Source organism: Curtobacterium sp. VKM Ac-1393, assembly GCF_015350995.1.
GTDB lineage: Bacteria > Actinomycetota > Actinomycetes > Actinomycetales > Microbacteriaceae > Curtobacterium.
This window is the reverse complement of sequence record NZ_JADKRW010000003.1, coordinates 278842-392588: the sequence shown is the minus strand read 5'-3', so window position 1 is coordinate 392588 and position 113747 is coordinate 278842. Positions and strand designations below refer to the sequence as shown.

Annotated in this window: 103 protein-coding genes (2 of these 103 only partly in view); 40 read left to right on the top strand and 63 right to left on the bottom strand. The window is 71.5% G+C overall.

Features of this window, described 5'->3' with window-relative positions; all coding sequences use genetic code 11:
* The 6 genes in view from ITJ59_RS09000 to ITJ59_RS08975 are tightly spaced (at most 55 nt apart) and all read right to left on the bottom strand, a layout consistent with a single transcriptional unit that may run on beyond the window.
* Positions 1–1088: the 5' portion of an amidase gene (locus tag ITJ59_RS09000; RefSeq protein WP_194650752.1), read on the bottom strand. 610 nt of this gene lie to the left of the window's left edge; the window shows 1088 of its 1698 coding nt (coding positions 1–1088); the start codon lies at positions 1086–1088; its stop codon lies off the left edge, out of view.
* On the bottom strand, positions 1085–2020 hold the full coding sequence (locus tag ITJ59_RS08995) for a carbon-nitrogen hydrolase family protein (protein WP_194650751.1): 936 nt from the start codon (positions 2018–2020) through the stop codon (positions 1085–1087). The genes ITJ59_RS09000 and ITJ59_RS08995 overlap by 4 nt, the downstream gene beginning before the upstream one ends.
* On the bottom strand, positions 2017–3117 hold the full coding sequence (gene rutA / locus ITJ59_RS08990; RefSeq protein WP_194650750.1) for a pyrimidine utilization protein A: 1101 nt from the start codon (positions 3115–3117) through the stop codon (positions 2017–2019). Before rutA ends, ITJ59_RS08995 begins: the two co-directional genes overlap by 4 nt.
* Positions 3118–3172: 55 nt before the next feature.
* Positions 3173–4210, bottom strand: coding sequence for an ABC transporter permease (locus ITJ59_RS08985; RefSeq protein ID WP_194650749.1), 1038 nt, complete (start codon positions 4208–4210; stop codon positions 3173–3175).
* Positions 4210–5808, bottom strand: a complete 1599-nt coding sequence (locus ITJ59_RS08980) for a sugar ABC transporter ATP-binding protein (protein WP_323749458.1) — start codon at positions 5806–5808, stop codon at positions 4210–4212. Before ITJ59_RS08980 ends, ITJ59_RS08985 begins: the two co-directional genes overlap by 1 nt.
* Complete coding sequence (locus ITJ59_RS08975) at positions 5805–6986, bottom strand: sugar ABC transporter substrate-binding protein (protein ID WP_194650748.1); 1182 nt, start codon at positions 6984–6986, stop codon at positions 5805–5807. Before ITJ59_RS08975 ends, ITJ59_RS08980 begins: the two co-directional genes overlap by 4 nt.
* Before the next feature lie 645 nt (positions 6987–7631).
* On the opposite strand from ITJ59_RS08975, the gene ITJ59_RS08970 reads away from it, so the two are divergent.
* Positions 7632–8147, top strand: a complete 516-nt coding sequence (locus tag ITJ59_RS08970) for an NADPH-dependent FMN reductase (RefSeq protein ID WP_194650747.1) — start codon at positions 7632–7634, stop codon at positions 8145–8147.
* The gene (locus ITJ59_RS08965) at positions 8144–8647 is read left to right on the top strand and encodes a flavin reductase family protein (RefSeq protein ID WP_194650746.1); all 504 of its coding nucleotides are present in this window, start codon (positions 8144–8146) and stop codon (positions 8645–8647) included. The genes ITJ59_RS08970 and ITJ59_RS08965 overlap by 4 nt, the downstream gene beginning before the upstream one ends.
* 120 nt (positions 8648–8767) lie before the next feature.
* Here the strand turns inward: ITJ59_RS08965 and ITJ59_RS08960 are convergent, their stop codons facing one another.
* From ITJ59_RS08960 to ITJ59_RS08935, 6 genes are all read right to left on the bottom strand, one after another.
* A complete protein-coding gene (locus tag ITJ59_RS08960; protein ID WP_194650745.1) occupies positions 8768–9844 on the bottom strand; it encodes an ABC transporter permease in 1077 nt (358 codons plus the stop codon).
* Entirely contained in the window at positions 9841–10722 is an 882-nt protein-coding gene (locus ITJ59_RS08955) for an ABC transporter ATP-binding protein (RefSeq protein WP_194650744.1), read from the bottom strand. Before ITJ59_RS08955 ends, ITJ59_RS08960 begins: the two co-directional genes overlap by 4 nt.
* A gap of 244 nt (positions 10723–10966) precedes the next feature.
* A complete protein-coding gene (locus ITJ59_RS08950) occupies positions 10967–11707 on the bottom strand; it encodes a response regulator (RefSeq protein ID WP_228511261.1) in 741 nt (246 codons plus the stop codon).
* Complete coding sequence (locus tag ITJ59_RS08945; protein WP_194650743.1) at positions 11689–12963, bottom strand: sensor histidine kinase; 1275 nt, start codon at positions 12961–12963, stop codon at positions 11689–11691. The genes ITJ59_RS08950 and ITJ59_RS08945 overlap by 19 nt, the downstream gene beginning before the upstream one ends.
* A gap of 59 nt (positions 12964–13022) precedes the next feature.
* Positions 13023–13331, bottom strand: a complete 309-nt coding sequence (locus tag ITJ59_RS08940) for a transcriptional regulator (protein WP_194650742.1) — start codon at positions 13329–13331, stop codon at positions 13023–13025.
* Positions 13328–13738: a hypothetical protein gene (locus tag ITJ59_RS08935; RefSeq protein ID WP_194650741.1), complete on the bottom strand. Its 411-nt coding sequence runs from the start codon at positions 13736–13738 to the stop codon at positions 13328–13330. Before ITJ59_RS08935 ends, ITJ59_RS08940 begins: the two co-directional genes overlap by 4 nt.
* 131 nt (positions 13739–13869) lie before the next feature.
* On the opposite strand from ITJ59_RS08935, the gene ITJ59_RS08930 reads away from it, so the two are divergent.
* Complete coding sequence (locus ITJ59_RS08930) at positions 13870–14208, top strand: YciI family protein (protein ID WP_194650740.1); 339 nt, start codon at positions 13870–13872, stop codon at positions 14206–14208.
* Here the strand turns inward: ITJ59_RS08930 and ITJ59_RS08925 are convergent.
* Positions 14114–15346, bottom strand: a complete 1233-nt coding sequence (locus ITJ59_RS08925; RefSeq protein WP_194650739.1) for an MFS transporter — start codon at positions 15344–15346, stop codon at positions 14114–14116. The two genes, ITJ59_RS08930 and ITJ59_RS08925, sit on opposite strands and share 95 nt — an antisense overlap.
* A 41-nt stretch (positions 15347–15387) precedes the next feature.
* Between ITJ59_RS08925 and ITJ59_RS08920 the strand changes: the two genes are divergently transcribed.
* The gene (locus tag ITJ59_RS08920) at positions 15388–15948 is read left to right on the top strand and encodes a TetR/AcrR family transcriptional regulator (RefSeq protein WP_194650738.1); all 561 of its coding nucleotides are present in this window, start codon (positions 15388–15390) and stop codon (positions 15946–15948) included.
* A 165-nt stretch (positions 15949–16113) separates the two neighbouring features.
* Positions 16114–17007 carry an alpha/beta hydrolase gene (locus ITJ59_RS08915; protein WP_194650737.1) on the top strand — a complete coding sequence of 298 codons (894 nt, stop codon included), beginning with the start codon at positions 16114–16116 and terminating at the stop codon, positions 17005–17007.
* A 118-nt stretch (positions 17008–17125) separates the two neighbouring features.
* Here the strand turns inward: ITJ59_RS08915 and ITJ59_RS08910 are convergent, their stop codons facing one another.
* The 3 genes from ITJ59_RS08910 to ITJ59_RS08900 are packed head-to-tail and all read right to left on the bottom strand — an operon-like array spanning position 17126 to position 18683.
* On the bottom strand, positions 17126–17608 hold the full coding sequence (locus tag ITJ59_RS08910; RefSeq protein WP_194650736.1) for an ATP-dependent zinc protease: 483 nt from the start codon (positions 17606–17608) through the stop codon (positions 17126–17128).
* A 32-nt stretch (positions 17609–17640) separates the two neighbouring features.
* Complete coding sequence (locus ITJ59_RS08905; protein WP_194650735.1) at positions 17641–18276, bottom strand: RES family NAD+ phosphorylase; 636 nt, start codon at positions 18274–18276, stop codon at positions 17641–17643.
* Positions 18273–18683 carry an antitoxin Xre/MbcA/ParS toxin-binding domain-containing protein gene (locus tag ITJ59_RS08900; protein ID WP_228511260.1) on the bottom strand — a complete coding sequence of 137 codons (411 nt, stop codon included), beginning with the start codon at positions 18681–18683 and terminating at the stop codon, positions 18273–18275. The genes ITJ59_RS08905 and ITJ59_RS08900 overlap by 4 nt, the downstream gene beginning before the upstream one ends.
* A 411-nt stretch (positions 18684–19094) precedes the next feature.
* Between ITJ59_RS08900 and ITJ59_RS08895 the strand changes: the two genes are divergently transcribed.
* A complete protein-coding gene (locus ITJ59_RS08895) occupies positions 19095–20288 on the top strand; it encodes a RimK family alpha-L-glutamate ligase (RefSeq protein ID WP_194650733.1) in 1194 nt (397 codons plus the stop codon).
* Positions 20289–20358: 70 nt separating this feature from the next.
* Here ITJ59_RS08895 and ITJ59_RS08890 read toward each other — a convergent pair whose 3' ends face one another.
* A complete protein-coding gene (locus tag ITJ59_RS08890) occupies positions 20359–24972 on the bottom strand; it encodes an Ig-like domain-containing protein (RefSeq protein WP_194650732.1) in 4614 nt (1537 codons plus the stop codon).
* Positions 24973–25103: 131 nt separating this feature from the next.
* Between ITJ59_RS08890 and ITJ59_RS08885 the strand changes: the two genes are divergently transcribed.
* From ITJ59_RS08885 to ITJ59_RS08875, 3 genes are read left to right on the top strand one after another with little or no spacing between them, the layout of a single operon-like run.
* The gene (locus ITJ59_RS08885) at positions 25104–26207 is read left to right on the top strand and encodes a 3-oxoacyl-ACP synthase III (protein WP_194650885.1); all 1104 of its coding nucleotides are present in this window, start codon (positions 25104–25106) and stop codon (positions 26205–26207) included.
* On the top strand, positions 26204–28918 hold the full coding sequence (locus ITJ59_RS08880; protein ID WP_323749457.1) for an alpha/beta fold hydrolase: 2715 nt from the start codon (positions 26204–26206) through the stop codon (positions 28916–28918). The genes ITJ59_RS08885 and ITJ59_RS08880 overlap by 4 nt, the downstream gene beginning before the upstream one ends.
* Entirely contained in the window at positions 28915–29901 is a 987-nt protein-coding gene (locus ITJ59_RS08875) for an NAD-dependent epimerase/dehydratase family protein (protein ID WP_194650731.1), read from the top strand. Before ITJ59_RS08880 ends, ITJ59_RS08875 begins: the two co-directional genes overlap by 4 nt.
* On the opposite strand, the gene ITJ59_RS08870 is transcribed toward ITJ59_RS08875, so the two are convergent.
* The 11 genes from ITJ59_RS08870 to ITJ59_RS08820 form a co-directional block, all read right to left on the bottom strand.
* Positions 29877–30527: a gamma-glutamylcyclotransferase family protein gene (locus tag ITJ59_RS08870; protein ID WP_323749456.1), complete on the bottom strand. Its 651-nt coding sequence runs from the start codon at positions 30525–30527 to the stop codon at positions 29877–29879. The genes ITJ59_RS08875 and ITJ59_RS08870 overlap by 25 nt on opposite strands.
* A gap of 73 nt (positions 30528–30600) precedes the next feature.
* On the bottom strand, positions 30601–30792 hold the full coding sequence (locus ITJ59_RS08865) for a hypothetical protein (RefSeq protein ID WP_194646958.1): 192 nt from the start codon (positions 30790–30792) through the stop codon (positions 30601–30603).
* A 38-nt stretch (positions 30793–30830) separates the two neighbouring features.
* Positions 30831–31247 carry an MFS transporter permease gene (locus ITJ59_RS08860; protein ID WP_194650730.1) on the bottom strand — a complete coding sequence of 139 codons (417 nt, stop codon included), beginning with the start codon at positions 31245–31247 and terminating at the stop codon, positions 30831–30833.
* Complete coding sequence (locus ITJ59_RS08855) at positions 31244–32338, bottom strand: Asp23/Gls24 family envelope stress response protein (protein WP_194650729.1); 1095 nt, start codon at positions 32336–32338, stop codon at positions 31244–31246. The genes ITJ59_RS08860 and ITJ59_RS08855 overlap by 4 nt, the downstream gene beginning before the upstream one ends.
* 77 nt (positions 32339–32415) lie before the next feature.
* Complete coding sequence (locus ITJ59_RS08850) at positions 32416–32589, bottom strand: CsbD family protein (protein ID WP_138801834.1); 174 nt, start codon at positions 32587–32589, stop codon at positions 32416–32418.
* 97 nt (positions 32590–32686) lie between these two features.
* Entirely contained in the window at positions 32687–33250 is a 564-nt protein-coding gene (locus ITJ59_RS08845; protein WP_194650728.1) for a hypothetical protein, read from the bottom strand.
* The gene (locus ITJ59_RS08840; protein ID WP_194650727.1) at positions 33247–33822 is read right to left on the bottom strand and encodes a DUF6286 domain-containing protein; all 576 of its coding nucleotides are present in this window, start codon (positions 33820–33822) and stop codon (positions 33247–33249) included. The genes ITJ59_RS08845 and ITJ59_RS08840 overlap by 4 nt, the downstream gene beginning before the upstream one ends.
* 9 nt (positions 33823–33831) lie before the next feature.
* Positions 33832–34146 (bottom strand): hypothetical protein, encoded by a 315-nt coding sequence (locus ITJ59_RS08835; RefSeq protein ID WP_194650726.1) that lies wholly within the window; start codon positions 34144–34146, stop codon positions 33832–33834.
* The gene (locus tag ITJ59_RS08830) at positions 34143–34334 is read right to left on the bottom strand and encodes a DUF2273 domain-containing protein (protein WP_123291766.1); all 192 of its coding nucleotides are present in this window, start codon (positions 34332–34334) and stop codon (positions 34143–34145) included. The genes ITJ59_RS08835 and ITJ59_RS08830 overlap by 4 nt, the downstream gene beginning before the upstream one ends.
* Complete coding sequence (locus tag ITJ59_RS08825) at positions 34331–34795, bottom strand: Asp23/Gls24 family envelope stress response protein (RefSeq protein WP_194650725.1); 465 nt, start codon at positions 34793–34795, stop codon at positions 34331–34333. Before ITJ59_RS08825 ends, ITJ59_RS08830 begins: the two co-directional genes overlap by 4 nt.
* Positions 34796–34956: 161 nt before the next feature.
* On the bottom strand, positions 34957–36162 hold the full coding sequence (locus tag ITJ59_RS08820; RefSeq protein WP_194650724.1) for an AraC family transcriptional regulator: 1206 nt from the start codon (positions 36160–36162) through the stop codon (positions 34957–34959).
* Positions 36163–36276: 114 nt separating this feature from the next.
* Between ITJ59_RS08820 and ITJ59_RS08815 the strand changes: the two genes are divergently transcribed.
* The 6 genes from ITJ59_RS08815 to ITJ59_RS08790 all read left to right on the top strand — a co-directional run bounded on the left by ITJ59_RS08815 (position 36277) and on the right by ITJ59_RS08790 (position 43245).
* Entirely contained in the window at positions 36277–36567 is a 291-nt protein-coding gene (locus ITJ59_RS08815; protein ID WP_111084793.1) for a metal-sensitive transcriptional regulator, read from the top strand.
* 35 nt (positions 36568–36602) lie between these two features.
* On the top strand, positions 36603–36821 hold the full coding sequence (locus ITJ59_RS08810; protein ID WP_416354858.1) for a heavy-metal-associated domain-containing protein: 219 nt from the start codon (positions 36603–36605) through the stop codon (positions 36819–36821).
* Positions 36818–39055 carry a heavy metal translocating P-type ATPase gene (locus tag ITJ59_RS08805; RefSeq protein WP_194650723.1) on the top strand — a complete coding sequence of 746 codons (2238 nt, stop codon included), beginning with the start codon at positions 36818–36820 and terminating at the stop codon, positions 39053–39055. Before ITJ59_RS08810 ends, ITJ59_RS08805 begins: the two co-directional genes overlap by 4 nt.
* A 167-nt stretch (positions 39056–39222) precedes the next feature.
* Positions 39223–40944: a glucose-6-phosphate isomerase gene (gene pgi / locus ITJ59_RS08800; protein ID WP_194650722.1), complete on the top strand. Its 1722-nt coding sequence runs from the start codon at positions 39223–39225 to the stop codon at positions 40942–40944.
* 148 nt (positions 40945–41092) lie between these two features.
* The gene (locus ITJ59_RS08795) at positions 41093–41629 is read left to right on the top strand and encodes a hypothetical protein (protein WP_194650721.1); all 537 of its coding nucleotides are present in this window, start codon (positions 41093–41095) and stop codon (positions 41627–41629) included.
* A 158-nt stretch (positions 41630–41787) separates the two neighbouring features.
* Positions 41788–43245: a sugar porter family MFS transporter gene (locus ITJ59_RS08790; RefSeq protein ID WP_194650720.1), complete on the top strand. Its 1458-nt coding sequence runs from the start codon at positions 41788–41790 to the stop codon at positions 43243–43245.
* Positions 43246–43335: 90 nt separating this feature from the next.
* Here ITJ59_RS08790 and ITJ59_RS08785 read toward each other — a convergent pair whose 3' ends face one another.
* Genes ITJ59_RS08785 through ITJ59_RS08775 form a run of 3 tightly spaced genes read right to left on the bottom strand, consistent with a single transcriptional unit; the run spans position 43336 to position 45239 of the window.
* Positions 43336–44310, bottom strand: a complete 975-nt coding sequence (locus ITJ59_RS08785; protein WP_194650881.1) for a zinc-binding dehydrogenase — start codon at positions 44308–44310, stop codon at positions 43336–43338.
* Between the two features lie 26 nt (positions 44311–44336).
* Positions 44337–44759 (bottom strand): organic hydroperoxide resistance protein, encoded by a 423-nt coding sequence (locus ITJ59_RS08780; RefSeq protein WP_194650719.1) that lies wholly within the window; start codon positions 44757–44759, stop codon positions 44337–44339.
* Positions 44760–44783: 24 nt separating this feature from the next.
* Positions 44784–45239, bottom strand: coding sequence for a MarR family winged helix-turn-helix transcriptional regulator (locus ITJ59_RS08775; RefSeq protein WP_194650718.1), 456 nt, complete (start codon positions 45237–45239; stop codon positions 44784–44786).
* Between the two features lie 81 nt (positions 45240–45320).
* Between ITJ59_RS08775 and mvk the strand changes: the two genes are divergently transcribed.
* The 9 genes from mvk (at position 45321) to ITJ59_RS08730 (ending at position 53746) form a co-directional block, all read left to right on the top strand.
* The gene (mvk, locus tag ITJ59_RS08770; protein WP_194650717.1) at positions 45321–46295 is read left to right on the top strand and encodes a mevalonate kinase; all 975 of its coding nucleotides are present in this window, start codon (positions 45321–45323) and stop codon (positions 46293–46295) included.
* A complete protein-coding gene (gene mvaD / locus ITJ59_RS08765) occupies positions 46295–47323 on the top strand; it encodes a diphosphomevalonate decarboxylase (RefSeq protein ID WP_228511259.1) in 1029 nt (342 codons plus the stop codon). Before mvk ends, mvaD begins: the two co-directional genes overlap by 1 nt.
* A complete protein-coding gene (locus ITJ59_RS08760) occupies positions 47320–48402 on the top strand; it encodes a phosphomevalonate kinase (protein ID WP_194650715.1) in 1083 nt (360 codons plus the stop codon). The genes mvaD and ITJ59_RS08760 overlap by 4 nt, the downstream gene beginning before the upstream one ends.
* The gene (locus tag ITJ59_RS08755; protein WP_194650714.1) at positions 48395–49459 is read left to right on the top strand and encodes a hydroxymethylglutaryl-CoA reductase; all 1065 of its coding nucleotides are present in this window, start codon (positions 48395–48397) and stop codon (positions 49457–49459) included. Before ITJ59_RS08760 ends, ITJ59_RS08755 begins: the two co-directional genes overlap by 8 nt.
* On the top strand, positions 49456–50631 hold the full coding sequence (locus tag ITJ59_RS08750; RefSeq protein WP_194650713.1) for a hydroxymethylglutaryl-CoA synthase: 1176 nt from the start codon (positions 49456–49458) through the stop codon (positions 50629–50631). Before ITJ59_RS08755 ends, ITJ59_RS08750 begins: the two co-directional genes overlap by 4 nt.
* A 146-nt stretch (positions 50632–50777) precedes the next feature.
* A complete protein-coding gene (locus tag ITJ59_RS08745) occupies positions 50778–51245 on the top strand; it encodes a hypothetical protein (protein WP_194650712.1) in 468 nt (155 codons plus the stop codon).
* A complete protein-coding gene (locus tag ITJ59_RS08740; protein ID WP_194650711.1) occupies positions 51245–52150 on the top strand; it encodes a hypothetical protein in 906 nt (301 codons plus the stop codon). Before ITJ59_RS08745 ends, ITJ59_RS08740 begins: the two co-directional genes overlap by 1 nt.
* Before the next feature lie 4 nt (positions 52151–52154).
* On the top strand, positions 52155–53321 hold the full coding sequence (locus ITJ59_RS08735) for an alpha/beta hydrolase family protein (protein ID WP_194650710.1): 1167 nt from the start codon (positions 52155–52157) through the stop codon (positions 53319–53321).
* 29 nt (positions 53322–53350) lie between these two features.
* Complete coding sequence (locus ITJ59_RS08730; RefSeq protein WP_194650709.1) at positions 53351–53746, top strand: ATP-dependent DNA ligase; 396 nt, start codon at positions 53351–53353, stop codon at positions 53744–53746.
* Between the two features lie 381 nt (positions 53747–54127).
* On the opposite strand, the gene ITJ59_RS08725 is transcribed toward ITJ59_RS08730, so the two are convergent.
* From ITJ59_RS08725 to ITJ59_RS08715, 3 genes are all read right to left on the bottom strand, one after another.
* Positions 54128–55912 carry a sulfite reductase subunit alpha gene (locus tag ITJ59_RS08725; RefSeq protein ID WP_194650708.1) on the bottom strand — a complete coding sequence of 595 codons (1785 nt, stop codon included), beginning with the start codon at positions 55910–55912 and terminating at the stop codon, positions 54128–54130.
* The gene (locus ITJ59_RS08720; protein ID WP_194650707.1) at positions 55909–61476 is read right to left on the bottom strand and encodes a glutamate synthase-related protein; all 5568 of its coding nucleotides are present in this window, start codon (positions 61474–61476) and stop codon (positions 55909–55911) included. Before ITJ59_RS08720 ends, ITJ59_RS08725 begins: the two co-directional genes overlap by 4 nt.
* A 205-nt stretch (positions 61477–61681) precedes the next feature.
* Complete coding sequence (locus ITJ59_RS08715; protein WP_194650706.1) at positions 61682–62977, bottom strand: bifunctional glycosyltransferase family 2/GtrA family protein; 1296 nt, start codon at positions 62975–62977, stop codon at positions 61682–61684.
* Positions 62978–63090: 113 nt separating this feature from the next.
* Between ITJ59_RS08715 and ITJ59_RS08710 the strand changes: the two genes are divergently transcribed.
* Complete coding sequence (locus tag ITJ59_RS08710; protein WP_194650705.1) at positions 63091–63918, top strand: helix-turn-helix transcriptional regulator; 828 nt, start codon at positions 63091–63093, stop codon at positions 63916–63918.
* A gap of 39 nt (positions 63919–63957) precedes the next feature.
* Here the strand turns inward: ITJ59_RS08710 and ITJ59_RS08705 are convergent, their stop codons facing one another.
* The 6 genes from ITJ59_RS08705 to ITJ59_RS08680 all read right to left on the bottom strand — a co-directional run bounded on the left by ITJ59_RS08705 (position 63958) and on the right by ITJ59_RS08680 (position 71150).
* A complete protein-coding gene (locus ITJ59_RS08705; protein WP_194650704.1) occupies positions 63958–64446 on the bottom strand; it encodes a hypothetical protein in 489 nt (162 codons plus the stop codon).
* A 221-nt stretch (positions 64447–64667) separates the two neighbouring features.
* Complete coding sequence (locus tag ITJ59_RS19600; protein WP_194650703.1) at positions 64668–66215, bottom strand: sensor histidine kinase; 1548 nt, start codon at positions 66213–66215, stop codon at positions 64668–64670.
* Positions 66216–66289: 74 nt separating this feature from the next.
* Positions 66290–67012 carry a response regulator transcription factor gene (locus ITJ59_RS08695; RefSeq protein WP_323749455.1) on the bottom strand — a complete coding sequence of 241 codons (723 nt, stop codon included), beginning with the start codon at positions 67010–67012 and terminating at the stop codon, positions 66290–66292.
* A gap of 35 nt (positions 67013–67047) precedes the next feature.
* Complete coding sequence (locus ITJ59_RS19395) at positions 67048–69222, bottom strand: ArnT family glycosyltransferase (protein ID WP_267238361.1); 2175 nt, start codon at positions 69220–69222, stop codon at positions 67048–67050.
* Between the two features lie 199 nt (positions 69223–69421).
* Positions 69422–70234 carry a fructosamine kinase family protein gene (locus ITJ59_RS08685; protein WP_194650701.1) on the bottom strand — a complete coding sequence of 271 codons (813 nt, stop codon included), beginning with the start codon at positions 70232–70234 and terminating at the stop codon, positions 69422–69424.
* Positions 70235–70301: 67 nt separating this feature from the next.
* Positions 70302–71150, bottom strand: a complete 849-nt coding sequence (locus ITJ59_RS08680; RefSeq protein WP_194650700.1) for a LysR family transcriptional regulator — start codon at positions 71148–71150, stop codon at positions 70302–70304.
* A gap of 71 nt (positions 71151–71221) precedes the next feature.
* Between ITJ59_RS08680 and ITJ59_RS08675 the strand changes: the two genes are divergently transcribed.
* Positions 71222–72145: a DMT family transporter gene (locus tag ITJ59_RS08675; RefSeq protein ID WP_194650699.1), complete on the top strand. Its 924-nt coding sequence runs from the start codon at positions 71222–71224 to the stop codon at positions 72143–72145.
* Positions 72142–73011 carry a UbiA family prenyltransferase gene (locus ITJ59_RS08670; protein WP_194650698.1) on the top strand — a complete coding sequence of 290 codons (870 nt, stop codon included), beginning with the start codon at positions 72142–72144 and terminating at the stop codon, positions 73009–73011. The genes ITJ59_RS08675 and ITJ59_RS08670 overlap by 4 nt, the downstream gene beginning before the upstream one ends.
* A gap of 49 nt (positions 73012–73060) precedes the next feature.
* Here ITJ59_RS08670 and ITJ59_RS08665 read toward each other — a convergent pair whose 3' ends face one another.
* The 3 genes from ITJ59_RS08665 to ITJ59_RS08655 all read right to left on the bottom strand — a co-directional run bounded on the left by ITJ59_RS08665 (position 73061) and on the right by ITJ59_RS08655 (position 76125).
* Positions 73061–74245 carry an FAD-dependent oxidoreductase gene (locus ITJ59_RS08665; RefSeq protein ID WP_194650697.1) on the bottom strand — a complete coding sequence of 395 codons (1185 nt, stop codon included), beginning with the start codon at positions 74243–74245 and terminating at the stop codon, positions 73061–73063.
* 9 nt (positions 74246–74254) lie between these two features.
* The gene (locus tag ITJ59_RS08660; protein WP_194650696.1) at positions 74255–75463 is read right to left on the bottom strand and encodes an acyltransferase family protein; all 1209 of its coding nucleotides are present in this window, start codon (positions 75461–75463) and stop codon (positions 74255–74257) included.
* Positions 75464–75552: 89 nt separating this feature from the next.
* On the bottom strand, positions 75553–76125 hold the full coding sequence (locus ITJ59_RS08655) for a TetR/AcrR family transcriptional regulator (RefSeq protein WP_194650695.1): 573 nt from the start codon (positions 76123–76125) through the stop codon (positions 75553–75555).
* 109 nt (positions 76126–76234) lie between these two features.
* On the opposite strand from ITJ59_RS08655, the gene ITJ59_RS08650 reads away from it, so the two are divergent.
* Positions 76235–77140 (top strand): SDR family oxidoreductase, encoded by a 906-nt coding sequence (locus tag ITJ59_RS08650; RefSeq protein WP_194650694.1) that lies wholly within the window; start codon positions 76235–76237, stop codon positions 77138–77140.
* A 318-nt stretch (positions 77141–77458) separates the two neighbouring features.
* Here ITJ59_RS08650 and ITJ59_RS08645 read toward each other — a convergent pair whose 3' ends face one another.
* The 10 genes from ITJ59_RS08645 to ITJ59_RS08600 all read right to left on the bottom strand — a co-directional run bounded on the left by ITJ59_RS08645 (position 77459) and on the right by ITJ59_RS08600 (position 88129).
* The gene (locus ITJ59_RS08645; RefSeq protein ID WP_194650693.1) at positions 77459–78109 is read right to left on the bottom strand and encodes an HAD family hydrolase; all 651 of its coding nucleotides are present in this window, start codon (positions 78107–78109) and stop codon (positions 77459–77461) included.
* On the bottom strand, positions 78106–79200 hold the full coding sequence (locus tag ITJ59_RS08640; protein WP_194650692.1) for an ABC transporter ATP-binding protein: 1095 nt from the start codon (positions 79198–79200) through the stop codon (positions 78106–78108). The genes ITJ59_RS08645 and ITJ59_RS08640 overlap by 4 nt, the downstream gene beginning before the upstream one ends.
* On the bottom strand, positions 79197–80501 hold the full coding sequence (locus ITJ59_RS08635) for an extracellular solute-binding protein (RefSeq protein WP_194650691.1): 1305 nt from the start codon (positions 80499–80501) through the stop codon (positions 79197–79199). Before ITJ59_RS08635 ends, ITJ59_RS08640 begins: the two co-directional genes overlap by 4 nt.
* 66 nt (positions 80502–80567) lie before the next feature.
* On the bottom strand, positions 80568–81389 hold the full coding sequence (locus tag ITJ59_RS08630) for a carbohydrate ABC transporter permease (RefSeq protein WP_194650690.1): 822 nt from the start codon (positions 81387–81389) through the stop codon (positions 80568–80570).
* Complete coding sequence (locus ITJ59_RS08625; protein ID WP_323749454.1) at positions 81386–82324, bottom strand: sugar ABC transporter permease; 939 nt, start codon at positions 82322–82324, stop codon at positions 81386–81388. Before ITJ59_RS08625 ends, ITJ59_RS08630 begins: the two co-directional genes overlap by 4 nt.
* Positions 82321–84540, bottom strand: a complete 2220-nt coding sequence (locus tag ITJ59_RS08620) for a PQQ-binding-like beta-propeller repeat protein (RefSeq protein WP_194650689.1) — start codon at positions 84538–84540, stop codon at positions 82321–82323. The genes ITJ59_RS08625 and ITJ59_RS08620 overlap by 4 nt, the downstream gene beginning before the upstream one ends.
* A gap of 117 nt (positions 84541–84657) precedes the next feature.
* Positions 84658–85545 carry a MurR/RpiR family transcriptional regulator gene (locus tag ITJ59_RS08615; RefSeq protein WP_194650878.1) on the bottom strand — a complete coding sequence of 296 codons (888 nt, stop codon included), beginning with the start codon at positions 85543–85545 and terminating at the stop codon, positions 84658–84660.
* 101 nt (positions 85546–85646) lie between these two features.
* Positions 85647–86945, bottom strand: a complete 1299-nt coding sequence (locus ITJ59_RS08610; RefSeq protein WP_111084726.1) for an NAD(P)/FAD-dependent oxidoreductase — start codon at positions 86943–86945, stop codon at positions 85647–85649.
* A gap of 103 nt (positions 86946–87048) precedes the next feature.
* Positions 87049–87597, bottom strand: a complete 549-nt coding sequence (locus ITJ59_RS08605; RefSeq protein ID WP_194650688.1) for a dihydrofolate reductase family protein — start codon at positions 87595–87597, stop codon at positions 87049–87051.
* A 19-nt stretch (positions 87598–87616) separates the two neighbouring features.
* Complete coding sequence (locus ITJ59_RS08600) at positions 87617–88129, bottom strand: hypothetical protein (protein ID WP_194650687.1); 513 nt, start codon at positions 88127–88129, stop codon at positions 87617–87619.
* Positions 88130–88212: 83 nt separating this feature from the next.
* Here ITJ59_RS08600 and ITJ59_RS08595 point away from each other — a divergent pair, with 83 nt between their 5' ends.
* Both ITJ59_RS08595 and ITJ59_RS08590 read left to right on the top strand, forming a co-directional pair.
* Entirely contained in the window at positions 88213–88986 is a 774-nt protein-coding gene (locus ITJ59_RS08595) for an alpha/beta fold hydrolase (protein ID WP_194650686.1), read from the top strand.
* Positions 88983–89714, top strand: coding sequence for an esterase/lipase family protein (locus tag ITJ59_RS08590; protein ID WP_228511257.1), 732 nt, complete (start codon positions 88983–88985; stop codon positions 89712–89714). Before ITJ59_RS08595 ends, ITJ59_RS08590 begins: the two co-directional genes overlap by 4 nt.
* 137 nt (positions 89715–89851) lie before the next feature.
* Here ITJ59_RS08590 and ITJ59_RS08585 read toward each other — a convergent pair whose 3' ends face one another.
* Complete coding sequence (locus tag ITJ59_RS08585; RefSeq protein ID WP_194650685.1) at positions 89852–90859, bottom strand: LacI family DNA-binding transcriptional regulator; 1008 nt, start codon at positions 90857–90859, stop codon at positions 89852–89854.
* A gap of 164 nt (positions 90860–91023) precedes the next feature.
* On the opposite strand from ITJ59_RS08585, the gene ITJ59_RS08580 reads away from it, so the two are divergent.
* The 3 genes from ITJ59_RS08580 to ITJ59_RS08570 are packed head-to-tail and all read left to right on the top strand — an operon-like array spanning position 91024 to position 94575.
* On the top strand, positions 91024–92013 hold the full coding sequence (locus ITJ59_RS08580) for an ABC transporter permease (protein WP_323749453.1): 990 nt from the start codon (positions 91024–91026) through the stop codon (positions 92011–92013).
* Complete coding sequence (locus tag ITJ59_RS08575; protein WP_194650684.1) at positions 92010–92936, top strand: carbohydrate ABC transporter permease; 927 nt, start codon at positions 92010–92012, stop codon at positions 92934–92936. Before ITJ59_RS08580 ends, ITJ59_RS08575 begins: the two co-directional genes overlap by 4 nt.
* Positions 92937–92940: 4 nt before the next feature.
* The gene (locus ITJ59_RS08570; protein ID WP_194650683.1) at positions 92941–94575 is read left to right on the top strand and encodes an extracellular solute-binding protein; all 1635 of its coding nucleotides are present in this window, start codon (positions 92941–92943) and stop codon (positions 94573–94575) included.
* A gap of 158 nt (positions 94576–94733) precedes the next feature.
* On the opposite strand, the gene ITJ59_RS08565 is transcribed toward ITJ59_RS08570, so the two are convergent.
* Positions 94734–95387 carry a CatA-like O-acetyltransferase gene (locus tag ITJ59_RS08565; protein ID WP_194650682.1) on the bottom strand — a complete coding sequence of 218 codons (654 nt, stop codon included), beginning with the start codon at positions 95385–95387 and terminating at the stop codon, positions 94734–94736.
* A 42-nt stretch (positions 95388–95429) separates the two neighbouring features.
* Between ITJ59_RS08565 and ITJ59_RS08560 the strand changes: the two genes are divergently transcribed.
* Positions 95430–95969 (top strand): YbaK/EbsC family protein, encoded by a 540-nt coding sequence (locus ITJ59_RS08560; RefSeq protein WP_194650681.1) that lies wholly within the window; start codon positions 95430–95432, stop codon positions 95967–95969.
* On the opposite strand, the gene ITJ59_RS08555 is transcribed toward ITJ59_RS08560, so the two are convergent.
* From ITJ59_RS08555 to ITJ59_RS08525, 7 genes are all read right to left on the bottom strand, one after another.
* The gene (locus ITJ59_RS08555) at positions 95970–96338 is read right to left on the bottom strand and encodes a VOC family protein (RefSeq protein ID WP_194650680.1); all 369 of its coding nucleotides are present in this window, start codon (positions 96336–96338) and stop codon (positions 95970–95972) included.
* A 19-nt stretch (positions 96339–96357) separates the two neighbouring features.
* The gene (gene hrpA / locus ITJ59_RS08550) at positions 96358–100215 is read right to left on the bottom strand and encodes an ATP-dependent RNA helicase HrpA (protein ID WP_194650679.1); all 3858 of its coding nucleotides are present in this window, start codon (positions 100213–100215) and stop codon (positions 96358–96360) included.
* A 17-nt stretch (positions 100216–100232) separates the two neighbouring features.
* The gene (locus tag ITJ59_RS08545) at positions 100233–102077 is read right to left on the bottom strand and encodes a thioredoxin domain-containing protein (protein ID WP_194650678.1); all 1845 of its coding nucleotides are present in this window, start codon (positions 102075–102077) and stop codon (positions 100233–100235) included.
* A gap of 91 nt (positions 102078–102168) precedes the next feature.
* Complete coding sequence (locus tag ITJ59_RS08540) at positions 102169–102699, bottom strand: ATPase (RefSeq protein WP_194650677.1); 531 nt, start codon at positions 102697–102699, stop codon at positions 102169–102171.
* Positions 102700–102710: 11 nt separating this feature from the next.
* A complete protein-coding gene (locus ITJ59_RS08535; RefSeq protein ID WP_194650676.1) occupies positions 102711–103778 on the bottom strand; it encodes an NAD-dependent epimerase/dehydratase family protein in 1068 nt (355 codons plus the stop codon).
* A 40-nt stretch (positions 103779–103818) separates the two neighbouring features.
* The gene (locus ITJ59_RS08530; protein WP_194650675.1) at positions 103819–104691 is read right to left on the bottom strand and encodes a sulfurtransferase; all 873 of its coding nucleotides are present in this window, start codon (positions 104689–104691) and stop codon (positions 103819–103821) included.
* 160 nt (positions 104692–104851) lie between these two features.
* Positions 104852–106393, bottom strand: coding sequence for an MFS transporter (locus ITJ59_RS08525; protein ID WP_194650674.1), 1542 nt, complete (start codon positions 106391–106393; stop codon positions 104852–104854).
* A 168-nt stretch (positions 106394–106561) separates the two neighbouring features.
* Between ITJ59_RS08525 and ITJ59_RS08520 the strand changes: the two genes are divergently transcribed.
* Positions 106562–107230 carry a TetR/AcrR family transcriptional regulator gene (locus ITJ59_RS08520; protein ID WP_194650673.1) on the top strand — a complete coding sequence of 223 codons (669 nt, stop codon included), beginning with the start codon at positions 106562–106564 and terminating at the stop codon, positions 107228–107230.
* 155 nt (positions 107231–107385) lie between these two features.
* On the opposite strand, the gene ITJ59_RS08515 is transcribed toward ITJ59_RS08520, so the two are convergent.
* Positions 107386–109017 carry a dolichyl-phosphate-mannose--protein mannosyltransferase gene (locus ITJ59_RS08515; RefSeq protein ID WP_194650672.1) on the bottom strand — a complete coding sequence of 544 codons (1632 nt, stop codon included), beginning with the start codon at positions 109015–109017 and terminating at the stop codon, positions 107386–107388.
* 98 nt (positions 109018–109115) lie between these two features.
* On the opposite strand from ITJ59_RS08515, the gene rsmI reads away from it, so the two are divergent.
* The 5 genes from rsmI to ITJ59_RS08490 all read left to right on the top strand — a co-directional run.
* Positions 109116–109937: a 16S rRNA (cytidine(1402)-2'-O)-methyltransferase gene (gene rsmI, locus ITJ59_RS08510; protein WP_194650671.1), complete on the top strand. Its 822-nt coding sequence runs from the start codon at positions 109116–109118 to the stop codon at positions 109935–109937.
* A 121-nt stretch (positions 109938–110058) separates the two neighbouring features.
* Positions 110059–111636, top strand: coding sequence for a methionine--tRNA ligase (gene metG, locus ITJ59_RS08505; protein ID WP_194650670.1), 1578 nt, complete (start codon positions 110059–110061; stop codon positions 111634–111636).
* A complete protein-coding gene (locus ITJ59_RS08500; RefSeq protein WP_194650669.1) occupies positions 111633–112541 on the top strand; it encodes a TatD family hydrolase in 909 nt (302 codons plus the stop codon). Before metG ends, ITJ59_RS08500 begins: the two co-directional genes overlap by 4 nt.
* Positions 112541–113392 carry a 16S rRNA (adenine(1518)-N(6)/adenine(1519)-N(6))-dimethyltransferase RsmA gene (gene rsmA / locus ITJ59_RS08495; RefSeq protein ID WP_194650668.1) on the top strand — a complete coding sequence of 284 codons (852 nt, stop codon included), beginning with the start codon at positions 112541–112543 and terminating at the stop codon, positions 113390–113392. Before ITJ59_RS08500 ends, rsmA begins: the two co-directional genes overlap by 1 nt.
* Before the next feature lie 89 nt (positions 113393–113481).
* Positions 113482–113747 carry the 5' portion of a hypothetical protein gene (locus ITJ59_RS08490; protein ID WP_194650667.1) on the top strand. 10 nt of this gene lie beyond the right edge of the window, so only the first 266 of its 276 coding nucleotides appear in the window; it begins with the start codon at positions 113482–113484; its stop codon lies off the right edge, out of view.

Here is a 113747-nt window from a genome sequence, read left to right as displayed (position 1 = left end):
GCGGCGTCGACGCGTTCGGTGAACCACCCGAGCGGCACGCCGATCCGGAGCCCCTCGACCCGTTCCGGCGCCGCCTCGATGAGCGGGACGGCGGTGAACGTCGTCGGATCGTCGCCGTCGGACCCGGCGATGACGGCCAGGACGAGGGCGAGGTCCTCGGCGGAGCGGGCCATCGGTCCGACGTGGTCGAGCGTCCACGACAGGCTCGCGACGCCGGTGCGCGGCACGAGACCGTAGGTCGGCTTGATGCCCGTGGTACCGCAGAGCGCCGACGGCACGCGGATCGAACCGCCGGTGTCCGATCCGAGCGCCAGCGGCACGATCCGGGCGGCGAGAGCCGAACCCGAGCCGGTCGACGACCCGCCGGTCCAGCGCTCGGGGTCCCACGGGTTGCGGACCGCTCCGTACCGGGCGTTGTGCGGCCCGCCGCACGCGAACTCCGTCGTGGCCGCCGTGAACACCGGGATCGCACCGGCGGCGCGGAGACGGGCCACGACGGTCGCGTCGGCCGGGGCCACACGGTCACCGGTCTGGAGCGAGCCGCTCGTGACGACGGTGCCGGCGACGTCGATGATGTCCTTCACGGCGAACGGGATGCCCTCGAGCGGGCGGGCCTCGTCGGCTGCCCAGCGGCGGGTCGACTCGGCGGCGGCGGCGCTGGTTCCGTCCACCAGGCGCAGGACCGCGTCGGACCAGACGTCGTCGCTCGTCCAGTGCGGAGCGAGGACGGCGAGCACGGCGGACGGGGTGGTGGTGCCGGACCGGTAGGCGTCGAGGAGCTCGTTGACCGAGGCCGCAGCGGGGTCGGCGGCGGTGGTCGCGCGGGCGGCCGCGACGGCCGGGCCCCCGTCGTGGCGCGCCGGTGGTGCGACCGGTCCCGCGGCCGGCCCTGCGGCCGGTCCGGTGGCCGGCGTCGGAGCTGCGTCGATCGCGGCGTCGAGCAGCCGGCGGAACAGCTGGGCGCTGTGCGCCGGTTCCGCGGGCAACGACGACGGCGCAGCCGGCAGCGGGTTCGCCCGACTGGCGGCGAGCGCCCGGTCGAGCTGCGGTGCGATGGTGCCACGGACCACGGCGGCGACGTCCGTCACGCGGGGACCGCCGCCGGTGCGTGGGCGGCGGCGAGGTACTGGAACACCCCGGGCTGTCGGTCGCGGCCGAGCGGGAAGTCACGGCGTGCTGCCGCGACCTCGCCGACGTCCAGGGTCGCCCGGATGATCGGCCCCGCCTGGTGTGCCGGAGCCGAGACGACCAGGTCGCCCCGCGGGGAGACGACCGACGACCGGCCGAAGTAGCTGACGGTCTTGCCGTCGACGGTCTCCTCGCCGCCGCGGTTCGGGGCGACGATCCACGTCTGGGTCTCGAGGGCGCGGACCTGCAGCTCCTGCGTGAACAGGGTCTCGCGGAAGCCCATCGACGACACGAGCACGAGCATCACCTCGGCACCGGCGGCCCGCGACGCGAGCCAGTACTCCGGGAAGCTCCGGTCGTAGCAGATGAGCATGCCGAAGCGGGTACCGAGGGCGTCGAACACGACCGGACCGGAACCGGCGGCGAAGTAGTGCTTCTCGTCGACGTCGGAGATCGCGTTCGTGGGGATCGAGGTCTTGCGGTACGACGCCACCCGGTCGCCGTGCACGTCGGTGCCGTGCACGAGCGTGCCGTCGGCGTCGATGAGCACGGCGCTGTTGTACTGCGCGTCGCCGGCGTCCTCGTACAGGCCGAGGGCGACGGCGGTGCCCAGCCGCTCCGCCGCGGCCGCGAACCGGGCGGTCGCGGGACCGGGGACGGGCTGCGCCCAGGCCTTGCGGCTGTCGTTCACGACGCCGCAGAAGTACGGCGTGGTGCAGAGCTCCGGGAACACGACCAGGTCGGCGCCGTCGGCTGCCCGCTCGAACAGGGCGATGAGCTCGTCGAGCGCGGCATCGCCGTCGGCCGGGGTCTGCCCGGCCTGGACGACGGCGACCTGGATGACCGGCGCGGTGCCCCCGCCGGTGCCGCCGCTCGTGCTGCCGGCCGTCATGCGGTGACCGCGCTCGGTGCGGTGGACACGACGCCCTCGCGGGTGCGCATGAGCGGCTGGATGCGGGTACCGAAGTCGTCCATGCCCTGCAGGAAGTCGTCGAACACGAGCATGATGCCCTTCGTGCCCTCGACGACCGCGGCCTCGTCGAGCATCGCCGCGACCTGCTCGTAGGATCCGACGAGCGTGCCCATGTTCATGTTCACGGCGCCCTCGGGCAGCGAGATCCGCTTGGCGGTGTTGCCCTCCTCGCCCTCGGTGTCGGTGAGCGCCTGGCCCGTCATCCACGAGATCGCCTCGACGTCGACGCCGTCGTTGTAGAGCGCCCACTTGGCCTGGGCGGCCTCCTCGGTCTCGTCGGCGATGACCATGAAGAGCACGTACGAGCCGACGTCGCGTCCGGTCTTCGCCCGGGCCTCGATGAGCGCCTTGTTCTGGTCGGCGTAGGCGGTCGGGGTGTTCACGCCGACGCCCATCGAGAAGTTGTAGTCGGAGTACTGGGCGGCGAACGCCATGCCCTGCGACGACTGACCGGCCGAGACGATCGGGATGTGCCCCATCGGCTTCGGCAGCATCTTGCAGTCGTTCATCGTGAAGTACTCGCCCTTGAAGTCGGACTCGCCGTGCTCCCACAGCTCCTTCATGACCTGCATGTACTCGGTCTGGTAAGCGTAGCGACGCTTGAAGTGCACGTCGTCGCCGGGCCACAGCCCCATCTGGTCGTACTCGGCCTTCTGCCACCCGGCGACGAGGTTGAGGCCGAACCGGCCGTGCGAGATCGAGTCGACGGTCGCGGCCATGCGTGCCGCGATCGCGGGCGGGATGGTCAGGACGGCGGTGGTCGCGAACAGGCGGATCCGCTCGGTGCGGGCGGCGAGACCGGCCATCAGGGTGAACGACTCGAGGTTCTCGTCCCAGAACCCGCTCGGGCCGCCGTAGCCGTGCAGCTTGATCATCGACAGGGCGAAGTCGAAGCCGTACGCCTCGGCCTTCTGCACGATCTCGAGGTTCAGGTCGAACGACGGCTTGTACTGGGGCGAGGTGGTGGAGATGAGCCAGCCGTTGCTGCCGATCGGGATGAAGACTCCGATGTCCATGGGGGACTCGCTTTCTGTGGTGGGTGTCGAGCAGGGAGGGAAGAAGACGAGGGGGTCAGGAACGCTTCGCGGCGGCCTTTGCGGCGGTCGCGACCGAGTGCCGCCGGATGGTCTGCGACACGGCGACGGCGACGATGAGCGCGCCGCCGTAGAACAGCTGCTGCACGAAGTTGTCGGCGCCGAGCATCTGCAGGCCGACGACCCCGGAGAACAGGAAGTACACGGCGATGAAGGTGCCGATCGCGTTGAAGCGGCCGGGGACGATGGCGGTCGCGCCGAGGTAGCAGGCGGCGAACGCGGGGAGCAGGAACGACTGCCCGCTCGACGGGTCGGCGCCGCCGAGGGTGCCGGCGTAGACGACCCCGGCGACCGCGGCGGTGAGGCCGGCGCCGACGAACGCGCCGACCCGCAGCCGTCGGACGTTCAGCCCGGAGAGCTCGGCGACGGTGCGACCTGTGCCGACGAACAGCAGCCGGCGGCCGACCGGGGTCGCGCTCAGCACGACCAGCACGACGACCGTGGCGATCAGGCCGTACACGAACGCGAGCGGCAGGCCGGCGAGCCCGCGCCACCCGACGGTGGCCTGCACCAGAGCGGGATCGATGCCCGTCACCGACGACGAGGCACTCATCCACTGGATGATCCCGATCATGAACGTCGAGGTGCCCAGCGTGACGATGAACGAGTCGATGCGGAACCCGACGGTGAGCAGGCCGTTGACCAGCCCCACCACGACCCCGATCACGAGACCGGCCGCGATCGCCGGCACGAGCGGGACGTCCATCTTCGCGTTGAGCACGGCGATGGTCATGGCGGAGAGGGACATCGTCGAGGCGCCGGACAGGTCGAACTCACCGGCGGTCAACGGGAAGAGGAACCCGAGCGCCAGGATGAGCAGCACCGACTGGGACCCGAGGATGTTCTGCAGGTTGCCGAGGGTCGGGTACGTGTCGGGCAGGGCGATGCTGAACGCGATCACGATGACGAGCCAGGCGCCGAGCAGGGCGTAGCGCTCGGTGTGCCCCCACGTGAAGCGTGGACGGGCGGGGCGGACGATCGAGGTCTCGAGGACGGGGTCGGCGGTGGTGGACATCAGGCGTTCTCCTTGACGAGGGAGGGAACAGCAGCAGGGGACGGAGCGGCGGGATCGGCCGCCTCGACGAGACTCGCGACGACCGCGGCCGCGATGACGTCGCGGTCGATGCGGTCGTCGGTCAGCACGTCGTGCACACGGCCGTGGGCGAGGACGACGACCCGGTCGCACATCTGCGCGAGCTGGTCGTAGTCGGTGGAGGCGCAGACGATCGAGACGCCCCGCGCCGCACTCCGACGCAGCATCGAGAAGATCGCGGCACGGGCTCCGACGTCGATGCCCTGTGTCGGCTCCTGCAGCAGCACGAGCCGCGGGTCGTCCTGCATCCACTTCGCCAGGACGGCCTTCTGCTGGTTGCCGCCGGACAGGGTGCCGAACAGGGCGGCGGGGTCGGCGGGACGGACGTCGTAGTCGCGGACGAGGCCGGCGACGTGCGACCGTTCCCGCGCGGGGGACAGCCCGAGCAGCCCGCGGAGCTTGCCGAGCACGGGGAGCGTGACGTTCTGCTCGACGGACAGGGTGAGCGCCCCGCCCTCGCGCTTGCGGTCGGCGGGGACGTACACGACCCCGCGGGCGATCGACGAACCGGGCGACACCCGGGCCAGGTCCACGGACGTCGTCGCTGCCGCGCCGTCCCGCACGGTGAGCGACCCCGTCGCGGGCCGTGCGCCGTACAGGCCGGGCAGGACGTCCTCGACACCCGAACCCGCCAGCCCGGTGATGCCGACGACCTCGCCGTCGGCGACGTCGAACGACAGCCCCTCGACCACACCGACCCGCAGGTCGCGCACCGTCACGACGGCGTCACCGGTGGTCGCCGGACGCGCGGTCCGGGCCGCGGCACCGTCGAGTCCGCGTCCGACGATGAGCGCGACGAGTTCGTCGGCCGTCGTCGTGGCGGTGTCGCGGTGCGCCTGCACCCGGCCGGCCCGCAGGACGGTGACCCGGTCGGCGTGCTCGAGGACCTCGGACATGTCGTGCGACACCAGCAGCGCCGAGGTGCGGCCGTCCGCAACCAGGTCCTTCACGACCCGGAACAGCAGGTCGGCGTCCTCCTTCGGCAGGAAGACCGTCGGCTCGTCGAGCACGATGAGCGCTCGGTCGTCGCCCAGCTCGGCGACGGCCCGGAGGATCGCGACGAGCGCCTTCTGGGTGTCGGTGAGCTCGTCGACCCGCGCTCGGGGGTCGATGTCCACCCCGTACCGCGCGAACAGCTCGGCGGCGGCACGGTGCTCGGCGCCCCAGCGGACGAAGGGTCCGCGGCCGGCGACCACCGTGGCGAGCCGCAGGTTCTCGGTCACGCCGAGCGACGGCACCAGTGCGAGGTCCTGGTGGACGAAGCTGATCCCGACACGGCGGAAGTACCCGGGCGGCACCGGCAGGGGCAGCCGGGCGCCGCGGACCTCGATCGTCGCTCCCGGCTCCGGCGCGTACGTGCCGGACAGGATCTTGATGAGGGTCGACTTGCCGGAGCCGTTCTCGCCGAGCAGCGCGTGCACCTGGCCCGGCAGGACCTCGAGGTCGACGTCGTCGAGCGCGGTCAGCCCGCCGAAGCGCTTGGTGAGCCCGCTGATCCGCAGGACCGGCGCGGTGGTCACTCGGCCGCGCCCCAGATGGCCTCGTACCCGGTCTTGTACGCGTCGCCGTAGCCCTTGCTCGGCACCGGCGGCGTGCCGGTCTCGTCGACGTTGTCCTTCGTGAAGACCTTGAGCGGCGTCTGCTCGTCACCGTCCTCGATGATCGGGGAGTCGGTCAGGACGCGGCCGGCCTGGTCGAGCGTGGCGTAGGCGAGCCACTCCATGTTCTCGCCGATGTCCATCGTCATCACGGTGCCGTCCTGCAGGATCTTGAGGACCGCCGGGGTGCCGTTGTACGAGGACGTGAACACCTGCCCGGTCTTGCCAGCGGCCGTCACGCCGGCCTCGACGAACAAGGCCATCGAGTCGTAGACGGGCAGTACGTAGTCGAGGTTCGGGTCGGACTGGATCGCGGACTGCACGGTCGACGAGATCTTCGTCGCCCAGTCGGACACCGGCACGTTCGTGACCTTCACCGTGCAGCCGGAGCACTGCGCCTCGAACTCGGCCTGCATCGCCTTGACGATCCCGTCGGACGGCGGCACCTCGGACGACGTGATGATCAGGACGTCGCCCTTGCCCTTGGTCTCCTTGATGGCCCAGTCGGCGTTGAGCTTCGCGGCCTCGTGGAACGGCGCGGTGACCTGGGCGGCGACGAGCGGCTGGAGCTGCGAGGGGAGCGATTCACCGGTCTGGTACGTGTGGCTGATCAGCACCGGGATGCCGGCAGCCTTCGCCCGCTTGAGCGCCGGGACGATGAGCTCGCCGTTGACGCCCTGCGCCAGGACGATGATGTCGGCCTTGCGGCTGATCGCCTGGTCGATACCGGCGGACTGCTCGGTCGGGGTGCCCTGGTTCGTGTACTCGATCCAGTTCGCGCCGTACTGCTTCGCGAGCTTCTCGCCGGCCTGGTCGACCGACACGATGAACGGCACGGCGGACGAGTTCGGGATGTTGAAGATCGTCTTGCCGGCGATCTTCGACATGTCGAACGGGGCGCCCTCGAAGGTGAACTCGGGGTCGACGCTGGCGGCTTCGATCTGGCTCGTGGCGTGCTCGACCCCGGCGGTGTCCTCACCGGAGCTGGTCGACGCGGTCGAGGTGGCGGAACAGGCGGACAGGAACAGCACGCCGGAGAGTGCGGCGGCGAGGAGCGCGGGGCGGGGGAGACGCGTTCGGGACGGTGCGGGGGACGACATCGGTCGGGGACCTCCTGGACGGGTGGAGCAGGGAAGGTGCAGGGATGCGGGAAGCAGCAGCGGGTACGACGAACACCCCGCGGCGCGGGGTGGCGTGTGCAGGGAGCCGGGGATCGTCACCGGCGGCGGGGCGTCCGGGTGACGCCGGCCGCTGCAGTGGGGCTGATGCGAATGTAACGTCCGTGGGCCACCGGCAGGCCGTCGCCCGGTAACGGTCCTGTTAGGCGTTTGTTTCGCTGGTGTTAGGCCACCCGTCGCAGCGCGTCGGGTCCGGCGTCCACCGCATGGTTCCGCGGCGGACGACTGCGCCACCGACGCCCGCGCACGCGCGGATCCGGGCGGGGACGGGGCGGCGACGGCCAGGCGAAACACGCCGGACGCATCCGAGGCGACTTCCGGTAACGGCGCTCTCACAATTCGGCACGACGACCGCGCGCCGCACCCGGCGGAATGGCCGGCGGACCCGTCGGCACGGCCCTGCTGACCGGGGGATTCCCGCGCGGCCGGACCAGCGGGTGCTGGCGTAACCCACCCGATACGGATCCGGCACGACGGCGAAACGAGAGACCGATGGACTGCACGAGCACACCCCCTGCACGAGCACACCCGCTGCACGACCAATCCCGTCACGACAGGAGCACCCCGATGATCACCACCGTCGTCGCCGGCAACCCCAAGCCGGCCTCGCGGACGCTCGACGCCGCGACGGTCGTGCTCGAACGCCTCACCGGCCGCGCCCCCGACCACGTCGTCGACGTCGTCGACCTCGGCGCCGGCCTGCTCGGCTGGGGTGACGCCGCCGTGTCCGACACCGTCCGGACCGTCGCCGACTCCGACCTCGTGGTCGTCGCGTCGCCGACGTTCAAGGCGACCTACACGGGCGTCCTCAAGCTGTTCCTCGACCAGTTCGGCACCGGTGACGGGCTCGCCGGCGTGGTCGTGGTGCCGCTGATGCTCGGGGCGGGCCCCGCCCACGCCCTGGCGCCGGAGGTCTTCCTCAAGCCGGTGCTCGTCGAGCTCGGCGCGACGATCCCCGCCCCCGCCCTGTACCTGAACGACAAGCAGTACTCCGACCCCGCATCGACCGACGTCTGGCTCGCCCGTTGGCGGGACGTCGTGCTCGGTGCGACCGTGAGCCCCCTGGAAGGAACCCCCTCATGATCAGTCCCTACTCCGCCGAGGCCCCGGACCGCTCCGCGCTCAAGCAGGCGTTCTCGGGCTTCCCCTGCGGCGTCGCCGCACTGTCCGCCGTCGTGGACGGCGACCCCACCGTGCTCGTCGCGTCGTCGTTCACCGTCGGGGTCTCGCAGGACCCGCCACTGGTGATGTTCGCCGTGCAGCACACGTCGACCACGTGGCCGGTGCTCCGCGACGCCGGCACGATCGGTGTCTCGATCCTCGGCGAGGGGCACGCGCAGGTCACGCGGCAGCTCGCCTCACGCGACAAGTCGGTTCGGTTCGTCGGGGTCGACACGACGGTCTCCGACACGGGAGCGGTCTTCCTGCAAGGTGCACCGATCTGGCTGGAGTGCTCGGTCGAGCACACCTACCCGGCCGGCGACCACGACATCGTCGTGCTCCGCGTGCTCGGACTCATGTCCGACTTCGCGCACAGCCCGTTGGTCTGGCACCGCTCCGCCTTCGCGACGCTCAGCGCCTGACCGACGCCGCGTGCCGGACCGGCACCGCGTGCCGGACCGGCACCGGGCAGTGGACGGGAGGCCCCGATCACGTGAGCCGACCTGCTCACGTGATCCGGGCCTCCCGTCCACACCGCGGCGTCAGCCGCGCAGCGCCTCCGTCAGCTTCACGCGACTGCCCGTCCGGAGCAGCGCGTTCTCGTAGACGCGGGCCCCGACGAGCACGACCACGACCACCGTGGCGGCCACGATCAGGAGCGACAGGATCGGCTCCCACCAATCGGCCGTCCCCAGGAAGATCCGCATCGGCATGCCGATCGGGGCGCTGAACGGCACGTACGACATGATGCCGAGCACCGTCGGGTTGTCGTACGCGACGATGATCAGGATGTACGGGATCATCACCAGCATCATCACCGGTGTGGTGACGCTGCCGACGTCCTCCTGGCGCGACACCAGCACGGCGGCCGCGGCGAACAACGACGCGATGAGCACGAAACCGACGGCGAAGAACCCGACGAACCACAGGATGCTCGGGCCGAGCAACGAGAACATGTTGTCCTGCCCGGTGACGGCCAGCGTGACGACCGCGGCGATGGCCACGGCGACGATCTGTGCGAACGCCATCACGCTGTTGCCGAGGACCTTGCCGGCGAGCAACGCCCTGGCCGAGATCGCCGACATCAGGATCTCGACGACCCTGGTCGACTTCTCCTCGACGACGCTCTGCGCGATCGACTGGCCGAACGTCACCGCCGAGGCCATGTACACGACGCCGAACGCGATGGCGATCAGGTAGACCAGGCCGCCGGGCAGGGCGTCCGGGTCGAGTAGTTCGATCCGCGGGGTGACGCTCAGCGCCGAGACGACGTCGGTCGGGGCCTCGTCGAGGCCGACGACCTTGTACCCGAGCGGGTCGTCGGACGGCACGATTGCCGCGTCGACGTCGCCGCTGCGCACCAGCCGTTCGGCGGACGCCACCGAGGTGGAGTCCGTGACGTCGAGGCCCGTGGTGGTGGGCAGGGAGACGCCGTCCACGACGGCGACCGGCGTGGTGTCGTCGGCGGTGGCCTTGCCGACGATCCCGCCGACCACGATCGACGCGACGACCACCCCGATCAGGATGAGGGCGGACACCACGAAGGCCTTGCTGCGGATGCGTGCCTGGATCTCGCGTGCGGAGACGAGCCGCACGGCCTGGACGAAGGAGTCGTTCATCGGATGACCTCCCGGAAGACCTCGCTGAGCCGCGGGACCCGCGGCGCGAACGACCCGACCGTGCCGTGCTGGACGGCACGCTGCAGGAGGCGCTGGGCGGTGGTGGCGTCGGCCTCGAAGACCGCGTACCCGCCGTCGAACTCGCGGACCGTCACGCCGGGCTCGTCGCGGAGCCAGGCGACGTCGCCGTCGACGAGGAGCTCCCACGCGGCGGGACCGGCCTGCTTGCGGAGTTCGTCCTGCGGACCGGCGGCGCGGATGGTGCCGCCGGCGATCACGACGACGTCGTCGCAGAGGCGCTCGACGACGTCGAGCTGGTGGCTCGAGAACAGCACCGGGACCCCGCGCGCCGCGGTCTCGCGCAGGACGCCGAGGACCGTGTCGACGGCCATCGGGTCGAGGCCCGAGAACGGCTCGTCGAGCACCAGCACCTCGGGGTCGTGGGCGAGTGCCGAGGCGATCTGCACCCGCTGCTGGTTGCCGAGCGACAGCTTCTCGACGGCGTCGTCGGCGTGGCCGGTCAGCTCGAGGCGTTCGAGCAGCTCGGCGGTGCGCGTCGCCGCGGCTCGCTTGTCCACGCCGTGCAACCGGGCCAGGTAGGTGATCTGCTCGGCCACGGGCATCTTCGGGTACAGCCCGCGCTCCTCGGGCATGTAGCCGAACCGTCGGCGATCGGCCGGTCGGACCTCGGTGCCGTCGATCGACACCGAGCCGGCGTCGGCCTGCAGCACGCCGAGCATGATGCGCATGGTGGTCGTCTTGCCGGCGCCGTTGCCGCCGACGAAGCCCGTCAGGCGGCCGTCGCCGACCGTGAACCCCACGTCGTCGAGCACCCGGCGGTCGCCGAAGCGCTTCGTCACCCCTTCGATGGTGAGCATGTCGTACCCCTCTCGCGACGGCCTGCGCCGCCTGCGTCGACGCTATTGGCCGGGAGGCACGGGGCGCCTCCGCCATCCGGCGGGACTTGGGCGGGGGCCGGCTCCATCGCGTGGGGGAGCGGGGCGCGGGGCGCGGGTCAGCGCCTCAGGCCGGATGCGTGTGCATCTTCCGACGTTCCACGCGTCGAACGACTCGTGGAACGTCGGACTTCGCAGCAGCCGCCTGTCGGTGAGTCGAGCGCGGTCAGCCGGCGACGCCGTGCTCGAAGGCCCAGACGACGGCCTGGATCCGGTCGCGCAGCGCGAGCTTCTGCAGCACGTTCGACACGTGGGTCTTCACGGTGGCGTCGCCGACGTACAGCTCGGCGGCGATCTCGGCGTTGCTCAGACCCCGGGCGAGCAGCCGGAGCACCTCGGTCTCGCGGTCGGTCAGCCCGGCCGCTGCGAGGGCGTCGTCACCGCATCGCCGACTCGCGGTCGGCACGGTCGGTGTCGCCGTTGCCCGGCTGATCACCCGTCGCGTCACGTCGGGTGCGAGCAGGGCGTCCCCGGCGGCGACGGTCCGGACGGCGTCGATCAGCCGCTCGGGGGAAGCGTTCTTCAGCAGGAACCCGCTCGCTCCGGCCTCGAGTGCCTGGAACAGCGCGTCGTCGCTGTCGAACGTCGTCAGGATGAGCACCGCCGGCGGGTCTGGCAGCGCCGCGATCTGCCGCGCAGCCTCGAGCCCGTCGACACCGGGCATCTGCACGTCGAGGCACACCACGTCCGGGTGCAGGGTCCGGACCGCCTCGACCGCACGCGCACCGTCGGGCGCTTCGCCGACCACCCGGAACCCCGGTTCGGACTCCAGGATCACGCGGAACCCGGCCCGGACCAGTTCCTGGTCGTCGGCGAGCACGATCGTCAGATCGGTCGTGCCGGTCGTGCCGGTCGAGCCGGTCGCGCCGGTCGAGTCGTTCGTGTGGTTCACGTCGTCGGCAGCCATGCCCGCACCAGGTACCCTCCCCGGGCGCGGGGCCCGATCTCGATCCGTCCGCCGACCGCAGCGATGCGTTCCCGCATCCCGACGTGGCCGAGGCCGCTGCCCGCGGTGTTCCGCGCAGCGCCGTCACCGTGTCCGTCGTCGGTCACCTCGACCTCGACGCCGTCGTCGAGGTACCGCAACCGGACGTCGGCGCGTGCCGAGGGGCCGGCGTGCTTGAGGACGTTCGTCACGGCCTCCTGCACCACCCGGTACGCCACCGTGGCGACCGTGGGCGGCACGGGGCGCTCGTCACCCACGACCACGTAGTCGGTCGGGTGCCCGGCGACCCGGGCGGACTCGGCGAGCTCCACGATGCGGGCGATCACCTCAGTGCTCGGGCCGTCCCCGACACCGCGGTCGCCGGTGCCCGGTTCGTCCTCCGAGCGCAGGGTACCGAGCATGCGCCGGAGCTCCTCGACGGCCGTGCGCGCGCTCTCCTCGACCACGCCGAGCGATGCCGTCGCCTGCGCTGGGTCACGGTCGAGCACACGTCGGGCCGCACCGGCCTGCACGCCCATCAGCGACACGTGGTGGGCGACGACGTCGTGCAGCTCTCGGGCGATCCGGATGCGTTCGAGCGTCACGGCCTGCGCCGACGAGCGTTCGCGCTCCGCGGCGAGCTCGGCGGTCCGCTCGTCGAGCTGGTGCTTGGCGACGGCCGAGGCCCACGCCCGGTTGCCCGCGTACCAGGCGGCGCCGAAGTAGATGACGTTGATCACGATGTTCAGGAGCGAGTACGCGATGTACGGCGGGATGAGCGAGCCCTCGTCGTTCGGCAGCGCGTTCGGCACCGCCCACCCGAACGAGATCGCGATGAACAGCCACGCGAACATCCCACCGATGACGACCCAGCGGACCGCCTCCGCCCGCACCCGGTCGGAGCACCACGCACCGACGGAGTACAGCGCGATGAACAGCGTGAAGTTCACGACGAACAGCTCGGGGACGTGCAACAGCTGCGTGGCTGCGAAGGCCAGCGCGGACACCACGGCGGCGGACATCGGGAACCGACGGCGGAATGCGATCGGGACGGCGTTCGCGACGACCATCAGGGCGGAGACCCACCACGCCGCCTGGTCGTCGCCGTAGGTGCCGGCCGAGCTGTACAGGACCGTGGTGATCGCCAGGCCGCCGGCGAGGACGAGGGCGAGCAGGGCGTCCTGCCGGTGTTCGCGGCGCCCCACAGGCAGCCGTGACCACTCCGCCGTCGTCCCCATCCGCGAAACGCTAGCGGAATCCCGGTCCGGCCTCGTGCATCGGGTTCTGCTCGCTCCGGTCACCCGTCGGGCTCAGCGATCGTCCGGATCACGCCGAGGTGCCGCTCGAACGCCTCCCGTCCTGAGTCGGTGAGAGCGAGCCAGCTCCTCGTGCTCCTCCCCACGCGGAGTCTGCGGATGCGGAGGAAACCCGCCTCTCCCAGGATGGCCGCCGCCTGGGACAGCGTCGAATCGCTGACCTCGAGCGCGTCCCGGACGACGCCGAACTCCGCTTCGTCCACCGTCCTGAGCAGGGCGAGCAGGGAGAACCGCACCGGCGAGTGGATCCGGTCGTCGAGTTGGTGCCGGGGATGGGTGCCGCTCGTCATCGACGACGTGGCCGAGCCACCGTCGCCGCGACGAGGAGCGGAGCCGCGACGAGGAGCGCGATCGCTCCCCAGGCCACCAGCGACGTCGACTCGTCGAGTCCTCGGAGCAACACGGCGTCGAGCGGAGCGACAGCGAGGACGTACAGGACGCCTGTCGCAACCCAGGCGACGGTCATCAGCCGGTTGCCTCCGCGGGGGACGACCCGCCGGGTGCTCGCGACGAGCCACAGCGCGATGACGAGGACCGCGACGACAGCCAGCACGGGCAGTCGCGGTGCGTCCAGCCCCTCGACCACGAAGACGAAGGACGCGACCACGGCGGCGCTGCAGAGGAACACCGGTGTCTGCCAGCCGCGCCCTTGCCTGAGCCGGGTCCCGGTCTCGACTCCTCGAGTGGAAGTGTTCATGTTCACAGATCGTAAACGTCAAACCGGAGTATCCGCGGATGTCCCAGCGGAACACCAGCTTTGCGGCGAACACGTTGATCGCCGCTCCACCGGGCGGGAGTAGCCTCCCGCCAACGAGCAGAGGAGACACCATGCAGTTCCTCGTCAACGTCATCGACGACGGGCAGGCCGAGGCCGCCGGCCGGACCGAGTCCGCCAGTCAGGCCGAGGCCGCCGCGGTCGACGCCCTCAACGAACGCCTGGGCGACGCGGTCGTCTTCGCCGCTGGGGTTTCCGCGCCGGCCGACGGCACCGTCGTCGACGCCCGCGGCGGCGGCTCGGCATCGACCCCGGGGCTGGTGGTCGACACGACCGAGTTCGTCGCCGGCTTCTGGGTCATGGAGCTGCCGGACGCCGAGACCGCGCTCCGTGTGGCGCACGAGGCGTCGCAGGCGTGCAACCGGAAGATCGAGCTGCGTCCACTCCTGTGATGCGCGGGGCGCCGGACCCGTCCCCGCTGCCGGTGACCGCGGGCACGGCGCTCGCCGCGGTGACCACGGCCCCGACGAGGAACGTCACCGCGTAGCCCGTCGCCGCGACGAGTGCCCCGGCCGCGGCGGCTCCGACGGCCTGGCCGAGTACCAGCGCCACGAACAGCATCGAGGTCCCGGACGACGACCGCTCCGGGGCGACCTCGGTCGTCCAGGCGATCAACGCCCCGGTCGCGGCCGTGTACCCCCACCCGAACACCGTGCACGCTGCCAGCGCGACCGGGGTCGACTGCGGTGCGAGCCCGAGCAGGACGACGGCTACGGTCACCGCGCCCGCGGTGACCGCCCAGAGCGTCCGCGCTCGGAGACCACTCGTCCACCGTGCCGTCCCCGCCACCGCTGCACCGCCGACCCCGAGCGCGATCCACGCCGACACCGACACCACGACCGGGGCGCCCGCGTCGACCAGCGCCGAGCGACCGTAGGTCCACACGACCGCGGATCCGGTACCGAACAGCAGTGCGAGCGTCACGACCCGCCGGTGTGCCGTGAACCACGATGCCTCGGGCGCAGTGAGCCGGTCGCCGCCGGACCGGCTGGCGCCGGACGCCACGAGCAGCACGACACCGACGACGAGCGCGAAGGCCCCGGACCACGCCCAGGCCGTCCGCCAGTCCGGCAGGAGCACGAGGGCGAGTACCCCGGCGGCGACCAGACCCGGACCGGTCCCGGAGTTGACGACCGCCTGGGCACGCCCCTGCGCTGCCTCCGGCACGGCGCGGGACACGAGCTGCACGAGCGCAGGGGACGCCAGGCCTGCCCCGGTCGAGGCGAGCACGACGGCGATCCCGAACGACCACGGCCCCGGCGCTGCCGCCATCGCGATCGCACCGCCCCCGGCGATCCCCGCCGCCGCCGCGACGAGCAACCGGGGGATCCGCACGGCGGTCAGGAACCCGATCACCGCGCCGACGCAGTACATCGCCGAGGCCCCGGACGAGATCCAACCGGCGGCGTCCGTGCGCAGGCCGAGGTCGCGCTGCACGTCCGGCAGGAACAGGCCGTACGCCAGGCGCACCAGCCCGTAGGTCGCCCCGATCAGGGCCAGGCCGCTGACGACGAGGAGCCGCTGTCGCAACAAAAACGATCGTTTCACTTTTGAGAGCTTAGGGTGCAGTCATGGCGATGCGTTCAGGGACCGAGCAGAAGCTGCTCGACGCCGCCGAGGAGCTCTTCTTCACGCGGGGCATCGCGGCGACCCCCATCGACGCCGTCCTCGATCGCGCCGGAGTCTCCAGCGCCACGCTGTACCGCGGGTACCCGAGCAAGGAGGCCCTCGTCGCCGCCGCGCTCGACCGCCGCCACGACGACTGGCTCGCCACGTGGGACCGTGCGGTCGCAGCGGCAGCGGACGATCGTGGCCGGCTGCTCGCGGTGTTCGACGCACTCGACGACTACCGGTCGACGGCCGCGGGGTCCCGCTGGTGCGCCTTCCTCGGCACCGCTGCCGAGTACGCGGACGCCCCGGCCGAGGTCCACACGGTGCTCGACCGTGAGACCGGCGCGCTCCGCACGCGGCTGACCGAGCGGGCCGTGCCGGTCGTCGGTGATCGAGCCGGTGTGCTCGCCGACCAACTGCTGCTCGTCGTGTCCGGGTACCTCGCGATGCGCCTGCGCGACCCGGCCGGCGGCACGGCGACTGCCCGAGCGGTCGCGGCTGCGCTCGTCGACGCGGCCTGACCGTGTGCCGGCGATACCGGACCCCGTGGCTGCGCATCCTCACACACGACCCCTCGGCGCGCCAGGAGTCCTCCGGCCCCACGCTCGGTACGTTGCCCCTGTGCAGCGACTCTCCTGGGCCCTCATCGTGCAGCGTGTGACCCCCGACGGAACGGCGCCCCTCGGATGACCCGTTCGCGTGCGTCGACGATCACCCGCAGGTCGCTGCTGATCGGCGGGGTCGGCATCGTCGCGGCGGGGGCTGCAGCCGAGGCGGTCAACCTCGATCTCCTGCCCGGCCGGTCGACGATGTACCGCGTGCTCGGCTTGAACGGCACTGACGGCACCATCCCCGACACCAAGCCGGTCCCCTCGGTCTCCGGCACCTTCGTGTCGACCGCGCGGAAGGGACGGACCGTCGGCTGGACGATCGCCGCACCGGAGTCGGACAGCCCGCTGCCGGTGGTGGTCGCGCTCCACGGCTACGGCGACGACCACGCGTCGTTCTTCGGGCGGGAGCTCGGCTGGGACCGGTTCCTCGCCGCCCACATCGCGGATGGTGGATCGCCCTTCGCGATCGCGTCGATCGACGGCGGCAACCGGTACTGGCACCACCGCGCGGACGGTGACGATCCCGCAGCGATGGTCGTCGACGAGTTCCTGCCCCGGATCGCGCGACGCGGGTTCGACACCGGTCGACTCGCGCTCGCCGGGTACTCGATGGGCGGCTTCGGCGCGCTCCGACTCGGTGGGGTCCTCGGTGCGTCCCGCGTCCGCGCGGTGTCGGCGATCAGCCCCGCGCTCTGGACATCAGCGGCGGACACCGCGCGCGGCGCCTTCGACGACGCTGCCGACTTCCGCGCGAACACGGTCGTCGGTCGGCAGGGCGCGCTCGACGGAGTCGCGGTCCGCGTCGACTGCGGCAACGGCGACGGGTTCGCACCCGCGATCCACACCTACGTCGACGGGTTCGACGCGCCGCCGGCCGGCGGCTTCGAGCCCGGAGCGCACACCCACGGCTACTGGCGCCGCCTGGCGCCGCAGCAACTCGCCTTCCTCGGCCGACACCTCGGCCGCTGACCGAGCCCGCGCCCTGGGCGGTCGCCGAGGCGGACGGGAGGCCCGTGTCGGCCCGGCTCCGCGCCTCCAGGCCGTCGACCGGTCGCGCCCACGGCGCGTGCAACTTGACGAGGAGCGCTCAGGCACGACCGCGGTTGCGCCGCCGGATCTCCTTCGGAGCCCGGCCCGCCATGAAGGACCGAGCAGGGTCGACGAGGAAGCCCTGCCGCAGGGCTTCGCGCCCGACGAGCATCCGGAACCCCATCTGGTCGCGGTTGCTCAGCGTGACCTCGGACTCGACGATCCGTCCGGCCAGCGTGATCGTGGTGAGCACGACGATGCGCTCCTGGGTGTGCCCGGTCGAACTGCGGATGATCCGCCGGTCGTGCACGTCGCACTCGACCGTGACCGCGTCGGCATCGGTGTCCTGCCACGGGTGCACCGAGAACCGGACCCGGTCGTCGGGCAGTTCCTCGAGGTCGAAGGCGTGCAGCGCCGAGCTGCGCGCGCCCGTGTCGAGCTTGACCTTGATCCACGGCAGCCCGAGGTCCGGCAGACCGGCCCACTCGCGCCAGCCGGCGACGACGAGCCCGCCGTCGGGGGACTTCGGAGCACGAGCCATGTGCCCATCCTGTCGCATGCGCGCCGGCCCGGTCAGCCGGGCGGGTCCGGCACCATCCGGACGGCGCTCTTCCGCGGTGGTCCGGGCAGCACCGACATGCCGGCCGCCGCGACCGCGTGTTCGCCGTCGATGATCGCGCTCGCACCGCCGAGCGACGGCGCCGGGCCAGCGATTCCGAACAGCGCCCATGCCTCGCCGCCGGGGTCGAATCGCGAGCGGTAGCGGAGGCCGTCGACGTGGTCCTTGAACAGCTCCGCCCATGCCCTGGTGATGGTGAAGTCGCCCATGGTCGTGAGTTCGCTCGTGACGCCGAAGGGTGCGGCTCCCGCGCCGCTGACGTCGGCGGAGGTCGCATCGGTCGGCGGAGTGATCGTCGAGACGCGGAGGACGGCGGCGTCTGCAGCGCTCACTTCGTTGCGGCGGACCTTCGGGCCGTAGAACTCCCGGACGGCAGTCGAAACGGCTGCCGCGAAGTAACACGTTCCGTTCGGATATGCCAGGTTGAACCGGCCGGCGGGGTGGCTCGCGAAGTGCCAGGGGTCGAACTCGCCGAGGTGCGCTCGGAACGCCCTTGCCGGGAACCTGCCGCCGTCCGGGAAGCCGGCGAGGTCGAGCCCGACCGGCGGGGCGGCTTGGGCGACGTCGGTGCACGCGGCGACGGTGCTCATCGGAGTCGGAATGCCCCAGCGAGCGCTGCGAGACGGACGGCCTCGTCGGAGCGGTCGGTCCGCAGCACCTGGGCCGGTGTGCGGCCGTCCAGTTCATCAGCAGGGGCATTCAGCCAGACAGCGTCGCCCCAGAGATCGACCCGCTCGGGATCCAGGACCGCCAGGACCTCGCGCAACCGTGGAAGCAGGATGCCCCGTGCGTCGAACTGGAATGACGGGTACAGCCGGAAGCCGTCGGCGGACATCACGCAGAGCACATCGCCGACGCGTGCCTGTGCGTCGAGGGTCTGCCGGCTCATCCGGAACCACTTCCGCAGGCCCGCGGTGTCGTAGAACGGGCCGACGCGGTCGTCGAGCACGTCGGCACCGGGGATGCTGGCGAGCATCCGCTCCGCGACGGCGTCCATCGATCCGTTCACTCGCTCGACCTCGGCAAGGTCGATCAGGTCGACGTGCCGGAGGAGTGCGGCGACGAGGCGATCCCGGAGGGCCTCTGCCGGTTCGGCGCGGGCCTCGCCGCTCGACGGGGAGGCGGCGGGATCCGTCGTCGACGGTCTCCGCGAACGAACACGCCACTCGGGTGACGTGGATCGCAGCGCCGCGGCCCGTCCGGATCCAGCGAGTCGAGGGGTCCGGCGGCTCCGAGCCGCTCGAAGTCCGTGCGAGTTGACCGTCATCACGATCCTCCGTCCGATCAGTACAACAATACTACCGCACCAGCGTCAAAACCGTAAAGTGCACACCCGGCGTCGGTGATGCGACGCGGGCGTGCTTTGATGGACCGTCGCCGTCGATCCGACCCCGCGGAGAACCTCTCGATGAAACTCGCCATCCTTTCTCGTGCGCCCCAGGCGTACTCGACGCAACGCCTCCGTGCGGCGGCACTCGACCGCGGCCACGAGGTGAAGGTCCTCAATACCCTGCGCTTCGCGATCGACCTGTCCGGCGACGACCCGGACCTGCTCTACCGCGGCAAGCTGCTGTCCGACTACGACGCGGTCCTTCCCCGGATCGGCAACTCGATCACCTACTACGGAACCGCCGTCGTGCGGCAGTTCGAACAGATGGACGTGTACACGCCGAACACCGCGAACGGCATCACGAACTCGCGCGACAAGCTGCGCGCGAACCAGATCCTGTCCCGACACGACATCGGGATGCCGGCGACGACCTTCGTGGCTGGCCGTACCGACGTCCGTGGGGCCATCGAGCGCGTCGGGGGAGCACCCGTCGTGATCAAGCTCCTCGAGGGCACACAGGGCATCGGGGTGATCCTGGCGCCGGAGGCGAAGGTCGCCGAATCGATCGTCGAGACCCTGCACTCGACGAAGCAGAACGTCCTCATCCAGCGGTTCATCGCGGAGAGCCGGGGGCGCGACATCCGTGCACTCGTCGTCGGCGACCGCGTTGTGGCCGCGATGCGCCGGACGGCCTCGGGCGACGAGTTCCGCTCGAACGTGCACCGTGGGGGCACCGTCGAGAAGGTCACGTTGTCGCCGGAGTACGAGGCCGTCGCGGTCCGCTCGGCGCAGATCATGGGTCTGAAGGTCGCAGGCGTCGACATGCTCGAGGGCAACGACGGCCCGCTCGTGATGGAGGTGAACTCCTCGCCGGGGCTCGAGGGCGTCGAACGTGCGACCGGTCTGGACATCGCCGGCGCGATCGTCGACTTCATCGCGAACCAGGTGGCGTTCCCGGAGATCGACGTCCGGCAGCGCCTGTCCGTGTCGACCGGGTACGGGGTCGCCGAGCTGCTCGTCCACACGAACGCCGATCTGGTCGGCAAGACGATCAAGGAGTCGGGGCTCTGGGACCGGGACATCACGGTGCTCACCCTGCACCGCGCGTCGAACGTCATCCCGAACCCCCGGAGTGGTGTCGTGCTCGAGCCCGGGGACCGGCTGCTGTGCTTCGGCAAGCTCGAGGAGATGCGTTCGATGATCCCGGAGCGACGCAAGCGTCGCGCGAAGGTGCGGAAGCTGCCCAAGGAGCCGCTCCAGTCGGAGGGCTGACGGACGGGAGGCCCGGCTCGCGTTCCCCGCGAAGGGAACGCGAGCCGGGCCTCCGGTCTCGAGCCTCGGTTCAGCCGCCGCGCACGTCGCGATCGCGGCGGCGACGCCCGAGCAGTCGCAGGACGACACCCAGGCCGAGGGCGCTCAGCGCTGCAACGAGCCAACCGCTGAGCTCGGCACCCGTGAAGGCCAGTTCACCCGAGCCGGTGCCCTTCGATGCGCCCGAGGTGGCCGACGTGTTCTGCGCGGCCGGGCCTGCGGACGGGCCGGCGAGGGCTCCGCCGGTCGCCGGTGCCGACGGCTGCGCGATTCCCGGAACCGTGATGACGGGAAGTGCGATCTCGGACTCGGACTCGGACTCTTCCTCGGACTCCGGCACCAGCGTCACGAGCATGCTGCCGCCGGGTGAGACGTTGCCGACGCGGTCGACCGCGACGACGGAGAGCAGATGGGCTCCCGGATCCAGCGGCACGGTCGTCCGGAACGCGAAGCGCCCGTCTGCACCCGCAGTTCCGCGTCCGATCTCTCGGCCGTCGGAGTCGCGGATGATCACCGTGGTACCGGGTTCGGCGGTGCCACGGACCACGCCCGTGCCGTCGACGATGTCATCGAAGACTTCCAGGACGGGGGTCTTCGGTGCGATCGTGTCGATGTCGACGGTGGTCTTGGTGGGGTCGGATTCGTTCCCGGCCTGGTCCTCGACCACGATCTCGAGCTCGTGGCTGCCGTCCTTGAGTGGTTCGTCCAAGATGATCTCGAACTTGCCGTCCTCGTCGGCGATGCCGGTGCCGAGTTCGTTGCCATCCTCATCGCGGACGATGACGGTGGCGCCCGGCTCGGCGGTGCCCGTGATGGGCCCCTGGCCGTTGGCGAGGTCGGACGGGCTGGTGATCACGGGTGCATCCGGTGCTTCGGTGTCGATCTCGACGGTGGTCTTGGTGGGGTCGGATTCGTTCCCAGCCTGGTCCTCGACCACGATCTCCAAGTCGTGGGATCCGTCCTTCAGCGGCTCGTCGAGCTCGACGGTGAAGTTCCCGTCCTCGTCCGCCGTGCCGCGGCCGATCTCCTTACCGTCTTCATCGCGGACGATAACGGTGGAACCAGGCTCCGCGATCCCGGCGATGGGGCCGGTGCCGTCGGCGAGATCAGACGGGCTGGTGATCACCGGTGCGTTCGGTGCGTCGGTGTCGATGTCGACGGTGGTCTTGGTGGGGTCGGATTCGTTGCCGGCGTTGTCTTCGACCACGATCTCCAAGTCGTGGGATCCGTCCTTGAGGGGCTCGTCGAGCTCGACGGTGAAGTTGCCGTCCTCGTCCGTCGTGCCGCGGCCGATCTCCTTGCCGTCTTCGTCGCGGACGATGACGGTGGAACCCGGCTCCGCGATCCCGGTGATGGGGCCGGTGCCGTCGGCGAGATCAGACGGGCTGGTGATCACCGGTGCGTTCGGTGCGTCGGTGTCGATCTCGACGGTGGTCTTGGTGGGGTCGGACTCGTTGCCGGCCTGGTCCTCGACCACGATCTCCAAGTCGTGGGATCCGTCCTTGAGGGGCTCGTCGAGCTCGACGGTGAAGTTGCCGTCCTCGTCGGCGATGCCGGTACCGATCTCCTTGCCGTCTTCGTCGCGGACGATGACGGTGGAACCCGGCTCGGCGGTTCCGGCGATGGGCCCCTGGCCGTTGGCGAGGTCGGCCGGGCTGGTGATCACGGGCGCGTCGGGCGCTTCGGTGTCGATGACGATGGTGGTCTTGGTGGGGTCGGATTCGTTGCCGGCCTGGTCCTCGACCACGATCTCGAGCTCGTGGCTGCCGTCCTTGAGCGGCTCGTCCAAGATGATCTCGAAGTTGCCGTCCTCGTCGGCGATGCCGCGGCCGAGTTCGTTGCCGTCTTCGTCGCGGACAATGACGGCGGAACCCGGCTCCGCGATCCCGGCGATGGGGCCCTGGCCATCTGCGAGGTCGGACGGGCTGGTCACGACCGGTGCATCCGGGGTCTCGGTGTCGATCTCGACGGTGGTCTTGGTGGGGTCGGACTCATTGCCCGCCTTGTCCTCGACCACGATCTCCAGATCGTGGCTGCCGTCCTTCAGCGGCTCGTCGAGCTCGACGGTGAAGTTGCCGTCCTCGTCGGCGATGCCGGTACCGATCTCCTTGCCGTCTTCGTCGCGGACGATGACGGTGGAACCCGGCTCGGCGGTTCCGGTGATGGGACCCTGGCCGTTGGCGAGATCAGACGGGCTGGTCACGACCGGTGCATCCGGGGTCTCGGTGTCGATCTTGACGGTGGTCTTGGTGGGGTCGGACTCATTGCCCGCCTTGTCCTCGACGACCACGACGACGTCGTGCGATCCGTCCTTGAGCGGCTCGTCCAGCTCGACCGTGAAGTTGCCGTCCTTGTCCGCTTCGCCGCGGCCGATCTCCTTGCCGTCTTCATCGCGGACGATGACGGTGGAACCCGGCTCCGCCGTTCCGGTGATGGGGCCGGTGCCGTCGGCAAGGTCGGTCGGGCTGGTCACGACGGGCGCGTCGGGCGCTTCGGTGTCGACGTCGATGATGATCGGGGTCGGCGTCGAGGTGTTGCCGGCCTTGTCCTTCGCGATGACGTCGAGGTCGTGCTTGCCGTCGGCGAGTGGTTCGTCGAGCTCGATGGACCAGTCGCCGTCCTCGTTCGCCGTGCCGGTGCCGATGACGTTGCCGTCCTCATCGCGGACGATGACGGTGGCGCCCGGCTCGGCGGTTCCGGTGATGGGGCCCTGGCCGTCGGCGAGGTCGGTGGGGCTGGTGACGACGGGGGCGTTGGGCGCGGCGTCGTCCACGTCGACCGTGATGGCGGTGGCCTCGGAGGTGTTCCCGACCTTGTCCTCGGCGACGATCTCGAGGTCGTGGGCGCCGTCGGTGAGGGGTTCGTCGAGGACGATCCGGAACTGGCCGTCGTCTCCGGCTGTGCCGCGTCCGATCTCCTTGTGGTCGGCGTCGCGGATGATGACCGTTGAGCCCGGCTCGGCAGAACCGGTGAACGGTCCCGTCGCGTCGGTGAGCCACTCCGGGGTGGTGCTGATCGGAGCGTCAGGAGCGGTGACGTCCGGTGCGATCACGGTGACCGGTGTCGATGTCGACTCGTTGTCGGCGTCGTCGACCGCGACGATCTCGAGGGCGTGGTCGCCCTCGGTGAGCGGGCCGTCGAGTTCCACGGCGAAGTCGCCGTCGTCGTCGGCCGTGCCGCGGCCGATGACGTTGCCGTCTTCATCGCGGACGATGACGGTTGCGCCGGGCTCGGCGGTGCCCGTGACGGGCCCGGTCGAGCTGGCGAGGTCCTGGAGGCCGTCCACGACCGGGGCGTCGGGCGCGGTGGTGTCCGGCACGACGGCGGTCGCGGTCGTCTCGTCGGACTCGTTGCCCACCTCGTCCTCTGCGACGACGACCAGGTCGGACGCACCCTCGGGAAGTGGGGCGTCGAGGCGGACGGAGAAGGCGCCGTCGTCGTCGGCCGTGCCGCGGCCGAGCTCGTTGCCGTCAGGGTCGCGGACGATGACGGTGGAACCGGGTTCAGCGACACCGGTGATGGGACCGGTCGGGTCGGTGAGGGTGCCGGGGGCATCGACGATCGGGGCATCGGGCGCGGTGGCGTCGACGTCCAGGGTCGCGACGGTCGGGTCCGCGGTGAAGCCGTTCCGGTGCTGCACGGCGGTCACGGTGACCGCCCCGTCGGCGAGGGCCTCGGTCACGGGCAGCGTCCACGTGCCGTCGTCCTCGACCGGTACGGTCACGAGCGACCGGTCGCCGACGGTCACGTCGACGGTCCCGCCGGGGACCCCCTTGCCTCGGATGACGGGTGTCGAGTCGACCTTGGTCGTGGGGGCGTCGATGACGGCGGCGGTGAGGGGCACCCAGGTGCGCCACGTGGTGGACGTGACCTCGGCCGAGTTCACGTAGCCCGATGCGGCGTTCGGTTCCAGCCACCCGGTGAGCGTGACCACGTCGCCCGGAAGGGCATCGGCGTCGATGAACACGCTCGTCCGGATGTGGTTGTAGTTCGCCGCTCCCGTGTTCAGCGTGGTCGGATTGGCCCCGATGCAGTCGTAGTGCTTCGAATCGGTCAGGGTGCAGCCCTGCACGTTCGGCGACCCGGTGTTGGTCACGGCGAACGGTGGGTTCGACGTCCGGAACTGACCCGGGCCCGAGATCGACCAGTGGTAGTCGAGCATCCGGTTCGGGATGTTGAACCCGCTCGCGTTCTTCACGTTGAGCGTCGACTCGCGCACCATCGTCCCCGGCTGCCCGGCGACGTCGTCCGCTCCGACTGCGTAGACGTTGATGGTCGTCTCGTTCGGTGTGACCGCGGCAGGGGACGAGGTCGGGGCGGGTGTGGCCGGCGCGGTCGGAGCCACCACATCGGGCGTCGGTTCCGGTTCGGCGATGACCTCCGTAGGGGATTCAGGCGCCTCAGGCGCCTCGGGTGCCTCGACCTCGGGTGCCTCGACCTCGGGTGCCTCGGCCTCGGTCGCTTCCGGAGCCCCCGACTCGTCCGCCGGTGCGTCCGACTGCTCGACGGACGGCTCGGTGGCGACGCCGTCGGTACGCGTCGCTTCGGTGGTCGCGGCAGCTGCGGCGGCCATGTCCGGCACGGCCAGCGGTGCGAACGCGAGGAGCAGTGCTGCTGCTGCGGTGGACTTGTTGAGCGGGGGCATTCGGGCTCCGATCTCGGGTGCGGTCGGTAGCCATCATACGAAATATTAATAACAGGTGCAATACGCCAGTCCGGCGAATCTTCCCTGTTCTACGCATCCGGACTGCACACACAGGCTGGATGCGGAAGTATGTGTCGGTGACGATCATGACGGAACGGCCGGTCGACCAGGCATCGAGCGGTGAACGGGCAAGCAGCGAACCCGAGCAGCCCGGCAACGCCACGGCCAAGCACCACAACGTCTCCCTGCTCTCCGTGGCGACGACGACCGCCGAACGCGTGACGACCTCAGCCGACATCGAGGCACGTCTGCGCGGCGTCCTCCGCCGGCTCCGCCTGCCGATGGGGCTGCTCGAGCGCGTCGCCGGTGTGATCGAGCGTCGGAACTGGGGCGAGGGCCAGACCTTCCAGGACGCCGCCATCGACGCCGGCCGTCGCGCGATGGCCGAGGCAGGAGTGCGTCCCGACGAGATCGGGCTGCTCATCAACACCTCGGTGACCCGTCCGCACCTCGAGCCGTCGGTCGCCGTGCGCCTGCACCACGGGCTCGGTCTGCCATCGTCCGCGATCAACTTCGACATCGCGAACGCCTGCCTGGGGTTCGTCAACGCCATGAGCGTCGCCGCGGGCATGATCGACTCCGGTCAGATAAAGTACGCGCTCGTCGTCGACGGCGAGGACGCCGACCAGGTGCAGCTCAACACCATCGACCGCCTGAACCAGGGCGGTCGGAACCGCAAGGACTTCATGAGCGAGTTCGCCAGCCTGACCCTCGGGTCCGGTGCCGCGGCCGCCGTGCTCGGCCCGGCGGACCTGCACCCCGAAGGACACCGGATCGTCGGCGGCGTCACCCGCGCGGCGACCCAGTGGTACGACCTGTGCGTCGGCAGCGTGGACGGCATGTTCACGGACGCCAAGATGCTGCTCAAGGGCGGCATGGAGCTCGTCGTCGCGGCCTGGACCGAGGCCCGCGCTCACTTCGACTGGGCCGACATGGACCGCTACGTCCTGCACCAGGTCTCGGACGTGCACACCAACGCGTTCGTCGAGGCCATCGGCATCCCGCGCGACAAGGTCCCCACCACCTACCAGCGCTTCGGCAACGTCGGCCCGGCGTCGATCCCGATCACCCTGGCCGACGAGGTCGAGTCCGGCGGCATCCGCCGCGGTGACCGCGTCTTCCTGGGCGGCGTCGGTTCCGGCATCAACACGGCGATGATGGAACTCCACTGGTGAGGTCCCGGCTGCCCCGCGTCGCCGCGAGCACGGCTCCGGCGACGCAGCCGCCTTCCCTGCCCGGACTCGACCCGGCCTGGTCGCGCCTGGTCACGGTCCCCGCGTGGTCTGCAGAGCGGACGGGAGGCACAGATCGCGCCGCGCGCACCTGGCACCTCCTCGACACGGCCGGGTCCCTGGCCGCGCTCGGCGTGGAACCGGTCGGCACCATCCTGTGCGTGCACGGCAACCCCACGTGGTCGTACCTGTGGCGGTCGGTGCTCCGCACCTCGCTCGAGGTCGCACGGGCCGGTGGCCCGGCCTGGCGCGTGGTCGCCGTCGACCAGCTCGACATGGGCTTCTCGGAGCGCACCGGGGTGGAACGGGGGCTGCCGCAGCGCGTTGCGGACCTCGGCGCCCTGACCGACGAACTCGGGCTGACCGGCCCGGTCGTCACCCTCGGTCACGACTGGGGCGGAGTCGTGTCGCTCGGCTGGGCGGTCGACCACCCCGACGTCCTGGCAGCGGTGATGACGTGCAACACCGCTGTGCACCAACCCGACGACGCCCCGATCCCCGCACCACTGCGGCTGGCGCTGGGCCCGGGACTGCTCGGCCGTGCGACCGTCGTGACGCCGGCGTTCCTCGAGACGACACTCGGCATCGCGCACCCGAAGCTCGACCGTACCGTGGCTGACGGCTACCGCGCCCCGTACCGCGGTGCCGCCCGTCGTGGCGGGATCGGTGGGTTCGTGGCGGACATCCCCGTCGACGCCCGGCACCGGAGCGCGTTCGAACTCGACCGCATCGCCGCGGGGGTCGCGGCGCTCGACGTCCCCGCACTGCTGCTGTGGGGTCCGCGCGACCCGGTGTTCCTGGAGCGCTACCTCGACGACCTGTCCGAGCGGCTGCCGCACGCCGACGTGCACCGCTTCGAGGGTGCCGGCCACCTGCTGCCCGACGACGCCGACGTGGCGGGCGCGGTGTTCGACTGGATCGGCGACCGCCTGCCGGACGGCCACGTGCCTGCATCAGTCACCACGGACCTCCCGGTCGACGCCGACCAGTCGACCGACGTGAGCCGCCCGCTCGGCGCCGCACTCGACGACCTGCGCGACAGCGACGAACCCGCCCTGGTCGAGATGGCCGCCGCCGGCGGTCCTCGCACGATCACGTGGCGCCTGCTCGCACGTCGGGTGGACGAGATCGCCGCCGGGCTGGACGACCTCGGGGTCCGGAGCGGTGACCGGGTCTCACTGCTCGTCACCCCGGGAGCCGACCTGACCGCCGTCCTGTACGCCTGCGTGCGGATCGGTGCGGTCGTCGTGGTGGCCGACGCCGGACTCGGGCTGCGCGGCCTGACCCGTGCGGTCCGCGGTGCCCGACCCGACTGGATCATCGGCGCGCTGCCCGGTCTCGGGGCCGCCCGAGCACTCGGCTGGCCGGGGCGGCGCATCGCGACCGTCCCGCTGCCCGCGCCCGCACGGCGTGCGTTGCGGGTGGAGCACACCCTCGTCGACGTCGCCCGGCGCGGCGCTCGTCGGCTCGCCCACGGGTCGTCGCTGCCGGCGGCCCCGGCGTCCGACGCTCCGGCCGCGATCCTGTTCACCTCCGGGTCGACCGGGCCGGCGAAGGGTGTCGTCTACACGCACGGGCAGCTCGGCGCCGTCCGTGACGTCCTGGCCGCGCAGTACGACGTCGGGGTCGGTACCGGCCTGGTCGCGGGCTTCGCACCCTTCGCACTGCTCGGTCCCGCCCTCGGTGCACGGTCCGTGGCACCCGACATGGACGTCACCGCGCCCCGGACGCTGACGGCACGCGCCGTCGCGGCCTCGGTGGCCGCAGCGGACGCGACCGTGGTGTTCCTCTCGCCGGCGGCACTGGCGAACGTCGTGGCGACGGCGTCGGTGCTGACCGACGCCGACCGCGCGGCGCTCGCACGCGTCCGGCTGTTCCTGTCGGCGGGTGCTCCGGTGTCCGCCGCGCTGCTGACCGCGGCGACCGAGCTGATGCCGAACGCGAGTGCGCACACCCCCTACGGCATGACCGAGGGCTTGCTCATGACCGACGTGGACCTGGACGGCGTCCGTGCGGCTGCGGCCTCGGACGACGAGGGCATCTGCGTCGGGCTCCCGGCGGCGAACGTCCGGGTGCGGATCGCGCCGCTCGACGGTGCGGGCGCTGCGACCGGTGCACTGACCGACGCGGCGGGTGTGACCGGCGAGATCGTCGTCGTGGCGCCGCACGTGCGCGACCACTACGACCGGCTGTGGCGGACGAACCGGGTCGCGCGCCTCGGCGTCGACGACCCCCGCGGACACCGCACGGGTGACGTCGGGCACCTCGACGCCACGGGGCAGCTGTGGGTCGAGGGGCGGATGCAGCACGTGCTCACCACCCCCGACGGCGTCGTCACCCCGGTCGGACCCGAGCAGCGCATCGAGGACGTTCCCGGGGTCGGCCGTGCCGGTGTCGCGGGGATCGGCCCGCGTGGCACGCAGCAGGTCGTGGCCGTCGTCGAGACCACCGGCGGGCGACGTGCCCGACGACCCGCCCTGGCGTCGCCGGCGTTGGCCGCGTCGGTCCGTGCCGCGGCCGGAGTTCAGCTCGCCGCCGTGCTCACCGTGCCCGTGCTGCCGACCGACATCCGGCACAACTCGAAGGTCGACCGCACCCGGCTGTCCCGCTGGGCCGCCGCGGTGCTGTCCGGTGGACGGATGGTCCGCCCGTGACGGTCCTGGTCACCGGCGCAAGTGGGTTCCTCGGTCGGGCGACGGCGGCCGCCGTGCGGGACGCCGGGCACGAGGTCCGGACGTTCCAGCGACGGCCATCAGGGGTCGCGGGCGTGCAGGACGTCTCCGGCTCGATGACCGACGCCGCGGCGGTGGCCCGGGCAGTCGACGGGGTCGACGCCGTCGTGCACCTCGCCGCGAAGGTCTCCCTGGCGGGTGACCCGGCCGACTTCGTCCGCGTCAACGTCGACGGCACCCGAGCGCTCGTCGACGCCGCGCGTCGTGCCGGTGCCCGGCGGTTCGTGTTCGTCTCGTCACCGTCGGTCGCGCACACCGGATCGTCGCTCGTCGGCGCCGGAGCGGGCGTCGCCGAACCTGATCGTGCCCGTGGCGACTACGCCCGCACGAAGGCCGCGGCCGAACTGCTCGCGCTCGAGGCCGACGCTCCCGGGTTCGCCGTGGTCGCCGTCCGCCCGCACCTGGTGTGGGGGCCGGGGGACACCCAGCTGATCGGCCGGATCGTCGAGCGGGCGCGGGCTGGTCGGCTCCCGCTGCTCGACTCCGGAGCCGCGCTCATCGACACCCTGTACGTGGACAACGCCGCGTCGGCCATGGTCGCGGCGCTCGAGCACGCTGCCGACGACGGGGTGCACGGCAACGCCTACGTCGTCACGAACGGCGAGCCGTGGCCCGTCGCGGACCTGCTCGCCGGGATCTGCGCGGCCTCCGGCGTCGCGGCACCGCGGTGGCACGTGCCGGCCGCCGTCGCGCGGACCGCTGGCTCACTGGTCGAGGCCGTGTGGCGCGTGCGTCCGGGCCAGGACGAGCCGCCGATGACACGGTTCCTCGCCGAGCAGCTGTCGACGGCGCACTGGTTCGACCAACGCCGCACCCGAGCCGACCTGCAGTGGACGCCGTCGGTGTCGATCGACGAGGGCCTCGCGCGCCTGGCGGCGGCTCAGACCGCGTCGGCCGCCACGTAGACCCACGCTGACAGACCCGAGGTGAGCTCGACCCGGATGCGCCGGTAGTCCGCGACCTCGTAGTCATCGACCGCGCGGAGCTGCCACTCGTACCCGAGCGTCAGAGCCGACCCCTCGACGACGTCGCCGGGAGCGCCTCGGCGGAGGATCGGGTGCAGGTCCGAGCCGCTCGTCCTGACCACCTCGGGGTCGGTGATCGCCACCCAGTCGAGTCGCCAGCCGGGCAGTGCGTCGTCGGTGGTGGGGACGTGTCCGCCGAACAGCGACTCCTGCACGAGGGGCTGCTGGAGCGTGCCGTAGGAGAACACCCGGTGCGTCGAACCGGGCAGGGGAGCGGGCTGCCGGAACGGCTTCGGACCGATCGTCGGTGTCGACGTCCACACGAAGGCGCCCGCTAACCCGGTCAGCCCGAGGTGGAGCAGGCCGACGACACCGAGGACGCTGCCCCAGACGATGCCGGAGGTGTCCCTGGGACAGGCCTCGAAGAAGTCGTCTTCTGACGAGCCACACATCGCCTGACCGTTCGCGATCCCGACGGTGATCGCGATCAGACCGACGACGAGACAGACGAGCGCGAACGCGCCGAGACCGATGACCCAGCGCTGGCCGGGGGAGAGACGCTTCACGTCGAGAGGCTAGCGGAAAGGAGGCCCGGATCACGCGCGCCGATCGGCGCAGGTGATCCGGGCCTCCAGGTCGTCAGCCGTGCCGTTTGGCGGCCTTCGCGATCTTCTTGCCCAGCTTCTTGCGCGCCTTGCGCGCGTGCGGGTCGTTCCAGGCCTTGCGGACGGTCTCGCCCTTGGAGGTCTTGATCACCGGGCGGTTCGCGCGCGAGCCGAACCAGAAGCCGACGAGGACGATCAGGCCGATGACGATGATGCGGTTGCGCATGGTGGGACTCCTTGGTCGATGGTGCGGGTGCCGACAGGTCAGCCGGTGAAGCGTTGCCAGAGCTCGGTGATGATGGGCCAGACGTCGCCGGCGCGGTCGGCGGACCCGACGGCCACCAGGACCACGGGCACGACGGTGACGGCGATGCTGACCAGGACGGCGAGCACGACCGCGATGGTCGCCGTCGTCGTGTGCCGGCGGGTCAGGGCCAGGGCGAGGAGCGCGAGCACGACGATCAGGCCGAGCACCGCGACGACCGTGACCCGGACGAACGGGAACGGCACGAGACCGGCGGTCGTGGCGGTGATGCCGCCGAGGAACCCGACCAGGGGCAGGAACGCTCCGAGCAGGACTCCGGCGACCAGGACCACCCCGATGCCGCCGGCGATCCACACCCCGCGCGGCCGAGGCCGACGCGTGCGGGGCCGGCGGCCGCCGGACCAGGCGGTGGTCACGGTCGGTCCGCGGTCGGTGCAGCCGGGGTAGCCGGCTGTTCGGTGCCGCGGGCGGCTGCCCGCGCTGCCTCGCTGGCGTCGGCTGCGGCGTCGGCCGCGTCCTGCGCGGCGTCCTCAGCGGAGTCGGCGGCACGCACGGCTGCGTCGGCAGGGGTCTCGTTCGCCACGACGGGAGCCGGAGCGCCGTCGTCGTCGGCGACGGCAGCACGTGCGCGGTCGGCGGCGTCACGCGCGGTGTCGGCGGCGTCGCGCGCACCCTCGGACGCACGGTCGAGCGCGTCGGATGCCGCTTCGTGGACCCGACCAGCCGTGGCGGTCGTCGCGTCCACGGCCTGTTCAGCGGCGTTCGCGGTGACGTCGGCGGCACGCTTCGTGGCGTCCGCGGTGGCGTCGGCCGCCTGCTTGGTGGCCTCGGCGGTGGCCGAGGCAGCACGCTTGGCGGTGTCGACCGTCGCGTCGGCGGCACGCTTGGTGGCGTCTGCGGTGACCTCGGCCGCCTGCTTCGTGACGTCCGCGGTGGCGTCCGCAGCGCGCTTCGTCGCCTCGGCCGTCGCGTCGGCCGCCTGCTTCGTGGCGTCGACGGTCGCCGTCGCCACACGCTTCGTGGTCTCGCTCGTCGCCTTCGCGGCGTCCTGTACGGCATCGCCGACAGCGGTGGCCGCTCGCTCGACGGGCGACGGCTCGTCGTCGAACGGTCCGTGCACGTCCAGCACGCGGACGTCCACGGTCGTCGGCACGGACACGACCTGGCCGGCTGCTGCAGCGACCTGTCGCTTCACCTCGTCGGCGACCTCGCGGACGTTCCGCGGGTAGGTCACGATGACGGAGACCTGCACCGCGAAGGTGCCGTCCTCGTCGTCGACCTGCACGCCGGCGGTCCCGGCGGAGCGGCCGAGTCGCTTCCGCAGCTCGTCGGCGGCTCGGGACACGGTCCCGCCGAGGTGGTGCACGCCGGGCACGCCGAGCGCGGTCTCCGCCGCGGTGCGCGCGATGAGCATCGCCGGGGTCGCGTCGTCGGGCAGCGGCTCCGTCAGTTCTGCGGGCAGTGCCACCTCGGTGACCTGCGTGTGCGCGTGGGTGTCGTGCTCCATGGTTCCTCCTCGTTCGGGGCCGCGGGAACGCATCGGGGCACTCGACGATGCGAGTGCCCCGTCACGTGTCGAGCGTCCTACTTCTTGAAGACGTCCTTGACGTCCTCGCCGGTCTGCTTGGCGCTCGCGGCGGCCTGGTCCTTCTTGCCCTCGGCGACCTTGGAGTCGTCGTTGGTGACGTTCCCCACGGCCTCCTTCGCCTTGCCGGCGAGGTCCTGAGCAGCGTTCTTGATCTTGTCGTCGAGTCCCATGACGGGTCCTTTCATCGGTCGGGCGTGCGCCCGGTGGTGGGTGTTGCGTGGGTCTTCGGTGGGCCGGGAGGCCCGTGGTGCGTCCGGCTGACGGGTGTCAGTGGACGCGGGTCGACTTCGCGAGCACCGAACGGGTCCCACCGGTGAGGTGGACCAGGACGGGCACCTGGCGGCCGAGCGTGCGGTCGAGGACCGCGACGGCGCGGTCGACGGCGTCGAGCACCGAGACGGCGTCCCCGCCGCGGCGGACCGCGACGCGGATGCGAGCGGCACGCTGCTTGCGCACCAGGTAGGTGTCGACGCGGGAGCCGACGACGTCGCGGACCCCGGCGAGTTCGTGCTCGACGACGTCGCGGACGAGGGCCACGTTCACCGTGACGGCGTCCTCACCCGAGCGTTCACGGACGGCGACGGAGGTGCCGCCCCCGCCGCGGGTGAACGCCCAGACCAGGGCGAGCACGATGACGACGGCGCAGGCCGCGGCGACGATCCAGAGCGACGACGCGGGGACGTCCAGGCTGCTCGGCAGGTCGACGTAGGGCTTGATCGCGTCCTGCACGGCGGGCAGGACACCCGCGCCGATGGTGAGACCGACGACGACGGCGATCAGGCCGAGGACGAAGAGGATGATCCGGTTCATGGTCCGGTTGCTCTTGGTCATGCCAGGGTTCCCTTCTCCTCGACGCGGACGCGGATGTTCCGGCCGAATCGTTCGTCGAGACCGCTGAGGCGGTCACGGACGGCTGCCTCCACGGCCTGCTCGTCGACCGGGATGCCGGTGACGGGCACGATCCGGACGTCGGTGCGGCGACCCCGGGCGGTGGCCGAGGCGTTGCCCTCGGGCACGCCCGCAGCGGTCCCCGCGGCGTTCGCGGCGGTGGAGGCGACGATGCGGGTGTCGATGACGACGGCCCCGCGGTCGTGGTCCACGACCGAGCGGTGCTGCCGGCCGGGCTTCAGGGCCAGGACGATCAGCACGACGCCGAGGACGACGAGGACGACGGCGATGACCTCGGCGATCGTGACGAACGCGGCGTCGGGCTGCAGGGCTGCATCGACGGCGGTCTGCGGGTCGGCGACCAGCGGCGGCCGGCCGATCGCCCGCAGGACCGATTCGGTACCGATCCACGCGGCGACCAGGGCGAGCACCACCAACGCGACCGCGACCGCGGTCGAGCGGGAGCGGTGCACGCTCCGACGACGGATGCGTCGTTCGACGGAACCGTTGCTCATGATGGTCTCCTACCGGGTTCGGGACTCGCGCTCGCGCACGATCCCGGTGAGTTCGATGTGGGCACTGCCGACGCGGCGGCCGGTGAGTTCACTCACGCGGGCCTTGACCTCGTCGGCGACCCGGACCGAGCGGGCGACGAGGTCGTCACCCGCGGCGATCGGGCCGGTGACGTCGAGGGCCATCGCGCCGGCCACGTCTCCGAGACCGACCCTGACCCGCTTGGCGGGGGCGCCGAGCCGTTCGGCTGCGACGGCCCGCGCCAGCGAGGTCAGTGCACGAGCGGTGATCTCGACGCGGCCCGGGACGTCCGGGCCGGCGTTCACCGTGAGCTCCGGCGCCCGGTGAGCACGTCGGTCAGGGCACCACGGTCGATCTTGCCGGTGGCGAGGGCGGCCACGAGGGCTCCGATCGCACCGAAGACGATGACCAGGACGAAGCCCCAGAACCCGAACTGCAGTGCGACGACTGCGAGGACGGCACCGATGAGGGCACCGATCAGTGTGTTGCTCATGCGACTCGCGCTTCCTTCTTCTCGTCGTCGTTGTCGTCGTCGTCACCCGGGATGAAGACGTCCTGCACGGTGACGTTGACCTCGGCGACCTCCATGCCGACGATCTGCTCGAGGGCGCGGGCGACGCTGCTGCGGACGCCGTCGGCGACCTGCTGGAGCGACACCGGGTACTCGGCGACGATCACGATGTCCGCGGCGACCTGCTTCTCGCCGACCTCGACCTTGACGCCCTGACCGAAGTCGCGCTGGCCGATCGCGTCACGGATCGCACCGATCGCACGAGCAGCGCCGCCACCGAGGGAGTGCACGCCGTTGACCTCACGCGCTGCGATGCCGGCGACCTTCGACACGACGGTGTCGTCGATGACGGTCTTGCCGGTCACGCCGCTGTTCGAACCAGCGTGCGAGGTGGTCCGGGCCGCGGCGGTCGTGGCCGGAGTGGTGGGGGTGGTGTCAGCCATGGTTCGTTCCTTTCGATGTCCCGCCGGGCGTTCCCAGCGGTTGCTGTTCACGGATGAGACGGGCTCCACCAGAGATTCGTCACACACGACTTTCCGGATTCGGCAGAATTCCAGGAATCCCCGGAAACACGCGGATGTGGCTGTACCCCCTGGTCGATCGGTCAGGCGATTTCGCGTGTTCCGTCCGCCGCGTTGCGTTCGGCGGCAGCACGGATCGCCCTCGCGCACGCCATCGGCGACTGGCCCCGCTCGGCCCGGAAGAGCTGCTGCAGGCGCCGCGGCAACACCCCGGCAGCGTCGGCGATGTCCTGCAGGGAGAGGTCCTCGGCAGCGTGCTGCTCGATGTACGCGACGGCACGACGGACGCGCCACGAGGCGCGGCCGCCGTCTGGTCGGGCGGACAGCGACGCACGGCGGGTGGTGGCGGGGTCTTCGCCGAACCGCTCGCGGTACGCGGAGGCGAACCGGCCAGGGTTGGTGAAGCCCCAGCGACGTGCGACGACGGCGACGCTGCTCGCGACGCCGGCGAGGTCGTCGGCGAGCAGGAGTTCGCTGCGGACGCGGTCCAGCCGGTGCTCGCGCAGGAACCGGTTCGGGGTGGAGTCGAGTGTCCGCGCGAAGACGTCCTGCAGCCCGCGCTGGCTGAGCCCGCACGCCGCAGCGATGTCCGAGACCGCCGGACGCTCCGCCGCGTGCTGCTCGACGTACCGGATCGCGTCGCGGAGTCGGTTCGCGACGGGGACGTCGTCGCCGCGGTTCCGGATCGGGAAGGTGTCGAGGATGACGATCGCCAGTCGACGGTTCAGTGCGGTCCGCATGGGTCCGACCACGCGGTCGTCCACGAGGGCCGGGCCGAGTTCGCCGATGAGGTGCCGCAGCGGTTCGCGGCGGGCGATGACGTCGTCCTGCTGGTCGAACAGCAGTGGGCCGTCCGGCAAGCGGTAGCCGAGGTCGCGCCCGACGGTCCGCAGGAAGGAGTCGGCGATGTGGACCCCGTTGTAGACCGTGCCGTCGGACTCGAACCGGTAGGCCTCGGATGCGCTGGCGATGTAGGGGCTGCCCGGCTCGACGACCCGTGTGCGGTCGGCGAAGTGCATCTCGAGCCGACCCTTCGTGAGCCAGAACACCACGTGGTCGTCCCGCACCCCGATCACGCCGCCGCGTCGACCGCCCTCGGCGCGCATGGTCCGCAGCGTCAGGTCGTCGTCGCCCACGACCGTGTACTCGTAGCGGGTGTCATCGGTCGCGAACGTCTCCGAGGCGAAGTCGGACCCGTGGTACTCGGCCTCGAAGATGTCGGAGTAGTCGGAGCCGTCGCCGTCGGCGAACCGCTGCCTGCGGAAGCCGTTCGTCGCCGGATCGGTCATGGTGGAGATCATGACATCGAGTGCCGGGAGAGGTGAATACCCGCGTTCGCGCGTGTTCCCTGTCGACGGGGAATACCCTAGGGGGGTACCGTATTGAGGACCGTGGAGGCAATCATGCACGAACACGTCGGGTACATCGGCGACAAGGACGACCTGCTCAAGCGACTCCGTCGCGCCGAGGGACAGGTGCGCGGCATCGCCCGGATGGTCGAGGACGAGACGTACTGCATCGACGTCCTGACCCAGATCTCCGCGGCGAACCGGGCGCTCGAACGCGTCGCGCTGTCGCTGCTCGAGGACCACCTCAAGCACTGCGTCGCCGAGGCCGTGGCCGAGGGCGGTGACGCCGCGGACGAGAAGGTCCGCGAGGCGAGCCAGGCCATCGCCCGACTCGTGCGCTCGTGACCGCCACCAGCACCGGAACCACCAGAGGAGACACCGTGACCACCGAACTGCTGCTCGTCGAGGGCATGACCTGCGAACACTGCGTGCGGAGCGTGACCGAGGAACTCACCGAACTCGACGGGGTGTCCGACGTCGTCGTCGCCCTCGTCCCCGGTGGAGCGTCGTCGGTCACCGTGACCTCGGAGGCACCCGTCGACGCCGATGCGCTGCGCGGAGCCGTCGCCGAGGCGGGGTACCAGGTCGTGCCGTCGTGACGGACGGCATCGTCGAGCTCGACATCACGGGCATGACCTGCGCCTCGTGCGCGAACCGCATCGAACGGAAGCTCGGCAAGCTCCCCGGGGTGACCGCGACCGTCAACTACGCCACCGAGAAGGCGCAGGTGCAGGTCGCCGCTGACGGTCCCGCCGACCCCGCAGCCCTCATCGCCGCCGTCGAGTCCGCGGGCTACGGTGCGACCGTGCCCGCGCCGCCGGCAGACACGACGGCGGACCGCGACACCGAGGTCGACCCGGCCGCCGCGCTGCGCCGCCGCCTGGTCGTGTCCGCGGTCCTCGCGGTGCCGGTCGTCGTGCTCTCGATGGTCCCGGTCCTGCAGTTCCCGAACTGGCAGTGGCTCGCCCTGACGCTCGCGGCGCCCGTCGCGGTGTGGGGAGCGCTCCCGTTCCACCGGGCCGCGTGGGTGAACGCCCGGCACGGCGCCGCCACCATGGACACCCTCGTCAGCGTGGGGGTGCTGGCGGCCTTCGGCTGGTCGCTGTACGCCCTGTTCTTCGGCGACGCCGGCGCGACCGGCATGCACATGACGTTCTCGTGGATCGCGACCGACCCCGAGGCGACCGACCTGTACCTCGAGGTCGCCGCAGCCGTGACGGTGTTCATCCTGGCGGGCCGGTACATGGAAGCGCGCGCCAAGCAGCAGTCGGGGGCGGCGCTCCGCGCCCTGCTCGAACTCGGCGCGAAGGACGCCACGGTCCTGCGCGACGGCGTCGAACAGCGGGTCCCCGCCTCGACCCTCGTCGTCGGGGACGTCGTCGTCGTGCGGCCCGGGGAACGGATCCCGAGCGACGGCCTGGTGCAGGACGGGTCCTCGGCCGTCGACCGCAGCATGGTCACTGGCGAGTCCGTCCCCGTCGAGGTCGGACCGGGTGACCGGGTCACCGGCGCGACGATCAACGTCGGCGGCCGGCTCGTCGTCGCCATCACCCGCGTCGGCGCCGACACCGAGCTCGCCCGGATGGGCCGACTCGTCGAGGACGCGCAGACCGGCAAGGCCGACGTCCAACGCCTGGCCGACCGGGTCTCCGGCGTCTTCGTCCCGATCGTCATCGCGCTCGCGGTGCTGGCGTTCGTCGGTTGGATCGTCCTCGGCGGGTCGGTCACGGCGGCGTTCACCGCGGCCGTCGCCACACTCATCATCGCCTGCCCGTGTGCCCTCGGGCTCGCGACGCCGACCGCACTGCTCGTCGGCACCGGCCGCGGGTCGCAGCTCGGCATCCTGATCGGCGGCCCGCAGGTGCTCGAACAGACCCGCGGCGTGGACACGATCGTGCTCGACAAGACCGGCACCGTCACCACCGGCGAGATGACCCTGCGTGCCGTGGTCGCGGCCGACGGTGTCCCCGACGAGGACGCCGTGCTCCGGCTCGCCGCCGCCGTGGAGCACGGGTCCGAACACCCGGTGGCACGGGCGGTCCTCCGCGCGGCCGAGGCCCGTCACCTCGACGTCCCGACCGCCGAGCAGTTCGAGTCGACCGCCGGTGCCGGCGTGCAGGCGGTCGTCGGCGGCGACGTCGTGCTCGTCGGCGGTACCCGCTGGCTGACCTCGTCGTGGGCGATCCCCGTCCCCGACGCGGTGACCGCGGCGATCACCGCCGCCGAGACCGACGGCGGGACCGCGGTCGTCGTGGCCCGGAACGGCAGCGTGCAGGGCGTCGTGGTCGTCGGTGACACCGTGAAGCCCGAGGCGGCCGACGCCGTCGCACGGTTCGTGGCCCTCGGCCTGCACCCCGTCCTGCTCACCGGGGACAACGAGGGCGCTGCCCGTGCCGTCGCCGCGCAGGTCGGCATCGACGAGGTGCACGCACGTGCCACACCGGCATCGAAGCTCGACACCGTCCGGCGCCTGCAGGCCGAGGGCCGGAGCGTCGCCATGGTCGGCGACGGGGTCAACGACGCCGCGGCGCTCGCAGCGGCCGACCTCGGCATCGCGATGGGCGCCGGTACCGACGCGGCGATCGCGGCGAGCGACATCACCGTCGTCAGCGGTCGACTCACGGTCGTCGCGGACGCCATCCGGCTGTCACGTTCCACGCTCGGCATCATCAAGGGCAACCTGTTCTGGGCGTTCGCGTACAACGTGGCGGCGATCCCGCTCGCGATGGCGGGGCTGCTCAACCCGGTGCTCGCCGGCGCTGCGATGGCGTTCTCGTCGGTGTTCGTGGTGACGAACAGCCTGCGGCTGCGGCGTTTCGCACCCCGACCCTGAGGCCGACCACCCGCCGGACGTGACGCGCGCAGCGAACGCACCCCGTGCCTCCCGTCCGGCGGTGCGCACCACGGTGCCGACGGCACTACGCTCGAAGACGGTCCGCGACGCACTGGTGCGGTGACCTGCGGGCTGTACGTCTCGAACGTGATCCCAGGAGGACCGAAGTGACCGAATCCGCTCCCGTCGACCCCACATCGACCGAAGGCTGGAAGAAGCTGGACAGCATCGCTGCCGGTTTCACCCCTGACCTGCGCGGGTGGTTCGACAGCGACCCCGGCCGTGCCGAGCAGTACACCTTCCAGGCCGCTGACCTGACCGTGGACCTGTCGAAGGGCCTCGTCACCGACGAGATCCTCGCCGCACTGCTGCAGGTCGCGAAGGACACCGGTGTCGCCGAGCGCTTCCAGGCGATGCTCGCCGGTGAGCACATCAACGTCACCGAGGACCGTGCCGTCCTGCACACCGCGCTCCGCCGCCCGAAGGCGACCGAGGGGCTCGTGCCGGCGGCACCGCTGACGGTCGACGGCCAGGACGTCGACGCCGACGTGCACGCCACGCTCGACAAGGTCTACGCCTTCGCGGAGCAGGTGCGTGACGGTTCGTGGACCGGTGTCACCGGCAAGCGCATCGAGACCGTCGTCAACATCGGCATCGGCGGCTCGGACCTCGGCCCCGTCATGGTCTACGAGGCGCTCAAGCCCTACGTCCAGCCCGGCCTCGAAGCCCGCTTCGTGTCGAACATCGACCCGGCGGACATCTACGAGAAGACCGCGGACCTCGACCCCGAGACCACGCTCTTCATCGTCGCGTCGAAGACCTTCGGCACGCTCGAGACCCTGACGAACGCCCGCCTCGCCCGCCAGTGGCTGTGGGAGCGGCTCGGCCTGACCGACGCCGCCGAGGACGAGAAGAAGAACAGCGTCGCGAAGCACTTCGTCGCCGTCTCCACCGCGCTCGACAAGGTCGAGGCCTTCGGCATCGACCCCGAGAACGCCTTCGGCTTCTGGGACTGGGTGGGCGGCCGCTACTCGGTCGACTCCGCCATCGGCACGAGCGTCGTCATCGCGATCGGCAAGGAGAACTGGGAGCAGTTCCTCGCCGGCTTCCACGCCGTCGACGAGCACGTCCGCACCACGCCGCTCGAGCAGAACGTCCCCGTCCTGATGGGCCTGCTCAACGTCTGGTACACGAACTTCCTCGGTGCGCAGAGCCACGCGGTCCTGCCGTACACGCAGTACCTGCACCGCTTCGCCGCGTACCTGCAGCAGCTCACCATGGAGTCGAACGGCAAGCGCGTCCGCTGGGACGGCTCGCCCGTCACCACCGAGACCGGCGAGGTCTTCTGGGGCGAGCCCGGCACGAACGGCCAGCACGCGTTCTACCAGCTCATCCACCAGGGCACCCGCTTGATCCCGGCCGACTTCATCACGGTCGCGAACCCGGCCCGTCCGCTCAAGGACGAGACCGGCGACGGCAAGGGCGTCGCACCCGGCACCGACGTGCACACCCTGTTCCTGGCGAACTTCTTCGCGCAGACGAAGGCGCTGGCGTTCGGCAAGAGCGCCGACGAGGTCCGTGTCGAGGGCACCACCGACGAAGGCATCGTCGCGGCGCGCACGTTCCCGGGCAACAAGCCGACCACGTCGATCATCGCGCCGGAGCTCACCCCGAGCGTGCTCGGGCAGCTCATCGCCCTGTACGAGCACATCGTGTTCACCGAGGGCACCATCTGGGGCATCGACTCGTTCGACCAGTGGGGTGTGGAGCTCGGCAAGCAGCTGGCGCTACAGGTCACGCCCGCCGTCGAGGGCGACCAGGCCGCGCTCGACGCGCAGGACCCGTCGACCAAGGCGCTCATCGCGAAGTACCTGGAGCTGCGCAAGTAGCAGCGCGGTCCGTCCCGCGAAAGCGACAGGTCCCCTCGAACTGTTCGGGGGGATCTGTCGCTTTCGCAGCGGGGGCGCTCCTCCTTGCCGTCCGCCGAGCCAGACGCCACGCCCGCCGGTGTCGGTCGGAGCGGCTACCGTCGTGGGCATGGAGCGTTCGGAGATCCTCGCCGCAGCTGCCGCTGCACACGCCGCCCGCATCGCAGAAGAAGGCGGTGACGACGGCGCTGCTCGTGAACGGGCGGAGAGCGTCCGGCGCCGGGCCGACGGCCTCACCGACCGGTACGACACGGTCGAGGGCACGGACGGCGAGTCCGCCGCGCGCGACGCCGCACGCCGTCGAGCGGGCGAGGCCGACCGCGCTGCGTCGCGGACCGAGGGCGTGCTGTCCGACTGGCACCGGATGGGGACCCGGCGGGGTGTGACGCCGGACGCCCAGGTGCGTACCGCGTGGACCGTCACCGGCGTGCCCGAACGCGGCGACGCCCGGGCGCTGGCGAACGTCCTGCTCTCGACCGCAGGGCACGCGGGCCGGGTCGCCGATGCCGCGCGACGCAACCCGGCGTTGTCCGGTGCCGCGAGCGCCGCTGCCCGACGCACCGTCCGGCGCTACACCGACCACGGCGCGGACATGCCGTCGCTCGGTGACGTGTTGGGGGACAGCCCGGAGCCCGACGAGTCCTGACGGTCGAACGGGGTCCGTTGGACCGCTCCCGTTCTGATCAGGCGTTATGTGGACCGATCCAATAGTCCTGACGATAGAATGTCCAATTGACAGGACATGGATTCGGGTTACCATCGGTGCACGCACTGAAGCGCGATCACCGACGAAGGAGTCACCGAATGGTCGACATCAAGCCGACAGCCCCGACTGTCGCACTGCCCCCGATCGGGACCGGTCCGCACCGCCGTCGACTCGGTGTGCTGGCCCTCGTCGCCACGTTCGGCGGGCTGCTGTTCGGGTACGACACCGGTGTCATCAACGGCGCCCTGAACCCGATGAAGGCGGAGCTCGGCCTCACGAACTTCACCGAGGGCGTCGTCACCAGCTCCCTGTTGTTCGGTGCCGCGATCGGCGCCATGCTCGGCGGCCGGATCGCCGACGGCTGGGGGCGCCGCAAGACGATCATCGCCCTCGCCGTGACGTTCTTCCTCGGCACGCTCATCTGCGTCGTCGCGCCGACGTTCGGTGTGATCGTCGTCGGCCGCGTGCTCCTCGGCCTGGCGGTGGGCGGTGCGTCGACGGTGGTGCCGGTGTTCCTCGCCGAACTCGCCCCGTTCGAGATCCGCGGCTCGCTGTCCGGCCGCAACGAGCTCATGATCGTGATCGGCCAGCTCGCCGCGTTCGTGGTCAACGCGATCATCGGCAGCCTGTGGGGTGAGGGCAACGGCGTCTGGCGCGTCATGCTGGCCGTCTGTGCGCTCCCCGCGATCGCGCTCTTCGTCGGCATGCTCCGGGTGCCGGAGTCGCCGCGCTGGCTCGCCTCGAAGGGTCGCTACGACGAGGCACTGTCCGTCCTCGAGCAGGTCCGGACCACCGAACGCGCCCGCGCCGAACTCGACGACATCAAGCGGAGCAACGACCTCGAGGCGAAGGTCGACCGCGTCAGCGGGTGGCAGACGCTGCGCGGCAACAAGTGGCTCATCCGCATCGTGCTCATCGGTGCCGGGCTCGGGGTCGCCCAGCAGCTCACCGGCATCAACTCGATCATGTACTACGGCCAGACCGTCCTCATCGAGTCCGGCTTCCAGGCGTCGGCGGCCCTCATCGCGAACATCGCACCGGGTGTCATCGCCGTGGTCGGTGGAGTCATCGCCCTCTACAACATGGAGAAGATCAACCGCCGGACGACCCTGATCATCGGGTTCTCGCTGACGACGGTCTGCCACTTCCTGATCGGCATCGCGTCGGTCGCGCTGCCCGAGGGCAACCCGGCTCGGCCGTGGGTGATCCTGTTCCTGGTCGTCGCGTTCGTCGGGTCGATGCAGACCTTCCTCAACATCGCCGTGTGGGTCGTGCTGTCGGAGATCTTCCCGACCCAGATCCGCGCGCTCGGCATGGGCATCTCGGTGTTCTGCCTCTGGATCGCCAACGCGTTCCTCGGGCTCTACTTCCCGACGATCGTCGCCGCCACCGGCATCACGGGGACGTTCTTCGGCTTCGCGGTCGTCGGGGTCCTGGCGCTGCTCTTCATCTGGAAGTTCGTGCCGGAGAGCCGCGGCCGCACCCTCGAAGAAGTGGAAGAGGGCGTCACCACCGGCAACATCTTCACCGTCCCGCAGAAGGCGTCGCGCAGCTAGATCGCGCCTCGCAGCGGTGGGCGCGCGCACAGACGGACGGGAGGCCCGGTGCCAGCTGGCACCGGGCCTCCCGTCCGTCTGCTGATCGCGCTACGGGCGCAGGAGCACCTTGCCGACGCGGCCGGCGGTGTCCGAGGCGCGCACGGCGTCGCGGACGTCCTCGAACGCGAAGGTCTCCGCGACGGGGAGCGTCAGCGAACCGTCGAGCACGCGGGTGATGAGCTCACCGAAGAGCTGGCCCTTCGTCTCGGCCGGCATCGTCTTGCTGACGACGCTGCCCCAGAAGCCCTTCACGGTGAGCTGGCCGAAGATGACCTTGCCGGACGGGATCTCGAGCGTGGGCGACGCCATCGCGCCGAAGACGACGAGGGTGGCGTTCTCGCCCAGGACACTGGCGATGTCGCCGGCGGCCTTGCCACCGACGGACTCGACGCCCGCGACGATCGGAGCGCCCCCGGTGATCGCGGCGACCTGGTCCTTCCAGTCGTCCGCGTCGGTGGCGACGATGCGCTCGATGCCCTGCTCGCGGAGTTCCTCGACACCGGCGGCGCGACGGACGAGCCCGATGACGTTGATGCCGCGGGCCGCGCCGAGCTGGGCGACCATGCGGCCGACCGCACCGTTGGCGGCGTTCTGGATGAGCCAGTCACCCTCGTGCAGGTCGAGCGAGTGCAGCAGGCTGATCGCGCTGAACGGCATCGAGACGAGCTGGGCTGCGGCCTCGTCGGGCATCGCGTCCGGCACCGGGACGAGCCCGGCGGCGTTCGCGGTGTAGTACTCGGCCCAGACGCCGAACGCCCCGCCGGCGACGCGCTGGCCGACCGTCAGGTTCGTGACGCCTTCGCCGAGGGCCTCGACGACGCCGAGCGCCTCGGTGCCGGACGCTGCGGGCAGCTCGGGCTTGAAGCCGTAGGTGCCGCGGACGGTCCAGAGGTCGTGGTTGTGGATGGGGGAGAGGACCGTGCGGACGAGGACCTCGCCGGCGCCTGGCGTGGGGACCGGGCGCTCCTGGACGCCGAGGACCTCGGCGGGCTCGGCGAAGGTCTCGTGGACGACGGCGCGCATGGTGGTGGGGGTGGTGTCGGTCATGCTCAGTCCTCCGAGACGGTGATGGTGACCTCGATGTTGCCGCGGGTCGCGTTCGAGTACGGGCAGACCTGGTGCGCGGCGTCGGCGAGGGCCTGGGCCTGGTCGTGGTCCATGCCCGGGATGACGACCTCGAGCATGACGGCGAGCTGGTAGCCGCCGTCGCCGTTCGGGCCGATCTGGACACGGCCGCCGACGGACGAGTCGGTGATCTTCACCTTCTGGGCGCGCGCGACCCCCTGCAGTGCGGAGTGGAAGCACGCGCTGTAGCCGGCGGCGAAGAGCTGCTCGGGGTTCGCGCCGTTGCCGGAGCCGCCCATCTCCTTCGGGATGGCGAGGTCGAAGTCGACGGTGCCGTCGCTCGTGGTGACGTGGCCGTTGCGACCTTCGCCGGTGGCGAGGGCCTCTGCGGTGTAGAGGACGTCCATGTGGCGTTCCTTTCCTTCGTGGGGTCAGTGGTCCGTGACGGCACGGTCGGCCGAGGCCGCGGCGTGCATGGTCTCGGTCAGTCGGTGCAGCGTCGCGATGAGTTCGGTGGCCGCCTGCTCGTCCGGCAGGCCCATGCCGGCGGCGATCGTCGCCGGGATGTGCGCGAGGTCGGCGCGGATCGTGCGGCCGCGGTCGCCGAGCGTGATCGTCACGACGCGCTCGTCGGTGCTGCGGCGTTCGCGGCGGACCAACTCCGACTGCTCCATGCGGCGGAGCAGCGGCGACAGCGTGCCGGAGTCGAGTTGCAGGTGGTCACCGAGCCCGGAGACGGTCTGGTCGCCCTCGATCCACAGGGTCACGAGCACCAGGTACTGCGGGTACGTCAGGCCCCATGGTTCGAGCAGCGCACGGTAGGTCTGCGTGGTCGCACGGCTCGCTGCGTAGAGGGAGAAGCACACCATCTCGTCGGTCACGGGCATGCTTCCAGCATCGCACGCAACTGAATTGTGCACAACCCAACACGTGCTCGGGCCCGGACGGTTAGGCTGACGTGACCCACGATGACCAGCAGCGACCTCGACACCACCACGACCCCCGGCTCCGGGACGGCGTCCTCCCACGGCAAGACGATCCTGATCGGTGAGCACGCCGTGGTCTACGGCGCACCCGCGCTCGTGCTGCCGGTGCTCGACGCCCGGGTCGTCGCGACGGTCACGCCGGTCACCGCCGGGGTCCCCGGCCACATGCTCGAGTCCACGGTGCACACCGGCCCGCTCGACCTCGCCCCCGCCGCCGTGATGCCCACCGTCACCGCGGTCACGGCGACGCTCCGGCACTTCGGTGTGACCGACCGGCACGTCCACGTCCGGGTCGACAGCGAGGTCCCGACGGCCCGCGGCATGGGGTCGAGCGCAGCGGTCGCCGCCGCCGTCACGGCTGCGGTCGCCGACGCACTCGGCGAGACGCTCGACGCCGAGACCCACCACGAGCTCATCCAGGAGTGCGAGCGCGTCGCCCACGGTCGCCCGTCGGGCCTCGACGCCCGCGGGGTCGTCGCCGCGGTGCCCGTGTGGTTCGAGGGCGGCCGCATCGAGTCCGTCGCGCTCGGGGCCCGCTTCACGTTCGTCGTCGCCGACACCGGGGTCCCCGGGCACACCCGCGAAGCCGTCGCCGCGGTGCGGGAACGGCGCGACCACGACCCGGCGGCGATCGACGCGGTGATCGAGCGGATCGGTGCCCTCGCGCGGCAGGCCCGGGGGACGCTCGAGGCTGGCGACGCACAGGCGCTCGGTGCCACGATGGACGCCGCGCACGACCTGCTCAGCGCGCTCGACGTGTCGAGTGCCGACCTGGACCGGCTCGTCGACGCCGCACGCGGTGCGGACGCCCTCGGCGCGAAGCTCACGGGCGGCGGACGGGGCGGATGCGTCCTCGCACTCGCCGCCGACGACGACCACGCGGACCGCATCGCCGCCGCACTCCGCGGCGCAGGGGCCGCAGCCACCTGGACCACCACGATCGGAGCCCGCGCTTGATGACCGCCACCGCCGTCGCGCACCCCAACATCGCCCTCGTCAAGTACTGGGGCAAGGCGGACGCGCAGCTCGCGCTGCCCGCCACGGGCAGCGTCTCCATGGGCCTCGACGTGTTCCCGACGACGACGACGGTCACGCTGGACGGTGGGTCGCGGGACGGCCAGGAGGCCCGTGACCGGTTCACGCTGAACGGTCACGTCGTCGACGACGGTGCGCTGGTGCGCGTGCAGCAGTTCCTCGACCTGGTGCGCGAGCTCGCCGGGTCCTCGGCACGGGCCTCGGTCGTGTCCGACAACACCGTGCCGACCGGCGCCGGGCTCGCCTCGAGCGCCTCGGGGTTCGCGGCCCTCGCCACCGCGGCATCGGCGGCCTACGGCCTCGACCTGTCCCCGCGCGACCTGTCCCGGCTCGCCCGTCGTGGCTCGGGTTCGGCCACACGGTCGATCCCCGGCGGTGTGGCCGTCTGGCACGCCGGCGACGACCAGGGTTCCTACGCCGAACCGATCCCGGCGCCGCCGATGGCCATGGTGGTCGTGACGATCGACGCCGGCCCGAAGCCGATCGGCTCGCGCGAGGCGATGCGCCGCACCATCGCGACGTCCCCGTTCTACCCGGCGTGGGTCACCTCGACCACCGAGACCGTGGGCGACATGCTCGACGCCTGCGCGGCCGGTGACTTCACGCGCATCGGCGAGATCACCGAGAGCAACGCGCTGCGCATGCACGCCACGATCGAGGGCGCCTTCCCGCCGATCCGGTACCTCAACGCGCGCAGCGTCGCCGTGTTCGACGCCGTGGCCGAACTCCGCGCCGCCGGGCTCGAGGCCTACGCCACCGCCGACGCCGGCCCGAACGTCGTCGTGCTCTGCCAGCCCGACAGCCGTTCCGCCGTCGCCACCGCCCTGGCGTCCCTCGGCGACGTCATCGAGTCCGGCACCGGACCTGCCGCACGGGTCCTCCGCTCCGAAGAGATCGGGGTCGCCGTTCCCGCGAGCGACGGCCCCGACCAGAAGGAGTCCGTGCAGTGATCGAGTTCCGCGCCCACGGCAAGCTGTTCGTCGCCGGCGAGTACGCCGTCGTCGAGCCCGGCCAGCCGTCCGTCCTCATCGCCCTCGACCGTGCCATCACGGCGCGGGTGGCCGAGGGACACGGCGCGGGCAGCGTGCACTCCGAGGAGTACGGCCACCTGCCGCTCACGTGGACGCGTGCCGAGGACGGTCTCGCCCTCGACCGCGAGCACCACCCCTACGACTACGTGATGGCGACGATCGACCTCGTCGAGAAGCTCCGCGCGGAGCGGGGGATCGCGCCGCGGTTCCACGACCTGCGGATCGAGAGCCAGCTCGACGACGCCAGCGGCCGGAAGTTCGGGCTCGGGTCCTCGGCGGCGGTGACCGTCGCGACCGTCGGCGCCCTCGACCGCTTCTACGGCATCGGCCTGACGCAGCGCCAGCGCTTCCAGGTCGCGATGCTCGCCACCATCCGGGTCAACCCGCGGGCATCCGGCGGCGACCTCGCCGCGAGCACCTTCGGGGGCTGGCTGCGCTACAGCGCCCCGGACCGCGACCGCCTCGCCGCGCTCGTCGACGACCACCGGGTGTCCGACATCCTCACCGACGCCGAGGCGTGGGCGGGTTTCGACGTCCAACGCCTGCCGGCCCCCGAGAACCTGCAGCTCCTGGTCGGCTGGACCGGCTCGCCGGCCTCGACCACGAAGCTCGTCGGCGTCGTGCGTCGACACCGCAACGGCGGGTACCAGGCGTTCCTCGACGAGAGCCGCAGCTGTGTCGACGACCTGACCACGGGCCTCCAGACCGGCGACGCCGAGCAGACACTCGACGCGCTCCGACGTGCCCGCGTGCTCATGCAGCGCCTCGGCGACTCGGTCGGGTCGAAGATCGAGACCGACCGCTTGGCGACCCTGTGCGACATCGTCGAGGCGGCGGGTGGCGCGGCGAAGCCGTCCGGCGCCGGCGGTGGCGACTGCGGCATCGCGCTCGTCCCGGCGGACATCGACCCCGCCGGCATCCACCGCGCCTGGGAGGCGCACGACATCAGACACCTCAGCGTCGCGGTGCGAGCACCAGAAGGAGCCCTCGATGAGTGACCTGCTCACGCCGATCCCGACCAAGTGGGTCGGACCGATCCGCATCAGCGGCAACGCGGTCCAGGGGGAGCACGAGGTACCCCTGGCCACCTACGAGTCGCCGCTCTGGCCGTCCGTCGGCCGCGGTGCCCGGATCTCGCGCATGGTCGAGGACGGCATCGTCGCGACCGTCGTCGACGAGCGCATGACCCGCTCGGTGGTCGTCCGCGCCGACAGCGCTGCGGCCGCCCACGTCGCCGCCGGGGAGATCCTCGCCCGCCAGGACGAACTCGCGGCACTCGTCGCCGGACAGAGCCGGTTCGCGAAGCTCATCGAGGTGCACCCGGAGATCGTCGGCGACCTGCTGTTCCTGCGCTTCGCGTTCACCACGGGCGACGCCTCCGGCCACAACATGGTCACGCAGGCGGCGGACAAGCTCCTGCCGGCGATCCTGGCGTGGCAGCCGGGCCTGCGGTACGTGTCCGTGTCGGGCAACTTCTGCACCGACAAGAAGGCCTCCGCGGTCAACGGCATCCGTGGTCGCGGCCGGAACACCATCGCCGAGATCGTGATCCCGGGCGAGGTCGTCGAGAAGCGCCTGCGGTCGAGCACCGCGCGCATCGTCGAGCTGAACATCGCGAAGAACCTGATCGGCTCGACCATCGCCGGCGCGCTCCGTTCCGCCAACGCCCACTACGCCAACATGCTGCTCGGCTTCTACCTGGCCACCGGGCAGGACGCCGCCAACATCGTCGAGGGTTCGCAGGGCATCACGAGTGCCGAGGACCGCGACGGCGACCTGTACTTCGCCACCTCGCTGCCGCACCTGATCGTCGGCACGGTCGGCAACGGCAAGGGTGGGGACCTGCCCGTCGTCGAGGACGCCCTGGTGCGTCTCGGCTGCCGCGAGGACCGCGAGCCCGGTGCGAACGCCCGCCGTCTCGCCGCCCTGTGCGCCGCCACGGTGCTGTGCGGAGAGCTCTCGCTGCTCGCCGCGCAGACGAACCCGGGTGAGCTGATGGCCGCCCACGTCGCCATGGAACGACGCGGCGCGACGCCGGCCGGAGGCGCAGCATGACGGCGAACGGCGCACTGCGCATCGGCATCCACGACATCGCCATCGCGACCGGGCACCACGTGCTCGAGCTCGACGACCTGGCCGAGCGCCTCGGCGTCGACCCGGCGAAGTACCACGTCGGCATCGGCCAGGACGCCTTCAGCGTGCCCGCCCCGGACGAGGACATCGTCACGATGGGGGCCGCCGCCGCCAAGGAGGTCATCGACCGCCACGGCGTCGGCGGCATCCGCACCGTGCTGTTCGCCACCGAGTCCGGTGTCGACCAGTCCAAGGCCGCCGGGGTGTTCGCGCACGGGCTGCTCGGCCTGCCGAAGAACGTCCGCGTCGTCGAGCTGAAGCAGGCCTGCTACGGCGGGATGGCCGCCGTGCAGCTCGCCCTCGGGATCATCGCCAGGGCCCCGCACGAGCGCGTGCTCGTCATCGCCGCCGACGTCGCCCGCTACGACGTCGACACCGCCGCCGAGCCGACGCAGGGTGCCGGTGCCGCGGCGATCCTGGTGTCCGCCGACCCCGACCTGATCGAGATCGAGCCGGCCGCCGGTGTCTTCACCGCGGACGTCGACGACTTCTGGCGCCCGAACGACCGCTCCACCGCGCTGGTCGACGGTCGCCTGTCCGTCAGCGCGTACGTCGACGCCTTCGTGGGTGCGTGGGACGACCTCGCCGAGCAGGGCGGGCCGGCGTACGAGGACATCGTGCGCTTCGTGCACCACCAGCCGTTCACGAAGATGGCGCTCAAGGCGCACCGGAAGCTCACGCAGCACGTGGGCGTGCCGTTCGACGAGTCGGAGCTGTTCGTCGGCTTCACGTACAACAAGCAGACCGGCAACACGTACACGGCGTCGCTCTGGATCGGGCTCGCCGCGCTCCTCGACCTCGACGAGGACCTGGCGGGGGAGCGCATCGCCCTGTTCAGCTACGGCTCGGGCAGCGTCGGCGAGCTCCTGACGGGCATCGTGCAGCCGTCGTACCGCGACCACCGTCGCGTCGGTCGGGTCCGCCAGCTGCTGTCCGCGCGCGTCCCGCTGACCGTCGACGCGTACCGCGAGCTGCACGCGACCGGGGCCGCGACGAGCGACGACGTCGAGCGTCCGCGCGTGACGGCGGGGCCGTTCCGGTTCGCCGGGGTGCGGGGCGGCGCGCGGCACTACGAGGCGACCGCGCAGGCCTGACCCCTCCGCGAAGGCCGGACCCCTCCGCGAAAGCGACAGATCCCTGCGGAACGTTCCGCAGGGATCTGTCGCTTCCGCGTGACGGACGGGGCCTCGTGCGCACGGGGATCCGCCAGGTAGTCTTTCCGCGACGGATCGGAGGGGTGATGGCAGCGGGCAGGAGTGCGTCGGACACCGTCGGTGCCCTCGTCGCGACCCTCCCCCGATCCCCGAAGCTGCCCGACGTGGTCGACGGCGTCGGCCGGTTGATCGGCAAACCCACCCGCGTGGTCGACGTCGACGGCCCGAGCTGGGGCCCGCTGACCGCGCTCGTGTCGCAGTTCGAACACGAGAACCTCGTGCTCGTGCCGGCCGACGCCCCCGAGCTCTACCGGATGCACTGCGTCCTGCACGAGCTCGGCCACCTGGTGCACGGCGACGTCGGGTCGCCCACCACGGCCTCGATCGCCGAGTTCGCCTCGGGTGGGCACGTGTGCCGGCGGACCCTCGACGGGGACTCCGGCCTGGTGAGCATCTCGGACGACGACGAGCACTTCGCCGAGCGCTTCGCGTACGAACTGGCGACCGTGCTGCTCGCCGGCAGCGCGAGCGCGGACGAGCGGGCCTACGGCTGATGGCCGTCCTGCACGCCGCGGCCTTCTGGTGCGCGGCGCTGATCTTCCTCGCCCGCACGCCCCACGTGCTCCGGAACCCTCGTGGCCGCGCGGCCTGGGGCGCCACCGGGGTCGGCGCGCTCGGGCTGCTGACACTCGGCAGTGTCGTTCCGCAGACCGTGCTCGACGGTGCGCTCGGCGGGACGAACCTGATCAACCTCGTGCAGAACGTCTGCGCCACCGCGGCGTTCTGGCTGATGCTCCGTGCGAGCACCTCGGACCTGCCGAAGCGGCCCCTGCTCGCGAGCCCGGTGGCGCTGCTCGTGCTCGTCGTGGCGTTCGCCGTGCCGTTCTTCGCCGTCCCTGACCGCGGGGACACCGACTTCGCCTTCATCATCAACGGCATCGACGCGCCGGCGATGTGGCTGTACGGCTCGATCTACATGGTGGGCGTGGGGGCGATCGCCGCCGCCACCCTCCGGCACGGTGAACTGCGGAACCCGGTCGCGCTCGTGGTCTTCCGCGTCGGGCTCTCGCTCGTGGTCATCGCGAGCATCGACGAGTTGCTCTCGCTCACCGCCGACCACTTCGGGCTGTTCCCGGCCACGCTGCGCGACGGCCTCCGCCTGGGCTTCGACCCGCCGTTCTACCTGGGCATCGTGCTCATCGTCGTGGCGATGGCGTCCCTGACGTTCCGCCGGTGGTTGCGTGACCTGACGTGCCGTCGGCACCACCGGCTACTGCGGCGCATCGCCCGACGCCACGACCTGCACGCCGTCGAGCGGGACGGTGACGTGCAGGCGCGGACCTACGACCTCGTCATCGCGATCCGTGACGCCGAGGTGCAGGGCCGCACCCTCGACGACGCCGAACTCGTCCAGGTGCGGTCGGCCGAACTGACCCTGACCCGCAGTCTCGGAGGCTGATGCGATGACGATCGTCTGGTGGGCGCTCGGCGTGCTCGTGGTGCTGGCAGCGGTGTTCCTGCTCGTGCTGCGGAAGGTCGTCGGCAGGATCGTGCTGCCCGGCGGCGACCGGTGGACCCCGGTGCTCGGGACGACCGACGACTCGATCCGGCTCCCGATCACCGACGACACGGTGCGGCCGGGGGAGTACGGGCTGTGGCACGACGGCTCCGGGCACACGACGGTGGGGCCCGTGCTCGAGGTCGACGAGGCAGCCGGCACCGTCCGCCGCGCGCTGGTCCGGACGAGCGGCGACTTGTCCGCACGGGTGCGGTGGAGCGGGCACGTGCACCCGGACCCCGCGGCGATGGACGTCGACTGGGACGAGGTGTCACTGCCGACACCCGTGGGGCCGGCGCCGGCGTGGGTCATCCGGCCAGGAGCGGCCGGGGCCGGGGCCGCCGCGCCCGCCGGGGCCGCCGCGCCCGCCGCGGCCGGCGATGCCGCCACCACGTGGGCCGTCCACGTCCACGGCATCCGCACCACCCGCGTCACCGCGCTCCGGACCGTCCCCGCGGCGCTCGATGCCGGCTGGACCTCGATCGTGCCGTCCTTCCGCGGTGACGGCGAGGCACCGTGGGAGGGCCGCGCGTCGCACCTCGGCGCCCGCGAGTGGCCCGACGTCGAGGCCGCCCTCGACCACGCCGTCGCGAACGGGGCCGAACGGCTCGTCATCGTGGGGTGGTCGATGGGCGCCACGATCACCCACGAACTCCTCGCACGGTCAGCGCACCGCGACCGGTTCGTCGGACTGCTCCTGGTGTCACCGGCGCTCGACTGGGCGACGACCGTACGCTCCCAGGCTGGTCGCGCCGGGCTCCCCGGGTTCATCATCGGTGCCGCGCTCCGGGCGATGTCCCTGCCGATCGTGTGCCGTGTCGTCGGGCTCCGGTCACCGGTGGACGTCCGTGCGCTCTCGTGGTTGCACGCGCCGCGGAGCCTGCCGCCGACCCTGCTCATCCACTCGTCGGGGGACACCACCGTGCCCTTCGGCGTCAGCCAGCAGTTCGCCGCCGCGCACCCCGACACGGTGACGCTGGCGGTGAGCGAACCGGCCGAGCACGCCTGGGAGCGCAACGTCGACGCCGCCTGGTTCGACACCACGATCACCGCCTGGGCGAAGACGCTCTGACACACCGGGTCGGGGGAGTAGACAGGGCCATGGGCCAGCTCATCTACGACGGCCAGCCGCTCGATCTCCGCATCGACGACCGGGCCATGACACACCTGCAGATCGTGATCGTGAACATGCTCCGGCGCGACCACCGGTTCGCGTTCTCGTGGAAGGACGACGTCGTCCACGGTGACGGCCGCAGCACGATCTGGCTGAACCCGAACGTCGGCCTGCACTTCAAGTTCTCCGGCAGCAGGGTGCCCTCGATCAACCGCAGCTGGCTCGAGGACCTGTACGCCTCTGCCACCTCCGGGTCTGGGCTCGTCCTGACGCCGGAGCCGCCGGACACGAGCACCGGGGACGACTCGGCCTGGTCGCGTGCGGTGGCACCGGGCGACGCCGACGACGCATCGGGGACACCGAGCGGTAGCACGGCGGAGTAGTTCCGGTCAACGGGTAGCCATCAGTCCGTCATCGTCTTATTGTTTCTTCACCGCGGATCAGTGTCGTCCCTTCGGGCCGGCATCCAGGGAGCCGGTGACGGCAACGAACCGCGGCAGGAGGGGGACCCGAATGACCGTGCCGCAGTGCGCGCCCGGCGCCGACCAACCATCGGTGATCGAGCGGCGTGCACGACGGGAGTCCCGGATCAGGAGACTCGTCGTCCAGGAAACCGGGTCATCGCACCCGGGTCCTAGCGTCACGCCACTGGGCTCGTCGGTCAGGCCTCACTGACCGGCACCCTCCACAGGACGCCCCGGCAGTCGGATTCGGGTTCCGCTACCGGGGCGTCCTGCTGCCCGCACCAGGCGTGTGCTGCAGTCTCAGTAGACGTCGCGGACGTAGCGCTTCAACCGCCGCAGGTCGGCGAGGTACGACTGCGCGTCGTCCTCGTCGCGCCCGCGGCCGGTCCGGATGACGTCGAGCAGCGCGGCCTCGACGTCCTTCGCCATCCGCGAGGCATCGCCGCACACGTAGACGTGCCCGCCGTCCTCGAGCCACGCGAACAGCTCGGCGGACTGCTCGCGCATCCGGGTCTGCACGTAGACCTTCTCGGCCTGGTCGCGGGAGAACGCCAGGTCGAGCCGGTTCAGCACGCCCTGCTCCTGCAGTTCGGTGAGCTCGTCCCGGTACACGAAGTCCGTGTCGCGGTGCTGGTCGCCGAAGAACAGCCAGTTGCGCCCGGTCGCGCCCGCTGCGGCCCGCTCGTGCAGGAACCCGCGGAACGGTGCGATGCCGGTGCCCGGCCCGATCATGATCATCGGTGCGGCTGCATCCGACGGCACGCCGAACGCGGCGTTCGGCTGCAGGTACACGTCCACGGTGCCGTCGGGGTCGACCCGGTCGGCCAGGAACGTCGATGCGACGCCGGCGTGCATCCGGTGCGGGTCGCCGTACCGGACGGACGCGATCGTCAGGTGGATGCGGTCCGGGTGCGCCAGCGGGCTCGACGAGATCGAGTACTGGCGTGCCTGCAACGGCCGCAGGTTCGGCAGCAGCTCGTCGAGTCCGGGTGCGGCCGGACCGGCGTCGCGCAGCAGGTCGAGGACGTCGCGGCCCCAGAGCCAGCGGTCCAGTTCGTGCTTGTCCCCGTGCGACACGACCGCGGCGAGCTCGCTCGCCGGTGCGCGCTGCACGAGGTCGGCGATCAGGTCCTTCGACGGCGTCCGGATCTCGCGGTCGCTCCGCAGCACCTCGGTGATCGGTCGACCGTCGAACGACTCGCCACCGGTCGCGCCGACCTGCTCGAGCAGTTCGTCGACGAACACGGCGTCGTTGACGGGCACGACCGCCAGGGCGTCGCCGGCGGCGTACTCGATGCCGGAGTCGCCGAGGTCGAACTCGTAGTGCCGGATCTCCTTCGCGCTGCGCGGCGACGAGAGCAGCCGGTTCTCGACCAGACGCGACGGGTACGGGTTGCGCTTGTTCCACTGGGCACCGGGCCGGGAGGCACGGCTCGCGCCCGCCCCGCCGCTCGCGGACGCGGCGCCGGTTGCGCCCACCCCCGTGGTCGCGCCGGGCTGTGCACCCGCCTCGGCCGCCAGCCGGTCGAGCACGGCGGCGGTCCAGAGTGCGGCGGCGTCCTCGAAGTCGACGTCGCAGTCCACACGGTCGTGCACCCGGGTCGCGCCGAGCTGCTCGAAGCGGGTGTCGAGGAGCTTGCCGGCCTGGCAGAACTCGTCGTAGCTCGTGTCGCCGAGGCCGAGGACCGCGTACTGCAGCCCCTCGAGCCGTGGCACGGTGCTCGCCTGGATCGCGTCCCAGAACAGGCCGGCGTTGTCGGGCATCTCGCCCTCGCCGTACGTCGAGGTCACGATGAGCACGTGGGTCATCTCAGCGAGCTGCTCCGGCGTGACGGCGTCGAGCGCGGCGGCACGGCCGCCGAGCCCGCGGGCCTTCGCCCCGGCGACGAGCTCGTCGGCCAGGAACTCGGCGTTGCCGGTCTGGGTGCCGAACAGCACGTCGATGGTCGTCGTGGGGGCGGCGACGGACGCCTTCTTGCCGGCCGCGGCGATGCCCGCGATGAACCCGGCCAGCCAGGACTCCTGGGCCGCCGAGAACGGTGCGTCGACCGGGATCAGGGATCCGGTCGGGGGGAGCAGGCTCACGCGGACACCGCCTCGGTCGGCGCCTGCGGTGCGCGGCGGGCGATGTCCTCGAGCGCCGCGGTCGCGAGCAGCTCGTCGAAGCGGGCCTCGCGGACACGTCCGTCGTTCTTGGCGTTCTGGTGCATGATCCACCCCGTGGTGCCCGGTGCGTCCATGCTGCGGTTGTTCCGCTGCGTGAGCGCACGCTTGTAGTCGTCGAGTCGCTTGATCGCGATGAGCGTCGCGAGCTGGTCGTCGGCGAACCGGTCGAGCGTGCCGCGCAGGTACTTCACGACGCGCTGCTTGACCGAGAAGTCCTCGGTCAGGACGAGGTTCTTCACCGCTTCGGTGACGCGGGGGTCGTTCGCACCCGCACCGGGGACGCGCTCGAGCGCGACGTCCTGCGCGACGCCGAGCACCGTGTACGACGACAGCAGCGAGAACATGTCGCCGCTCTGGTCGCCGAGCGCGGGTGCACGGCCGTCGAGCACGGTCCGCTGGTCGCGGTAGTCCACCTTGAACGCACGGAGCTTGTCCGTGGCGATCGAGGTCGCGAGCTCGTCGAGCAGCTCGGTGCGGGACGCGGCCGCGAGGATCTCGCCGGCGTCCTGCGTGAGCAGCAGCGCACGCGGCATGCCGACGTACACGTGCTGCCGGGTGGTCTCCCACTCGGCGAGCAGGCGCTCGGCCAACGCCGAACCGGTCGCCTCGAGGTGCCACTCGAGCAGCAGGCGCGCGCCGGCCTCGTGGAACGCCCCGCGCTCGGTGTCGGTGACGGGGAACACGAGCAGCGAGTCGGTGCTGGCACGCTCGCCGACCCGGCCGGACGGGTCGTACTGGTACAGGAACCCGCCGGACATGCCGTTGCCGAGGCCCTTGCCGAACGCGCCGAGGTTGAACACGGCACCGCCGGTCATGTACTCGCAGCCGAAGTCGCCGACGCCCTCGACCACGGCGGTCGCGCCGGAGTTGCGCACGGCGAACCGGTCTCCGGCCTCGCCCTCGACGAACGTGCGTCCGCCGGTGGCGCCGAAGAGCGCGAAGTTGCCGATCAGCACGTTGCCGCCCTGGTCGGCGCTGCCGCCGCCGGGTGCACGGACGATGATCCGTCCGCCGCTCTGGCTCTTGCCGACGCCGTCGTTCGCGGTGCCGGTGTGCTCGAGGACGATGCCGTCGTTGTTGAACACGCCGTACGACTGCCCGGCGGAGCCCTGGGTGCGGATCGTGACCGCACCGTCGACCAGTCGGCGACGTCCGCGGTCGTCGGTCGCCACGGCCGGCAGGCCCCGGACGTCATCGGCGCCGAGCTCGTGGTTGAGCAGGCGCTCGACGTCGATGCCGAGCTGGCCGCCGACGGACTTGTCGCTGTTGCCGAGCAGGACGCCGTGCACGAGCACGTGCTCCTGCGCGTGGTCGACCAGTGCCGTGCGGATGCGCTCGAGCAGCGCGTCGTCGGTGTGGAAGTCCTTCTCCAGGTACTCCGGGTCCGTCACGACCTTCTCCGGCACCTGGGCGAGCAGCGCACGGGCGTCGAGACGACCGACGCTCGCCGGGTGGTCGAGGAGCTGCAGCAGGTCGGTGCGACCCCGGGCCTCGCGCAGGGAGCGCAGGCCGAGGCGGGCGAGGATCTGCCGGACGTCGTGCGCGATGTTGAGCAGGTACTGCGCGAGCGCACGCGGGTCGCCCTCGAACGCCTCGGCGTTCGTGGTGAGGCCGGCGGGGCACTTCACGTTGCAGTTCTTCGCCATGACGCAGCCGAGCATCATGAGCGCGGTCGTGCCGAACTCGAAGCTGTCGCCGCCGAGCAGCGCGCTCGTCACCACGTCGGACCCGGTCTGGTGCGCGCCCGAGCAACGGAGCGTGACCTTCGAGCGCAGGCCGTTCGCGACCAGGGCCTGGTGGACCTCGGCGACGCCGATCTCCGCCGAGCGGCCCGCGTACTTCAGGCTCGTGACGGCCGCGGCGCCGGTGCCGCCGGTGTTGCCCGCGACGTTGATGACGTCCGCGCCGGCCTTGGCGACGCCGACCGCGATGGTGCCGATGCCCTCGGAGGACACGAGCTTCACGATCACCCGGACGCGGGCGGCCTTGCAGTCGTGGATGAGCTGCGCCAGGTCCTCGATCGAGTACGTGTCGTGGTGCGGCGGCGGCGAGATGAGCTCGACGCCGGGCGTACCACCACGGGCCGCGGCGATGTCCACCGTGACCTTCGGCGCGGGCAGCTGGCCGCCCTCGCCGGGCTTCGCGCCCTGACCGATCTTGATCTCGAGTTCCTCGAGCATCGGGTCGGCGAGGTAGCCCGCCCAGATGCCGAAGCGACCCGAGGCGAACTGCTTGATCCGCGAGCCACGGATGGTGCCGTAGCGGGAGTGGTGCTCGCCGCCCTCACCGCTGTTCGACATGCCGCCGACCATGTTCGTGCCGTGTGCCACCGCTTCGTGCGCGGTGGCGACGAGGGCACCGTGGCTCATGGCGCCGGACGCCAGGGTCCTGGTGATCTCGTGCGCCGGCTGGACCTCGTCGAGGCCGACGCTGTCAGGGGCGCTCTCGAGCAGGGCGAGCAGCCCGACGGCCGCACCGGTGGCGCGGAGCGTCACCCGGGTGTCGTCGACGGCGTCGACGTCGACCTGGCCCGGGTACAGCAACGCGAGGCCGTCTGCCAGGGCCTGGTGGCGCAGTGCACCCGTGGTCCCCGTCGACGCGAGCTCCAGACGGAACCGCTCCGTGCCTCCCGGCAGGTCCTGTTCCGTCGACGGACGCGAGCCGGACAGGCCGCGCACCGTGACGCTGGAGTTGCCGCTGGTCGAGAAACGACCGAGCTCGCGGGCGAAGTCCTCGGCGGTGTCGATGCCGGTGACGTCCGCGGGCAGCGCGAGCACGTCGCGGAGCGCTGCGGGGCGGCGCGACCGCTCGTCGTGCGTGGTCTGCAGGAACGTGACGTAGCCGGGCGTGATGCGGTGCTGGTCGATCTCGGCGTCGCTGAGACGGTCGTACCCGGTGTTCCGGTACGCGGCGTCCGTGATGCCGAACGAGTCGTCGAGCTGGCCGAGCGTGAGCAGGCGCAGCGCATCCGAGTCGCCGGAACGCTCGAACGACGGACGCTCCTCGGTCATGCCGCCGAACCCGCGGACGCTCGCGACGCCGAACGAGTGGCCGGCACCGTCCGAACGCTCCTTGAACAGGCCGAGCAGGGGCACCTGGCCCTCGGCCGCGACCGAACGGGCACGCTCGTGCCAGTCCGTCGCCGCCTGGGCGATGCGGGCGAAGCCGACGCCGCCCACGGGGGCCTGCATGTGCGGGAAGATCCGGGCGAGCACGTCGTCGCCGGTGTCGAGGTAGTTCGGCTCGAAGAACGCGCCGCCGATGTAGCTCTCGGCGGTGCACAGGCCGACGCGGCCCATCGTCTTCGCCAGGGCCTTCTCGGCGGCCTTGCGGAACTGCTTGAGCGCGAGGTCCGTCGCGGTGAGCTCGCCAGCGGGGGCGGGCGCTGCGGGGTACTTCTCCTCCGCACGCAGGCGCGCGGACAGGCTGTACACAGCCGAGGCCCCGAAGCCGAGCGCCGTGGCCACGTGGTGTGACGATGGCAGCTGACCGCTCTCGGCGACCACGGACACCCGCAAGCGCAGACCGGTCTCGATGAGCCGCTGGTTGACCGCGGCCACCGCCAGGATCACGGGGAGGGGCGCATGGGTCGACGACACCGCACGGTCGGTCAGGACCGCGATCCCACCGCTGTGGGCCGCGAACGCCTCGATCGCGTCGCACAGGGCGGTCACGGCGTCGCGCATCGCGTCCGCGTTGGCCTGCTCGTCACCGAGCACCGGCACGTAGAGCATGTCGAATCGCTCGAGCGGCACGATGTCCTGGTCGCGCAGGCGCACCATGTCCAGGTGCCCGAGGATCGGCGACTGCACGACGAGCTGCCGGCCCGTCGTGCCGGTGCCGTCCGGCTTCGCACCGAGCGCCACGCGCATGCTCATGCCGTCGGCCTCGCGGATCGAGTCCAGCGGCGGGTTCGTCACCTGGGCGAAGCGCTGCGAGAAGTACTTCGCCATGCCGCCCTCGGTGTCGCTCAGGGCGTTGATGGCGTTGCCGTAGCCCATCGCCGAGATCCGCTCCGAGCCGTTCTGCAGCATCGGGTCGAGCATGAACCGGAAGCTCTCCTGGTTCAGCGAGTACGCCACGTACCGACCCGCCAGCGACAGGTCGCCCTCGTAGCCCAGGGTGTTCCTGGTGCGGTCGTACGCGGGCGCAGGCAGGTCGTCGAGGTTCACGCGGGCGGCGTCCAGCAGGGTGCCGTAGTCGCGTCGGGCGGCGAGCATCGACAGGACCTCGCCGGAACGCATCCGGGTGCCGGTGCGGTGGTCGACGACGAGCATGCCGCCGGCCTCGATGCGACCGCGGTGCACGACCTCGTCCGCGTCGAACGTGACCTGACCGGCCTCGGACGACACCATCAGGTACTCGGTGGTCTCGACGGTGCGCAGCGGGCGCAGTCCCAGGCGGTCCAGGCGTGCGCCGACGACGTCGCCGTCGCTGAAGATCACGGCGGCCGGGCCGTCGTTCTTCTCCTCGTACAGCGAGAAGTACTCGAGCATGTCCCGCACGTCGGCGGTCAGCGTGCGGTCGTTCTCCCACGCCGGCGGCATCAGCGACACGACGGCCTCGACGATCTCGAGCCCGTCGTCGAACACCCGGCTCTGCAGCGTCTGGTCGAGGCGGCTCGAGTCGGACTGCCCGGGCGGGCGGACGATGCTGCGGGTGCGGGCACGGGCGAGCGCCTCGTCGGACAACCGGTTCTTCCGGTCCGTGTTCAGTTCGCCGTTGTGCGCCATCAGCCGGAACGGCTGCGCCATCGTCGGGTGCGGCTCGGTGTTCGTCGAGAACCGGGTGTGGAAGTACAGCGTCCGCACCGAGTGGCGCGGGTCGCGCAGGTCCGTGAAGTACCCGATGACCTCGCCGGAGTTCAGCCGGCCCTTCAGGATCTGGGTCCGGGCGCTGAGCGACAGCGGGTACAGGGCAGCGTGCTGGGCGCGCTGCTCGGCGGCCTCGCCGTAGGACACCGACTCGATCGCGAGCAGGGCACGGTTCGCCGCCTGGTCCACCGCCTCGCGCTCCCAGTCCGAGGGTGCCCGGAAGACCCACTGCACGATCGGTAGCTGGTACTGCTCGGCCTCGGGCCGGGCGACGGAGTGGTCCACCGGCACGTCGCGGACGACGAGCAGCTCGAAGCCCTGCTGCTCGATGGCGTCCGTGACCGTCTGCTGCGCACGGGCGCGCTCGGCATCCGCCTCTGCACCGTCGCCGCTCGGTACGAAGCAGTTCGCGACGCCGAAGTGGCCCGCGCGGAGCTCGTGGCCCGTGATGGCGCTGAAGAACTCCACCGACAGGTCGATGCTCACGCCGGCGCCGTCACCGACACCCTCGGCGGACTTGCCGCCGCGGTGGGGGATGGCGCAGAGCGCTTCGTCGCCCTTGCGGATGACGTCGTGGTGGGGCGTGCCGTCGAGTCGGGTGATGAAGCCGACGCCGCAGTCGCTCGATTCGCGGGCAGGGTCGTAGAGACCGAAGGAGGTGGGGTTCACGTGTGCGAGTCCAGTGGGGCGTTGCCGGCAGCGGACGGCCAGGCTGCATCGATGGAGCGCTCGCCGCGGGCGGACCGGTGTTGGCAGTCGGGCCCTGTGGGGTGGTGGTGCGGTACGGCGATGCTACGGCTTGGTATACCGCGCACGCAACACCGTGCCGCGCGCGCCGTGCAACCCCGCACCGGGTGGGTGAACCGGCACGGTGTCAGGCGGCGCGCTCGCCCGTCCGGTCGCTGACCCCGATCGTCTCGGTGACCGCCGTGCTCGCGTCGGCGGCGGGTGTCGTCCCGGGGCGGATGAGCTCCGGGTGACGCCGGCCGCTGCGGAACACCCAGGCCTTGAACAGCACGAACCGCACGCACGTCGCGAACAGGTTCGCTGCCGTCAGCACGAGGATCTCCGTGCCGTGCGAGGCCCCCGGCGTCGTGCTGTGCAGCACCACGAGCGACCCCGACGTGATCGCCCAGGCGACGCCGAAGACCACCAACCCCTGCACGTGGTGCCGCCCGGCTCCGGCACGGCCCCGCACGCCGAAGGTGAACCGTCGGTTGAGGGCGGTGTTGCCGATGGCCGTCAGCAGCAGCGCGAGGAAGTCCGCGGTCTGCGCCCCGATCGCCGGCCGGAACAGTGCGTAGAGCACGGCGAACGCCACGGTGGAGAGCACCCCGATCGCGCCGAACCGCAGCAGCTGCCCGAAGAACCCGACGTGCGGCGGGGTGAAGGGCCGGCGGCCGATCGCCTCGTACACCGTGCCGATCGGCACCCGACCGGTGGCGATGCCCCGCGAGACGCGCCACATGCCCTTCAGGTCCTCGGTGGCGGTCGAGGCGATGTGCACCGACGAGTTGACGTCGTCGACCCAGTCCACCGGGACCTCGTGGATGCGCAGCCCAGCGTGCTCGGCCAGCACCAGCATCTCGGTGTCGAAGAACCACGCGTCGTCCTCGCAGAGCGGCAGCAGGTGGTCGGCCGCCCGCTTCGTGACGGCCTTGAACCCGCACTGCGCGTCGGAGAACGACACCCCCATCGTGGTCCGGAGCAGCAGGTTGTACGAGCGGGAGATGAACTCGCGCTTGCTGCCCCGCACCACCCGCGACGAATCCGCCAACCGCGTGCCGATCGCCAGGTCGGAGTGCCCGGAGAGCAGCGGGGCGACGAGCGGCTCGAGGGCCGCCAGGTCCGTCGACAGGTCCTCGTCGACGTACACGAGCACGGTCGCCGGGGACTCGGCCCACACCGCCTTGAGCGCCCGGCCCCGGCCCTTCTCGGGCAGGTGGACCGCGTGCACGCCCGGCAGCATCGCGGCGAGGTCGTCGGCGATGCGGGCAGTGTCGTCGGTCGAGGCGTTGTCCGCGATCGTGATCCGCCACGAGTGGTGCAGCGACGTCCGGCAGAACGTGTGCAGGCGTCGCACGTGGGCCGCGAGCGTGTCCTGTTCGTCGTAGCAGGGGACGACGATGTCGATGTCGAGGGTCTGGTTCGTCTCCGTCATGTCGCTCATGCTCGGCAGCGGGGCTACGGGGGCCGATGCAGTGCGCTGTGGCCCCGGTAAGAACGAACTCCACGTGAACGCGGCGGACACGACACCTGTCGTCCGGATACGGTCGACGGACGATGACGACCGAGCGCGACGATGCCCACCGATCACCGGTGCTGCTCCCGGGGGAGCGGCTCGGCCTGGCGCTCGACGAACGGTGCCCGGAGTTCGAGGAGCTCCTGCTCACACCGCCCCTGCACGGCATCCGACCCGATGGCCACGACTGGCTCCGGCGTCGCTACGCCGAGATCGTCCCGCTCGTGCTCCCCGCCGCGTTGCGGGCCGTCGAGCGCGGAGAACCCGTCGACGGTGACTGCCTGGCGCAGCTGCGCGCGGTGGCGGTCGCCAGTGCCGAGGACCCACGAGCCGATGTGTCGGTCGTGCTCCGCGGCGCACTGCCCGCGATCCGCGTCTTCGCACTCGTCATGCACACGGCCACCCGCGACCGCGCCGTCACCCTCGAGCACGCCGGCCGGACGATGCTCGCGATGAGCCGTGCCGCACTCGTCGCCCACGAACTCGGCTCGTGCTGGGCCGAGGCCTGGGCGCAGCAGCGTCGATCCGCGGGGGACACCGCGGCGGCGACCACGACGGGTGAGATCGACCTCGTCGCCCACGTACCCGGACTCGACGAGACCGAGGAGCAGATGCTGGCGCTCGCCGCGCAGGGGCTGTCGAACGACCAGATCGCCAAGGAGACCGCGTACAGCCGGCAGGCCGTCGCCTGGCACCTCGGTCGGCTCATGAGGTCGTGGTGCGCGCCGAACCGGACGGCGTTGGTGTCGGTCGGCTTCGTGCGGGGGTGGATCCGCTCACGGCGCGACGCGCGGTCGGTGGACAGCGCTCTGCGCCCGGCGATCGAGCCAGCAGTCGAGCGACCCACCACACGCGACGACGCCCCCTGAGACCGTGGTCCCCGGGGGCGTCGGACGCGGATCGGCCGATCAGCCGCCGTTCACGTGGATGACGTTGTCGATGCGCTCGATGTTGCCGAACACACCCCAGTTGAGGTAGCCGCCGTCTCCGTTGTTGGTGACCTTGCCGGGGCCCTTGAACCAGTAGATGACGTAGTTGCCGCCCTTGATGTCGATCGACTGGGCGTCGGCGACGTCACCCTCGACGGTGATGTCCTGGTTCTTGTTCACCACCGCGACGGTCAGGCGGTCGGGGTTGCCGGCGTTCCAGTACCCGACGTCGAGCGCAGCCTGGACAGCGCCGTTGCGGTCGCTCTGGTCGTTGACGGCGTCCTTGATCGCGTTGACGATCGCGACCGGGTCGAGGTTGACGTTGACGTTGCCGCCGACCGACGCCGAGGTGCTCGGTGCGGGCTCGGCGGCCTGTGCGGGTGCCGCGACGAACGCCCCGGCGATGACGGCGCCGCCGAGGGCGGTGCCGGCGAGGAGCTTGACGGACTTGCGCTTGAACGAGTTCATGATCGTGTTCCCATCTCTGCGGTGGTGACCCGTGTGGGTCGTCCAGCTCGGACAGGACCCAGCCTGCGTCGCCGACCGCCTAGTTGCACGCGTCCGGCCCGGACGTTGGACGATCGTCTGACGATCCGGACTATTGCGCCGGGCGCGTGCCATCCTCCGGCCCCCGGCCCCATCGAGTGAGCAGAAGACGTCGAGTCCGCGCGGGACTCGACGTCTTCTGCTCACACGGCGAGCGGGCCGAGCGGGGCGAGCGGGGCGAGCGGGGCGAGCGGGTCGAGCGGCGCCCCCGGCAGGTCCACCGTGAACGCCGTCCGGCCCGGCTCCGACGCCACCCGCACGCTCCCGCCGTGCGACGACACCACGGCCCGGACGATCGCCAGCCCGAGGCCGCTCGTCCCCTGTCCCTGCGCACGGGTCCGCGAGGCCTCGCCCCGGGTGAACCGGTCGAACAGCGTCGGCAGGGCGTCCGACGGGATCACCGGCCCGTCGTTGGCCACGACGAGGCGAGCGGCCGCACCAGCACCGGACGGCCCCACCCGCTGCAACGACACCACGACGGCGGTGCCAGCCGGGGTGTGCGTCCGGGCGTTCGCGAGCAGGTTCGTCACCACGCGGCGGAGCTGCTCCGCGTCGCCCGTCACGGTCAGCGGGTGGTCGTCGACGATCTGCAGCGTCCACCGGTGCCCGGGCGCGGTGGCTCGGGCGTCCATCGTCGCCTCGACCACGATCGAGGTCAGGTCGACGGGTTCGCGCACGATCGGGGACACCGGAGTCCCTGACGCCAGGGCCGTCGCGTCGAGTCGCGCGAGCAGCAGGAGCTCCTCGACGAGGTCGCCCATCCGGACGGCCTCCCGCCCGATCCGGTCGACGTTCCGGTGGATCGCATCGAGGTCCGACGATCGCGCGGTCAGCTCGGCGTAGGCGCGGACGGTCGCGATCGGCGTGCGGAGCTCGTGCGAGGCGTCGGCGACGAAGGTGCGCATGCCCGCCTCGGCGTCGCGTCGGACCGTCAGCGCCCGGGCGACGTGGCCGAGCAGGCGGTTCAGGGCGGTGCCGACCTGGCCGACCTCGCGGTTGGCCGTCAGGTCGGCGTCGGCGACCCGCACGGGGATGTCGGTGTCGCCGCGTTCCAGGTCGAGGGCGGTCACGCCGGAGGCGACCGCTGCGACGCGCTCGAGCGGTCGGAGCGGCCGCCGTACGAGCAGGGCGAGTGCCCAGGCGGCGACGGCGAGACCGAGCACCGTGACGATCCCGATGACGAGCAGCAGGCGTGCGATGGCGGCGTTCAGGTCGCCGAGGGGGAGTGCGGTGACGAACACGTCGCCGTCGTCCCCGACCGCCTGCACCCGGTAGGTGCCGAGCGATCCGAGGTCGACGGTCGACGGGTCGGCGCCGCTGTCGACCGCGGTGAGGGTCTTCCGTTGCGCTGACGACAGCCCGTGTTGGTCGCCGTCGCTGTCGGTGTAGCCGCCGAGCACGACGGCGCCGTCCCGCACGATGGCGACGACGGTGCCGGCGGACTGCCCGGGCGCACCGATGAAGGCGTTGTCGGGATCCGGACGATCCGACGACGACGAGGACGACGACGACGAGGACCCCGGCGGCGGCCCGGTGGGGGCGTCCGCACCGTCCCGTCCGCCGACGGTCCGGTTCGCGGCCGTCGACAGCTCCGCGTCCAGCCGGTCGACCAGGTAGCCCCGGAACGCGACGACGGTCACCGCGCCGACGACGACGTTCGTCGCGACGAGCAGCAGTGCCACGGCCGCCACGACCCGCCACCGCAACGACGGCACCCGTCCGGTGCGCTTCGAATGGGAGGCCCGGATCGCCTTCCCGGGTCGGCTCACGGAACCGGCCGCAAGACGTACCCGGCCCCGCGCACCGTCTGCAGCATCGGCTCGCGTCCTGCGTCGAGCTTCTTCCGCAGGTACGACACGTACATGTCGACCAGGTTCGACGACGACCCGAAGTCCATCCCCCAGACGCCCGCGAGCAGCTGTTCCCGCGAGAGCACCCGGTTCGCGTTCCGCGCCAGGTGCCGCAGCAGCTCGTACTCGGTCGGCGTGAGCTCGATCGGTTCGCCGCCACGGCTGACGGCTCGGGCGTCCTCGTCCAGCCGGAGGTCACCGACCACCACCTCGGCGCTGCCGCCCACGGCGGCGACCCGGGCAGAGGTCCGCGCCAGGATCCGTGCCCGGACGAGCAGCTCGTCGATGCCGAACGGCTTGGTCAGGTAGTCGTCGCCGCCGCCGGTGAGTCCGGCGAGCCGATCCTCGGGGGCGTCCCGCGCGGTGAGGAACAGGACACGGACGGCGTCACGGGAGTCGCGGAGCCGCTCGAGCACCTCGAAGCCGTCGATGTCCGGCAGCATCACGTCGAGCACGATGACGTCTGGTTGGAACTCCCGCGCCGCGAACAGGACGTCCCGCCCGCGGTGCACGGCCCGCACGGCCCAGCCGTCCCCCTCGAACGCGAGGGCGACGGCGTCGGCCAGGGCGTGCTCGTCGTCGACGACGAGGGCGCGGACGGGGGAGCCGTCGGTGCGCTGCAGCGGTTGGCCGGTCACGTCCGCGAGCCTATCCACCGCGCCCTCGTCGTCGATCACTTCGTGGTGCTCAGGTCGTAGACGGTCTGCCCGCCGACCGTCGTCGACTCGTAGTTCGCCGCGACCCACTCCTGGATCGCCGAGGCGGTGGACGATCCGCCGCCCATGCCGCCACCACCCGAGCCGGAGGAGACGTAGTACCCGATGTCCCCGTCGGCGACGTACGCCTTGAACTCGGCGAGCGTCGGGGCCGGGTCGCTCGACCAGCCACCGATCGCCATGACGGCGGTGTCGGTGTCGAGTTCGAGCTGCGCGGCCGACTGCGATCCGTTGACCGCGGCCGCCCACTCGGCGTCGGACGCCTCGAGCAGCTTCTGCAGCGCCGACGAGGTCGACGTGCCGCCACCCGTGCCACCGCCCCCTGCCTGGAGGCCCGTCCCCGACTCCGCATCGGAGCTCGCGCCGTCGGAGTCCTCCGTCGTACCGCCCGGTGCCTGCCCGGTGGCGCCCTCCGGCGCCTCGCCGGTCATGCCCTCCGGCGAGGTCCCGCCGGGACCCTGCTGGGAGCCGTCGTCGGTGGTGGAGTCGTCACTGTCGGAACCGGCGGCCGATCCGCCGGGTCCCCCCGTGCCTCCCGGCATGCCACCCGTGCCGCCGCCACCCATCCCGCCGGAGCTGCTGCCTGCCGGACCGACGCTCGGGATCGAACCGGAGTGCGCGACGGTCGTCGTGGCGAGGGCGTAGGCCGTGGTGCCGCTGAGTCCGAACAGGGTGCCGGCGAGCACGCCGACCGTGACGAGCTTCCGCAGCGTCGGGATGCTGCCGATGACGATCAGCGCTGCCGACAGCAGGCCGCCGGCCAGCATCACCCAGCGGAGCCAGGGCAGCCACGTCGAGTTCTCGTTCAGCAGGCACCAGCCCCAGAAAGCCGTGATGCCGATCATCGCGGCGAGGCCGATGCGACCGAGGAACCGGTCGCGTGCGTGCCAGAGCAGGGCGCCGCCGGTGCCGACCAGTCCGGCGATCGCCGGGGCCAGTGCGACCGTGTAGTAGGGGTGGATCGTGCCGGACATGTACGAGAACACGAGCCCGGTCACGAGCAGCCAGCCGCCCCAGAGCACGAGTCCGGCGCGTGCCGGGTCGGCGAGGTGTCGACGGCCGACGACGACCAGGCCGACGATCAGTGCGATGAGTGCCGCGGGCAGGAGCCACGAGATCTCGAGGCCCATCTCGGACGAGAACAGGCGGTTCAGTCCCGTCGAGCCGCCGAACGAGCCGCCGGCGGTGCCGCCGGTCATGCCGCCGCCTCCGCCGCCGTTGCCCGAGCCGCCGAAGATCCGACCGAGGCCGTTGTAGCCGAACACCAGGTCGAGGACGGTGTTGTTCGTCGAACCGCCGATGTAGGGGCGGGACTCCGCCGGCCACAGCCACACGGCGACGACCCACCAGCCGGCGGCGACCACGAGGGAGCCCGCCGCGATGAGCAGTCCGACGACGCGCTTGCCCCAGGTGGTGCGGGCGGCGAACAGGAAGACCAGGCCGAAGGCCGGCAGGACCAGCAGGCCCTGCAGCATCTTCGTCAGGAACGCGAAGCCGAGGGCGACCCCGGCCAGGGCGATCCACTTCCAGCTGCCCTTCGGCAGCGCCCGGACCGTGCAGTACGCGCCGGCGGTCATCAGGAACACCAGCAGGGCGTCCGGGTTGTCGAACCGGAACATCAGCGCGGCGGCCGGGGTGGCCGCGACGACGAAGCCGGCGAGCAGTGCGCCGACGTTCGCGGTGGTGGTGCCGACGCGGGCGAGGGTGCGGCGGACCGTGCCCCACACGAGTGCGACGGAACCGACGGCCATCAGGGCCTGGGGGAGCAGCAGGCTGAAGCTCGAGAAGCCGAACAGCCGCGCGGACAACACCATCACCCACAGCGATGCCGGCGGCTTGTCCACCGTGATGAAGTTCGACGAGTCGAGGGAACCGAAGAAGAACGCCTCCCATGACTTCGTGCCGGCCTGCACGGCGGCGGCGTAGAAGCTGTTGGCGTACCCGGAGACGCTGAGGTCCCAGAGGTACACCACGGCGGTCACGGCGAGGAGCGCCCAGAACGCCGGCCGGAGCCAGCGGGCGTCCTCGCGCTCGCCGAGGAACAGGCGGGCGAGCGGCTTGCGGCGCCGATCCTGCGCGTCGGTCTGCGCGGGGCCCCTTCGATCGGTCACGGGTAGCGGGTACGTGGTCATGTCGATGAGCATCCGGGGCGTTCCCCGAACGCGGCACTGCGTCGCCTATGTGCGACCTAAGGAGTGCGTGCGCCCCCCCGCACGGTGCGAGGGGCGCTCTGCCGTGGTGCGAGGTTCCGCACTCGGTGCGAGGCACGCCGGGTCGCACGGGGTGCGGAACCTCGCACCGTTCGGCCGCGCACCTCGCACCGTGCGCGGGTCAGGCGTACCGCTGCGCCGCGTGCAGGGCCGCCCCCGTGTAGGACCCGCCGAACAGGAACACGTGCAGCAGCAGCGGCGCGAGCTGGTGGAGTTCGACGCGCTCCTGCCAGCCGTCGGCGAGCCGCGACTCGCGGTCGTAGGCGGCGAGCACCGTCTCCAGCCGTGGTAGCCCGAACAGCCCGAGCAGCGCCAGGTCGGTCTCAGCGTGCCCTCCGTGCGCGATCGGGTCGATGAGCACCGCGCCCGTGGGTTCGGACGCGTCCGTCGGCCAGAGCACGTTGCCGGCCCACAGGTCGCCGTGCAGCCGTGCGGGACCGTCCCCGACGAGTGCGGGCTGCGGTGACCCGAGCGTGCCGTCCTGCACCCGGTCGGCGACCCGGTCGAACACGGCGGCCTGGGCGTGGTCGAACCCGCCGGCGTCGACGATGCGCCGGACGAAGTCGCGGATCCGGTACTCGGCGAAGAACTCGCCCCACGTCGCCGGTGCGTGGGCGGCGTCGACGAACGGCGTGCGGGAGCGTCCCATCCGGAGCGCGGAACCCGTCGTCCAGCCGGCGGGTGGCGCACCCCAGTGGTCGGCACCGGCGGCGTGGGTGTGCGCGAGGGAGCGGCCGAAGCGCTCGGCCTGCGCGACGGTGGGGGAGCCGTCGGAGATCAGCTCGAGGTCGAGCACGGTCGGGCTCGGCCGGTCGAGCACCCGCGCGATCCTGGTGCCGCCCGCGTCCTCGGCCTCGGCGAGCCAGACGAGTCCGGCGGCTTCGGCTGCCGCTTCGTCCGGGGTGGTGAAGGTCTTCAGGTGCGTCTCGGCCATCGGTCCATCCTGCCGACATGCCGTCGACGTCCGTTCAGCGGGTCCTCGCCGTCCGTTCAGCGGGCCGTCAGACCGCGTCGACCAAGGCCCTCGCCAGCGGGTGCCACTGCCGCGACGACGGCCCGCTCAGCACCAGGGTCCGCTCGAGCCGCCTGGCCATCGGGATCATCACGAGGTCCGGCGGCAGCATCACCCGGCCGAGCGTCGGCACGATCGACACGCCCTCGCCCCGCTCGATCATCCCGAACATCGTGCTCATCTCCCGCACCCGGTGGGCGTACCGGAAGGGCCGGCCGTCGAGCTCGTGCAGCTTCTGGATCTGGTACTCGCACCCGCCGCCGCCCGCGACCAGGCCGTCCTCGTGCAGGTCGTCGAGCGTCAGCGCGGGCAGCTCGGCGAGCGGGTGGTCGCGTCGGACGACGGCGGCCATCTCGTCCCGGGCGACCACGACACCGCCCGTCGGCACCGGTGAGGGATCGACGAGCACGGCGGCGTCGACCGTGCCGCTCTCCAGCCACTCGGGCATCTCGTCGTCGTCCCCCTCGTAGACCTGCACGTCGACGTCGGGCAGCGTCACCGCCCACAGCTCGCGGAGCCGCGGCAGCAGGCCCTGGCAGACGGTGGGGACGGCCGCGAGTCGCACGGTGCCGCGCGCCGTGGCGGGCCGGACCACTGCCTCCAGGGCGTCGACCGAGGCGAGCACGCTGCGGGCGTGGGCGAGCAGGCGGTCGCCAAGGGGTGTCGGGACGGCGACCGCGCCGCGCCGGACGACCGGCCCGCCGACCTCGCGCTCGAGCCCGGCGACGGCGTGCGAGACGGCCGACTGGCCGACGCCGAGCACGGAGGCCGCGGACGTGAACGACCCGGCGTCGAGTGTGGCGACGAACGCGCGCAATTGGGGGACCGAGACGGCCATGCGTGCTCCTCATGTCGGTATGAACCACATGCGTTTGCCGCATGCCTGCAGATGCCTCGACACTAGGCCACATGAACGCCCTCCTCTACGGTCTCGTCGCCCTCACCTGGGGTTCGAGCTTCCTCTTCGCGAAGATCGGTCTCGACGGGCTCGCACCGCAGCAGGTGGCCACCGTCCGGACCGTGCTCGGGGGCGTGACGCTCGTCGTCCTGCTGCTCGCGACGCGTCGTCGCTGGCCGCGGGAGCCCCGCGTGTGGGCGCACCTGGCGGTCGTCGCGTTCTTCCTGAACGCCCTGCCGTCGTCGCTGATGGCGTGGGCCGAGCAGACCGTGCCGTCCGGGCTCGCGAGCATCTACAACGCGACGACGCCGATCATGACCCTGGCCGCGCTCGCGGTGCTCGTGCCGTCCGAACGGCTGCGTGGTCGGCAGGTCGCCGGGATCGTGGTCGGCATCGTCGGCGTGCTGGTGCTCGTGGGGCCGTGGGACCTGCTCGGTGACCCGGCGGTGCTGGCGAGCGTTCCCGGGCAGGTCGCCTTGCTCGGCATGACGGCGTCCTACGGCGTCGGGCTCGCCTACCTGCGGCGCGTGGCGGTGGGCAGTGCGTACGACCCGGTCACGATCGCGACCGTGCAGCTCACGCTCGCCTCGGGGATGCTCCTGCTGGTTGCGCCCGCCATCGCGACCGGCCCGGTACAGCTGGACGGGAGGATCGTGGCCGCGATGGTCGCGCTCGGTTGCGTCGGCACGGGGCTGGCCTACGCGTGGAACACGCGCCTGGTGCAGGCGTGGGGCGCCGGTCGGGCCTCGACGGTCACCTACCTGACGCCGGTGGTCGGCGTGGCGCTCGGCGTGCTCGTCCTGGGCGAGCGGGTGCGGTGGAACGAGCCGGTCGGCGGGCTGGTGGTGCTGCTCGGCATCGCACTGGCCTCCGGGGTGCTCGGTCGTCGGAGTCTGCGCCGTCCCGCACGACCCGCCCGTACGCTGGCCGGGTGACCGACGGCAGGGACCCCCATGTGGTGCGACTGCTCTTCGCCTCGTCCCACCCCGGTCCGACGGTCACCGTCACGGTGCTCGCCGCCGTCATCGCCGTGGCCGTCGGACACCCGGTGTGGCTCGTGGCCCTGGTCGCGCTGACGGTGGTCGCCGGGCAACTGTCGATCGGCCTGGCGAACGACTGGATCGACGCCGACCGCGACCGAGCCGTCGGCCGGAGCGACAAGCCCGTCGCCAGCGGACTCATCGCGGTCGGGACGGTCCGCACGGCCGCGTTGGTGACCGCCGGTGCCGCCGTGGTCCTCTCGCTGTTCCTCGGGCCCGTGGCCGCCGTGGCGCACCTCGTGCTCGTCGCCGCGGGGTGGGCCTACGACGCCGGGCTGAAGCGCACGGTGTGGTCGGTCCTGCCGTTCGTCGTCGCGTTCGGGCTGCTGCCCGTGGTCGCGGTGTCCGCCGGCCCCGAGCACCTGTGGCCGGCGTGGTGGGCGATCGCCACCGGCGCGGTGTTCGGTGTCGCGATCCACTGCACGAACGTCCTGCCCGACCTGGTCGACGACGCCGCCACCGGGGTCCGTGGGTTCCCGCACCGCCTCGGGCTCCGCGCTGCCGGGGTCGTCGCGTTCGGGTCGCTCGTCGTCGCGGCCGCCCTCGTGCTCGGCGGACAGGTGCTCGGTGACGACCCGGTCCGTGGTGTCGGGGTCGTGCTCGCCGTGGTCGGGGCCGTCGTCGTGCTGGCGCTCGCCGTGGTGGGGGTCCGGCTGGTGCTGGCGGGGCGGGCGTCGCGGACCCTGTTCCGGCTCGTGATCGCGTCGTCCCTGGTGCTCGTCGTCGAGCTCGGGTTCGCGGGGGCGCGACTCGTCGCCTGACGCGCTTCCGCGCGGCTCGGACCGCGCCACGCGTCGTCGACGCGAGCCGTCAGGCCCAGCGCATGGCGTAGAGCCGGGCCAGGCCGTGCGCGGTCGGGAGTGACAGGACGGTCCGGAGCAGTGCCTCCCGGCCGACCGCTGCCACCGGTCCGAGCGGACGACCGAGCCCCATGTTCGCCTCGGCCTGGCGGGCGGCACGGCGGGCGGCTGCCTGGCGACGTGCGGCGTAGCCGGGCCAGGGGCCGGCGACACCGGTCCGAACCGCTCCGGCGAGCAACGGCGCGAGCTCGGCTGCGTCGAGCCAACCGAGGTTCATGCCCTGCCCGCCGATCGGGCTGATCTCGTGGGCGGCGTCGCCGACGAGTACGACCCGTCCGGTGCCGACGCGGTCAGCGGCACGGCGTCGCACCCGGAAGCCGCTGAGCATGGTGCAGCTGGACGGGTCAGGGGCGACGCCGGTGCGTGCCGAGACGATCGCGGCGAGTCCCGCGGCGAGTCCCGCAGCGGTCGCCTTCGCCGTTGACTCTGCGGCCGAGCCGGCGCCCTGGACCAGCGCGACGTACCGGCGGCGCCCGTGCGGTAGGGGGAACGACTCCACGACCCCGGCCGGTCCGACGTCGACCAGGGCTGCGGTGCGGGCCGACGGGGCCTCGGGGTCCGCGAAGTCGCCCATCACGTACTGCTCCGGGTAGTCGCGGCCGGTGGTCCCGATGCCGAGCAGGTCGCGGACGACGCTCCGTGCGCCGTCTGCTCCGACGACGAACGCCGACCGGAGGGCGACCGGTGCGCCGTCCGGACCGGTGCCGACCGCGTCGACGTGGTCGCGATGGCGGGACAGATCCGTCAGCGTCGTCCCGAGCCGCAGTGCTGCCGGGTCCGCGGCGACGAGCCGGTCGCGCAGCAGCGCCTCGGTGCGGTGCTGGTCGAGCGTCGCCACGTACGGGTGGGTGGTCGAGGCGCGGTCGAAGGTCAGCGTGCCGAGCGTCCGTCCGCGGCTCCGTGCGACCCCGGTGCGGACGAGGGTGGCCTCGGCGAGCACGGGGGTGTCGAGTCCGATCGCGGCGAAGGCGTCGAGCGACGGCGGGTGGATGCCGATCGCGCGCGAGCCCTCGGGTTCGCCCGGGCGTCGCTCCCACACCTGCACGGCGATGCCGCGAGCGGCGAGGAGCGCGGCGAGGAACAGGCCGACGGGGCCTCCGCCGACGACGAGGACGTCGGTGCGCTCCGTGGTCACGGGCCGAGCCTACGGGCGGGCGGTCGAGCCGCGCACAGCCGCACCGCCGGTGCGCAGGTGTTTGCGGAACCGCTCCACGGGCACCTCGACCGCGTAGGCGGCGCCGACCGACACGAGCAGCACCGTGCCGACCAGGCCGAAGGTGCCCCATGTGCCGATCGCGAACGTGCCGAGCAGCGCGATCACGAGCGGGTGCCACAGGTACGCCGAGTACGACACCCGGCGGCCGAACCACGCCACCGGGGTCCAGCTCAGCACAGTGGCGACGGGGGTGCGCACCGACACCAGCCCGCCGATGAGCACCGCCGAGATCAGCCCGGTGACCGGCAGCAACACCCCGAAGGTCCAGGCGTGCTGCGTCCAGTCGTCGTCGATCCACAGGAGCACCGTGACGAGGGACCCGAGGCCGACCCAGGTCGCGACGTGCCCGGCGATCCCCGCGGTCCAGGTGCGCACCCGTTCGTCGTCGAGCAGCAGTGCGAGCGCGCACCCGATCGCGAGCGGCACGACGCCGAGCACGGGCGAGAAGTACACGTCCGGGGTGGCGCCGCCGCTCGGGGTCCGGTAGCTCGCCCACGACGCCGCTGACGCCCCGACCACCAGGACCCCGAGTCCGGTCAGCAGCCACCGCCGACGGGTCCGCAGCGCCGCGAGCAGCACGAGCACGGGTGGCCAGACCAGGTAGAACTGCTCCTCCATGGACAGGCTCCACGTGTGCGCGAAGACACCCTGCGTGGTGTCCCAGAACGCGCGGAACAGGTTGCCCGTGTACGTCAGGGCGATGACCCCGGCCTCGCCCGCCGAGAACGATGCACCCTTGTAGTCCCCGACCCAGTTCCAGAGCACGAGACCGACCGCGACGAACACGAGCAGCGCGGGGTAGAGCCGCAGCAGGCGCTTGACCCAGAACGAACCCAGCCGGACACGACCGGTGCGGCGGCGTTCACCGAGCAGCAGTGTGGTGATCAGGAAGCCGGACAGCACGAAGAACACCGTCACGCCGATGAAGCCGCCCTCGAACTGCGGGACGTGCAGGTGGTACAGGACCACGGCCAGGATCGCGAGGGTCCGGAGTCCGTCGAGGGCGGGGGCACGGTGGGTGAGCGGGGGCGGTGGTGTCCGGCCCGTCGCGGTCGTCGAGTGGCCCGGCGCGGTCGTCGTGCGGCCCGGCGTGCTCGTCGTGCGGACCTGCTCGGGCGAGAGCGTGCTGGTCGTCACGGGCACCTCCGGCGCGATCGATCGGCGATCACGGCGGGATGCGTCGTGACCAGATCGTTACATGATGCGCGCGGAAGCCAAGAACCGGCTCAACGCCCGGGGTGCACCAGCATCGTCAGGGCGTCGAGCCGTTCGCGCACGATCGCCGCGAAGGGGCGCTCTTCGTTCGCGGTGATCCACTGCGCGAACGACAGGTGGAACACCGTCACGGCGGTCTCGGCGGCCATCGTCGCCGCCGGTTCGGCCACGCCCCGTTCACGCAGGACCTCGCCCAGGCGTGCCTTCAGGGTGGCGAGCTTGCCGAGCTCCCGCTCGCCGAGTGCCGAGTTCGCGTCGATGATCGTCTGCCGGGCCCGTGACCACGACCGGCGGTCCTCGGGGAAGAAGGCTGCGGCGGCGTCGAGGGCTCGGCCGACCAGGTCGAACGGCGCCGTGTCGGCCGGGGCGGCCGTGATCGGGTCCACGAACACCGCGAGGAAGTCGTCCTGGCCGGCGAACAGGACCTCGCGCTTGTCGGCGAAGTGCCGGAAGAAGGTGCGTTCGGTGACCTGCGCCTCGGCGGCGATCCGCGCGACCGTGGTGCCGTCGTAGCCCTCGGAGGCGAAGAGCTGCAGTGCGACCGCCTGGAGTCGTTCACGCGTTCCGGGTTGCCAGCGAGCCATGCGGAGAGTCTACTGATCAGGACGTTTTGATGACAGCGGATGACATCGAGTGCTACGGTGATGTCAGTTCATGACATCAGCGCCGTGGACGCCTGCGAAAGGACCACTCATGCACGTGTTCGTCACCGGGGCCTCCGGCTGGATCGGCTCCCACACCGTCGACGACCTGCTCGCCGCCGGACACACCGTCACCGGGCTCGCGCGTTCCGACGCCTCGGCCGCAGCGCTCGAGGCGAAGGGCGTCACCGTCCTCCGGGGCGACCTCGACGACCTGGACGCCATCCGCCGGGGCGCTTCCGAAGCCGAGGGCGTCCTGCACCTCGCGAACAAGCACGACTGGGCGAACCCCGCCGCCACCAACGCCAGCGAGCGGGCCGCCGTCGAGACCATCGGTGCAGCGCTCGTCGGCACGGACCGCCCGTTCGTGCTCGCGTCGGGCGTCGCCGGGCTCGCCCAGGGCCGCCCCTCGACCGAAACGGACGCCAACCCGTTCGTCGGCCCGGACAGCATGCGCGGCGGCAGCGAGAACCGCGGCTTCGACTTCGTCGACCAGGGGGTGCGCACGATCGCGGCCCGGTTCAGCCCCACCACGCACGGCACCGGTGACCACGGCTTCATCGCGGCGATCGTCGGGGCAGCCCAGCAGCGCGGCGTCTCCGGCTACGTCGGCGACGGCACCAACAGCTGGGCGGCCGTGCACGTCACCGACGCCGCCCGGCTCGTCCGCCTCGGGCTCGAGCAGGCCCCGGCCGGCACGCGGCTGCACGCCGTCGCCGAGACCGCGATCCCGACCCGCGCGATCGCCGAGGCCATCGGCGAGGTCCTCGGGCTGCCGGTGACCTCGATCGACCCGGCGGACGCGGACGCGCACTTCGGGTTCATCGGCCGGTTCTTCGGCATGGAGATGTCGGCGACGTCGGACGTCACGCGGCAGGCCTTCGGGTGGGAGCCGACCGGTCCCGGGCTGCTCGAGGACATCGCGGCGGGCGCCTACTCCGGCGTGCGGGTCGCGTAGGGCGTCTGGTCGGGCTGGCGGGCCCGACCCGGAACGACGTCCTCGCTGTCGTGCGACATCGCGTTGGTCGTTCGTTGAGCGCGCGGGATGCCGCGCGGCGGGAGGAACGACGACGTCGTCGTCGTACGACGTCGCGATCGTCGTTCCGCGTCGGCGCCAGCCCGGCGCGACCCCGTACCGGCCGGGAGGCCCGTGGCGGGCCCGCCCCGCGCCTCCCGGCCGCCCCGCGCCCCCGCACCCCGCGCTTCGTGCGCAGCAACGGTCGGGTCCGACATCCGGACCCGACCGTTGCTGCACACGATCCCGACCCGACCGGCGTCAGGCCGCCCGTTCTCGTGCCGAGCCGGACCCCCGCACCAGCGTGACGAGGTCGCGCAGGTCACGGAGCACGTGCGTCGCGCCGGCCTCCCACAGGGCCTCGTCGGGGGCGTAGCCGTCGCCGACCCCGACCGGCACGTAGCCGGAGGCGGCGGCGCAGCGCATGTCGTACGCGGTGTCGCCGACGTAGTACGCGACGTCGGCGTGGTGCCGGAGTGCGCGCAGCACGGTCGTCTTGTCCTCGGCGGGTGCCAGCACCGTGCCCCACCGATCCGGCACCCCCAGCGTCGAGCGGTCGTGCGCCAGGGCGGCCGCGGCCGCGGCCGAGACCACTCCGAGCCAGACGCCGTCCCCGTGGAGCGCCTCGATCGCCTCGACCGCACCGGGCCGCAGCGTCGTCTCGCTCGTGGTCATCCGGCGGTTCCAGGTGGCGTCGGCGACCGCGACCTCGGATCCGGCCACCCCGAGTCGCCGGAACATGTCCGCCATCGGCAGCCGGAACTCGGTCGTGAACGCGGACCGCGGGACCTCGGCGACGTGCTGCTCGCGGAGCGCCGCGTTGAGCGACTCCCAGGCCCGGTCCGCGTCGAGCACGACGGTGCCGTTCCAGTCGAACACGACCATCGCCGAGGGACCCACCCCACCCGTCACGCCGCGACCCCGGCAGGGTCCGCACGGAGGACGCCGTGCGCGACGTCGGACATGTCGCCGACCCGGACGCCGTCGCGGTAGACGTGCACGTGGTGCGACGCGGCGCCGACCCGGACCGAGGACCCGAGCGCCGGGGTCATCGTGATCGGGGTCCGGAACGCCGCGGTCGTGCCGTCGTCGAGCACGATCTGGACGACGCGGTCCTGGCCCGTGGGCTCGACCATCGCGACCCGTCCGGTGAGGTGCCAGGGTGCGCCGTCCGCGTGCAGCGCGAGGTGCTCGGGACGGACCCCGAGGACGAGCGCGGTCACGGGGTCGGCGCGCACCGTGCCGAGCGCGGTCGCGCCGTCGGGTGCGGCGGGGAACAGGTTCATCGGGGGTGTCCCGATGAACCCGGCGACGAACGTGGTCGCCGGCGCCGCGTAGAGCTCGTCGGGTGTGCCGACCTGCTCGAGCCGACCGTGGTTGATGACCGCGATCCGGTCCGCCATCGCCATCGCGTCGAGCTGGTCGTGCGTGACGTTGATGCCGGTCGCACCGACGCCGCGCAACAGCGAGGCGATCTCGAGGCGGAGCACCGCGTGCAGCTGTGCGTCGAGCCCGGAGAGCGGCTCGTCGAGCAGCACGATCCCGCTGCGCCGTGCCAGCGCCCGGGCGAGGGCGATGCGCTGACGCTGCCCGCCGGACATGGCCTTGGGCTTCCGGCCGAGCAGGTCCTGCACGCGCATCCGCTCCGCGATGTCGTGGGCCCGTGCGTCGGCCTCCGCCTTGCCGAGGCCGAGCCCGTGCCGCAGTCCGAGCGTGATGTTCTCGAGCGCGGTGAGGTGCGGGTAGAGCGCGAAGTGCTGGAACACGATGGCGCTGTCGCGGCGGTGCGGCGGGACACCCTCCTGCGCGACGTCGTCGAAGAGCACCGAGCCGGACTCTTGGTCCTCGAGGCCGGCGATCACGCGCAGGAGCGTGGACTTGCCGGACCCGGACGGGCCGAGGACCGCGACCTGCTCGCCGTCGGCGATCGTCAGGTCGATCCCGTCGAGTGCGACGTGGTCGCCGAAGGTCTTCCGCAGGCCGCGGACGTCGACGCGGGTCACTGTGCGGCCCGCACGATCGAGTCGATCGCCGTGGCGGAGGTCTCCACCGTGGACGTCGTGTCGGCACCGGACTGCAGCCCCTGCGCCATCTGACGCAGTGTGTCGTTCACCTGCTTGGTCGACTTGCCCGGGAACCCGCCCCACTGCGTCAGGGGCTTGTCGTACGACCAGGCGTAGCGCTGCTGCTCGGAGACGTCGTCGCCGGACAGGAGCTCCTTCGCCGCGGCCTTGTCCACCGGGATGTACGAGTACGAGGTGCCGCTGGCGGCGAGCACCGCGTCCTTCGACAGCAGCGCACCGACCAGGGCGTTCGCGTAGCCGGCGCGGCAGGAGTCGTCGCTCAGCACCACCCAGCCGTTGCCGCCGGCCGGCAGCGCGCCGTCGCCGCCGTTGACGGTGGGCAGGTCGACGGCCTTCCAGGCGAACGCGCCGCCGATGCCCTGCTGGATCGTCGAGATCGTCGACGTGGTGTAGACGAGGAACGCGGTCTTGCCCGACGTGAAGTTCGCCATCGCGTCCTGGTCGCCGACCCCGGCCTCGAGCTTGTCCTTCGCCAGGTCGGACCAGATCGACAGGTCCTTCGCGCCCTGGTCCGTGCCGAACCCGGCGGTGCCGTCGTCGGCGACGAACGTGTCACCGGCGCCCTGCACGAACGCCTGCGAGAACCAGTCCGGCAGCCCCTGCGTCGGGATGCTCACCGACGGCGATCCGGTGTCGGCGGTCACCTTCTTCGCTGCGGTGACGAGGTCGTCGAAGGTGTGGATGTCGTCGCCGTTCCCGGCGCCGGCAGCGTCGAGCGCGTCCTGGTTGACCAGGAGCACGGGGGTCGAGATCTGCGCGGGCGCCAGGTACGTCTCGCCGTCGACCGTGCCGGCGGCGAGGAACTGCTTCTGGTAGGTGCTCGGCAGCGCGGACTCGTCGATGGTCGCCGGGTGGTAGCTGTCCACCCAGAAGCGGAGCTGCCCGAGGCCGGTCATGATCAGGTCGGGGCGCTTGCCGACCGCGATGTCGCCGACGACCTTCTGGGTCAGGTCGTCGTAGCTCGAGGTCGACTGCGGCGTCGCGTTGATCGTGAGCCCGGGGTACTCCTCCTCGACCTTCGCGGCGGCGATCTTCATGGCCTCGGCGGCCTGGGTGCCGAAGGTGACGTTGATGGTGTTGTCGGACGGCTTGCAGGTGCTGAGGTCACCTGCCGCGGCGACGGACTGCTCGGCGGCGGGGCTGGCGGTGGAGCAGCCGGTGAGGACGAGGGCGCCGGCGGCGGCGATCCCGGCGAGGGCGGTGAGGCGGGAGGTGCGCATGGGGTGTCTCCTACGGGTGGGTGGGTGGGTGTGCGGGGCGGGGGTCGGGGTGGTGACGGGGACGGGTCATCCGGGGATATCCGCACCGCTCATGCCCTGGACGAAGCGGCGCTGGGCGACGAGGAAGAGGATGACGACCGGGGCGGTGACGATCACGGCGCCGGCGGCCAGGGCCGAGAAGTCGATGCCGGTGTCGGCCTGCTGGAACTGCGCCAGCGCGAGCGGCGGGGTGACGGTCGACGCGGAGCGGGACACCAGCAGCGGCCACATGTAGTCGTTCCAGTGCGTGAACACCGAGAAGACCGAGAACGCGGCGATCCCGGGACCGGCCATCGGCACGACCACCTTGCGCAGGACCTGCCAGTGCCCGAGCCCGTCGGTGCGGGCCGCTTCGAGCAGGGTGTCCGGGATCGCGAGCATCTGCTGCCGCAGCAGGAAGATGCCGAACGCGCTCGTCGCGAAGGGCAGGACGAGGCCGACGATGCTGTCGCCGAGCCCGGCGACGTTCACCCCGACGAACAGCGGCACGAGGGTGACCTGGGTCGGGACGAGCAGGCAGCCGAGGACGATCGCGAGTCCGGTGCCCGCGCCGCGCATCCGCACCTTCGCCAGGACGTAGGCGGCGGGCACGCAGGTGATGAGTTGCAGCACGAGGATCGCGACGGTGACGATCGCCCCGGTGACGACGGCCCGGCCGAGCCCGGCCTGCTCGAAGGCCCGGACGAACGCCGAGCCGTCGATCGACGTCGGCAGGAACGAGATGCCGTCGGCGTACACCTCGGTCGCCGGGGCGAGCGCGGTGCGGAGCATCCAGTAGAACGGGAACAGGCTGATCGCCACCGCGAGGACGACGAGGACCCACTTGAGGGACCGGACCGCGGCGCTCATCGGTCGCCCCCGGCGAGGACCCGGCGCTGCACGAGGCCGATCGCGACGAGCACGACCAGCAGCAGGAAGGACAGCGCGGACGCCGACCCGAGGTCGAAGTACTGGAAGCCGAGCTTGTACGTCTCGGTCAGGATCGTCTCGGTCGAGTAGAGCGGGCCGCCCTGGGTCATCACGTTGATGGTGTCGAAGACCTGCACGGAGCCGAGGATCGCCAGCACGGTCGCGAACACGACGGTCGGGCGCATCATCGGGAGCGTGATGTGCCGGAGTTTCCGGAACCCGCGGATGCCCTCGGCGCGCGCGGCCTCCTGCACGCTGCCGGGGATGGTCGCGAAGCCGGCGATGAAGATCATCATGCTGAACGAGGCGCTGCGCCAGACGCCCACCAGGGCAACCGTGACCAGTGAGGTGTGCGTGTCGCCGAGCCAGTTCACCGGTTCGACGCCGACGACGCCGAGCACCTGGTTCACGAATCCGCCCTGGTACGCGAAGACCCAGCGGAACACGACGGCCATCGCGACCAGGTTGGCGGTCATCGGCAGGAACAGCGCGGTGCGGACGAAGGGGCGGCCGCGGGACACCGACTCGGCGAGCAGTGCGAGCACGAGTCCGATGACGAGGCTCGGCACGATCGTCATGGCGGCGTAGGCGACGGTGTTCACGATCGCCCGCTGCACCGTCGTGTCGGTCGCGATGCGCAGGTAGTTGTCGAGTCCGACGAACCGCCAGGCACCGCCGGCGAGCGGCACCGAGAAGAAGCTCGCCACGAAGGACAGCAGCGCCGGCACGATGACGAAGACCGTCATCGCGGTCCCGGCGGGCAGCAGGAACAGGACCGGTGTCAGGGAGCGGCGGCGCGTCGACCGGGAGGCGCGGCGCACCTCCGGCGCGTCGGGTCGCGGTGCGGCGGTGGTCGCCTCCACCACGGCGGTCACCGTGCCACCTCGGCGTCCGGTGCGCGCGTGGAGCCCGCCGCGGCGGGGACGGACGGCACGGTCGTCGCGGTGGCGAGCCGTGCGGCGTCGAAGGCCATGACCGTCCCGTCGGTCGCCACGGCCACCACCCGGTCGCCGACGACCACGAGCGGCGCGGCGATCGGAGAGGCGAGCTGGCTCCGGCCGACCTCGACACCGTCCAGGTCGAAGCGACGGACCGTGCCGTCGAGCCCCGGCAGCAGCAGCTGGTCGCCGACGAGCACCGGCGGCGCGATGACCGGGTGCGGGGCCTTCGTGTACGAGCCCATCGGGAACGGTGCATCCCCCGTGACGGGAGCGTCCCAGACCGTGCTGCCGTCGTCCGGGTCGACCATGCGGATGCCGTGACCGGTCACCGTCACGACGTACCCGCGGTCGGTGACGACCGGGGTTGCCGGGCTGAAACCGCCCTCGTGCGCGGCGGTCCACCGGGTGCGTCCGGTGGCGCGGTCGAGCGCGGTGGTGTGTCCATGGGCCGGCATCAGGACCGCGTCGCGACCGGCGTCGAACGCGGCGGTGCCCATGATGAGCAGCCGCTTCAGGGCCGTGAACGGGTCGTCGCCGTCGAGCTCACCGCGGTGCCAGACGTCGGCGCCGGTGCGTGCGTCGAGACCGATCGGGTCGGTCGGCGTCGGCCAGAAGCCCATCACGAGCAGGTCGCCGACGACGAGCGGTGCGGCGTGGTTGACCAGGTTGTGGTGGGGCGACAGGTCCGTGCGGTGCCACAGCTTCTCGCCGGTGTGCACGTCGACGGCGCGCAGGTCGGACTGGTCGCCGAGGAACACGACACCGTCGCGCACGGTCGGTGCGCCCCACGCGAACCGGCGGTACGGGTCGCTCGAGGGCAACCGCCAGCGCTCCGCCCCGGTGTCGGCGTCGAGACCGACGAGGTCGCCCGACACCTCGGCGGCCACGACCACGTCGCCGGCCGGTGCCGGGGCGGTCTTCACGGCGGCCCCGGTCGCGGTGCGCCAGCGGAGCGCGCCGGTCACCAGGTCGAAGGCCTCGACCCAGCCGGCAGCGCGGTCCTCGACCTGACCGCCGACGAACAGGGTGTCGCCCTGCACGGCCGCCGGCTGCCGGTGACCGGCTCCGGCGGACGTGGCGGACCACAGCAGCGCGTCGTCGTCGGACCGTACCGACGCCGCGGCGAACGTCGCCGTGCGGACGTCGGCCAGGGCCGTGGGGACGGGGCCGTCGACGACGGTCTCGGTGCGGAGCGTGATGCCCGCGCCGTCCCAGGTCACGTGCCGGAACGCCGGCGGGCCGTAGTCGAGGCTCGCAAAGAACGAGGTCGGGCTGTTGACGTGCAGCGTGCCGTCGACGTCGACCACGCGGCTGGTGTGCCAGTGCCCCGAGAACGCGGCGACGGGCTGCCACGGGAGTTCGTCGACGAGCGAATGCGCCGGCTGGTCGTGGAACAGCAGGATGTACGGCGAACCGTGCTCGAGACGCGCGAGGTCGGCGCGCACCCAGGCGTTTTGGACCTCGTGGTCGATGCCGAGCTCGTGCGAGTGCCAGTCCATCGCGACGACGTGGAGTCCGGCGACGTCGAAGCTGTACCAACGGGGACCGATCCACTCCTCGTAGAGCGCGGGGTCGCCGGTGTTCGTCAGGTAGTCGTTCCGGCTGACGACGCTGCCGTGCCGGCCGTTCATGTGGTCGTGGTTGCCGGGGACGACGTGCACGGGGACCGGGGACTCGGCGAGCACCTCGGTGAACGCCGCGTACTCCTCGGGCAGCCCGTGGTCGACCAGGTCTCCGGTCACGAACACCCGGCGGGCGAGCGGCGCGCGCTCGGGCAGCGCGGCGAGGAAGGAGCGGACCTGCGCGGGCAGGCTGCCCTCGCGGTACAGACCGAAGTCGTCGCGGCCGGAGGCGACGACCTCCGGGGTGGTCATGTGGGTGTCGGTGAGGTGGACGAACTCGTACGGCAGCGGCTGGTCCTCGGGCACGAGCACGAAGCGCAGCTCGGTGTCGTCGTCCGCGGGGGTGCGGTGCCACCAGGGGGTGGCGGTGGACCCGGTCGGACGGGACAGCACGACGAACGCGCCGTGCTCGGGCTGGCGGTCGAGGGTGAAGCGGCCGTCGGCGCCGGTCGTGGTGACGACTGCGCCGGTCGAGACGGCGATGCCTTCGGCGGGGCGGCCGTCGTGGTGGACGACGATTCCGTGCATGGGGAGGCTCCTGTGGTGGGGGGCGGAGGGGACGGGTTCCGGGCGCGCCGGACCGACCCGGTGGCGGGGTGCCGCGGGCCTGGCGCAGGTGGGGCGGGAGGGGCGAGCGGAGGAGGGCTAGATGCGGTGCTCGATGAGGACGTCCTCGGTGAGTGCGAGACGGGACTCGCTCGTCGGACCGAGCTGGGACAGGACGACGAACAGTGCGTCCAGGACCGCGAGGTGCACGATGCGGCTCGCCATCGCCTCGACCCGGTAGTTCGTCTCAGCGCTCCCGGCGACCACGGTCACGTCGGCGAGCTCGGTGAGCGGGGAGCGCGAGAAGCTCGTCAGCGCGACCGTCGTGGCCCCGGCGGCCGTCGCGGCGCGCGCGGTCGCGAGCGTCTCGAAGGTCGATCCGGTGTGGCTGATCGCGAAGAACACGTCACCGGCACCGAGCATCCGCGCGGTCACGTGCTGCGTGTGCACGTCGGGCGCGAACGATGCGTCGATGCCGACGGTGACGAAGCGGTAGGCGGTGTCGAGGGCGAGCGGTGCGGACGTGCCGACCGCGCCGAACACCACCCGGCGCGCGCCGAGCAGCAGGCGTGCGATGCGCTCGAGCGCCGCCGTGTCGACTGCGCGCGAGGCCGTCTCGACGGCACGGGCGGTGCCGTCCATCACCTTGTGGGTGATGTCCGCCACGGTGTCCCCGGGGGCGACGTCACCGAGCACGCGGCGCTCGCCGGGGATGGACTCGCTCGCCAGGGTGATCTTGAGTTCCTGGTACCCGCGCAGCCCGACGCTCGCGCAGAGGCGGACGACGGTGGCCGGCGAGGTGTCGGCGTCGGCGGCGAGCTCGCTGACGGACCGGTGGATCACGTCGAGCGGGTCGCGGAGCACGACGTCGGCGACCCGACGCTCCGCCGGGCTGAAGCGTGGGAGCTCGGCGCGGATGCGCTCGACGATGCCGGTGGCGTTGGACGTCGTGTTCACGTCTGCCGGTGCGGCGGAACTGATTTTCATCACGCTGCAACGCTATGCAGCGATGGTGAACGGGGCGGCCTCCGGAGGTGAACGGCGAATGTCGTTTTCAGCCGGAGCGCCGTCGTGAAACGGAGTTTCGCCTACTCGGACTTCTGCATCTGCCACGGCTCCGGCTCGCGGTCGCCGTTCGGGCGCACGGGCCGGACGTCGCCGACGATCGGGATCGCACGCTTTCGCATGAACCACAGGTAGCGGACGAAGAAGTGCGACAGCGTCGACAGCCGGTTGCCGTTGCCGAGCAGCGACGCGATGTGCACCGCCACCCACGCCAGCCACGCGACCGGCCCGACGAGCGTGATGCCACCCCGCAGCTGCGCGACCGCGGCGTTCGTGCCGATGGTCGCCATCGTGCCCTTGTCGAAGTACTTGAAGTGCTCGGTGGGCTTGCCCTCGAGCAGACGCTTGATCTGCTTCGCGACGTGCCGTCCACCCTGCAGCGCCGGCTGGGCCAGCTGTGCGAGGGCCTCGGACTGCGCCGCGATGTCGCCGGCCGAGAAGATCCGCTCGGCACCGTTGACGCGCAGGTCGTCGCCGACCTGGATGCGTCCGCCGCTGGTCTGCGGCAGGCCCCAGCCCGAGACCTCCTTGTGGGCGGCGACTCCGGTGGCCCAGATGACCTGCGAGGCGGGGATGAACTCGCCGTCGGCCGTCATCACGCCGTCGGTCTTGACCTCGGAGACGCCGGTGTTCAGCCGGAGGACGACGCCGCGTTTCCGCAGGACCTTGGCCGCGTACCGGCGCAGGCGCGGGGCGAACGGCTTGAGCAGTTCGCCGCTGCGGTGCACGAGCGTGATCGTGATGGCGCCCTTGTCGAGTTCGGGGTAGGCACCCTCGAGTGCCTGGTCGCGGAGCTCCGCGAGCGCGCCGGCCATCTCGACGCCGGTCGCGCCGCCGCCGACGATGACGATCTTGATCTCGTCGGGGCCCTGGTTCGCCGCGGCTTCTTCCAAACGGGTGAACAGCTCGTCGCGGATGCGCAGGGCCTGCGAGCGGGAGTACATCGAGTACGCGTACTCGTAGGCGCCCGGGGTGCCGAAGTAGCTCGTGTTCACGCCGTTCGCGAGCACGAGGTAGTCGTAGTGCAGGTGCTCGCCGTCGGACATCTCGGCGATGCGTTCGTCGGTCCGGATGCCGGTGAGCAGGCCGTGCCGGAACTCGGCGTTGTCCTGCTTGGCGCGCAGGCTGCGCAGGAAGTACGTCACGTCGCCGGCGTTCAGTCCGCCCGTCGCCACCTGGTACATGAGGGGCTGGAACATGTTGTAGACGTGCCGGTCGACGAGCGTCACCCGGACGGGAGCGTCCGCCAGCTCGCGCATGGCAGCGACACCGGCGAATCCACCGCCGACGATGACGACGTGCGGGCGGGTGTCCTGGGGCATGCTGATCCGGCTTTCTTCGGTTCGTGAGGTGGTCACCCACGAGGGTACGCGCGCTGTGGACCGCTCCCGTCCACTGCCGACCGGGAGGCCCGGGTCGGCTCCGTCAGGCGTCGAGCCGTGCGTAGGTGCTCACGACGTTCCCCTTGCTCGTCACGGTGCTGTCGACCAGCCGCAGACGCGTGGCCGGGTCGGTCGGCTCGAAGAGCTTCCGGCCGGCGCCGGCGATTGCCGGGTGCACCATCAGCTGCAGTTCGTCCAGGAGTCCCGCGAACAGCAGGTGCCGGACGACGCTCACGCTGCCGCACACCGCGATGTCGGCGCCGTCGCGTTCCTTGAGCTCGCGGACGAAGGTGTCGAGGTCGCCGGGGATCCTGGTGGTGTTCTGCCACGTCAGGTCGTCGCCGAGCGTCGTGGAGGCCACGTACTTCTCGATCGGGTTGATCCACTGCCCGAACGGGTCGTCCGGGTGCGCGGGCCACCACTCGGCCCACTCGAGGTAGCTGTTCCGGCCGAGCAGGACGGTGTCGGTGCGGGCCATGAAGGCGCCCATCCCGGCCCCGAGCTCGTCGTCGAAGCTGTCGTACTGGAACTCGTACGGGTCCTGCACGACGCCGTCGACCGACGTGAACAGCCCTGCGGTGACCTTGCGCATGGCCGGAGCGTACTGCGGATCAGCTGCCGGTGCCGCTGTCGCTGCTGCTGCCGTCCGTGCCGCTGCCGGATCCGTACCCGGGGAGCTGCCCGGTGCCGTTGCCCGGGAACTGGTTCGTGCCGCCGTTCGTCCCGCCGTTCGTGCCGGGTACCTGCGTGGTCGACTGGGACTGGTTCCCACCGATCGCATGACCGATGGCGAAGCCGATGCCACCGCCGACGAGCAGCGCTGCGAGTCCGACGATCGCAGCCAGGACCGGCCAGAACCACGGCGGTTTCGGTGCGCTCTTCCGGTTCGTCGGGGCCGAGGCGCCGTACCAGGGGGTGGTGCCGTTCGGGTCGACGGCGTTCCAGGAACCTGCGTCGGCCCGGTAGGGCTGCTGGGCGTACTGGTTCGGTGCGGGTGCTGGCGCGTCGAGGGTGGCGGTCGAGGTCGGCGTCGGGGCCGAACCCCAGCCGGCCGGTGCCGCTGCCGGGGGAGTGCGGGCGGCGTCGCCCGGCTCGTGGCCGTTCGGGGGAGTGGTGTCGCTCATGGAAGGCAGTGCACACCCCGTGTCTGTGGGCGGCCGATGACGACGCTGATCCGGTGCTGCGAACTGCCGCGTAGCCTCGGTTCGTGCGCGCCAAGGTGGAGACGATCCGGATCGATGGCTTGTCCGTGCGCCTGCACACGGCGGCCCCCGCAGGACGCCTGCGCAGCGACCTCCTCCCCACGGTCGTGCTGGTCCACGGCATCGGCATGTCCCACCGCTCGTTCGCGCGGTCGCAGCACGCCCTCGCCGCGACCCACCGCACGGTCAGCGTCGACCTGCCCGGGTTCGGCGGACTGCCGTCGGCCGGACGGTCGCTGTCGATGGCCGAGCTCGGCGACCTGGTCGTCCGGGCTGTCCGTTCGCGGGGAGCCGACGACCTCGTGCTCGTCGGACAGTCGATGGGCGCGCAGGTCGTGACCGAGGCCGCCCGGCAGCACCCCGCGTCGGTCGGGTCCGTCGTGCTGGTCAGCCCGGTGATCCCGGTGGAGCGTCGCTCATTGCCGTTGGTGGCGTCGGACCTGTTCCGCGACGGGGCGGGCGAGGGGCTCCGGATGAACGGCGTGCTCGTCACCGACTACCTGCGGAGCCTGCGGCAGTACCTCCGTGAGCTCCCCCCGATGCTCCGGTACCGGCTGGAGGACACGATCGCCGAAGTGCGCCGACCCGTCCTCGTCGTCCGGGGCGCCGAGGATCCGATCGTGCGCCGCGACTGGGCCGTCGGCGTGGCAGCCCGCGCACCGCGAGGATCGTTCGTCGAACTCCCGGGGCCGCACCACGTGCAGGAGCGGCACCCCGTCGCGTTCGCCCGACTCGTCGGCGAGTTCCGACGCTCCCAGACGATGGAGGGCCTCCGATGACCGAGCCGACCACCTCGGCGACGGGGCCGACGCGCACGGGTCGACCCGTGCCTCCCGGCATCCCGCTGGTGCGACGCGCGAGGTGGGCCGCACTCGACTGGTGGTACGCGATCTCGTGGCAGGTCCGGAGCCTCGGGCCCACCACCGCTGACGACTACCGGACCGGCGACGGCCAGCCCGTCGTCGTGATCCCCGGCGTCTACGAGACCTGGCACTTCATGCGGCCGCTCATGGACGCCCTGCACGACCGCGGGCACCCGGTGCACGTGCTGCCGGTGCTGCGGCACAACCTGCGGCCGGTGCCGGACTCGGCGCGCGACGTGTTCGCGTACCTCGAGCAGCACGGCCTGCGGAACGTGCTCGTGCTCGCGCACAGCAAGGGCGGGCTCATCGGGAAGTACGCGATGACCCAGCTCGACGACCACGGCCGCATCGACCGCATGGTCGCCGTGTCGACGCCGTTCGCCGGGTCGGGCTACGCGCGACTGGCTCCGGTACGGCACCTGCGGGTGTTCCGGGCGGCCGACCCCGTGCTGGCCGGACTGGCGCGGGAGCTCGACGCGAACGCCCGCATCACCTCGGTCTACGGGGTGTTCGACACGCTCATCCCCGAGGGCAGTGAACTGTCCGGGGCGACGAACGTGCGGCTGCCGGTGGGCGGGCACTTCCGGATCCTCGGTGACGCCCGCACGCGCGACGCGGTCCTGGCGGCCGCCGACCCGGCCTGAGGCGCCGCGCCGCGCCCGGCCCGTCCCTGTCCCCGAGGTTCCGAAATCTCGGCAAGTCGGCGCTCGGATCGCCGCGGTTCGGAACCTCGGCGATGCGCACGCGGCGAGTTGTGGAACCCCGGGCGGAGCAACGCAGGTCAGCGGTCAGCGACGCTCGCGCGCTCGACGATGCGGTGCGGCACCACCACGGTCTCCGGTGGCAGGCTCCGGTCCTCGATCCGTCGGGTCAGCAGGTCGAGCGCTGCCGTCGCGAACGCCCGCCGGTCGAACGACACCGTGCTGAGCGCGGGGATCGCGTACGCCGCACCGTCGATGTCGTCGAACCCGATGACGCTGACGTCCTCGGGGACGCGGACACCTCGGGCGGCCAGGACGTGCAGCACGCCGAAGGCGATCGAGTCCGTGAACGCGAACACGGCGTCGGGCAGGGGGTGCTCGTCGAGCCAGGCCGCGAACGCCGTCGCCGCCGAACTCGTGGTCCAGGACGGCAGCGGCACCCGCAGCGCCGGGTCCGGTTCGATCCCGGCAGTGGCGAGTGCAGCGAGGTACCCGCGCTCCCGCAGCTCGCTGGTGGCGGTGGGCTCTGATGCCCGGGCGGCACCGACGACGGCGATCCGGCGGTGGCCCCGGGACACCAGGTAGGCGGTGACCTGCTCGGCGGCGGCCCGGCTGTCGACGTGCACCTGGTCGACGTGCTCGGGCTCGACCTCACCGATCACGACGGTCGGCGGCAGCCCCTCGGTCGAGGCCAGGACGCTCGCGCTGAGCGACACCGGGTTGAGCACGAGGCCGTCGACGAGGTGGGCGCGGGCTCGTGAGACGAGTTCGCGCTCGCGGGCCGGGTCGTTGCCGGTCTGGTCGAGCTGGACGACCCATCCGCGCTCGCGGGCGAGTTCGACGAACCACTGCGCGAGTTCGGCGGAGTAGGCGCTGCCCATCTCGGGAAGGGTCAGGGCAATCGCACCGGAGCGGCCGTTCCGCAGCCCGCGGGCGGACAGGTTCGGCACGTAGTCGAGTTCGGCGACGGCCCGCTCGACGCGCTCGCGGGTCTCCGGGCGCACCACGACGCCGCCGTTGATGACGTTGGAGACGGTCTTCGGCGACACCCCGGCGAGGGTGGCCACGTCCCGCACGGTTGCGCGCATCGGGACGAGCGTAGCGCGGCCGGTCTCCGGTGGAGTCGTCGTGCGTGGCCGCGGGTGTGCGCTCACTGGAGCGTTACAACGATGGAAACGTTTGGCAACGGATTGCCACGTTGCAACTCCGCACGCCAGGGTCGCTGCAGGAATCCAACGGAGGAGGCCACCGAGTGACGAAGCTCGACGTCCGCGCGACGACCACCGCGCACACCGCACCACCACCCGACCCCGGGCTCCGCCGACGGAGCACGTGGCAGCGGATCCGCCGCGACCGGGTGCTGCTGCTGATGGGCCTGCCGGGAGTCGCCCTGCTGCTCGGGTTCCACTACCTGCCGCTGCTCGGGAACCTCATCGCGTTCCAGGAGTACCTGCCGTTCGTCCCGCTCGGCCGCAGCCCCTGGGTCGGGTTCGAGAACTTCTCGGTGGTGTTCGACGGCAACGGCGAGTTCCTCGGGGCGCTCCGGAACACCCTCGTGATCACCCTCGTGCAGGTCGTGTTCGTGTTCCCCGCGCCGATCATCCTGGCGCTCATGCTCAACTCGCTGCTGTCCGAGCGGATCAAGGGCGTCGTGCAGTCGATCCTGTACCTGCCGCACTTCCTGTCGTGGGTGATCGTCGTCGCCGTGTTCCAGCAGATCCTCGGCGGTTCCGGGCTCGTGAACAACGCGATCCGTGCCGCGGGCGGTGACGCGATCGACTTCCTCGGCAACCCCGGAGGGTTCATCGCCCTGCTCACCAGCCAGGTGATCTGGAAGGACACCGGCTGGGCGACGATCCTGTTCCTCGCCGTCCTCAGCTCGATCGACGCCAGCCTGTACGAGGCGGCGAAGATGGACGGCGCTTCGCGCTGGCGGCAGCTCTGGCACGTCACGCTGCCGGGCATGCGCGGCATCATCATCCTGCTGCTCATCCTGCGTCTCGGTGACTCGCTCACCGTCGGGTTCGAGCAGATTCTCTTGCAGCAGGCCGCGGTCGGTCGTGCGGCCAGCGAGGTCCTCGACACGTACGTCTACAACAACGGTGTGCTCGGCGGGCAGTGGGGTGTCGCCGCGGCCGTCGGGCTCGTCAAGGGCGTCGTCGGCGTGCTGCTCGTCCTCGGCGCCAACAAGCTCGCGCACGTCTTCGGCGAAGCGGGCGTCTACCAGAAGGAGTCGCGATGAGCGCCACCCGGAGCGTGACCGTGCCCGCGGGGACCACCCGGAAGCACCGCCCGCTGGACGCCCCACCGCTGCCCGGTCGGCTGCTGACCGGGTTCGTCCTGCTCGTGATCTGCCTGGTCGTCCTGCTGCCGTTCCTCGGTATCGTCTCGACGAGCGTCGCGTCCTCCAGCCAGGTCAACGGCGCCGGAGGCTTCGTGATGTGGCCGACCGGGCTCGACTTCAGTGCCTACGAGAGCATCTTCGCCGGTGGCGTCGTCACCCGGGCACTGCTCGTCAGTGTCGGCATCACCACGGTCGGCACCCTGATCAGCCTGTTCGTCACCGCGATGCTGGCGTACGCGCTGAGCCGGCCGGGATCCTACGGACACGGCGTGGTCCTGGGTCTCGTGCTGGTCAGCCTGCTGTTCGCGCCGGGGCTCATCCCGAACTACCTCGTGGTCAAGCAGTTCGGCCTGCTCGACTCCTACTGGGCGCTCATCCTGCCGACGGCGCTCAGCGCGTTCAACGTGATCGTGATGCGCTCGTTCTTCATGGCGATCCCGCGAGAGCTCATCGAGAGCGCCCGCATCGACGGCGCCGGTGACTTCGGCGTCTTCCTGCGGATCGTGCTCCCGCTGTCGAAGGCCGTCCTCGCCGTCATCGGGCTGTTCTACGCGGTCGGCTACTGGAACGCCTTCTTCAACGCCCTGCTCTACATCAACGACACCGCGAAGTGGCCGCTGCAGCTGGTCCTCCGCACCTACGTGATCAACAACGCGCAGCTCGGCGGCGCCGACCTCGGCACGAGCTCCGACGCGCTGCCCCCGCAGGCGTCTATCCAGATGGCGATCCTCGTCGTCTCGATCGTCCCCATCCTCATCCTCTACCCGTTCCTGCAGCGGCACTTCGCCAAGGGTGTCCTGACCGGCGCCGTGAAGGGCTGACACCATGACGACCAACGCACCACGGGGCATCAGCCGCCGCGGCCTGATCGCTGGCGGTCTCGGGATCGCGGCCACGGGCCTCCTGGGCGGTTGTGACACCGTCACCCGTTCCACCGACGTGAAGGCGATCAACCGGGCCGTCACGCTGCCGGACTACGTGCCGTGGGCCGGCGGGCCGGACCCGGTGCTCCCGAAGACCAGTGCGCTCATGCCGTCCGCGTTCCGAAGGATCCCGTCGGACCTGGTTCCGACGGACCGGGTGCCCGGCGACGGGTCGACGCTGCACGGCAGCGTCCCGACGAACTCGCCCGTCCCGCCGTCGAAGGGCAGCAACCCGTACTGGCAGGGCCTCGACGAGCGGATGGGCGTCGACCTCGACCTGACCATCACGCCGAACGCCGACTGGGGCAACAAGTTCGCCACGCAGGTCGCGGGCGACACCCTCGGCGACGTGTTCACGGTGTTCGGCACGTTCTCGTACCTGCCGCAGTTCCTCGAGGCCAAGGCGGCGAACCTCACCGAGATCCTCTCCGGCAGCGGCGTCCGGGACTACCCCTACCTCGCCAACCTGCCCACCGCGTCCTGGCGCGGCACCGTGTTCTCGGGCGGCATCTACGGCGTCCCCGTGCCCCGTGGGCCCCTGACCACCGGCGTGCTGCACCGACGGCAGGACCTGTTCGAGCAGCTCGGCGTCGACCCGTCCTTCGGCGACCTCGACGAGTTCGAGGCGCTCTGCCGCGAGGTCTCCGACCCGCAGCGCAATCGCTGGGCCCTCGGCTCCGTGCCGACCAACATCCTGGCGTCGATGTTCGGTGTGCCCAACCAATGGGAGGAGCAGGGCGGCCGCCTGACCCACATGTACGAGGTCGACGCCTACCAGGACATGCTCGAGGCGTCGCGGAAGCTCCTGGCAGACGGGCTCGTCCACCCGGACAGCGTCACCGCCTACAACGGCAAGGTGTGGTTCGTGCAGGGCTCGGCGCTGATGCTCCAGGACAGCTACAGCGCGATCCCCGGCCTGTTGCAGCAGGCCGAGCCGGGCAGCGGGTTCCGCATGACCATGGCTCCGTTCGTCGGTCCGGGCGGCGCGAAGCCGAAGCCGTGGCTCGGGGACCCGAACAACGCGATCACCGCGCTCGCGGCCGGGTCCGAGGAGCGCATCCGCATGCTGCTCGGCGTCCTGAACTGGTGTGCGTCGCCGTTCGGGACCGAGGCCTGGATGTACCGGAAGTTCGGCATCGAGGGCCGGGACTTCGACCTGCGCGACGGCGCCCCGGTCCTCACCAAGACGGGCAACAGCGAGACCGCGCTCGGTGAGTTCCCACTGCAGTACTTCACGGAGTGCCCGCTGCCGCTCTTCTACTCGGGTGCCCCGGAGATGACGGACGTCGTCTACGAGTCGCTGTCCTCGTGGTTGGACGACGGGATCACGAACCCCACTTACGGGTTGTACTCGCCGACGAACTCGACCAAGGGGCCGGCCATCGGCACCGCCGCCACGAGTGCGATCAACGACGTGCTGCTCGGCCGCGCGCCGGTGTCGGGGTGGAAGGCCGTCGTGCGGGACTGGCGCCGCCGGGGCGGCGACGCGATGCGGCGCGAGTTCGAGCAAGCCCTGGAGGCACGCGCCGGCGCGTGACGCCGTCGTCTTGGCAAGACGCCTCCATGTCTCCGAGACGCCGCGCAATTCCGCGGCGTCTCGCGCACACGACGGCGTCTTGCGTGGCCTTGGACTCGGGGCGAGCGGACGGGAGGCCCGTGGCGGGGTCCGCCACGGGCCTCCCGTCCGCTACGCGGTCACGCCAACCACGACGGGTCGGCGAACAGGTCCTCGAGCTCCTGGACCATCCGCGAGGTGTGGAAACCGTCGGCCGCCGCGTGGTTGATCTGCAGCGCCAGCGGCATCACCGTGCGGTCACCGTCCGCCCGGTACCTGCAGAGCGTGATGATCGGCAACAGGTGGTCGTACCCGTCGCGGACGTGCAGCGCGAACCCCGTGAACGACGTGCGGGGGAAGGTGGAGACGTCGAACACGTTCCGGGGCCGGTCGTCCTGCGGGAACATCCGGACGTCGTCCCGGTACCGCTCCATCGTCTCGACCGCGGCGGCGTGGAACCGGCCGGGGTCCTCGTCGTAGGGCACCACCAACGCCGAGAAGGTCTCCGTGTCCGGGTGGAACACCGTGAACATCGGGTGCACGACGTCCCAGACGCCGGGGGAGCCGTCGTCGAGCAACTGCATCCGGAACTCGGCGTGCCGGTTGACCACGGTCGCGATCGCCCAGATCTGGGACGCGTAGGTCTTCGCCGCGCTCGTGCGGACCGCCGCGACGAACGCCGTGACGTCGACGTCGACGGTCACCTCGTAGGAGCACTGCACACGCTGCCGGTAGTGCTCGAAGTGCTCGCGTCGGGGCCAGGTGTCCAGGTCGATCGGTCGGAGCTCCGTCATGCCGTCAGTCTCGCTCGAACGGGCAGTGCCTAGTGTGGAGCCATGCCGACGCTCGAACGGGTTCCCGCCCTGACCGCTCCCGAACTGCTGGCCGCACCCGTCGCCGCGGCGCTCGCCGCGTTGCCCGGCGACGTCGCAGCACGGATCGACGTCGCCGCGATCGATCCCGACCTGGCCGACACCGCCGCGTTCTCGGAGGCCTACGGCTTCCCGCTCGACGGCGGGGCGAACTGCATCGTCGTCGCGGGCAAGCGCGGCGAGGACGTCCGGTTCGCCGCGTGCGTCGTGCTCGCCCACACCCGCCTCGACGTGAACCGTGTCGTCCGGAAGCTGCTCGACGTGCGGAAGGCGAGCTTCGCGCCGATGGACCAGGCCGTGGAGCTGACGGGCATGGAGTACGGCGGGATCACCCCGATCGGGCTGCCCTCCGCGTGGCCCGTGTACATCGATTCCCGTGTGCTCGATGCACCGGACGCGGTGATCGGGGCAGGCCGCCGCGGCGCGAAGGTGTTCCTGACCGGCTCCGTACTCGGAGCGCTGCCGGGTGTGCAGGTCGTCGAGGGCCTGGCGACCGAAGGCTGATCAGTCGTTCGGGCGGATGAGGCAGAACGGGTGGCCCGCCGGGTCGAGGTAGACGCGGAATGTGTCCGTCGCCGATCCCGTGGCGGTCGCACCGATCGCCAGGACCGCTGCCTCGCCGTCGTCGAGGTCATCGACCTTCACGTCGAGGTGGCTCTGCTGCGGGACGAGCTGGCCGGGCCACTCCGGTGCGCGGTAGCCCTCGACCTGCTGGAACGCCAGGAGTGGCCGCTGGTCGGTGAAGGGGAGCGCGACCTCGGCCCAGTCCTCGTCGAAGCCGACGATCTCGCCGCCGAGCAGCTCCGCGTAGAAGCGTGCCAGGCCGCGAGGGTCTGCGCAGTCCAGGACGACCATGTCGAGTGTGCCGATCATGGCCGACACGGTAGACCGATCAGCGCGCCGCGGTCAGGGCCTTCGTGATCCGCTGCAACGACACCGTCTCGGCGGTCCCGAGCTCCTGCGCGAACAGGCTGAGGCGGAACTCCTCGAGCATCCACCGCGCGTGCACGAGCTCGGGGTGCGCGCCGACCGACGGCGGGAAGGTGCCGCCCGCGTCGACGTAGCGGTCGGTGGCGACGGTGACCTCGCGCATCCAGGTGGCGTCGCGCCCGGGGTTCTGCAGCAGCTTCTGCACGCGCGCCTCGATGCCCTGCAGGTACACCCGGATCCGCCGGAGCCGGTCGAGCCCGGCGACGGAGACGAATCCCGGGTTCACGAGACGCTCCATCTGCTGCCGCATGTCGGTCAGCGCACCGAGCAGGGACATCGAGTTCGCCTGCTTGAGTGCTCGTTCGGTGGACCGTTGGGCGAGGAGCACGGCAGCGAGCTCGGACACCGCCGTGAACATCGTGTCGACCACCGTCGCCGACACGGCGTCACGGACCGCTTCGAACGCGGCCTTCGTGAACACGAGACCGTCCGGGTGGGCTCGGCGGATCACCGCGTCGACGACGGCCGCGAGCACGTCGTCGAACAACGCGTTCGTCGAGGCGTACGGGCTCGCCGCGAGTGCGAGCTTCTCCTGCGCGGTCAGGTGCGACTGGATGTACGACACCGGGGACGGCACCGCGAGCATCACCAGGCGACGGACCCCGGTGGGCATGCGGACCTGCCGGTCGGACGGCGTCGCGAGCAACTGCACCCCGACGGTCGCCTTCGGGCCGGTGCCCTCTTCCACCAGGGACGGGTAGGCGCGGATGACACCGCCGGCCTGCTTGGTGTCGAGGGTCTGTGGCAGGTCCTGGGCCGGCCACGTGGTCAAGCCGGACTGTTCCACCCCGGCACCGCCACCGGCAGCGGCGACGCGAGCCGCGCCTCCCGGTCGCCCCGCAGCCCGCACCGTGGCGGAGGCGACACTCTGCTGGGTGCGGTCCTTGAGTTTGGTCTGCAGAGCCGACAGGTCCTTGCCCGCCTCGACGCGGCGACCGCGTTCGTCGACGACCGCCCACGTCGGCAGCAGGTGCGAGGGCACGCGGGACAGGTCGAAGTCGGACTCCGACACCGGCACGTAGGTCATCCGCTGGATCGCCTTGGCCAGGGTGGAGCGGAACGACTCGGTCGGCTCGGTCGGGGCGTCGTCCGGCAGCTCGGCGACGATCTTCTCGGCCCAGTCCGCCGCGGGGACGACGTTCTTGCGGATCTGCTTCGGCAACGACTTGATGAGGGCGGTCACGAGCTCCTTGCGCAGGCCGCGGACCTGCCAGTCGAAGCCCTCCTCGCGCATGCGGGGGAGGAGCGCGAGCGGCACCTGCACGCTCACGCCGTCGTCTTGCGCGCCCGGCTCGAAGCGGTACTGGATCGCGAGCCGCTGGTCGCCGCTCCGCCACTGGGTCGGGTACTCGGCGTCGTCCTCTGCCGCCTCGGCAGCGGATTCGTCCAGCAGGTCCCCCCGGCGCATCGTGAGCAGGTCCGGTTGGTGGCGGCGCGTCGTCCGCCACCACCCCTCGAAGTCACGGGTCGTCGCGATGTCCGCGGGGATGCGGGCGTCGTAGAACTCGTAGACGTTCTCGTCGTCGAGCAGGATGTCACGGCGGCGCGTGCGCTCTTCGAGCTGCTCGAGCTCCTTGCGGAGCTTCCGGTTCGAGCGGTCGAAGGCTTGCTGCGACTCCCACTCGCCCTCGACCAGGGCATGCCGAATGAAGAGCTCGCGAGAGTGTTCCGGGTCGATCCGGGCGTACTGCACGCTCCGGCGCTGCACGATCGGGACGCCGAACAGGGTCACGCGCTCGTACGCGACGACCGCGCCCTGCTTCTTCTCCCAGTGCGGTTCACCGTAGGTGCGCTTGAGCAGATCACCGGCGAGGGGCTCGACCCACGCGGGGTCGATCCGGCCGACGGTCCGTGCGAACAACCGGCTGGTCTCGACGAGTTCGGCCGCCATCACCGCGTCGGGCTGCTTCTTCGCGAGCACACTGCCCGGGAACACCACGAACCGGGTGTTCCGCGAGCCGAGGTAGTCGCGCTTTTCGCGGTCGCGCAGCCCGATCTGGCTGAGTAGACCGGCGAGCAGGGACCGGTGCACCGCGTCGCCGTCATCGGAGCGGGACTGCCCGACGCGGACGTCGACCTGCTTCGCGGCGCGGGAGAGCTGGCGGTACAGGTCCTGCCACTCGCGGATGCGCAGGTAGTTGAGGAACTCGGCCTTGCAGAGCCGGCGGAACGCGCTCGACGACAGCTCGTCCTGCTTGTCCTCGATGTAGTTCCACAGCGCGAGCAGGGTCAGGAAGTCGCTCGTCGGGTCGGCGAAGCGGGCGTGCATCTGGTCGGCGTGGGCGCGCTTCTCGAGCGGGCGTTCGCGGGGGTCCTGGATGCTCAGGGCGCTGACGACAGCGACGACCTCGCGCCCGACGCCCTGGCGCCCGGCCTCGAGCACCATCCGGCCGAGCCGCGGATCGATCGGCAGTCGGGTGAGCTGTCGGCCGGACTTCGTGATCCGGCCGTCCTTGTCGACGGCGCGGAGCTCGCGGAGCAGGTCGAGGCCGTCCTTCACGCCGCGGGAGTCCGGCGGTTGCAGGAACGGGAAGGACTCGATGTCGCCGAACCCGAGGGAGATCATCTGCAGGATCACCGCGGCGAGGTTGGTCCGCAGGATCTCGGGGTCGGTGAACTCGTCACGGCGCTCGAAGTCGTCTTCGGAGTAGAGCCGGATCGCGATGCCGGCGCTCGTGCGGCCCGCTCGACCCGAACGCTGGTTCGCGCTGGCCTGCGAGATCGCCTCGATGGGCAGGCGCTGGACCTTGGCGCGCGGCGAGTACCGCGAGATGCGTGCGGTGCCGGTGTCGATGACGTACTTGATGCCGGGCACCGTCAGCGAGGTCTCAGCGACGTTCGTGGCGAGCACCACGCGTCGGCGGATCCCCGGCGTGGTGCGGCGGTCGAAGACGCGGTGCTGATCGGCGGCGGAGAGCCGGCCGTACAGGGGCAGGACCTCGGTGCCCTGGTACCGCTTGCCCTCGATGGCGTCCTGCGCGTCGCGGATCTCGTTCTCGCCGGACAGGAAGACGAGCACGTCGCCCGGGTCTTCGCGCGCGAGCTCGTCGAGTGCGTCGGTGATCCCCTGCAGGGTGTCGCGGTCGTCGGCGCTGTTCGCCGCGCCACGGTCGGCGGTGCGCGAGTCGGTCTCGTCGTCCTCGTCGGTGTCGTCGGCGTCCTCGGACACGAGCGGGCGGTACCGGATCTCGACCGGGTAGTTCCGCCCGGAGACCTCGATGATCGGGGCGTCGCCGAAGTGCTTCGAGAACGACTCGGGGTCGATCGTGGCACTCGTGATGATGAGCTTGAGGTCGGGGCGCCGGACGAGCAGCCGCTTGAGGTAGCCGAGCAGGAAGTCGATCGTCAGCGACCGCTCGTGCGCCTCGTCGATGATGATCGTGTCGTAGCGCTTCAGGTCGCGGTCGAAGTGGATCTCGTTGAGCAGGATGCCGTCGGTCATCAGCTTGATGCGGGTCTTCGACGACACCTTGTCGGTGAACCGGACCTGGTAGCCGACCAGGTCACCGAGCTCGCTGCCGAGTTCTTCGGAGACGCGCTCGGCGATGGTGCGAGCGGCGATCCGTCGGGGCTGCGTGTGTCCGATGTTCTCGCGCCCCAGTTCGAGGCAGATCTTCGGCAGCTGGGTGGTCTTGCCCGAGCCGGTGGCGCCAGCGACGATGACGACCTGGTTGTCACGGATGGCAGCCGCGATGTCGTCCCGCCGCTGCGACACCGGCAGTTCGGGCGGGTACGTGATGACTGGCGGCGTGGGAGACATGAGCATTCCAGGATACGTCACGCCGTCGGTGCTGCGAGCCCGGCGGCGAGGTCCGCTGCCGACCGTGCCGGCAGGGCGCACACACGGTCGTGGCAGACGTAGGCCGCCGGGTCGAGCGTGTCCCGTGCTGCGAACAGCTCGAACCCCGCGGCCGCCCACTCCGCAGCCTGCGTCGGGGTCACGGTCGCGATGACCGTGCCGGGTCGGCGCGTGGCGCGGACGGCATCGCGGAGTGGGTCGTGCGGGTCCGACGTCACGACCACGACCTCACGAGAGGGCCGATGCAGGGCGAGTGCCACACCCAGGGCATCCGCGTGGCCGAGCGGCCGTTCCGTCCCGGTCCGCGCTCGGTCAGCCACGAGCCGACCGGCGGCCGCGCGGTACGCGGAGTCACCGGTCAGCGCTGCGAGCGCGGCTGCCGCGGACGCCAACGCCGCCGTGCCGGAGCGCATCGCGGTCTGCGGCTGCTCGCCGGTCGCGGTCCCGGCTCCGGCGAGCACGGGGTCGACGTCGAACCGGCCTGCGAGACCGTCGTCGACCAGGGAGCGAGCGGTCACGGCGTACGAGACCTCGCCGGTCGCCAGCGCGAGTTCGAGCAACCCCTCGGCCAGCAGCCCGACGTCCTCGATGGTCGCTGGTGCCGCCGACGGCCCGCGGGACGTGCTCGAGCGGACCACGACGTGTCCGTCGCGCACGTGCGAGTCGAGCAGCGCGTCGGCCGCCGCGCGCGCGAGGTCGATCATCTCGTGGTCGTCGTGGCGTGCTCCGGCGATCGCCAGCCCGCGGATCGCCAGGCCGTTCCAGCCGGTCAGTACCTGGCCGTCGAGGGGTGGCGGGTCGAGGTGCACTCGTTCGGACAGCGGCCGTCGGTACCACTCGCCCTCGACCCGCTGGCCGTCGATCGTGGACTCGCTGTCCTGTGCGGCGACGAACGCGCCGTCGCGCTGCCGCAGGGTGTCGCGCAGGAAGTCGGCGATGCCGCGTGCCTGCTCGGCCCCGGCGACCGCGAGCAGCCCTGCGTTGTCGTAGAGCATCCGCTCGTAGTGCGGCACGCTCCAGTCGCGCTTGGTCGCGTACCGGAACACGCCGCCGTCGGCATCGGTCAGCTCGGAGGCCCGGATCGCGTGCAGCGACCGGTCGAGCAAGCCGTCGGCTTCGGCGTCGCCGTCGGCCGCAGCATCGGCGAGGAACTCGAGCAACGGCGTGCTGGGGAACTTCGGCGCGCCGCCGAAACCCCCGTAGGTGGTGTCCTCGGCTTGCGACAGCTGGCCGGTGACGGCCCGGATGCTGTCGACGGACGGGAGGCCCGTGGTGGGTCCGCCAGCACCCTCGCCGGCGCGGGCGGTCGCGTCCGCCTCGGCCCCCTGCCGGATCGCTGTCGCGATGGCAGCGGCGTTCGCGTCGACCTCGTGCCGCCGCTCGGTCCAGGCGTCGAGCACCGCCGCCAGGATCTGCCGGAACGCCGGCACCTGGCCCACCGGGGTCGGCGGGAAGTAGGTGCCGGCGAAGAACACGTGACCGTCGGGCGTCAGGAACGTGGTCAGGGGCCACCCGAGCTGCTGGGTGAACGCGCTCGCGGCGGCCATCAGGCTGGCGTCGACGTCGGGACGTTCCTCGCGATCGACCTTGACGGCGACGAAGTCCTGGCGGAGCAGTGAACCGATCTCCGGGTCCGCGAAGCTCTCGCGCGCCATGACGTGGCACCAGTGGCACGTGGCGTAGCCGACCGACACCAGGACGGGGGCGCCGCGCTCCCGTGCCTCGGCGAACGCTTCGGGCCCCCACTCGCGCCAGTCGACCGGGTTGTCGGCGTGCAGGCGGAGGTACGGACTGACCGAGGTGCCGAGCCGGTTGTCGTTCATGCCTCCAGCGTGCCCCGTGGCGACTGAGCGGGCCGGCGACGGACGCGATCTGTGGACGGATCGTCGATGTCCACAGCTGCCGGTCGCCAGGTCAGCGGGGGAGCCATCCCATCAACGCGGCGAGACGCTGCGCGACCTGGGCGGGGGTGAGATCGTCCGTGTCCACCCGGGTGACGGTGTCCCCGGAAGCCGAGTCGAGCCTCCCGGCCGTCCGCGTGCTGTGCGCGAGCTGCGCCTGCGGGACATCGCCACCTGCCCGTCGGGCCAGCCTCTCGGCGGTGGGACCGTCTGCCGCTCGCAGCAGGACCGTCGTGACCACGGGGTCGTCGCCCATGGCGGCGGCCAGACGCTCGTGTTCGAGCGCGGAAACGGTGTTCGTGTAGACCAGCCGGTGGTGTCCGAGCTCGCGGTAGGCCCGCCACATCGCCGCGAGGTTCCGCTCGGCCAGGTGCGCCTCGGGGTGCTCGACGTGCGGCGCCGGATGCGCGAGGTCGAGCAGGTCGCCCTCGATCACCGCGTGCCGGACGTCCGCAGCGACGAGCAGGTCGTGCAGGGCCTCGGCAGCGGTGGACTTGCCGACGCCGGAGCGACCGCCGATGAACAGGACCTCGGAGCGGGGCATGCTCGGCGCCGTCAGCCGAGGCCGAGCGAGAGGAGCGCGAGCGCGGCGTCCTCGGGCCCGTAGTCGAACAGGTGCTCCCAGAACGGGTCGTCGGCCCACGGCACGTCGCCGTCCGCCGGTGTGGACTGCGCGGTCTCCATCAGCCAGTCGAGCTCGGGCACGACGGCGGTCGCGAAGGTCGGCGGCTGCCACCCGAGCGCTCGCGCCGCCGTGGTGTCGAGCACGAACGGTGCCGGCGACGACCACGGCGTGGTCCCGACGAAGGCTGGGGCGTCCGCGTCGAGCAGGACCTCGTCGAAGCGGTGATCGAGGTGCCCGGCGATGGTGCGCACGATCTCGAGCGCGGTCGGGGCTGACTCGTCGGCGACGTTGAGGATGCGGCGATCGGGAGCATCCGCGACCAGGCGCACGAGCGAGCCGATGCCGCTCGCCGCGGTCGTGTGGTCGACGCCACGGCCGTGGTCGGCGAGCAGGATCCGCTCGCGGCCGTCCAGCACGCGGCGGACCACGAACCACTCGCGCGGACGACCGATGCCGACGCCGTACACCTTCGACGGGCGCAGGACCGTGACCGGAGCGCCGTGGTCGAGGAGGACCTGCTCGGCGGCCACCTTCGCGGCGCCGTAGCCCTCGCGGCTGGTCGGGTCGCCGTCGCCTGCGGGCACCGTCGGCTGGATCTCGGTGACGGCAGCACCGAAGACCGGCTTGTCCACGGAGTTCGCGTGCCGGCCCTGCTCGTCCGCGTAGACGGCGCGCGAGGAGACGAACGCCGTGGAGCCGACGTCGTCGAGGAACGGCAGGAGCTGCGTCGCGTCGTCGCGGGTCAGGCCGACGGTGTCGACGAGCAGGTCCGCGCCGGGGCGGAGCAGATCACGCAGGGTGCTCGTGTCGCGGCGGTCACCCGCGGTGAACGTCACGCCACGGGCGGTGAGGGCATCGGCTGCCGGGCCGCCACGACGAGCGAGGACGTCGACCTGCCAGTCGTCGCCGCCCCGGCCGGAGGCGTCGAGGAGTTCACGTGCGACGGCCGAACCGATCCCGCCGGTGCCGCCGAGGATGACCGCGCGTCTGGAGCTCATGCGCCAACGCTAGCGGGACGGTCCCCGGCGGTCGGTGTCGTCAGGACGCCAGCGCCTCGGGTTCGTGTCGCCACCAGTCCAGCAGCGAGCCGTCGTACACGGTGACGTTGTCGTGGCCGAGCACCGTGAGTGCCAACGCATCGACGCACGCAGCGCTGCCGACCCCGCAGTAGGTGACGATCTCGTCCTCGCCGACGACGGCTGCGAACGCCGCGGCCAGTTTCGGTCCGCGCAGGTACGCGTTCGTCTCCGGGTCGACCAGGGTGTCCACCGTGATCGGGGTGCTGCCGGGGATGATCGGTGCGTGGTCGGTGCCGAGTGAGGCCTCGGGCGCGGCGAACACCAGGGCCGCCGGCTCGTCGCCCGTCACGGCACGGCGGACCCGGGCGCGGTCGGCCCACAGCGGGCGCTCTTCACCGGCGAGGAAGGCGCTGTCGTCGTCGGGCGCCTTCGCTGCACCAGCTGCCTGGCGGAGGGCTCCGACGCGGACCGGGCGGCCCTCGTCGCGCCACTTCGTGAAGCCGCCGTCGAGGACCGCGACCGAGTCGAACCCGAACGACCGGAAGATCCACCACAGCCGTGCCGACCACTCGCCGACGCGGTCGTCGTAGACCACGACCGTCGAGGCGTTCGTCACGCCCAGGTCACCGGCGGCGGTTTCGAACCGCTCGGCACTCGGCCGGGTGAAGGGCACCTCGGCACCGGGTGTGGAGAACTCGTCCACGAGGTCGGCGAACCGGGCTCCGGGGACGTGTCCACGCCGCTCGTAGGAGTCGACCGCGGAGCGCCACGTCGTCTCGAGGCCGGTCCCCACCGTGTGTACCGAAGCGTCGAGGACGACGAGCTCGTCACCACCGAGGTGGTCGGCGAGCCACTGCGTCGACACGAGCGGCGAGGTCAGGACGGGGGCCATGCCGCACACGATAATGCGGACCACTGACGGGTGACAGGGAAACCGACACACTGCGCAACCGGGGCGCGTGTGGAGGCTTGTGCGTCGACTCGGAACGACATGGTGGTCGTCGCACGACATCGCGATCGTCGGATCGAGTCGGCACCGCCCCGCTGACGCGTCAGTGTGCGGCGGCGGGGATGCTCCCGGTCGTCGTGGACGCAGCGTGTGCAAGCCGGTCGAGCCGCACCGACTGCCGGTTGATGAGCAGGCCACCGGCGAGGGCGACGAGCACGAGCACCCCGGCCGAGATGCCGAACGCCACGTGGTACCCGTCGAGCGTGGCCTGCGCCTGCTGCAGCTTCGTGGGCGCCGCCGACAGCCCGGACAGGCTGTTCTTCACGACGTCGGCGAAGATCGTCGACAGGAGTGCCGTGCCGATCGAGCCGCCGATCTGCTGCATGGTGTTGACCGTCGCCGAGGCCACACCGGCGTCGGCACGGGCGACCCCGGTCGTCGCGGTGTTCATCGCGGACGAGAAGATCGTGCCCATGCCGAGACCGATGACGATCAGTGCCGGCAGGACGGTTCCTGCGTAGGAGCTGTCGAGGTCGGTGCGCAGCAGCAGGAGCAGGCCGATCGCGGCGACCAGGCCACCGGCGAAGATCAGGATCTTCGGGCCGACGCGGGGCAGCAGTCGCCCACCGATCTGCGTCGCCGAGACCATGATCGACAGCGGCATCGGCAGGAACGCCAGACCGGTCTGCAGCGAGCTGAACCCGAGGGTCTGCTCGAGGTAGTAGGTCAGGAACAGGAAGATGCCGAACATGCCGATCGCCACCAGGCCGATGGCGATGAACGATCCGCCACGGTCGCGGTCGAGCACGACCCGCAGGGGGAGCAGCGGGTGCGCCACGCGCGTCTCGATGAACACGAACGCGGCGATCAGCAGCACGCCGGCGGCGAGCATCGCGATGGTGACGGGGGAGTCCCAGCCGTTCGTCTCGGCATTCGAGAACCCGTAGACGACGCCGACCAGACCAGCGGTGATCGTGATGACCCCGAGGACGTCGATGCGCGGACGGTCGACCTTCGGCGGCTTCTCCATGAAGACGAGCGCACCGATCACGCCGAGCACGGCGAAGACCACGTTGACGTAGAGGCACCAGCGCCACGAGGCGTACTCGGTCAGCACGCCGCCGAGCAGCAGGCCGATGGCCGCACCGGAACCGGCGATGGACCCGAAGATGCCGAACGCACGACCGCGCTCCTTCGGGTCGCGGAAGGTCGTGGTCAGCATGCCGAGGGCGCTCGGGGCGAGGAGCGCGCCGAACACACCCTGCAGTGCCCGGGCGGCGACGAGCAGACCGAACGAGTCGGCGAGACCACCGAGGACCGATGCGACGGCGAAGCCGACCAGACCGATGATGAAGGTGTTCTTCCGCCCGAACAGGTCGCCGAGGCGTCCGCCGAGCAGCAGGAGCGAGCCGAACGCCAGCGAGTACGCGGTGACGATCCACTGGCGCTGGTCGGTGCCGAACCCCAGGTCGGCCTGGGCCGAGGGGAGCGCGATGTTCACGATGGTGGCGTCGAGCACGACCATCAGCTGCGCGAGGGCGATGACCGCCAGGGCGATCCAACGGTGGTTGGGCTTGGCGGGGGTGGTGCCAGTGGTCGTGGGTGCGGCCCCGGTGGGGGTCGGCACGGTGTGTTCTGCCGTCACGGCAGCCTCCTTCGAGAAGGTTGGAGGGGGAGCACGAAGCGCGCGCCGTCGGGCGTTTCGAAGAGGGAGGATCCAAGCGGATGCACGGCATCCGTTTGTGGACAGTGTAGACCGAAACGGAAGGTCCGCATCCACTTATTCCCAGAAAGTTCAACTAGGTTCGGCACCGTGAGCACCACCGAGTCCGCGCCCGACCTCGAGCGCCCGCTGCGCGCCGATGCGGCACGCAACCGCGAGTTGATCCTGCAGACGGCTCGCAAGTGCTTCGCGGAGCGCGGCTTGTCGGTCACCCTCAACGACATCGCGCACGAAGCCGGCGTCGGCGTCGGCACCGTCTACCGCCGCTTCGCCGACAAGGACTCCTTGATCGAGGCGCTGCTCGCAACCAAGTTCGAGGCGATGAACGACGCCGCGGCCCGTGCAGCCGAAGTCGTGGATCCGCGTGAGGCGCTGCGCGTCTACCTCACCGGTGTGTTCGAGTTCCGGGCGCGCGACCGTGCGCTCGCCGACGCCATCGTGCGCGCCGGCAAGGCCCGTCCGTCGATCGTGCAGGAGCGGGACCGGCTCGAGCGCCAGGTCTCCGCGATCATCGGTCGTGCCGATACCGCGGGGGTCGTCCGGGCCGGGTTCGACTACCGCGACCTGCCGATGCTCACCGCCATGGTGGGCGCCGTCGCGGACGCCACCCGCGAGCACGACCCGAACGCCTGGCGCCGGTACGCCGAACTCCTCATCGAGGGCGTCCTGCCGCAGACCGAGAGCGCGACCGCCGCGAGCATGGTCGGCGACCCGCTCGACCGCGAGTCCATCGAGCGCGCGCTGCACGCGCAGTCCTGACGCGTCCCGGCGACTCGGGCCGGGCCGTGGTCCGAGCCGCCTCCGGACCGGAGGCCCGTGGCGGTGCCGACCCACGCCTCCCGTCCGACGGTCTGGTCACGACCAGAGCGCCGGACCGGTCGCGACCACGGCGCCGGGCCGACACCCGACGCGCGCTACAGCCAGCTCGGCAGCCAGTAGTGCGACCGGATGAAGTCCCACGGCACCTGGATCGCCGTCCACATCGGGTACCAGTACGCCGATGCGAGCACGACCACGACCAGGTACACGCCGACCCAGACGATCGCGCGGGTCCGTCGGGGCCGTGGGTCCGTCCGTGACCCCAGCAGCAACCCGATCGCGGCAGCCAGCGCCATCACCATGAAGGGCTCGAAGGCGATCGTGTAGAACTGGAAGACCGTCCGGTTGACGTACATCAGCCACGGCAGGTAGCCCGCGGCGACGCCGAGCAGCACGAAGCCGTACTGCCACTGCCGGCGCAGGATCCAGAGCACGAGCAGCGCCACCGTCGCGATGACCGCCGCGTACCAGATGAACGGGTTCGCGACGCCGGTGATGGCCTCACCGCAGCGACTGGCCGAGCAGCCGTCCTGCCCGGCGTCGGTGCCGACGTAGAACATCGACGTGGGGCGCTGCATCACGAGCCAGAGCAGTGGGTTCGCCTGGTACGAGTGCGGCGTGTGCAGGCCGATGTTGAAGTTGTAGATCTCCGACTGGTAGTGCCACCAGTTCTGCAGGCTGTCCGGCACCCGTCCGAGCAGACCGGTCCAGCGTTCCCCGCCGGAGGCCAGCCAGTTCCGGTCCCAGCCGTCCTTCGACACGAACCAGCCCGTCCACGACGCGACGTAGGTGACGGCGGCGATCGGCACGGTGAGCAGGAACGACACCGGAGCCTGCTGCAGCAGCGCACTCGACGACCAGAACTCCACGCCCGCACGGCGGCGCATCATCATGTCGCTCAGCACCGAGTAGACGGCGAAGAACGCCAGGAAGTACATCCCCGACCACTTCGTCGCGGTGGCCAGCCCCATCGTCAGGCCCATCGCGAACAGCCACGGACGCCACCAGAGCACGGGCCCCCACAGGGTGTCCCGGCCGGCAGCGATCCGCTCCGCGACCCAGTCGTCGAGCCGCCGCTGACTCTGGCGCCGGTCGAACAGGAGCGCCCCGAACCCGAGCACGACGAAGAACGTCAGGATGCCGTCGAGCAGCGTCACGCGGGACATCACGATCGCCTGCCCGTCGACGGCGAGCAGGCCGCCGGCGAGGGTGCCGACCAGGGTCGAGCGGAACAGCGAGCGGGCGATCACCGCGGTCAGGAAGACCGTCGCGATGCCGAGCACGGCGACGGCGAACCGCCAGCCGAACGAGTTGTCCGCCCCGAACAGGAGCATGCCGAGCCCGATCAGGTACTTGCCGAGCGGCGGGTGCGCGATGAACTCCGCGGCGCTGGTGAAGATGTCCGTCTCACCGCTCGAGAACCGGTCGTCGGTCGTCGGGGCGGAGTCGCTGCTCGGGTTCGCCGGCCAGGTGCCCTCGTAGCCGAGGTGGACGATCGACCAGCCGTCCTTGACGTAGTAGGTCTCGTCGAACACGAGCGAGTGCGGGTTCCCGAGGTTCGCCAGGCGGAGCACGGCGGCGAGCAGCGTCACCGCGATCGGTCCGGCCCAGCGCCACACCGCGACGCGCTGCGCGGTGGAGAGCACCCGCCCCCACCAGTCGTCGAGCCGCGAGCCGACCGGCCCGTCGGGCACGGCCGTGCGGTCGTCGGTCAGCTCGCTGGTCATCGCTGAGCATCCTACGGATCGGGGGTATGTCCGCGCTGCGACCGCGGTGCTCGCGCCGCGTGGCCGCGCCGGCATCGCCGTGCGGGGACAATGGGGGCGTGATCGTCCTCGCAGCAACGCCCATCGGCAACCTCGGGGACGCCTCGCGCCGTCTCGTCGAGACCCTCTCCAACGCCACGGTCGTCGCGGCCGAGGACACCAGGACCGCCATCCACCTCATGCGCGCCCTCGGCATCGAGAACCGTCCGCGGCTCATCGCCCTGCACGAGCACAACGAGCGGGCGAAGGCGTCCGAGGTCGTCGAGCTCGCGCGCGACCAGGACGTCGTGGTCCTCACCGACGCCGGCATGCCCGCGATCAGCGACCCCGGCTTCCCGCTCGTCGAGGCCGCGGCCGCCGCGGGTGTCACCGTCACGGCGCTGCCCGGCCCGTCGGCGGTGCTCATGGCGCTCGCGGTCTCGGGCCTGCCGACGGACCGGTTCACCTTCGAGGGGTTCCCGACGCGCAAGGGCGGGGAACGCCGCCGTGCATTCCAGGCGCTCGCGGGGGAGCAGCGCACGATGGTCTTCTTCGAGTCGCCGCACCGGTTGGCCGAGACGCTCGCCGACATGGCCGTGGGGTTCGGGGGCGACCGACGAGCCGCGGTCTGCCGCGAGCTCACGAAGCTCTACGAAGAGGTCCGTCGTGGGCCGCTCGACGAGCTCACCTCCTGGGCCGCCGAAGGAGTCAAGGGCGAGATCTGCATCGTCGTCGCCGGGGCGGCCGAGGCCACGGAGGAAGCGACGCTGGACGACGGGGTCCGCCTCGTGCTCGAGCGGGTGGCCGCCGGCATGCGCATGAAGGAGGCCGCAGCGGCGGTCGCTGATGCGACCGGCCTGTCGAAACGCGACCTGTACGAAGGCGCGCTCGCGGCGCGGTAGACGACGGCAGTGCCGGACGGGAGGCGCGGGGCGGGCCCGCCACGGGCCTCCCGGATCCGGTTCTCCACAGTCCACCGCCGCGCGCGTCATCCGGGTTCCGTGCGCCCGTAGGATGGTCCGCATGTCCGACGGGTCCTCGTTCAGCATCACCACGCCGATCTTCTACGTGAACGACGTGCCCCACATCGGGCACGCCTACACCGAGGTCGCCGCGGACGTCCTCGCGCGCTGGCACCGGCAGCGGGGTGACGACACCTGGCTGCTCACCGGCACCGACGAGCACGGACAGAAGATCCTGCGCACCGCCTCGGCGAACGACGTCACGCCCCAGGAGTGGGCCGACCGTCTCGTGACCGATGCGTGGAAGCCGCTGCTCGACACCGTCGACGTGGCCAACGACGACTTCATCCGCACCACCGACGAGCGCCACGAGCGCGGCGTGACGGCGTTCCTGCAGAAGCTCTACGACGACGGCTACATCTACGCCGGCGAGTTCGAGGGCTTCTACTGCGTGGGGTGCGAGGAGTACAAGCAGCCGAGCGACCTGGTCGCCGGCACCGGAGCGTACGAGGGACAGCAGGTCTGCGCCATCCACTCGATCCCGGTCGAGGTGCTGTCCGAGCGCAACTACTTCTTCCGCATGTCGGACTTCGAGCAGCGCCTGCTCGACCTGTACGAGTCGAACCCGCTGTTCATCCAGCCGGAGAGCGTCCGCAACGAGATCATCTCGTTCGTGAAGCAGGGCCTGCGCGACCTGTCGATCTCGCGGTCCAGCTTCGACTGGGGCATCACGATCCCGTGGGACAGCGACCACGTCCTGTACGTGTGGTTCGACGCCCTGCTCAACTACGTCACGGCGCTGGGCTACGGCACCGAGGACGACGAGGCCTTCCAGCGCCTGTGGCCGAGCGTGCACATCGTCGGCAAGGACATCGCCCGCTTCCACGCCGTCATCTGGCCGGCGATGCTCATGGCCGCCGGGCTGCCGGTACCGGAGCGCGTCTTCGGCCACGGCTGGCTGCTCGTCGGCGGCGAGAAGATGTCCAAGTCGAAGCTGACCGGCATCGCGCCGTCGGAGATCACCGACACCTTCGGGTCCGACGCCTTCCGCTACTACTTCCTGCGCGCCATCACCTTCGGGCAGGACGGCAACTTCAGCTGGGAGGACATCTCGGCGCGGTACCAGGCCGAGCTCGCGAACGGCTTCGGCAACCTGGCGTCGCGCCTGGTCGCGATGCTGCAGAAGTACTTCGACGGCGCGGTGCAGTCGCGCGGGTCGCTGACCGAGTCGGACGAGGCGATCGATGCCCTGGCGGTGTCGGTCACCGAGCGTGCCGACGCGGCCATCGCGGCCTTCGCCCCGCACGAGGCGATCGCCGCCGTGTGGGAACTCGTCGACGCCCTGAACGGGTACATCACCGAGCAGCAGCCGTGGGCGCTGGCGAAGGACGACGCGAACCGCGAGCGGCTCGGCACCGTCCTGACCACGGCCCTGCGTGGCCTCGGCACCGTCGCCGTGCTGCTCTCGCCGGTGATGCCGAAGGCCACCGAGAAGCTCTGGGCCTCGATCGGTGCCGGTGGCTCGATCGCCGAGCAGCGCGTCGACCGTGCGTTCGAGTGGCAGGGTGCTGCGCACGTCGTGGCGCTCGAGAGCGGACTGTTCCCGCGGATCGAGCAGGCGGAGCAGGGCGCCGCGTGACCGAGGCCCACCTCCGGTCCCGCGGCGACGGGGACGGCTCCAAGCGCGACCTGACCTACCCGCCGTTGCCCGAGGCGCTCGTCGTCCCGGTCTACGACAACCACACGCACATGGAGATCGCCGACGGTGGCGACGGGGCGCTCGACTACCGCGAGCACCTCGGCCGTGCCTCCAGCGTCGGCGTCCGCGGAGTCGTGCAGGTCGGCACCGACCTCGCGACCTCGCAGTGGTCCGCATCGATCGCCGCCCGTGAGCCCCGTGTCCTCGCGGCGGTCGCACTGCACCCGAACGAGGCACCTGCGCTGCAGGAGCAGGGGCTGCTCGACGAGCACCTCGCCGGCATCGAAGCCCTCGCGGCGTTGCCCCGCGTCCGGGCGATCGGCGAGACCGGGCTCGACTTCTTCCGCACCGGTGACGACGGCCGCGATGCCCAGGTCCGGTCCTTCGAGGAACACATCCGCATCGCGAAGGAGCACGACCTCGCGCTGACCATCCACGACCGCGATGCGCACGATGCCGTGGTCGAGGTGCTCGACCGCGTCGGGGCGCCGGAGCGCACGGTGTTCCACTGCTTCTCCGGTGGCCCCGACCTGGCCCGCCTCTGCGCCGAGCGCGGGTGGTACATGTCGTTCGCCGGCACGGTGACGTTCAAGAACGCGGCGCCGCTGCGTGAAGCCCTGCTCGTCGCACCCCGGCGCCTGATCATGATCGAGACCGACGCGCCGTTCCTGACGCCGACCCCGTACCGCGGCCGGCCGAACGCCCCGTACCTCATCCCGCTCACCCTGCGGTCGATGGCGGAGACCCTCGGCACCGACCCCTCGATGCTCGCCGCGCAGATCGCCTCGAACACCGAGCTCGTCTACGGTGCGTGGGACGCCGAGCCCGTGACGGTGGACGAGTAGTGGGCGCGCTGCTCGGTCCGTCCGAGATCCGCCAGCTCGCCGCCGAACTCGACGTCACCCCGACGAAGAAGCTCGGGCAGAACTTCGTGCACGACGCCAACACCGTCCGACGCATCGTGACCGTCGCCGGTGTGACGCCCTCGTCCCGGGTCCTCGAGATCGGGCCGGGCCTCGGCTCCCTGACGCTCGGGCTCACCGAGACCGGAGCACCCGTCACCGCCGTCGAGATCGACAAGCGTCTCGCGGCGCGGTTGCCGTCGACGGTGAGCGCGCTGCAGCCAGGGGCGTCGCTGACGGTCGTGCAGCAGGACGCGATGACCGTCGCCGCGTCGGACCTCGACGCCGAGCCGACCCACCTCGTCGCGAACCTGCCCTACAACATCTCGGTTCCCGTGCTCTTGCACCTGCTCGCGACCTTCCCGTCGATCGAGCGGTCGCTCGTGATGGTGCAGGCCGAGGTCGGGTACCGGCTCGCCGCTGGTCCGGGCAGCAAGGTCTACGGTTCGCCGAGCGTCAAGGCCGCCTGGTACGGCTCGTGGAGCACCGCCGGACTCGTCAGCCGCCAGGTGTTCTGGCCCGTCCCGAACGTCGACAGTGTCCTGGTGGCGTTCGACCGGCACGAGCCCCCGGGGGACGAGCAGTTGCGGTCGCGAGTGTTCACCCTGGTGGATGCGGCGTTCCAGCAGCGGCGGAAGATGCTGCGGCAGAGCCTGTCCGGTGTGCTCGGTGGCAGCACCCACGCGTCAGAGCTCCTGACAGCGGCGGGCATCGACCCGACGGCCCGGGGTGAGGCGATCGGCGTGGACGACTTCGTGCGGCTCGGTCGGACGGTCCTGGCTGCTGCGGAGTAGCTCGCCTCCCGCCGATCGCCTGCGAAATACAGAATGTTCGGCGCTGTCCGTTCGATTCTCCTACGGTTGATCGCATCGACCAAGGAGGCATGATGCAGCCGACCGAACCACGCCGACCGATCCGCCGCGGCCTGACCGAGGAACAGCTCACAGCGGGACGTCGTCGCGCCCTGCTCAGCGCGGATCCCGGTCGGCCGAGGGGGCCGAGGATCTTCACCGAAGCCGAACGGCAAGCGCTGTTCGCTCGGACGCCTCGACCTGAAGGTACGTTCGAAGAACGCCGCGAACGCCGACGACGCGCGATCGAGTCGATCGATCCGGACTTCTGGGTTGAGCCGACCGTCTCGTTCCACAC

Excerpts from the sequence above, each read along its gene's own strand:
- ITJ59_RS08945 (WP_194650743.1), bottom strand. The coding sequence starts at position 12,963 with ATGGGGACGACGGCGGAGTGGTCACGGCTGCCTGTGGGGCGCCGCGAA.
- ITJ59_RS08955 (WP_194650744.1), bottom strand. The coding sequence starts at position 10,722 with ATGCTCACCATCGAAGGGGTGACGAAGCGCTTCGGCGACCGCCGGGTG.
- ITJ59_RS08600 (WP_194650687.1), bottom strand. The coding sequence starts at position 88,129 with ATGAGCGACACCACTCCCCCGAACGGCCACGAGCCGGGCGACGCCGCC.
- ITJ59_RS08635 (WP_194650691.1), bottom strand. The coding sequence starts at position 80,501 with ATGCGCACCTCCCGCCTCACCGCCCTCGCCGGGATCGCCGCCGCCGGC.
- ITJ59_RS08920 (WP_194650738.1), top strand. The coding sequence starts at position 15,388 with ATGGCGATGCGTTCAGGGACCGAGCAGAAGCTGCTCGACGCCGCCGAG.
- ITJ59_RS08905 (WP_194650735.1), bottom strand. The coding sequence starts at position 18,276 with ATGAGCACCGTCGCCGCGTGCACCGACGTCGCCCAAGCCGCCCCGCCG.
- ITJ59_RS08785 (WP_194650881.1), bottom strand. The coding sequence starts at position 44,310 with ATGCGCGCCGTCGTCCACGAGACCTTCGCCGAGCCCGCCGAGGTCCTC.
- ITJ59_RS08890 (WP_194650732.1), bottom strand. The coding sequence starts at position 24,972 with ATGCCCCCGCTCAACAAGTCCACCGCAGCAGCAGCACTGCTCCTCGCG.
- ITJ59_RS08620 (WP_194650689.1), bottom strand. The coding sequence starts at position 84,540 with ATGCACGGAATCGTCGTCCACCACGACGGCCGCCCCGCCGAAGGCATC.
- ITJ59_RS08825 (WP_194650725.1), bottom strand. The coding sequence starts at position 34,795 with ATGGCTGACACCACCCCCACCACTCCGGCCACGACCGCCGCGGCCCGG.
- ITJ59_RS08710 (WP_194650705.1), top strand. The coding sequence starts at position 63,091 with ATGACGACCGAGCGCGACGATGCCCACCGATCACCGGTGCTGCTCCCG.
- ITJ59_RS08795 (WP_194650721.1), top strand. The coding sequence starts at position 41,093 with ATGGAGCGTTCGGAGATCCTCGCCGCAGCTGCCGCTGCACACGCCGCC.
- ITJ59_RS08685 (WP_194650701.1), bottom strand. The coding sequence starts at position 70,234 with ATGGCCGAGACGCACCTGAAGACCTTCACCACCCCGGACGAAGCGGCA.
- ITJ59_RS08790 (WP_194650720.1), top strand. The coding sequence starts at position 41,788 with ATGGTCGACATCAAGCCGACAGCCCCGACTGTCGCACTGCCCCCGATC.
- ITJ59_RS08780 (WP_194650719.1), bottom strand. The coding sequence starts at position 44,759 with ATGGACGTCCTCTACACCGCAGAGGCCCTCGCCACCGGCGAAGGTCGC.
- ITJ59_RS08610 (WP_111084726.1), bottom strand. The coding sequence starts at position 86,945 with ATGCCCCAGGACACCCGCCCGCACGTCGTCATCGTCGGCGGTGGATTC.
- ITJ59_RS08930 (WP_194650740.1), top strand. The coding sequence starts at position 13,870 with ATGCAGTTCCTCGTCAACGTCATCGACGACGGGCAGGCCGAGGCCGCC.
- ITJ59_RS08970 (WP_194650747.1), top strand. The coding sequence starts at position 7,632 with ATGATCACCACCGTCGTCGCCGGCAACCCCAAGCCGGCCTCGCGGACG.
- ITJ59_RS08540 (WP_194650677.1), bottom strand. The coding sequence starts at position 102,699 with ATGCCCCGCTCCGAGGTCCTGTTCATCGGCGGTCGCTCCGGCGTCGGC.
- ITJ59_RS08735 (WP_194650710.1), top strand. The coding sequence starts at position 52,155 with ATGACGATCGTCTGGTGGGCGCTCGGCGTGCTCGTGGTGCTGGCAGCG.
- ITJ59_RS08775 (WP_194650718.1), bottom strand. The coding sequence starts at position 45,239 with ATGCCCGTGACCGACGAGATGGTGTGCTTCTCCCTCTACGCAGCGAGC.
- ITJ59_RS08575 (WP_194650684.1), top strand. The coding sequence starts at position 92,010 with ATGAGCGCCACCCGGAGCGTGACCGTGCCCGCGGGGACCACCCGGAAG.
- ITJ59_RS08555 (WP_194650680.1), bottom strand. The coding sequence starts at position 96,338 with ATGATCGGCACACTCGACATGGTCGTCCTGGACTGCGCAGACCCTCGC.
- ITJ59_RS08730 (WP_194650709.1), top strand. The coding sequence starts at position 53,351 with ATGGGCCAGCTCATCTACGACGGCCAGCCGCTCGATCTCCGCATCGAC.
- ITJ59_RS08995 (WP_194650751.1), bottom strand. The coding sequence starts at position 2,020 with ATGACGGCCGGCAGCACGAGCGGCGGCACCGGCGGGGGCACCGCGCCG.
- hrpA (WP_194650679.1), bottom strand. The coding sequence starts at position 100,215 with ATGTCTCCCACGCCGCCAGTCATCACGTACCCGCCCGAACTGCCGGTG.
- ITJ59_RS08630 (WP_194650690.1), bottom strand. The coding sequence starts at position 81,389 with ATGAGCGCCGCGGTCCGGTCCCTCAAGTGGGTCCTCGTCGTCCTCGCG.
- ITJ59_RS08950 (WP_228511261.1), bottom strand. The coding sequence starts at position 11,707 with ATGGCTGCCGACGACGTGAACCACACGAACGACTCGACCGGCGCGACC.
- ITJ59_RS08585 (WP_194650685.1), bottom strand. The coding sequence starts at position 90,859 with ATGCGCGCAACCGTGCGGGACGTGGCCACCCTCGCCGGGGTGTCGCCG.
- metG (WP_194650670.1), top strand. The coding sequence starts at position 110,059 with ATGTCCGACGGGTCCTCGTTCAGCATCACCACGCCGATCTTCTACGTG.
- ITJ59_RS08650 (WP_194650694.1), top strand. The coding sequence starts at position 76,235 with ATGCACGTGTTCGTCACCGGGGCCTCCGGCTGGATCGGCTCCCACACC.
- rutA (WP_194650750.1), bottom strand. The coding sequence starts at position 3,117 with ATGGACATCGGAGTCTTCATCCCGATCGGCAGCAACGGCTGGCTCATC.
- ITJ59_RS08565 (WP_194650682.1), bottom strand. The coding sequence starts at position 95,387 with ATGACGGAGCTCCGACCGATCGACCTGGACACCTGGCCCCGACGCGAG.
- ITJ59_RS08755 (WP_194650714.1), top strand. The coding sequence starts at position 48,395 with ATGAGTGACCTGCTCACGCCGATCCCGACCAAGTGGGTCGGACCGATC.
- ITJ59_RS08605 (WP_194650688.1), bottom strand. The coding sequence starts at position 87,597 with ATGCGCAAGGTCACCGCAGGGCTGTTCACGTCGGTCGACGGCGTCGTG.
- ITJ59_RS08515 (WP_194650672.1), bottom strand. The coding sequence starts at position 109,017 with ATGACCAGCGAGCTGACCGACGACCGCACGGCCGTGCCCGACGGGCCG.
- ITJ59_RS08815 (WP_111084793.1), top strand. The coding sequence starts at position 36,277 with ATGCACGAACACGTCGGGTACATCGGCGACAAGGACGACCTGCTCAAG.
- ITJ59_RS08590 (WP_228511257.1), top strand. The coding sequence starts at position 88,983 with ATGACCGAGCCGACCACCTCGGCGACGGGGCCGACGCGCACGGGTCGA.
- ITJ59_RS08845 (WP_194650728.1), bottom strand. The coding sequence starts at position 33,250 with ATGACCAAGAGCAACCGGACCATGAACCGGATCATCCTCTTCGTCCTC.
- mvaD (WP_228511259.1), top strand. The coding sequence starts at position 46,295 with ATGACCGCCACCGCCGTCGCGCACCCCAACATCGCCCTCGTCAAGTAC.
- ITJ59_RS08975 (WP_194650748.1), bottom strand. The coding sequence starts at position 6,986 with ATGTCGTCCCCCGCACCGTCCCGAACGCGTCTCCCCCGCCCCGCGCTC.
- ITJ59_RS08745 (WP_194650712.1), top strand. The coding sequence starts at position 50,778 with ATGGCAGCGGGCAGGAGTGCGTCGGACACCGTCGGTGCCCTCGTCGCG.
- ITJ59_RS08910 (WP_194650736.1), bottom strand. The coding sequence starts at position 17,608 with ATGGCTCGTGCTCCGAAGTCCCCCGACGGCGGGCTCGTCGTCGCCGGC.
- ITJ59_RS08965 (WP_194650746.1), top strand. The coding sequence starts at position 8,144 with ATGATCAGTCCCTACTCCGCCGAGGCCCCGGACCGCTCCGCGCTCAAG.
- ITJ59_RS08530 (WP_194650675.1), bottom strand. The coding sequence starts at position 104,691 with ATGGCCCCCGTCCTGACCTCGCCGCTCGTGTCGACGCAGTGGCTCGCC.
- ITJ59_RS08820 (WP_194650724.1), bottom strand. The coding sequence starts at position 36,162 with ATGACCGATCCGGCGACGAACGGCTTCCGCAGGCAGCGGTTCGCCGAC.
- ITJ59_RS08560 (WP_194650681.1), top strand. The coding sequence starts at position 95,430 with ATGCCGACGCTCGAACGGGTTCCCGCCCTGACCGCTCCCGAACTGCTG.
- ITJ59_RS08915 (WP_194650737.1), top strand. The coding sequence starts at position 16,114 with ATGACCCGTTCGCGTGCGTCGACGATCACCCGCAGGTCGCTGCTGATC.
- ITJ59_RS08865 (WP_194646958.1), bottom strand. The coding sequence starts at position 30,792 with ATGCGCAACCGCATCATCGTCATCGGCCTGATCGTCCTCGTCGGCTTC.
- ITJ59_RS08830 (WP_123291766.1), bottom strand. The coding sequence starts at position 34,334 with ATGAGCAACACACTGATCGGTGCCCTCATCGGTGCCGTCCTCGCAGTC.
- ITJ59_RS08935 (WP_194650741.1), bottom strand. The coding sequence starts at position 13,738 with ATGAACACTTCCACTCGAGGAGTCGAGACCGGGACCCGGCTCAGGCAA.
- ITJ59_RS08705 (WP_194650704.1), bottom strand. The coding sequence starts at position 64,446 with ATGAACTCGTTCAAGCGCAAGTCCGTCAAGCTCCTCGCCGGCACCGCC.
- ITJ59_RS08895 (WP_194650733.1), top strand. The coding sequence starts at position 19,095 with ATGAAACTCGCCATCCTTTCTCGTGCGCCCCAGGCGTACTCGACGCAA.
- ITJ59_RS08750 (WP_194650713.1), top strand. The coding sequence starts at position 49,456 with ATGACGGCGAACGGCGCACTGCGCATCGGCATCCACGACATCGCCATC.
- ITJ59_RS08850 (WP_138801834.1), bottom strand. The coding sequence starts at position 32,589 with ATGGGACTCGACGACAAGATCAAGAACGCTGCTCAGGACCTCGCCGGC.
- ITJ59_RS08715 (WP_194650706.1), bottom strand. The coding sequence starts at position 62,977 with ATGAGCGACATGACGGAGACGAACCAGACCCTCGACATCGACATCGTC.
- ITJ59_RS08940 (WP_194650742.1), bottom strand. The coding sequence starts at position 13,331 with ATGACGAGCGGCACCCATCCCCGGCACCAACTCGACGACCGGATCCAC.
- ITJ59_RS08615 (WP_194650878.1), bottom strand. The coding sequence starts at position 85,545 with ATGAAAATCAGTTCCGCCGCACCGGCAGACGTGAACACGACGTCCAAC.
- ITJ59_RS08675 (WP_194650699.1), top strand. The coding sequence starts at position 71,222 with ATGAACGCCCTCCTCTACGGTCTCGTCGCCCTCACCTGGGGTTCGAGC.
- mvk (WP_194650717.1), top strand. The coding sequence starts at position 45,321 with ATGACCAGCAGCGACCTCGACACCACCACGACCCCCGGCTCCGGGACG.
- ITJ59_RS08960 (WP_194650745.1), bottom strand. The coding sequence starts at position 9,844 with ATGAACGACTCCTTCGTCCAGGCCGTGCGGCTCGTCTCCGCACGCGAG.
- ITJ59_RS08570 (WP_194650683.1), top strand. The coding sequence starts at position 92,941 with ATGACGACCAACGCACCACGGGGCATCAGCCGCCGCGGCCTGATCGCT.
- ITJ59_RS08655 (WP_194650695.1), bottom strand. The coding sequence starts at position 76,125 with ATGGCTCGCTGGCAACCCGGAACGCGTGAACGACTCCAGGCGGTCGCA.
- ITJ59_RS08545 (WP_194650678.1), bottom strand. The coding sequence starts at position 102,077 with ATGAACGACAACCGGCTCGGCACCTCGGTCAGTCCGTACCTCCGCCTG.
- ITJ59_RS08985 (WP_194650749.1), bottom strand. The coding sequence starts at position 4,210 with ATGTCCACCACCGCCGACCCCGTCCTCGAGACCTCGATCGTCCGCCCC.
- ITJ59_RS08740 (WP_194650711.1), top strand. The coding sequence starts at position 51,245 with ATGGCCGTCCTGCACGCCGCGGCCTTCTGGTGCGCGGCGCTGATCTTC.
- ITJ59_RS08680 (WP_194650700.1), bottom strand. The coding sequence starts at position 71,150 with ATGGCCGTCTCGGTCCCCCAATTGCGCGCGTTCGTCGCCACACTCGAC.
- ITJ59_RS08840 (WP_194650727.1), bottom strand. The coding sequence starts at position 33,822 with ATGAGCAACGGTTCCGTCGAACGACGCATCCGTCGTCGGAGCGTGCAC.
- ITJ59_RS08535 (WP_194650676.1), bottom strand. The coding sequence starts at position 103,778 with ATGAGCTCCAGACGCGCGGTCATCCTCGGCGGCACCGGCGGGATCGGT.
- ITJ59_RS19395 (WP_267238361.1), bottom strand. The coding sequence starts at position 69,222 with ATGACCACGTACCCGCTACCCGTGACCGATCGAAGGGGCCCCGCGCAG.
- ITJ59_RS08855 (WP_194650729.1), bottom strand. The coding sequence starts at position 32,338 with ATGGAGCACGACACCCACGCGCACACGCAGGTCACCGAGGTGGCACTG.
- ITJ59_RS08900 (WP_228511260.1), bottom strand. The coding sequence starts at position 18,683 with ATGGACGCCGTCGCGGAGCGGATGCTCGCCAGCATCCCCGGTGCCGAC.